Annotated in this window: 111 protein-coding genes, 1 tRNA gene and 1 riboswitch (1 of these 113 cut by a window edge); of the genes, 67 read left to right on the top strand and 45 right to left on the bottom strand. The window is 63.4% G+C overall.

Annotation, left to right across the window (positions count from 1 at the left end; translation table 11 throughout):
• The 6 genes from A6V37_RS04920 to A6V37_RS04895 form a co-directional block, all read left to right on the top strand.
• Positions 1 to 542 carry the 3' portion of a hypothetical protein gene (locus tag A6V37_RS04920; RefSeq protein WP_064267484.1) on the top strand. 178 nt of this gene lie to the left of the window's left edge, so the window shows 542 of its 720 coding nt (coding positions 179-720); the start codon falls outside the window, past its left edge; its stop codon occupies positions 540 to 542.
• Positions 539 to 1,468: a hypothetical protein gene (locus A6V37_RS04915; protein WP_064267485.1), complete on the top strand. Its 930-nt coding sequence runs from the start codon at positions 539 to 541 to the stop codon at positions 1,466 to 1,468. Before A6V37_RS04920 ends, A6V37_RS04915 begins: the two co-directional genes overlap by 4 nt.
• On the top strand, positions 1,468 to 3,156 hold the full coding sequence (locus tag A6V37_RS04910) for a type IV pilus secretin PilQ (protein ID WP_082902674.1): 1,689 nt from the start codon (positions 1,468 to 1,470) through the stop codon (positions 3,154 to 3,156). Before A6V37_RS04915 ends, A6V37_RS04910 begins: the two co-directional genes overlap by 1 nt.
• Positions 3,157 to 3,251: 95 nt before the next feature.
• Positions 3,252 to 3,803 carry a shikimate kinase gene (locus A6V37_RS04905; RefSeq protein WP_064267486.1) on the top strand — a complete coding sequence of 184 codons (552 nt, stop codon included), beginning with the start codon at positions 3,252 to 3,254 and terminating at the stop codon, positions 3,801 to 3,803.
• Positions 3,803 to 4,888: a 3-dehydroquinate synthase gene (gene aroB, locus A6V37_RS04900; protein ID WP_064285822.1), complete on the top strand. Its 1,086-nt coding sequence runs from the start codon at positions 3,803 to 3,805 to the stop codon at positions 4,886 to 4,888. Before A6V37_RS04905 ends, aroB begins: the two co-directional genes overlap by 1 nt.
• A gap of 72 nt (positions 4,889 to 4,960) precedes the next feature.
• Positions 4,961 to 6,163: a deoxyguanosinetriphosphate triphosphohydrolase gene (locus tag A6V37_RS04895; protein ID WP_064285821.1), complete on the top strand. Its 1,203-nt coding sequence runs from the start codon at positions 4,961 to 4,963 to the stop codon at positions 6,161 to 6,163.
• Positions 6,164 to 6,208: 45 nt separating this feature from the next.
• Here A6V37_RS04895 and A6V37_RS04890 read toward each other — a convergent pair whose 3' ends face one another.
• Complete coding sequence (locus A6V37_RS04890; protein WP_064267488.1) at positions 6,209 to 6,589, bottom strand: ElaB/YgaM/YqjD family protein; 381 nt, start codon at positions 6,587 to 6,589, stop codon at positions 6,209 to 6,211.
• Positions 6,590 to 6,946: 357 nt separating this feature from the next.
• The gene (locus A6V37_RS04885) at positions 6,947 to 7,672 is read right to left on the bottom strand and encodes an OmpW/AlkL family protein (protein ID WP_064267489.1); all 726 of its coding nucleotides are present in this window, start codon (positions 7,670 to 7,672) and stop codon (positions 6,947 to 6,949) included.
• Positions 7,673 to 7,859: 187 nt separating this feature from the next.
• Between A6V37_RS04885 and A6V37_RS04880 the strand changes: the two genes are divergently transcribed.
• The 3 genes from A6V37_RS04880 (at position 7,860) to A6V37_RS04870 (ending at position 15,170) form a co-directional block, all read left to right on the top strand.
• Positions 7,860 to 8,567 (top strand): transposase, encoded by a 708-nt coding sequence (locus tag A6V37_RS04880; protein WP_064267490.1) that lies wholly within the window; start codon positions 7,860 to 7,862, stop codon positions 8,565 to 8,567.
• 296 nt (positions 8,568 to 8,863) lie between these two features.
• The gene (locus A6V37_RS04875) at positions 8,864 to 13,567 is read left to right on the top strand and encodes a glutamate synthase-related protein (protein ID WP_064267491.1); all 4,704 of its coding nucleotides are present in this window, start codon (positions 8,864 to 8,866) and stop codon (positions 13,565 to 13,567) included.
• A 133-nt stretch (positions 13,568 to 13,700) separates the two neighbouring features.
• Complete coding sequence (locus tag A6V37_RS04870; protein ID WP_064267492.1) at positions 13,701 to 15,170, top strand: glutamate synthase subunit beta; 1,470 nt, start codon at positions 13,701 to 13,703, stop codon at positions 15,168 to 15,170.
• A gap of 183 nt (positions 15,171 to 15,353) precedes the next feature.
• On the opposite strand, the gene A6V37_RS04865 is transcribed toward A6V37_RS04870, so the two are convergent.
• Positions 15,354 to 16,619 carry a D-amino acid dehydrogenase gene (locus A6V37_RS04865; protein WP_064267493.1) on the bottom strand — a complete coding sequence of 422 codons (1,266 nt, stop codon included), beginning with the start codon at positions 16,617 to 16,619 and terminating at the stop codon, positions 15,354 to 15,356.
• 10 nt (positions 16,620 to 16,629) lie between these two features.
• Positions 16,630 to 17,889: an MFS transporter gene (locus A6V37_RS04860; RefSeq protein ID WP_064267494.1), complete on the bottom strand. Its 1,260-nt coding sequence runs from the start codon at positions 17,887 to 17,889 to the stop codon at positions 16,630 to 16,632.
• Between the two features lie 244 nt (positions 17,890 to 18,133).
• Here A6V37_RS04860 and A6V37_RS04855 point away from each other — a divergent pair, with 244 nt between their 5' ends.
• Positions 18,134 to 19,084, top strand: a complete 951-nt coding sequence (locus tag A6V37_RS04855) for a tyrosine-protein phosphatase (RefSeq protein WP_064267495.1) — start codon at positions 18,134 to 18,136, stop codon at positions 19,082 to 19,084.
• A 172-nt stretch (positions 19,085 to 19,256) separates the two neighbouring features.
• On the opposite strand, the gene A6V37_RS04850 is transcribed toward A6V37_RS04855, so the two are convergent.
• Entirely contained in the window at positions 19,257 to 20,528 is a 1,272-nt protein-coding gene (locus tag A6V37_RS04850; protein ID WP_064267496.1) for an ATP-binding protein, read from the bottom strand.
• Positions 20,525 to 21,265, bottom strand: coding sequence for a response regulator (locus A6V37_RS04845; protein WP_064267497.1), 741 nt, complete (start codon positions 21,263 to 21,265; stop codon positions 20,525 to 20,527). Before A6V37_RS04845 ends, A6V37_RS04850 begins: the two co-directional genes overlap by 4 nt.
• A 620-nt stretch (positions 21,266 to 21,885) precedes the next feature.
• Between A6V37_RS04845 and A6V37_RS04840 the strand changes: the two genes are divergently transcribed.
• The 3 genes from A6V37_RS04840 to A6V37_RS04830 all read left to right on the top strand — a co-directional run bounded on the left by A6V37_RS04840 (position 21,886) and on the right by A6V37_RS04830 (position 23,546).
• The gene (locus A6V37_RS04840) at positions 21,886 to 22,083 is read left to right on the top strand and encodes a DUF6726 family protein (protein WP_064267498.1); all 198 of its coding nucleotides are present in this window, start codon (positions 21,886 to 21,888) and stop codon (positions 22,081 to 22,083) included.
• Positions 22,084 to 22,086: 3 nt separating this feature from the next.
• On the top strand, positions 22,087 to 22,809 hold the full coding sequence (locus A6V37_RS04835; RefSeq protein ID WP_064267499.1) for a hypothetical protein: 723 nt from the start codon (positions 22,087 to 22,089) through the stop codon (positions 22,807 to 22,809).
• Positions 22,810 to 22,874: 65 nt separating this feature from the next.
• Positions 22,875 to 23,546, top strand: a complete 672-nt coding sequence (locus tag A6V37_RS04830; RefSeq protein WP_064267587.1) for a flagellar basal body L-ring protein FlgH — start codon at positions 22,875 to 22,877, stop codon at positions 23,544 to 23,546.
• A gap of 84 nt (positions 23,547 to 23,630) precedes the next feature.
• Here the strand turns inward: A6V37_RS04830 and A6V37_RS04825 are convergent, their stop codons facing one another.
• From A6V37_RS04825 to A6V37_RS04810, 4 genes are all read right to left on the bottom strand, one after another.
• Positions 23,631 to 24,386 (bottom strand): response regulator, encoded by a 756-nt coding sequence (locus A6V37_RS04825; RefSeq protein WP_064267500.1) that lies wholly within the window; start codon positions 24,384 to 24,386, stop codon positions 23,631 to 23,633.
• A 99-nt stretch (positions 24,387 to 24,485) separates the two neighbouring features.
• A complete protein-coding gene (locus tag A6V37_RS04820; RefSeq protein ID WP_064267501.1) occupies positions 24,486 to 25,064 on the bottom strand; it encodes a hypothetical protein in 579 nt (192 codons plus the stop codon).
• A gap of 382 nt (positions 25,065 to 25,446) precedes the next feature.
• Entirely contained in the window at positions 25,447 to 26,256 is an 810-nt protein-coding gene (locus A6V37_RS04815) for an SDR family NAD(P)-dependent oxidoreductase (RefSeq protein WP_064267502.1), read from the bottom strand.
• Positions 26,253 to 28,004: an ABC transporter ATP-binding protein/permease gene (locus tag A6V37_RS04810; RefSeq protein ID WP_064267503.1), complete on the bottom strand. Its 1,752-nt coding sequence runs from the start codon at positions 28,002 to 28,004 to the stop codon at positions 26,253 to 26,255. The genes A6V37_RS04815 and A6V37_RS04810 overlap by 4 nt, the downstream gene beginning before the upstream one ends.
• A 321-nt stretch (positions 28,005 to 28,325) precedes the next feature.
• Positions 28,326 to 28,447, top strand: a riboswitch (TPP riboswitch).
• Between the two features lie 220 nt (positions 28,448 to 28,667).
• Between A6V37_RS04810 and A6V37_RS04805 the strand changes: the two genes are divergently transcribed.
• The 29 genes from A6V37_RS04805 (at position 28,668) to tatC (ending at position 50,775) form a co-directional block, all read left to right on the top strand.
• The gene (locus A6V37_RS04805) at positions 28,668 to 29,798 is read left to right on the top strand and encodes an FAD-dependent oxidoreductase (protein ID WP_064285820.1); all 1,131 of its coding nucleotides are present in this window, start codon (positions 28,668 to 28,670) and stop codon (positions 29,796 to 29,798) included.
• 66 nt (positions 29,799 to 29,864) lie between these two features.
• On the top strand, positions 29,865 to 30,062 hold the full coding sequence (thiS, locus tag A6V37_RS04800) for a sulfur carrier protein ThiS (protein ID WP_064285819.1): 198 nt from the start codon (positions 29,865 to 29,867) through the stop codon (positions 30,060 to 30,062).
• A 69-nt stretch (positions 30,063 to 30,131) separates the two neighbouring features.
• Positions 30,132 to 30,947: a thiazole synthase gene (locus A6V37_RS04795; RefSeq protein WP_157447850.1), complete on the top strand. Its 816-nt coding sequence runs from the start codon at positions 30,132 to 30,134 to the stop codon at positions 30,945 to 30,947.
• Entirely contained in the window at positions 30,944 to 32,047 is a 1,104-nt protein-coding gene (thiE, locus tag A6V37_RS38760; protein ID WP_075643414.1) for a thiamine phosphate synthase, read from the top strand. The genes A6V37_RS04795 and thiE overlap by 4 nt, the downstream gene beginning before the upstream one ends.
• A 94-nt stretch (positions 32,048 to 32,141) precedes the next feature.
• Positions 32,142 to 32,963, top strand: a complete 822-nt coding sequence (locus A6V37_RS04785) for an ABC transporter ATP-binding protein (protein ID WP_064267507.1) — start codon at positions 32,142 to 32,144, stop codon at positions 32,961 to 32,963.
• A complete protein-coding gene (gene mlaE / locus A6V37_RS04780; RefSeq protein ID WP_064267508.1) occupies positions 32,960 to 33,727 on the top strand; it encodes a lipid asymmetry maintenance ABC transporter permease subunit MlaE in 768 nt (255 codons plus the stop codon). Before A6V37_RS04785 ends, mlaE begins: the two co-directional genes overlap by 4 nt.
• Positions 33,728 to 33,816: 89 nt before the next feature.
• Positions 33,817 to 34,359 carry an outer membrane lipid asymmetry maintenance protein MlaD gene (mlaD, locus tag A6V37_RS04775; RefSeq protein WP_064267509.1) on the top strand — a complete coding sequence of 181 codons (543 nt, stop codon included), beginning with the start codon at positions 33,817 to 33,819 and terminating at the stop codon, positions 34,357 to 34,359.
• An 11-nt stretch (positions 34,360 to 34,370) separates the two neighbouring features.
• The gene (locus tag A6V37_RS04770) at positions 34,371 to 35,333 is read left to right on the top strand and encodes an MlaA family lipoprotein (protein ID WP_064267510.1); all 963 of its coding nucleotides are present in this window, start codon (positions 34,371 to 34,373) and stop codon (positions 35,331 to 35,333) included.
• 114 nt (positions 35,334 to 35,447) lie between these two features.
• Positions 35,448 to 36,080 (top strand): MlaC/ttg2D family ABC transporter substrate-binding protein, encoded by a 633-nt coding sequence (locus A6V37_RS04765; RefSeq protein ID WP_064267511.1) that lies wholly within the window; start codon positions 35,448 to 35,450, stop codon positions 36,078 to 36,080.
• Positions 36,077 to 36,370, top strand: coding sequence for an STAS domain-containing protein (locus A6V37_RS04760; protein ID WP_064267512.1), 294 nt, complete (start codon positions 36,077 to 36,079; stop codon positions 36,368 to 36,370). Before A6V37_RS04765 ends, A6V37_RS04760 begins: the two co-directional genes overlap by 4 nt.
• Before the next feature lie 244 nt (positions 36,371 to 36,614).
• The gene (locus A6V37_RS04755) at positions 36,615 to 37,547 is read left to right on the top strand and encodes an ABC transporter ATP-binding protein (protein ID WP_064267513.1); all 933 of its coding nucleotides are present in this window, start codon (positions 36,615 to 36,617) and stop codon (positions 37,545 to 37,547) included.
• Complete coding sequence (locus tag A6V37_RS04750) at positions 37,544 to 38,308, top strand: ABC transporter permease (protein ID WP_064267514.1); 765 nt, start codon at positions 37,544 to 37,546, stop codon at positions 38,306 to 38,308. The genes A6V37_RS04755 and A6V37_RS04750 overlap by 4 nt, the downstream gene beginning before the upstream one ends.
• A 15-nt stretch (positions 38,309 to 38,323) precedes the next feature.
• Positions 38,324 to 38,563 (top strand): BolA family protein, encoded by a 240-nt coding sequence (locus tag A6V37_RS04745; protein ID WP_006052280.1) that lies wholly within the window; start codon positions 38,324 to 38,326, stop codon positions 38,561 to 38,563.
• Between the two features lie 12 nt (positions 38,564 to 38,575).
• Positions 38,576 to 39,937, top strand: a complete 1,362-nt coding sequence (gene murA, locus A6V37_RS04740) for a UDP-N-acetylglucosamine 1-carboxyvinyltransferase (protein WP_242665787.1) — start codon at positions 38,576 to 38,578, stop codon at positions 39,935 to 39,937.
• A complete protein-coding gene (hisG, locus tag A6V37_RS04735; RefSeq protein WP_064285817.1) occupies positions 39,934 to 40,632 on the top strand; it encodes an ATP phosphoribosyltransferase in 699 nt (232 codons plus the stop codon). Before murA ends, hisG begins: the two co-directional genes overlap by 4 nt.
• A 56-nt stretch (positions 40,633 to 40,688) precedes the next feature.
• Positions 40,689 to 42,011: a histidinol dehydrogenase gene (gene hisD, locus A6V37_RS04730; protein WP_064267517.1), complete on the top strand. Its 1,323-nt coding sequence runs from the start codon at positions 40,689 to 40,691 to the stop codon at positions 42,009 to 42,011.
• Positions 42,012 to 42,220: 209 nt separating this feature from the next.
• A complete protein-coding gene (gene hisC / locus A6V37_RS04725) occupies positions 42,221 to 43,291 on the top strand; it encodes a histidinol-phosphate transaminase (protein WP_064267518.1) in 1,071 nt (356 codons plus the stop codon).
• 111 nt (positions 43,292 to 43,402) lie between these two features.
• Positions 43,403 to 43,990, top strand: coding sequence for an imidazoleglycerol-phosphate dehydratase HisB (hisB, locus tag A6V37_RS04720; protein WP_064267519.1), 588 nt, complete (start codon positions 43,403 to 43,405; stop codon positions 43,988 to 43,990).
• Between the two features lie 93 nt (positions 43,991 to 44,083).
• The gene (locus A6V37_RS04715; RefSeq protein WP_064267520.1) at positions 44,084 to 44,704 is read left to right on the top strand and encodes a MarC family protein; all 621 of its coding nucleotides are present in this window, start codon (positions 44,084 to 44,086) and stop codon (positions 44,702 to 44,704) included.
• On the top strand, positions 44,701 to 45,342 hold the full coding sequence (gene hisH, locus A6V37_RS04710; protein WP_064267521.1) for an imidazole glycerol phosphate synthase subunit HisH: 642 nt from the start codon (positions 44,701 to 44,703) through the stop codon (positions 45,340 to 45,342). Before A6V37_RS04715 ends, hisH begins: the two co-directional genes overlap by 4 nt.
• 214 nt (positions 45,343 to 45,556) lie before the next feature.
• Positions 45,557 to 46,309: a 1-(5-phosphoribosyl)-5-[(5-phosphoribosylamino)methylideneamino]imidazole-4-carboxamide isomerase gene (hisA, locus tag A6V37_RS04705; RefSeq protein ID WP_064267522.1), complete on the top strand. Its 753-nt coding sequence runs from the start codon at positions 45,557 to 45,559 to the stop codon at positions 46,307 to 46,309.
• A 112-nt stretch (positions 46,310 to 46,421) separates the two neighbouring features.
• Positions 46,422 to 47,195, top strand: coding sequence for an imidazole glycerol phosphate synthase subunit HisF (gene hisF, locus A6V37_RS04700; protein WP_064285816.1), 774 nt, complete (start codon positions 46,422 to 46,424; stop codon positions 47,193 to 47,195).
• 1 nt (position 47,196) lies between these two features.
• Entirely contained in the window at positions 47,197 to 47,607 is a 411-nt protein-coding gene (hisI, locus tag A6V37_RS04695; protein ID WP_207547615.1) for a phosphoribosyl-AMP cyclohydrolase, read from the top strand.
• Positions 47,604 to 47,999 (top strand): phosphoribosyl-ATP diphosphatase, encoded by a 396-nt coding sequence (locus A6V37_RS04690; protein WP_064267524.1) that lies wholly within the window; start codon positions 47,604 to 47,606, stop codon positions 47,997 to 47,999. Before hisI ends, A6V37_RS04690 begins: the two co-directional genes overlap by 4 nt.
• A gap of 86 nt (positions 48,000 to 48,085) precedes the next feature.
• A complete protein-coding gene (locus A6V37_RS04685) occupies positions 48,086 to 48,481 on the top strand; it encodes a DUF4870 family protein (RefSeq protein WP_064267525.1) in 396 nt (131 codons plus the stop codon).
• 77 nt (positions 48,482 to 48,558) lie between these two features.
• A complete protein-coding gene (locus A6V37_RS04680; RefSeq protein ID WP_064285815.1) occupies positions 48,559 to 48,924 on the top strand; it encodes a histidine triad nucleotide-binding protein in 366 nt (121 codons plus the stop codon).
• Positions 48,925 to 49,163: 239 nt separating this feature from the next.
• Entirely contained in the window at positions 49,164 to 49,403 is a 240-nt protein-coding gene (gene tatA / locus A6V37_RS04675; protein WP_064267527.1) for a Sec-independent protein translocase subunit TatA, read from the top strand.
• 39 nt (positions 49,404 to 49,442) lie between these two features.
• Positions 49,443 to 49,961 (top strand): Sec-independent protein translocase protein TatB, encoded by a 519-nt coding sequence (gene tatB, locus A6V37_RS04670; RefSeq protein ID WP_064267528.1) that lies wholly within the window; start codon positions 49,443 to 49,445, stop codon positions 49,959 to 49,961.
• Between the two features lie 34 nt (positions 49,962 to 49,995).
• A complete protein-coding gene (gene tatC / locus A6V37_RS04665) occupies positions 49,996 to 50,775 on the top strand; it encodes a twin-arginine translocase subunit TatC (RefSeq protein ID WP_064267529.1) in 780 nt (259 codons plus the stop codon).
• Between the two features lie 94 nt (positions 50,776 to 50,869).
• Here the strand turns inward: tatC and A6V37_RS04660 are convergent, their stop codons facing one another.
• Complete coding sequence (locus A6V37_RS04660) at positions 50,870 to 52,087, bottom strand: Do family serine endopeptidase (protein WP_064267530.1); 1,218 nt, start codon at positions 52,085 to 52,087, stop codon at positions 50,870 to 50,872.
• Positions 52,088 to 52,106: 19 nt separating this feature from the next.
• Between A6V37_RS04660 and A6V37_RS04655 the strand changes: the two genes are divergently transcribed.
• From A6V37_RS04655 to A6V37_RS04620, 8 genes are all read left to right on the top strand, one after another.
• Positions 52,107 to 52,853 carry a Nif3-like dinuclear metal center hexameric protein gene (locus tag A6V37_RS04655; RefSeq protein WP_064285814.1) on the top strand — a complete coding sequence of 249 codons (747 nt, stop codon included), beginning with the start codon at positions 52,107 to 52,109 and terminating at the stop codon, positions 52,851 to 52,853.
• A 231-nt stretch (positions 52,854 to 53,084) separates the two neighbouring features.
• Positions 53,085 to 53,705 (top strand): ubiquinol-cytochrome c reductase iron-sulfur subunit, encoded by a 621-nt coding sequence (gene petA / locus A6V37_RS04650; protein WP_064267532.1) that lies wholly within the window; start codon positions 53,085 to 53,087, stop codon positions 53,703 to 53,705.
• Positions 53,705 to 55,084: a cytochrome b gene (locus A6V37_RS04645; RefSeq protein ID WP_064267533.1), complete on the top strand. Its 1,380-nt coding sequence runs from the start codon at positions 53,705 to 53,707 to the stop codon at positions 55,082 to 55,084. Before petA ends, A6V37_RS04645 begins: the two co-directional genes overlap by 1 nt.
• Before the next feature lie 22 nt (positions 55,085 to 55,106).
• Positions 55,107 to 55,862 carry a cytochrome c1 gene (locus tag A6V37_RS04640; RefSeq protein WP_064267534.1) on the top strand — a complete coding sequence of 252 codons (756 nt, stop codon included), beginning with the start codon at positions 55,107 to 55,109 and terminating at the stop codon, positions 55,860 to 55,862.
• Between the two features lie 95 nt (positions 55,863 to 55,957).
• Positions 55,958 to 56,569 carry a glutathione S-transferase N-terminal domain-containing protein gene (locus tag A6V37_RS04635; RefSeq protein WP_006052302.1) on the top strand — a complete coding sequence of 204 codons (612 nt, stop codon included), beginning with the start codon at positions 55,958 to 55,960 and terminating at the stop codon, positions 56,567 to 56,569.
• Between the two features lie 69 nt (positions 56,570 to 56,638).
• Positions 56,639 to 57,139, top strand: coding sequence for a ClpXP protease specificity-enhancing factor (locus tag A6V37_RS04630; RefSeq protein ID WP_064267535.1), 501 nt, complete (start codon positions 56,639 to 56,641; stop codon positions 57,137 to 57,139).
• A 20-nt stretch (positions 57,140 to 57,159) separates the two neighbouring features.
• Positions 57,160 to 57,235 (top strand) — tRNA-Thr (locus A6V37_RS04625).
• A gap of 393 nt (positions 57,236 to 57,628) precedes the next feature.
• Complete coding sequence (locus A6V37_RS04620) at positions 57,629 to 58,753, top strand: 50S ribosomal protein L11 methyltransferase (RefSeq protein ID WP_064267536.1); 1,125 nt, start codon at positions 57,629 to 57,631, stop codon at positions 58,751 to 58,753.
• Between the two features lie 23 nt (positions 58,754 to 58,776).
• Here the strand turns inward: A6V37_RS04620 and A6V37_RS04615 are convergent, their stop codons facing one another.
• Positions 58,777 to 60,057: a TIGR03862 family flavoprotein gene (locus A6V37_RS04615; protein WP_064267537.1), complete on the bottom strand. Its 1,281-nt coding sequence runs from the start codon at positions 60,055 to 60,057 to the stop codon at positions 58,777 to 58,779.
• Positions 60,058 to 60,437: 380 nt separating this feature from the next.
• On the opposite strand from A6V37_RS04615, the gene A6V37_RS04610 reads away from it, so the two are divergent.
• On the top strand, positions 60,438 to 60,647 hold the full coding sequence (locus A6V37_RS04610; protein ID WP_064267538.1) for a DUF1059 domain-containing protein: 210 nt from the start codon (positions 60,438 to 60,440) through the stop codon (positions 60,645 to 60,647).
• Positions 60,648 to 60,739: 92 nt separating this feature from the next.
• Here the strand turns inward: A6V37_RS04610 and A6V37_RS04605 are convergent, their stop codons facing one another.
• Positions 60,740 to 61,060: a type II toxin-antitoxin system HicA family toxin gene (locus A6V37_RS04605; protein WP_064267539.1), complete on the bottom strand. Its 321-nt coding sequence runs from the start codon at positions 61,058 to 61,060 to the stop codon at positions 60,740 to 60,742.
• Between the two features lie 386 nt (positions 61,061 to 61,446).
• On the opposite strand from A6V37_RS04605, the gene A6V37_RS04600 reads away from it, so the two are divergent.
• Positions 61,447 to 62,289, top strand: coding sequence for a class I SAM-dependent methyltransferase (locus A6V37_RS04600; protein WP_064267540.1), 843 nt, complete (start codon positions 61,447 to 61,449; stop codon positions 62,287 to 62,289).
• A gap of 80 nt (positions 62,290 to 62,369) precedes the next feature.
• On the opposite strand, the gene A6V37_RS04595 is transcribed toward A6V37_RS04600, so the two are convergent.
• Positions 62,370 to 62,924, bottom strand: coding sequence for a DUF1415 domain-containing protein (locus A6V37_RS04595; RefSeq protein ID WP_064267541.1), 555 nt, complete (start codon positions 62,922 to 62,924; stop codon positions 62,370 to 62,372).
• Between the two features lie 93 nt (positions 62,925 to 63,017).
• On the bottom strand, positions 63,018 to 63,659 hold the full coding sequence (locus A6V37_RS04590) for a TetR/AcrR family transcriptional regulator (RefSeq protein WP_064267542.1): 642 nt from the start codon (positions 63,657 to 63,659) through the stop codon (positions 63,018 to 63,020).
• Between the two features lie 154 nt (positions 63,660 to 63,813).
• Here A6V37_RS04590 and A6V37_RS04585 point away from each other — a divergent pair, with 154 nt between their 5' ends.
• Together A6V37_RS04585 and A6V37_RS04580 are read left to right on the top strand one after the other, a co-directional pair.
• Positions 63,814 to 65,097 carry an MFS transporter gene (locus tag A6V37_RS04585; RefSeq protein WP_064267590.1) on the top strand — a complete coding sequence of 428 codons (1,284 nt, stop codon included), beginning with the start codon at positions 63,814 to 63,816 and terminating at the stop codon, positions 65,095 to 65,097.
• Between the two features lie 190 nt (positions 65,098 to 65,287).
• Positions 65,288 to 65,881, top strand: a complete 594-nt coding sequence (locus tag A6V37_RS04580) for a nitroreductase family protein (RefSeq protein ID WP_207547616.1) — start codon at positions 65,288 to 65,290, stop codon at positions 65,879 to 65,881.
• A gap of 55 nt (positions 65,882 to 65,936) precedes the next feature.
• Here the strand turns inward: A6V37_RS04580 and A6V37_RS04575 are convergent, their stop codons facing one another.
• On the bottom strand, positions 65,937 to 67,412 hold the full coding sequence (locus tag A6V37_RS04575; RefSeq protein ID WP_064285813.1) for an MFS transporter: 1,476 nt from the start codon (positions 67,410 to 67,412) through the stop codon (positions 65,937 to 65,939).
• Between the two features lie 189 nt (positions 67,413 to 67,601).
• Between A6V37_RS04575 and A6V37_RS04570 the strand changes: the two genes are divergently transcribed.
• The gene (locus A6V37_RS04570; protein ID WP_064267544.1) at positions 67,602 to 68,852 is read left to right on the top strand and encodes an Hsp70 family protein; all 1,251 of its coding nucleotides are present in this window, start codon (positions 67,602 to 67,604) and stop codon (positions 68,850 to 68,852) included.
• A gap of 112 nt (positions 68,853 to 68,964) precedes the next feature.
• On the opposite strand, the gene A6V37_RS04565 is transcribed toward A6V37_RS04570, so the two are convergent.
• Positions 68,965 to 69,168, bottom strand: a complete 204-nt coding sequence (locus tag A6V37_RS04565; RefSeq protein WP_007180251.1) for a cold-shock protein — start codon at positions 69,166 to 69,168, stop codon at positions 68,965 to 68,967.
• Between the two features lie 629 nt (positions 69,169 to 69,797).
• Between A6V37_RS04565 and A6V37_RS04560 the strand changes: the two genes are divergently transcribed.
• Positions 69,798 to 71,393 carry an APC family permease gene (locus A6V37_RS04560; RefSeq protein ID WP_064267545.1) on the top strand — a complete coding sequence of 532 codons (1,596 nt, stop codon included), beginning with the start codon at positions 69,798 to 69,800 and terminating at the stop codon, positions 71,391 to 71,393.
• A gap of 128 nt (positions 71,394 to 71,521) precedes the next feature.
• Here the strand turns inward: A6V37_RS04560 and A6V37_RS04555 are convergent, their stop codons facing one another.
• The 7 genes from A6V37_RS04555 to A6V37_RS04525 form a co-directional block, all read right to left on the bottom strand.
• Positions 71,522 to 72,307: a DODA-type extradiol aromatic ring-opening family dioxygenase gene (locus A6V37_RS04555; protein WP_064285812.1), complete on the bottom strand. Its 786-nt coding sequence runs from the start codon at positions 72,305 to 72,307 to the stop codon at positions 71,522 to 71,524.
• Between the two features lie 155 nt (positions 72,308 to 72,462).
• Positions 72,463 to 73,062, bottom strand: coding sequence for a UbiX family flavin prenyltransferase (locus tag A6V37_RS04550; protein WP_064267547.1), 600 nt, complete (start codon positions 73,060 to 73,062; stop codon positions 72,463 to 72,465).
• Between the two features lie 67 nt (positions 73,063 to 73,129).
• The gene (grxD, locus tag A6V37_RS04545; protein ID WP_064267548.1) at positions 73,130 to 73,441 is read right to left on the bottom strand and encodes a Grx4 family monothiol glutaredoxin; all 312 of its coding nucleotides are present in this window, start codon (positions 73,439 to 73,441) and stop codon (positions 73,130 to 73,132) included.
• A 119-nt stretch (positions 73,442 to 73,560) separates the two neighbouring features.
• Positions 73,561 to 74,439, bottom strand: coding sequence for a peptide chain release factor N(5)-glutamine methyltransferase (prmC, locus tag A6V37_RS04540; protein WP_064267549.1), 879 nt, complete (start codon positions 74,437 to 74,439; stop codon positions 73,561 to 73,563).
• Positions 74,440 to 74,447: 8 nt separating this feature from the next.
• The gene (gene prfA, locus A6V37_RS04535; RefSeq protein WP_064267550.1) at positions 74,448 to 75,530 is read right to left on the bottom strand and encodes a peptide chain release factor 1; all 1,083 of its coding nucleotides are present in this window, start codon (positions 75,528 to 75,530) and stop codon (positions 74,448 to 74,450) included.
• A 121-nt stretch (positions 75,531 to 75,651) separates the two neighbouring features.
• On the bottom strand, positions 75,652 to 76,938 hold the full coding sequence (gene hemA / locus A6V37_RS04530; RefSeq protein ID WP_064267551.1) for a glutamyl-tRNA reductase: 1,287 nt from the start codon (positions 76,936 to 76,938) through the stop codon (positions 75,652 to 75,654).
• Positions 76,939 to 77,001: 63 nt separating this feature from the next.
• Positions 77,002 to 77,712, bottom strand: a complete 711-nt coding sequence (locus A6V37_RS04525; RefSeq protein ID WP_064267552.1) for a response regulator transcription factor — start codon at positions 77,710 to 77,712, stop codon at positions 77,002 to 77,004.
• Between the two features lie 201 nt (positions 77,713 to 77,913).
• Here A6V37_RS04525 and A6V37_RS04515 point away from each other — a divergent pair, with 201 nt between their 5' ends.
• The 3 genes from A6V37_RS04515 to A6V37_RS04505 are packed head-to-tail and all read left to right on the top strand — an operon-like array spanning position 77,914 to position 80,656.
• Positions 77,914 to 78,168, top strand: coding sequence for a hypothetical protein (locus A6V37_RS04515; RefSeq protein ID WP_064267554.1), 255 nt, complete (start codon positions 77,914 to 77,916; stop codon positions 78,166 to 78,168).
• Positions 78,169 to 78,187: 19 nt separating this feature from the next.
• A complete protein-coding gene (locus A6V37_RS04510) occupies positions 78,188 to 80,002 on the top strand; it encodes an aminopeptidase P family protein (RefSeq protein ID WP_064267555.1) in 1,815 nt (604 codons plus the stop codon).
• Positions 80,003 to 80,032: 30 nt separating this feature from the next.
• Positions 80,033 to 80,656, top strand: coding sequence for an HAD family hydrolase (locus A6V37_RS04505; protein ID WP_064267556.1), 624 nt, complete (start codon positions 80,033 to 80,035; stop codon positions 80,654 to 80,656).
• Positions 80,657 to 80,738: 82 nt separating this feature from the next.
• On the opposite strand, the gene A6V37_RS04500 is transcribed toward A6V37_RS04505, so the two are convergent.
• The 7 genes from A6V37_RS04500 to ychF form a co-directional block, all read right to left on the bottom strand.
• Entirely contained in the window at positions 80,739 to 81,860 is a 1,122-nt protein-coding gene (locus tag A6V37_RS04500; RefSeq protein WP_064267557.1) for a DUF748 domain-containing protein, read from the bottom strand.
• A 152-nt stretch (positions 81,861 to 82,012) separates the two neighbouring features.
• Entirely contained in the window at positions 82,013 to 83,680 is a 1,668-nt protein-coding gene (gene ettA, locus A6V37_RS04495) for an energy-dependent translational throttle protein EttA (RefSeq protein ID WP_064267558.1), read from the bottom strand.
• Between the two features lie 253 nt (positions 83,681 to 83,933).
• Complete coding sequence (locus A6V37_RS04490; RefSeq protein ID WP_064267559.1) at positions 83,934 to 85,034, bottom strand: sn-glycerol-3-phosphate import ATP-binding protein UgpC; 1,101 nt, start codon at positions 85,032 to 85,034, stop codon at positions 83,934 to 83,936.
• A 77-nt stretch (positions 85,035 to 85,111) separates the two neighbouring features.
• Positions 85,112 to 85,957: a sn-glycerol-3-phosphate ABC transporter permease UgpE gene (gene ugpE / locus A6V37_RS04485; protein ID WP_064267560.1), complete on the bottom strand. Its 846-nt coding sequence runs from the start codon at positions 85,955 to 85,957 to the stop codon at positions 85,112 to 85,114.
• Positions 85,954 to 86,838: a sn-glycerol-3-phosphate ABC transporter permease UgpA gene (gene ugpA, locus A6V37_RS04480; protein WP_064267561.1), complete on the bottom strand. Its 885-nt coding sequence runs from the start codon at positions 86,836 to 86,838 to the stop codon at positions 85,954 to 85,956. The genes ugpE and ugpA overlap by 4 nt, the downstream gene beginning before the upstream one ends.
• Before the next feature lie 71 nt (positions 86,839 to 86,909).
• Positions 86,910 to 88,235 (bottom strand): sn-glycerol-3-phosphate ABC transporter substrate-binding protein UgpB, encoded by a 1,326-nt coding sequence (ugpB, locus tag A6V37_RS04475; RefSeq protein ID WP_064267562.1) that lies wholly within the window; start codon positions 88,233 to 88,235, stop codon positions 86,910 to 86,912.
• 280 nt (positions 88,236 to 88,515) lie between these two features.
• Positions 88,516 to 89,610, bottom strand: a complete 1,095-nt coding sequence (gene ychF / locus A6V37_RS04470) for a redox-regulated ATPase YchF (RefSeq protein WP_064267563.1) — start codon at positions 89,608 to 89,610, stop codon at positions 88,516 to 88,518.
• A 319-nt stretch (positions 89,611 to 89,929) separates the two neighbouring features.
• Here ychF and A6V37_RS04465 point away from each other — a divergent pair, with 319 nt between their 5' ends.
• From A6V37_RS04465 to A6V37_RS04445, 5 genes are all read left to right on the top strand, one after another.
• Entirely contained in the window at positions 89,930 to 90,292 is a 363-nt protein-coding gene (locus A6V37_RS04465; protein WP_064267564.1) for a hypothetical protein, read from the top strand.
• 80 nt (positions 90,293 to 90,372) lie between these two features.
• Entirely contained in the window at positions 90,373 to 91,545 is a 1,173-nt protein-coding gene (locus tag A6V37_RS04460; RefSeq protein ID WP_064267565.1) for a UbiH/UbiF family hydroxylase, read from the top strand.
• Between the two features lie 122 nt (positions 91,546 to 91,667).
• The gene (locus A6V37_RS04455) at positions 91,668 to 92,393 is read left to right on the top strand and encodes a DsbC family protein (RefSeq protein WP_064267566.1); all 726 of its coding nucleotides are present in this window, start codon (positions 91,668 to 91,670) and stop codon (positions 92,391 to 92,393) included.
• Positions 92,394 to 92,502: 109 nt separating this feature from the next.
• Complete coding sequence (locus A6V37_RS04450; RefSeq protein WP_064285811.1) at positions 92,503 to 94,293, top strand: M61 family metallopeptidase; 1,791 nt, start codon at positions 92,503 to 92,505, stop codon at positions 94,291 to 94,293.
• Positions 94,294 to 94,448: 155 nt separating this feature from the next.
• Complete coding sequence (locus tag A6V37_RS04445) at positions 94,449 to 95,045, top strand: FMN-dependent NADH-azoreductase (RefSeq protein WP_064267568.1); 597 nt, start codon at positions 94,449 to 94,451, stop codon at positions 95,043 to 95,045.
• A gap of 123 nt (positions 95,046 to 95,168) precedes the next feature.
• On the opposite strand, the gene A6V37_RS04440 is transcribed toward A6V37_RS04445, so the two are convergent.
• The 8 genes from A6V37_RS04440 to rpe form a co-directional block, all read right to left on the bottom strand.
• Positions 95,169 to 96,008, bottom strand: a complete 840-nt coding sequence (locus A6V37_RS04440; RefSeq protein WP_064267569.1) for a uracil-DNA glycosylase — start codon at positions 96,006 to 96,008, stop codon at positions 95,169 to 95,171.
• 33 nt (positions 96,009 to 96,041) lie between these two features.
• Positions 96,042 to 96,668 (bottom strand): CYTH domain-containing protein, encoded by a 627-nt coding sequence (locus tag A6V37_RS04435; protein ID WP_064285810.1) that lies wholly within the window; start codon positions 96,666 to 96,668, stop codon positions 96,042 to 96,044.
• A 58-nt stretch (positions 96,669 to 96,726) separates the two neighbouring features.
• A complete protein-coding gene (gene trpC, locus A6V37_RS04430) occupies positions 96,727 to 97,512 on the bottom strand; it encodes an indole-3-glycerol phosphate synthase TrpC (RefSeq protein WP_064267571.1) in 786 nt (261 codons plus the stop codon).
• Positions 97,513 to 97,530: 18 nt separating this feature from the next.
• On the bottom strand, positions 97,531 to 98,562 hold the full coding sequence (trpD, locus tag A6V37_RS04425) for an anthranilate phosphoribosyltransferase (protein ID WP_064267572.1): 1,032 nt from the start codon (positions 98,560 to 98,562) through the stop codon (positions 97,531 to 97,533).
• Positions 98,563 to 98,579: 17 nt separating this feature from the next.
• Positions 98,580 to 99,182 carry an aminodeoxychorismate/anthranilate synthase component II gene (locus A6V37_RS04420; RefSeq protein WP_064267573.1) on the bottom strand — a complete coding sequence of 201 codons (603 nt, stop codon included), beginning with the start codon at positions 99,180 to 99,182 and terminating at the stop codon, positions 98,580 to 98,582.
• Positions 99,183 to 99,195: 13 nt separating this feature from the next.
• Positions 99,196 to 100,689 carry an anthranilate synthase component I gene (gene trpE, locus A6V37_RS04415; RefSeq protein ID WP_064267574.1) on the bottom strand — a complete coding sequence of 498 codons (1,494 nt, stop codon included), beginning with the start codon at positions 100,687 to 100,689 and terminating at the stop codon, positions 99,196 to 99,198.
• A 370-nt stretch (positions 100,690 to 101,059) separates the two neighbouring features.
• The gene (locus tag A6V37_RS04410) at positions 101,060 to 101,776 is read right to left on the bottom strand and encodes a phosphoglycolate phosphatase (protein WP_064267575.1); all 717 of its coding nucleotides are present in this window, start codon (positions 101,774 to 101,776) and stop codon (positions 101,060 to 101,062) included.
• 27 nt (positions 101,777 to 101,803) lie between these two features.
• Positions 101,804 to 102,487, bottom strand: coding sequence for a ribulose-phosphate 3-epimerase (rpe, locus tag A6V37_RS04405; protein ID WP_064267576.1), 684 nt, complete (start codon positions 102,485 to 102,487; stop codon positions 101,804 to 101,806).
• 274 nt (positions 102,488 to 102,761) lie between these two features.
• On the opposite strand from rpe, the gene apaG reads away from it, so the two are divergent.
• Positions 102,762 to 103,136 (top strand): Co2+/Mg2+ efflux protein ApaG, encoded by a 375-nt coding sequence (gene apaG / locus A6V37_RS04400; protein ID WP_064267592.1) that lies wholly within the window; start codon positions 102,762 to 102,764, stop codon positions 103,134 to 103,136.
• 45 nt (positions 103,137 to 103,181) lie between these two features.
• Here apaG and A6V37_RS42035 read toward each other — a convergent pair whose 3' ends face one another.
• Positions 103,182 to 103,334: a hypothetical protein gene (locus tag A6V37_RS42035; RefSeq protein WP_167361428.1), complete on the bottom strand. Its 153-nt coding sequence runs from the start codon at positions 103,332 to 103,334 to the stop codon at positions 103,182 to 103,184.
• Between the two features lie 28 nt (positions 103,335 to 103,362).
• Between A6V37_RS42035 and mltA the strand changes: the two genes are divergently transcribed.
• Positions 103,363 to 104,490, top strand: coding sequence for a murein transglycosylase A (gene mltA / locus A6V37_RS04395; protein ID WP_064285809.1), 1,128 nt, complete (start codon positions 103,363 to 103,365; stop codon positions 104,488 to 104,490).
• 216 nt (positions 104,491 to 104,706) lie between these two features.
• Here mltA and paaK read toward each other — a convergent pair whose 3' ends face one another.
• The 5 genes from paaK to paaN form a co-directional block, all read right to left on the bottom strand.
• Positions 104,707 to 106,011, bottom strand: a complete 1,305-nt coding sequence (paaK, locus tag A6V37_RS04390; protein ID WP_064267577.1) for a phenylacetate--CoA ligase PaaK — start codon at positions 106,009 to 106,011, stop codon at positions 104,707 to 104,709.
• Between the two features lie 160 nt (positions 106,012 to 106,171).
• On the bottom strand, positions 106,172 to 106,633 hold the full coding sequence (gene paaI, locus A6V37_RS04385) for a hydroxyphenylacetyl-CoA thioesterase PaaI (protein ID WP_064267578.1): 462 nt from the start codon (positions 106,631 to 106,633) through the stop codon (positions 106,172 to 106,174).
• A 1-nt stretch (position 106,634) separates the two neighbouring features.
• Complete coding sequence (gene paaG / locus A6V37_RS04380) at positions 106,635 to 107,426, bottom strand: 2-(1,2-epoxy-1,2-dihydrophenyl)acetyl-CoA isomerase PaaG (RefSeq protein ID WP_064267579.1); 792 nt, start codon at positions 107,424 to 107,426, stop codon at positions 106,635 to 106,637.
• Positions 107,427 to 107,476: 50 nt separating this feature from the next.
• Positions 107,477 to 108,679: a 3-oxoadipyl-CoA thiolase gene (gene pcaF / locus A6V37_RS04375; protein WP_064267580.1), complete on the bottom strand. Its 1,203-nt coding sequence runs from the start codon at positions 108,677 to 108,679 to the stop codon at positions 107,477 to 107,479.
• Between the two features lie 126 nt (positions 108,680 to 108,805).
• On the bottom strand, positions 108,806 to 110,506 hold the full coding sequence (gene paaN / locus A6V37_RS04370) for a phenylacetic acid degradation protein PaaN (RefSeq protein WP_064267581.1): 1,701 nt from the start codon (positions 110,504 to 110,506) through the stop codon (positions 108,806 to 108,808).
• 135 nt (positions 110,507 to 110,641) lie between these two features.
• Here paaN and A6V37_RS04365 point away from each other — a divergent pair, with 135 nt between their 5' ends.
• On the top strand, positions 110,642 to 111,418 hold the full coding sequence (locus tag A6V37_RS04365) for an enoyl-CoA hydratase (RefSeq protein WP_064267582.1): 777 nt from the start codon (positions 110,642 to 110,644) through the stop codon (positions 111,416 to 111,418).
• Positions 111,419 to 111,886: the final 468 nt, after the last annotated feature.

The raw sequence follows: 111,886 nt of genomic DNA, 5'->3' as shown, positions 1-111,886 counted from the left end.
TTGCCGTTCTCGCATTGGCCGGCTGGCAGCTAGTCGAGAGGGCACGGCTCGATGCGCAGCGTGTGTCGATTGAACAATCGCTCGCTAACCTGTCGGCGCCGCTCGCCGAGCACGCGACGCTGCTGCGGGCGCGCGACCAGCAACGCGAAGATGCTGCGAGGGCACGGAGCTTGTCCGACCCGCTCACGCATTTGCGCGATCTCCTCGATGCACTGAGTTTCGAGCCAGGCGACGGCGTGGTGTTGCAGCAACTGCGCCATCGCGAGGAAGCGACGGAGCTGCAGGCGACTTCGCAAGGGCATATCGCATCGGCCGAATGGCTCAAACGCCTGAGCGCCGTTCCTGGTGTTAAGGGGGCCGAGGTGGGCGACCTGCATCGCTCGGCTGTACGTGGCGGCGCGGCTGCGCAGTCAGGCGTGACGGGTCCAGTCGAATTCGGCGCGCATCTGCGGTGGAGCGAGCCGGCGCAGAAAACGGCTCGCGCGGCAGGGTCCACGGGGGAGCGCCCCTTCAAGTCTGAACTATCAAGAGGTACGAAATGAATACGACCTTTTTCGAGTTTGACGAATCGGCAAGCGCACCGGCAGGCGCACGGCCCTTCGCTTCTGATTGGATGAAGCGTGCGCGCCTGCCGCTTGAAGCATGGAGCCGGCGCCGCCGCTGGGTGGCCGCGAGCCTGATTGCCGCATGCGTGTTCATGCTTGGCGCTCACGGCTGGAACGTGGCTGATCTCAGCGGTGTCGAGGCGAGCAGCGCGGCGCTGGAGGCCGGCAGCCAGCGTCTTGCCAATGCGAGACGGGCGCTGACGCAATTGCCGGCACTACGCCGCGAGGCGGCCACTGCGCCGCCCGCTCGTCCCGAATCTTGGAGTTCCGCGGACGATGTGCGCATCGTCTCCGAACTGGCCGCGCAAAATAGTGTCGCGTTGCAGGCGCTGGAACCAGGTGCTGCCAGCGGCGTAGGCGCTGAAAGCGTGCGCCCGCTGCAACTTACCGCGCACACCGATTTCGCGCACCTGATGGCGTTTCTGCGCGGACTCCAGGACCAGCCCGTGCTGATCGTGCCCGTGGATGTGACAGTTAAGCGGGACGCGGCTTCACTTCTGGTGCACGCGAGGCTCGACGTGTTCAGCACGCTGCGGCCGGCATCCACAACGGCCTCCGCAGACACATTCGCCGATGACAGCCTCGATTCGGACGACGAAGAAGAGATGGTTTTCTTCGATCCATTCTCGCTGCCTCAAATGCAGGCGACCGGTGAGCTGCCTGAAGTTTCGCAACTGCGCCTCGTCGGACTGCTGCACGATCGCACGCGTGGGTTGGCTCTGCTCGATACAGCGGACGGCACGACGGCCGTGGAGTCAGGGCAGCAGATTGGCGCTGAGCGCGTCGCGAGGCTCGACGCATCTGGCATTACGCTCGCGAATGGCAACGTAACGCGCGTTCTGGCGTTGACGGAGGCGTCCTGATGCGCTTGGCGAAACCATTTCCCATCGCGTCATGGCGTGTCGGCACGCGTGCATGTCCGAGCCTGAAGGTGGGGCTCGGTCTATATGTCACCGCTGTTTTTGGCCTCGGCATTGCGCAGGCCTCAACCCCACCATTGCCGCCGTTGCCCGCCTACATGCCGCTCGACGACGCGGTGGCCGCACCGGATGCCCCGTACGGCGCACCGCCACTACCGCGCGCGGTTTCCCTCGAGGTGCCCAATCCCTTTCGCCAGGATTCGGCGGACGATGTGGACACGTCGCGGGTGAGTGAGAAGGCGGCCAATACCCGCACGGACGAGCCAGTCGCGGCAGACGACGACGGTTCCACACCGCTTCGCAAGCAACCCGCCCGGCCAACGCGCGACGATGCCGCCGGCACTACCGCGCTGGAAGGCCCGCCGGTCCCGCTGCCTCCGCTCGCGCGCCTTGGCAGTGCTACGCGCAGCGCCACCGACGCGAACCTCGCCGCCGACGACAAACCAATCTCGCTGAATTTCCAGCGAGCCGAACTCGGCGCCGTGCTCAACGCATTTGCCAGGTTCACCGGACTGAACATCGTCGCGAGCGAGAGAGTGCGTGGCACCGTCTCGCTTCGGCTCGACAAGGTGCCGTGGCGTACCGCGTTCGACACTTTGCTCGACGTCAATGGATTGGCGATGGAGCGTCACGGCAACGTGATCTGGGTCGCGCCGATCGCGGATCTGGCGGCGCGCGAGCGGCAGCGCTTCGAAGCGCACGCCCGGGCCGCCGATCTTGAGCCGCTCGCCAGCCGGACTTTCGAGCTGCACTACGCGCGCGCGGAGGACGTGCGGCGCTTGCTGACCGGTTCGGGAGCCCAGCGCGTGCTGTCCAAACGCGGTGCCGCGACGGCCGATCCGCGCACCAATCTGCTGTTCGTGACCGATCTCGAAGGGCGCCTTGCACAGATCGTGGCGCTGCTCGCGTCGGTCGACCGGCCGACCCGTCAGGTGCTGATCGAGGCGCGTATCGTCGAGGGTGAGCATGGTTTTTCGCGCAATCTCGGCGTGAAGCTTTCCATGGCGGGCACGGACGCCGACGGTGCGACGCGGGGCTGGACTGGCGCCGGATACGATTTGTCGGCGCGGCCCATCGCCGGCTTCGACGCCGCGACCGCCGGCCTGACACTCTTCGCCGCGAGCGCGACACGGCTCCTGAATATCGAGCTGAGCGCGCTGGAGGCGGATGGGCTTGGGGAAATCGTCTCGAGCCCGCGCGTCGTGACGGCGGACCGGATGAAAGCCGTGGTCGAGCAGGGCACCGAGCTGCCTTATCAGGCAAAAGTCGGCCAGGGCGTGTCCGGCGTGCAGTTTCGCCGCGCCACGCTCAAACTGGAGGTAGAGCCGCAAATCATGCCGGACGGCCGCGTGGTGCTGGACCTCGACGTCGCCAAGGACAGCGTCGGCGAACAGACCGACGCCGGGCCTGCGATCAACACCAAACACGTGCAGACCCGCGTCGAAGTCGAGGATGGTGGTACGGTGTCGATCGGCGGGATTTATACGACCGACGACCGGGACGATGTGACGCAGGTCCCGGTCCTTGGCAAAATACCAATTTTGGGTGGGCTTTTCCGCCATCGCGCTCATCGCGACCGGCGCAGCGAACTGGCTGTTTTCATCACGCCGCGCGTCGTTCAGACAAATTAGGGGCAAGTGCGCGCCGCGGCGCGCAGGCTCGACAAGGCAGCCGCTTTGCCAGTAAGCTGCGGCACGAACCATACCGGATTAGCCAGAGGACACCGTTGCAAGCGCGGGACGCACACGCCAATGTATTTTTTGTAGGGCTCATGGGGGCAGGGAAAACCACCGTGGGCCGGGCCATTGCGCGCCGTCTCGATCGTCCGTTCTTCGATTCGGATCATGAAATCGAGGCGCGCACGGGCGCACGCATCCCCGTGATCTTCGAGCTGGAGGGCGAGGCGGGCTTCCGCGAGCGCGAGGCGTCTGTGATTTCCGAGCTCACCGGGCGCGAGAATATTGTGCTCGCCACTGGCGGTGGCGCGGTGCTGCGGCCGGAAAACCGCGAAGCGCTGCAAAGCCGCGGGCTCGTGATCTATCTGCGCGCCAATCCGCATGACCTGTGGCTGCGCACCCGGCGCGACAAAAACCGCCCGCTTTTGCAGACTGAAGACCCCAAAGCGCGCCTCGAAGCGCTCTATGAGGTGCGCGATCCGTTATACCGGGAATGCGCGCACTTCGTGATCGAAACCGGCCGGCCGTCGGTCAACGGACTCGTCAACATGGTCCTGATGCAGCTCGAGATGGCCGGCGTCGCCAAACCTCCTGCGTCATAATGGACCGTATGATTACCGTCAACGTCGAATTGGGCGAGCGCGCCTACCCCATCCATATCGGTGCCGAACTGATCGGCCAGACCGCGCTGTTCGCGCCGCATATCGCCGGCAACTCGGTCACCATCGTCACCAATACCACCGTCGACCCGCTCTACGGCGACAAGCTGCGCGCCGCGCTGGCGCCGCTTGGCAAGCAGGTGTCCACAGTGGTTCTGCCGGACGGCGAGGCCTACAAGAACCTCGAAACGCTGAACCTGATTTTCGACGCGCTGCTCGGCGCACGCGCCGATCGCAAGACCACGCTGATCGCTTTGGGCGGCGGCGTGATCGGCGACATGACCGGTTTTGCCGCCGCTTGCTACATGCGCGGCGTGCCGTTCATTCAGGTGCCGACCACGTTGCTGTCACAGGTGGACTCGTCGGTGGGCGGCAAGACGGGTATCAATCACCCGCTCGGCAAGAACATGATCGGCGCGTTTTACCAGCCGCAGGCCGTGATCGCCGACATCGGCGCGCTAGGCACGCTGCCCGCGCGTGAACTGGCGGCGGGCGTCGCCGAAGTCATCAAAACCGGCGCAATCGCCGACGCGGGCTTCTTTGGCTGGATCGAAGCCAATGTCGAGGCGCTCAATCGCTGCGAGCCCGAAGCGCTGGCGGAAGCGGTCAAGCGGTCGTGCGAAATCAAGGCTTCGGTGGTCGCGCAGGACGAGCGGGAAGGCGGGCTGCGCGCCATTCTCAATTTTGGGCATACCTTCGGCCATGCGATCGAAGCCGGGTTAGGCTACGGCGAGTGGCTGCACGGCGAAGCGGTCGGTTGCGGGATGGTGATGGCGGCGGACCTGTCCGTGCGCATGGGCTATCTCGACGAGGCGGCGCGCAAGCGTCTGGTCGACGTGATTGTCGCAGCGCATTTGCCGATTCGGGCCCCCGCGCTGGGCGAGGCGCGCTATGTCGAACTGATGCGGGTCGACAAGAAGGCGGAAGCCGGCGCGATCAAATTCATTCTGCTGAAGCGTTTCGGTGAGACGCTGATCACCCAGGCGCCCGACGCAGAGGTGCACGCCACGCTGGCCGCCGCTGTCTAGACACCGCGAGGCACGTCAGCAACGCATTGCGCACCAGCGTCACGAGGCGCCGCCCATGTTTCGGAGAACCCGGTGACTGACAGGCGCGGCGACGATGTAAAGCATGAACCAGCAGGCACGGCGGAAATCGCCGTGCCGACGCAAGAGGCGCTCGAAGCGCATCTCGCGCCGTATGCGGCCCGTTCCGCGCAGTCGCGCGGCCGCCGCTATCCGGAAGCCGCGCCCAGCGCGCGCACCGAATTCCAGCGTGACCGCGACCGCATCGTCCGCTCGACGGCGTTCCGCCGGCTCGAATACAAGACGCAGGTGTTCGTGAATCACGAGGGCGACCTGTTTCGCACGCGTCTGACCCACAGCCTGGAAGTCGCGCAGATCGCGCGGTCGGTGGCGCGCAATCTGCGCGTCAACGAAGACCTCGTCGAAGCCATTTCACTCGCCCACGATCTCGGGCATACGCCGTTTGGCCACGCCGGCCAGGATGCGCTCAACGAATGCATGCGCGAGCACGGCGGCTTCGAGCACAACCTGCAAAGCCTCGCCGTGGTGGACGATCTGGAGGAGCACTATGGCGCGTTCAACGGCCTGAACCTCTGCTTCGAAACGCGCGAGGGCATTCTCAAGCATTGCTCGCGTGAGAATGCGCGGCGGCTCGGCGCACTGGGCGAGCGCTTTCTCCAAGGACGGCAGCCGTCCATCGAGGCACAGATCGCGAACGTGGCCGACGAGATCGCGTACAACAACCACGACGTCGACGACGGTTTGCGTTCAGGCTTGCTTACCGTCGAGCAGCTCGCGGAGGTGGAGCTATGGCAGACGCACTATGAAACGGCGCGGCGCGATTATCCGCAGATCGAAGGGCGCAGGCTGATTCACGAGACGGTGCGGCGCATCATCAATACGCTGATTGTCGATCTGATCGATGCCACCAGGCTGAATCTGATCCGGCACGCGCCGGCGTCGCTGGACGACGTGCGTTCAGCGCCGGCGCTCGTCGCCCACAGCGAAACGGTGGCCGCGCAGGCCGCGGCTCTCAAGCGCTTCCTGTTCAAGAATCTGTATCGCCATTACCGCGTGATGCGCATGGCCAACAAGGCCCGCCGTGTCGTCGTCGGTCTGTTCGACGCCTTCACGGACGATCCGCGGCTGTTGCCGCCGAGCTATCAGTCCACCGACGCGGCGCAGCAGCCGCGCCTGATCGCCCATTACATTGCCGGTATGACGGATCGTTACGCGGTCAAGGAGTACCAGCGCCTCTTCGTGATCGAAGACAACTGACTCGAAAGCCGGCGGGCGCCGGCGTCCGATCAGGAAAGTGCTCGCCTAGCGCAGGCGCGAAGCGATCAGGACGCCTGCAACCAACGCCACGCCGCCGGCGATCGCAATGGCCTGCCAAGGGTTTTCATGCACGTAGTCGTCGGCATCGGCCGCCGTCACTTCGGCGCGTTCACGCACGGCCTCGCGCGTCTCGTTCAGCCGGGTGCGGGCCACCTCGAGTTGCTGGCGAAGTTTGCTGCGCAACGCCACGGCGTCGGCATGGGTGCCGTCCGCCAGCGTGGATTCAAGTTCTGACATGAGCGTGCGCAGTTCGCCGGCGATATCTTCGGCCGCGTGGCGGCCGTGGCGGGCAATCCGCCGCGCGCGGCGGCTAGTGCTGGTCCAGGATTCGCCAAGGGCGTCTCGCGTGTTTGGAAGGGCAGTCATAGTCGCTCCGTAGATGAGAGGAAGGGTCCCGCGCGTTGTCACGAAGACACAAATTCACCTCGCGACGCGGGAAATACCTTGTAGCCGCAACTTCGGTGCCAAACCTCGCAGCCCTTTCAAGCCGTGCCGACCATGACCAATCTTCAGCAGATATTGCATGCACCGGCCCAATTTCGCGCCAAATTTACAAATACCCATCCGTTGCGCATTCGTTGGCCGCGCGATGCCGCCACGCGTCGATCCGGCTCATTGGATACACGCGCAAAACGGCAACGCCGTCATGGGATGCATGACGGCGTTGTCCAAGCCACGAAAATTCGACTAACCTAGGTCTACGGCCCCAAATTTCCTGAAGCGTTAGAAACGGTAACCGATGTTGACGTAGGTGACGATCGGGTTCAGCTTGATCTTGGTTTGCGATTGCACGTTCAGCGTGCCGACCGGCGTCGCGGCGGCGGTGTTCAGCTTGGCGGTCGTGCTGAGCGGCAGGTACGAAACCGAGGCGCCGGCAAACCAGTGCTGGTTGAACGAGTAGGTAAAGCCGAGATTAAACACCGGCTCCCACGAACTATCCGTAGTGACGGCGGTCGGACCATGCAGCACGTTTGCCTGGAATACGCCGTTGGTGATCTTTTCGTCGGTGAACCAGATACGGCTCACACCAACGCCGAGATACGGGCGGAAGGTGGCGGTCGGAGCATTGAAGTAGTACTTGAGCAGCAGAGTCGGGCTCCACTGTTTCGCCTGGCCCAGCTTGCCGAATTGTTCGAGGCTGCCCGAGCCCTGCAGGTCGAAGGAAGGCGGGATGCCGAACACGAATTCGGTTGCGATGTGATCGGTGATGAAGTAGCCGGCGGTGAGGCCAAGCGTGTCGCCTGAACTAAGTGTTGCGCCGGTGTTGGCTTCGGTAATGTTGGTCGGGCTGCCGCCAATGCTTGTCACTGTCAACGGCTGGCTGCTCGATTGGGGTGCAAAATGGAACCAGCCCGATGTGACGAAAAAGCTGCCGGCCGATTGCGCGTGCGCCGCCGTTGTCATGCAGGCGAGTGCCGCGATCCCCGTTACGGCCTGTTTTAATTTCATATGTGCTCCTCCAAAAAAGGCTCGCTCATTATGACGACAACGTTTGAAACAAACCATACGCGGCGGTTAGAGCTTTCTCCCTAAGCCCCGCGCGGTTTCTGGCTTAGCCGCGCTGCGCCGAACCTCGGGCGCAGGCGGCTCTTCGGACCTTCGGGTATGTACCAACGCGACTATCGGATACTCCAGCATGGCACGGCTTGCACGTCTCTATGTCCCTGACCAGCCGCAGCACGTCATCCTTCGCGGACTCGATCAGCAGCCCGCATTTGTGGATGACCAGGACTACGAGCTTTTCATCGATTGTCTTAAAGCGGCTTCACGCGACCATCACTTATCCATTCACGCTTATGCGTTGATGCCCGGCGCGGTGCAACTGCTCGTCACACCCACCGAGGAGTCGAGCCTGCCGAAGGCGATGCAGGCGGTGGGGCGCCGCTACGTGGCGCACTTCAACCGGCGGTACGCGCGCCGCGGCACCTTGTGGGAGGGCCGCTACCGCGCCACGGTGATCGAAGGCGAGCGCTACTTCCTGCTGGCGAGCCGCGTGGTCGAGATGTGTCCGGTGCGCGCGCAGCTGGTGAGCGCGCCGGAAGACTACCGCTGGTCGAGCTACCGCCATCACATCGGCCTCACGCTCGACAGCCTGATCACCGACCACCCCTTGTACTGGTCGCTCGGCAACACGCCGTTCGAGCGGCAGCGTGCGTACCGCGAATTGTGCGAGCAGCCGCTCGACGAACGCGAGACCAGTCAGCTTCAGCAGGCCACGCTGAAGGGCTGGGTTCTGGGCAGCGATACGTATCGGGAATGGGCGGCGCGGGCCGCCAACCGGCGCGTGTCGCCGCTGCCGCGCGGGCGGCCGCGCAAGGTCCGCGAGACGCCCCAGCAGCAATAAAGCGTTTCGCATCAACGGTCTGCATCGAAACGGCATCTTCGCATGCCGTTTTCTTTTGCACTGTTTTGATGTGGCACCAATAAAATATAGCCGCAATGCACCAACTTGATAATTGGGTCCCGATCATCACGTTTTATTTGCTATTCCATTGATTCGTCGCGTATATTCCGAATTCCGGCGTTTTTGATACGCGTTGCATCCAGCGTTGAAGGGCGCCGTCGCGGTTGCGCTGCAAAACTGCGGCAATAGAAAAAACGGTTTAACGGCCTGTCCGGCCCCTCACAGACGGTGTCCCCATGAACGACCACCAGCAACCGACTCATCCGGTTCCCGCCGCGCAAGGTCTGTACGACCCGCAAAACGAACACGACGCCTGCGGCGTCGGCTTTGTCGCTCACATCAAGGGCAAGAAAAGCCACGAGATCATCGAGCAGGGCTTGAAGATTCTAGAGAACCTCGACCACCGGGGCGCCGTCGGCGCCGATCCGCTGATGGGCGACGGCGCGGGCATCCTGATCCAGATTCCGGACGGTTTTTATCGTGAGGAAATGGCCCGGCAGGGTGTGACGCTGCCGCCGCACGGCGAATATGGCGTCGGCATGGTGTTCCTGCCGAAGGAACATGCGTCGCGTCTGGCTTGCGAACAGGAACTGGAGCGCACGGTGAAGGCCGAAGGCCAGGTGGTGCTGGGCTGGCGCGACGTGCCGGTCGACCACACCATGCCGATTTCGCCCACGGTGAAGGCGAGCGAGCCGCTGATCCGCCAGATCTTCATTGGCCGCGGCAAGGACATCATGGTGACCGACGCGCTCGAGCGGAAGCTGTATGTGATCCGCAAGACCGCGAGCCACCGCATCCAGGCGCTCAAGCTCAAGCACGGCAAGGAATACTTCGTGCCGTCGTGCTCGGCGCGCACGGTGGTCTACAAGGGCCTGCTGCTGGCCGGCCAGGTCGGCGTGTATTACCGCGACCTGCAGGACGAGCGCACCGTCTCGGCGCTCGCGCTCGTGCACCAGCGCTTCTCGACCAACACGTTCCCGGCGTGGGAACTGGCTCACCCGTACCGCATGATCGCCCACAACGGCGAAATCAACACGGTGAAGGGCAACGTCAACTGGCTGAACGCCCGTACCGGCGCAATCGCCTCGCACGTGCTCGGCGACGACCTGCCGAAGCTGTGGCCGCTGATCTACCCGGGCCAATCGGACACCGCCTCGTTCGACAACTGTCTCGAACTGCTGGTGATGGCCGGCTATCCGCTCGTCCACGCGGTGATGATGATGATCCCGGAAGCGTGGGAACAGCACACGCTGATGGATGAGAACCGCAAGGCGTTCTACGAATACCACGCCGCGATGATGGAGCCGTGGGACGGCCCCGCTGCCATCGCCTTCACCGACGGCCGCCAGATCGGCGCGACGCTCGACCGCAACGGTCTGCGTCCGGCGCGCTACATCATCACCGACGATGATCTCGTGATCATGGCGTCGGAAGCCGGCACGCTGCCTATTCCCGAGTCGAAGATCGTCAAGAAGTGGCGTCTGCAGCCGGGCAAGATGTTCCTGATCGATATGGAACACGGCCGCATCATCGACGACAAGGAACTGAAGGACAACCTCGCCAACGCCAAGCCGTACAAGAGCTGGATCGACGCGGTGCGCATCAAGCTCGACGAAATCGAGCCGAAAGCCGAAGACGTCGCCACGGAACGCCGCGAAGCCGCTGCCTTGCTGGATCGCCAGCAGGCCTTCGGCTACACGCAGGAAGACCTCAAGTTCCTGATGGCGCCGATGGCGCAAGCAGGCGAAGAAGCCGTCGGTTCGATGGGCAACGACTCGCCGCTGGCGGTCATGTCCAACAAGAACAAGACGCTCTATCACTACTTCAAGCAGCTGTTCGCGCAAGTGACGAACCCGCCGATCGACCCGATCCGCGAAAACATGGTGATGTCGCTGGTGTCGTTCGTCGGTCCGAAGCCGAACCTGCTGGACACGAACAACATCAACCCGCCGATGCGTCTCGAAGTGTCGCAGCCGGTGCTCGACTTCAAGGACATCGCGAAGATCCGCGCGATCGATCAGTACACGGGCGGCAAGTTCAGCTCCTATGAACTGAACATCTGCTACCCGGTCGCCTGGGGCAAGGAAGGCATTGAAGCGCGTCTCGCGTCGCTGTGCGCGGAAGCGGTCGATGCGGTCAAGTCCGGCTACAACATGCTGATCGTGTCGGACCGCCGGACCGACCGCGACAACGTCGCGATTCCGGCGCTGCTGGCCACCGCCGCGATCCATACGCACCTCGTGCAGCACGGTCTGCGCACGAGCGCGGGCCTGGTCGTCGAAACCGGCTCGGCACGTGAAACGCACCACTTCGCGCTGCTGGCGGGCTACGGCGCGGAAGCCGTGCACCCGTACCTCGCGATGGAAACGCTCGGCCAGCTCGCCGCCGGCCTGAAGGGCGACCTGTCGGCGGAGAAGGCGGTCTACAACTTCACCAAGGCAGTCGGCAAGGGCCTGCAGAAGGTCATGTCCAAGATGGGCATTTCGACCTATATGTCGTACACCGGCGCGCAGATTTTCGAAGCCGTCGGCCTCGCTGAAGACCTCGTGTCGAAGTACTTCAAGGGCACGTCGTCGAAGGTTGGCGGCATTGGCTTGTTCGACGTGGCGGAAGAAGCGATCCGTCTGCATCGCGAAGCGTTCGGCGACAACCCGATCCTCGCGAACATGCTCGACGCGGGCGGCGAGTACGCCTACCGCGTGCGCGGCGAAGAACACATGTGGACGCCGGATGCGATCGCCAAGCTGCAACACTCGGCACGCAGCAACTCGTATCAGACGTACAAGGAATACGCGCATCTGATCAACGATCAGACGAAGCGCCACATGACGTTCCGCGGCCTGTTCGAATTCAAGATCGATCCGGCCAAGGCCATTCCGCTCGACGAAGTCGAATCGGCGAAGGAAATCGTCAAGCGTTTCGCGACCGGCGCAATGTCGCTGGGCTCGATCTCGACCGAAGCCCACGCCACGCTGGCTATCGCGATGAACCGCATTGGCGGCAAGTCGAACACCGGCGAAGGGGGCGAGGACGAGAACCGTTATCGCAACGAACTGCGCGGCATTCCGATCAAGAACGGCGACACGATGAAGTCCGTGATCGGCGACGAAGTGATCGTCGACATTCCGTTGAAGGACGGCGATTCGCTGCGCTCAAAGATCAAGCAGGTGGCATCGGGCCGTTTCGGCGTGACGGCGGAATACCTCGCCTCGGCCGATCAGATCCAGATCAAGATGGCGCAGGGCGCGAAGCCGGGCGAAGGCGGTCAGTTGCCGGGCCACAAGGTGTCGGAGTACATCGGCAAGCTGCGTTACTCGGTGCCGGGCGTCGGCCTGATTTCGCCGCCGCCGCACCACGACATCTACTCGATCGAAGATCTGGCGCAGCTGATTCACGACCTGAAGAACGCCAACTCGGCGGCGAGCATCTCGGTGAAGCTGGTGTCGGAATCGGGCGTCGGTACGGTCGCCGCGGGCGTTGCCAAGGCGAAGGCCGATCACGTCGTGATCGCCGGCCATGACGGCGGCACGGGCGCATCGCCGCTGTCGTCGGTGAAGCATGCCGGTACGCCGTGGGAGCTGGGTCTGGCCGAAACGCAGCAAACCCTGGTGCTGAACCAGTTGCGCGGCCGTATCCGCGTGCAGGCCGACGGTCAGATGAAGACCGGCCGCGACGTCGTGATCGGCGCGCTGCTCGGCGCGGACGAGTTCGGTTTCGCGACGGCGCCGCTCGTCGTCGAAGGCTGCATCATGATGCGCAAGTGCCATCTGAACACCTGCCCGGTCGGCGTCGCGACGCAAGATCCGGTGCTGCGCGCGAAGTTCCAGGGCCAGCCGGAACACGTCGTGAACTTCTTCTTCTTCGTTGCGGAAGAAGCGCGCGAACTCATGGCGCAACTGGGCATTCGCAAGTTCGACGACCTGGTCGGCCACGCCGAACTGCTCGACATGAAGAAGGGCATCGAGCACTGGAAGGCGAAGGGTCTCGACTTCTCGCGCGTGTTCCATCAGCCGCAGGTGCCGGCTGAAGTGGCGCGCAAGCACGTCGACGTGCAGGACCACGGTCTCGACAAGGCGCTCGACCACACGCTGATCGAGAAGGCGAAAGCGGCGATCGAGAAGGGCGAGCACGTCTCGTTCATCCAGCCGGTGCGCAACGTGAACCGTACGGTCGGCGCGATGCTGTCCGGCACGATCGCGAAGAAGTACGGCCACGACGGTCTGCCCGACGACTCGATCCACATCCAGTTGAAGGGCACGGCGGGTCAGAGCTTCGGCGCGTTCCTGGCGAAGGGCGTCACGCTGGATCTGGTCGGCGACGGCAACGACTACGTCGGCAAGGGCTTGTCGGGCGGCCGCATCATCATCCGTCCGACCAACGATTTCCGCGGCAAGTCGGAAGAAAACATCATCTGCGGCAACACGGTGATGTACGGCGCGATTGAAGGCGAATCGTTCTTCCGCGGCGTGGCCGGCGAGCGCTTCTGCGTGCGTAACTCGGGCGCGACGGCGGTTGTCGAAGGCACGGGCGACCACGGTTGCGAATACATGACCGGCGGCACGGTGGTGGTGCTCGGCGAAACGGGCCGTAACTTCGCGGCCGGCATGTCGGGCGGCGTCGCTTACGTGTTCGATCCGGACAGCACGTTCGCCAGCAAGTGCAACAAGTCGATGGTCGCGCTCGAACCGGTCCTGCAACAGGCCGAACAGGAGCGCACGGTCGACAAGGGCCTATGGCACACCGGCACGACCGACGAAGCGCTGCTCAAGGGACTCATCGAGCGTCACTTCCAGTTCACGGGTTCGCCGCGAGCCAAGGCGCTGCTCGAAAACTGGGATGCGTCGCGCCGTCAATTCGTGAAGGTATTCCCGACCGAATACAAGCGCGCGCTGGGCGAGATGGCCGCGAAGAAGGCGAACAAGGAAGTGCTCGCCGCCTGATTCATCGACTAGCCGCCTCGCTGGTTACCAGCAGGACGTCACCTTTAGCCGTACCCGCCGCGTGCGACCGTTCAACGGTGCGATGCGGCGGGTGTAGATCACCCCACCTGATACAGATAGAGAAGAGAACCACATGGGCAAGGCAACCGGTTTTCTCGAGTTCGAACGCCGCCACGAGGCGTACGAAGCTCCGCTCACGCGTGTGAAGCACTACAAGGAATTCGTCGCCGCACTGACCGACGACGAAGCGAAGATTCAAGGCGCGCGTTGCATGGACTGCGGCATTCCGTTCTGCAACAACGGCTGCCCGGTGAACAACATCATCCCGGACTTCAACGACCTGGTGTTCCATCAGGACTGGAAGAACGCGATTGAAGTGCTGCACTCCACCAACAACTTCCCCGAGTTCACGGGCCGCATCTGCCCGGCACCGTGCGAAGCGGCGTGCACGCTCGGCATCAACGACGACCCGGTCGGCATCAAGTCGATCGAGCACGCGATCATCGACAAGGCCTGGACCGAAGGCTGGGTCGCACCGCAGCCGCCGAAGCACAAGACCGGCAAGAAGGTCGCCGTGGTCGGTTCCGGCCCCGCGGGTCTCGCCGTCGCGCAGCAACTCGCGCGCGCGGGGCACGATGTCACCGTGTTCGAAAAGAACGACCGCATTGGTGGCCTGCTGCGCTACGGCATTCCAGACTTCAAGCTGGAGAAGTGGCTGATCGATCGCCGCATGCGCCAGATGGAAGCCGAAGGCGTGACGTTCCGCGCCAACGTGTTCATCGGCAAGGCGGATTCGCTGCCGGCGCATATCGGCAACACGGCCAAGGAAACCATCACGCCGGCGGAACTGAAGGAACAGTTCGATGCGGTCGTGATCGCCGGCGGTTCGGAAACGCCGCGCGATCTGCCGGTGCCGGGCCGCGAGCTGGAAGGCATCCATTACGCAATGGACTTCCTGCCGCAGCAGAACAAGGTCAACGCCGGCGACAAGGTCGCGAACCAGCTGCTCGCAAAGGGCAAGCATGTGGTCGTGATCGGCGGCGGCGATACGGGTTCGGACTGCGTGGGCACGTCGAACCGTCATGGCGCGAAGAGCATCACGCAATTCGAACTGCTGCCGCAACCGCCGGAAGAAGAGAACAAGCCGCTCGTGTGGCCGTACTGGCCGATCAAGCTGCGCACGTCGTCGTCGCATGACGAAGGCTGCTCGCGCGACTGGGCGGTGGCGACCAAGCGCCTCGAAGGCAAGAACGGCAAGGTCGAGAAGCTGATCGCGGCACGCGTAGAATGGAAGGACGGCAAGATGCAGGAAGTGCCGGGTTCCGAGTTCGAAATGAAGGCCGATCTGGTCCTGCTCGCCATGGGCTTCACGCAGCCGGTTTCGCCGGTGCTCGAAGCATTCGGCGTCGACAAGGATGCGCGCGGCAATGTGCGCGCGTCGACCGAAGGCGACAAGGCGTACTACACGTCGGTGGACAAGGTGTTCACCGCGGGCGACATGCGTCGCGGCCAGTCGCTGGTGGTGTGGGCGATTCGCGAAGGCCGCCAGTGCGCGCGTTCCGTCGATGCGTACCTGATGGGCCATTCGGAACTGCCGCGCTAAAGTCGGCCACTGTTTGCAGGAAGAGGTGGAGACGACAATGTGCCGCGTGAGCGGCACATCTAGCGGTATGTCAAAGTGGTGAAGAACAAGGCCGGGCACCTGAGAGGGTGACCCGGCTTTTTAATGCCGGCTTTATCGTTGGCTCCGCGCTCGCGCAGCGTCACGCGCGTGAGGCCAGTGCGCTCACTTCCGGTAGCGCGTCAACGTCAATCCGTCGAGATCGATTTCCGGTCGGCGTTGCGTGATCAGATCCGCCACCACACGCCCCGAGCCCATCGACATTGCCCAACCCGTCGAGCCGTGCCCGACGTTCAGCCACAAGTTGCCCACTCCGGACGGACCGAGCAGCGGTGCGCCGTCGGGGGTCATCGGGCGGCGGCCCACCCAGAAATGCGCGGACGTGGGATTGGCCGCATGCGGAAACCAGTCGCCGAGCACTTTCAACAGCGTCTGCAACGCTTGCTCGCGCAGCGTGCTCTGACGGTTGCCGAGCTCTGCCGTGCCGGCGACGCGCAGGTTGTTGCCGAAGCGCGTGATCGCCGTTTTCAGTGACTCGTCCATGAGCGCCGCGTGCGGGGATTTTTCTTCGTCGATAACGGGCAGCGTTGCCGAATAGCCTTTCACGGGGTAAAGCGGCACTTTCACGCCGAGCGGTGCGAGTAGCGCTGCGCTGTCGACGCCCAGTGCCACCACGACGGCATCGGCCGGTAACGATTCGGCGCCGCGTTCGCTCTCGACACGCACGGCTCGGGCGGTGCCGCCCTGCACGTCGAGCGACGTGACGCGCGTATCGAAACGAAAGCGCACGCCGCTGCGTTCGCAGATCGCGCGCAGTTCGCGGGTGAAACGGGCACAGTCGCCGGCTTCGTCGTCGGGCAGATAGAGGCCCGCGAGCGGCGCCTGACGCGCCCAGCGCAAACCCGGTTCGATCTCGACGCACTGCTCCGCGCTGACTTCCCGATGCGTGATACCGGCGTCGCGCAGCACGGCCAGCGCCGGCTGCGCGAGTTCGACGTCATACTCGCTGCGAAACAGTTGCAGATAGCCCTGGCTGCGGCCGTAGTCGAACGGATGACACTCGCGGAATGCGCGCAGACACTCGCGGCTGTAGTAAGCGATGCGCTGCATGCGCTGCTTGTTGACGCGAAAGCGTTCGAGGTCGCATTCCCGCAGCCAGCGGGCAATCCAGCGCCATTGAGCCGGATCGACGGTGGGCCGGAAAATCAGCGGCGAAGCGGGTTTGAACAGGTATTTGAGTATCTTTGCCGGCATGCCGGGCGCCGCCCACGGCGTCACGTAGCCCGGCGCGATCACGCCGGCGTTGCCGAAACTGGTGGAGAGCGCGACGTCCGGTTCGCGCTCGATCACACAGACCTCGCAGCCTTGCTGGCGCAGGTAAAAAGCGGTGGCGACGCCAATCACGCCGCCGCCGAGAACGATCGTTTTCATGTGTGCGATCTCAGGCGGTGGGACTGACTGCGCCGAGTACCTTGCCCTTGGTTTCCGGCAGACACAACGCGGCGACGATCACGAGCAGATAGCCCGAGCCCGCCACGACGCCCATCGCCTTGACCAGCGTCATGGTTTGCGACAGGGTGCCGACCAGAATCGGAAAGAACGAGCCGAGCCCGCGCCCCAGGTTGTAGCAGAAACCTTGTCCGGAGCCGCGTATCGCGTTTGGATAAAGCTCCGACAGGTACGCGCCCACGCCCGCAAAAATCCCTTGCACGACGATGCCGAGCGGGAAGCCGAGCGCGAGCATCATGCCGTCCGTGATCGGCAGCATGGTGTAGACCATGCCAAGCACGAACGAGCCAATCGCGAACAGCACGAACGACGCGCGCCGGCCGATCCGGTCGCACAGAATCGCGCCGACGATGTACCCCGTGAACGACCCGACGATCAGCACGATCAGATAGCCACTGGTATTGAACACCGACAGGTGGCGCACAGTCTTGAGATAGGTCGGCAGCCAGGTGGTGATCGCGTAGTAGCCGCCGAGCATGCCGGTGCACAAGACGCTGCCGAGCAGCGTGGTCCTGATGTGAGCGAGCGAGAAAATCTGCAGGAAGTGGGCGGTATCGAGGCCGTTGTCGCGGGCGCGGCGTGTTTCGACGAAGATGTCCGGATCGCTCACGTTGCGGCGGATATAGATGATCCACGCCGCGGGCAACAGGCCGATCCAGAAGCAGGCACGCCACGCGACCTGTTCCGGTAGCAGCGCGAAGAATGCCCAGTAGATGATGGCCGCGGCCGCCCAGCCGAACGACCAGCTGCTTTGCACGGTGCCCACGGCTTTCGCGCGATGCTGCGGTGAGCGAATCGTTTCGGCCATCATGATCGTCACGACCGACCATTCACCGCCGAAGCCAATACCCTGCAGCGTGCGTGTGGTGAGCAGCTGCCAGAACGAATGGGTGAAGCCGGACAGGAACGTGAAGAGCGCAAAGGTGGCGATCGTCCACTGGAGCACACGGATGCGGCCATAGCGGTCGGCCAGAATGCCCGCGAGCCAGCCGCCGACCGCCGACGAGATCAGCGAACTGGTGGCGATCATCCCGGCTTCGCTTTTGGTCATGCCCCATGTCGCGATCAGCGTCGGAATGAGGAAGGAGTAGATCATGAAGTCGAAGGCGTCGACCGCGTAACCGCCGAAGCCGGCATAGAGCGTGCGGCGTTCGCGCTGGGTCAGTTCGGTGAACCATTGGAGAGATGCCATGTTTTGTTGTGATCTCCAGGGCGGTTTAGCCTGCCGTCGCCCGAATGTGGGGTGTTTGTATTCTACGGAAATGGGGCTTCCTGCGGCCAGTTGTGGTTAAAAATGGCGGGCAACGGTAAGAAACGGAAGCGACTTTCCTTACCAACTCCTACCGTGTAACTCAAAGAACATTCTGCAACGTTAAACTGCGCTCGCAGCGCCGGTGCTGCGAACCATCTGCTCACGTCCGCGCCAGCCACGCCTCATGCCTGTCACCGCAAATAACTGCTCGCCTGTCCGCTGCTCCGCGAGCACAACCCTGCGGGCAGACCGGATCCCGGAACCGGAGGCGCCGCTGTCGCGCCGTATTTTTCTGAAGCGCTCGGCCAGCGTCCTGCTGATCTCCGGCATGGGCAGTTCGATGCTGGCCGCGTGCGGCGGCGGCAACCTCAACGCGGATCAGCCGGCAACGCCGCGTCTCGCGTCGGTGGACAACTTCCGCGATCTGGCGGGCGCGGCGGCGGGCTATCCGACCGTCGACGGCAAACAGATGCGTCGCGGCGTGTTCTATCGCTCGAACGCGCTGACCCTCGACGCCGCCGACCAAACCACGATCGACCGGCTCGGTATCGCCTCGGTCTACGATCTGCGCACGCCCGGAGAAATTGAACGGACCGCGGACATCTTGCCGCGCGGCGCCGTCTCGCAGACGCTCAACGTGCTCGGCGTGCGGGACTTTGTGGCCCCGGCCCTCGACACGCCCGGCGCCGCCGCCGCGTTCATGGAAGCGCAGGCACGCGCCTACGTGAGCGGCGGCGCCCAGCGCGCCGGTTACGGGGCGCTCCTGACGCGTCTGGCCGGCGGACCCGATGCGCAGCTGTTTCACTCCGGCGCGGGCAAGGACCGTACCGGCTGGGTCGCGGCGCTCCTGCTCAGCATTGCCAATGTTCCGCTAGACGTCATCATGCAGGATTACCTGCTGAGCAATGTCTACCGGGCGCTGTCCATTCAGTCACAAACCGCCACGCTGCGCGCGCAGGACGGCGACGCCGTCGCCACGGTCACGGCGCCGCTCCTGAGCGTTCAGGAAGATTATCTGCAAGCCGGCTTCGATCAGGTCCAGGCGAGTTACGGCACGATGGCGAGCTACCTGACGCAGGGCCTCGGCGTGTCGCAATCGACGATCGACACCTTGCACAGCCGCCTCGTGAGGTGAGGCTCGCAGGCGGCGCGTTCGCCGCAGGCAAAAAAAAATCCGCCCCAAATAGTTGGGCGGACAGAGAAGGGCGGCATCGAGGTTGCCGAGGGTGACTATAAGGCCGCCGCACTGGCCATTGGTCGTCCGGTAAGGTGGCGTAAGCGCGTGTTCTGTTTCCGGCCAGGCTGGCTCACGCGGGCGCCGCCGCCACCGGCAATTCGATCCGGACCTCCAGACCGCCTTGTGCGTGATTGCGCACCTGACAACGTCCGCCGCGGTCATGCGCGAGCCGCGCCACGATGGCGAGGCCGAGGCCGCAATGGCCTTCGCCACCGCGTGCGGCGTCGAGCCGTACGAACGGTTTCATGGCGGCGGCGATGCGGTCGTCGGGAATGCCGGGGCCGTGGTCGCGCACGCTGATCACCCAATGCCTGTCGTCGCGTGCGGTGGCGATATCCACCGGCGGCGTGCCGTGCTCGAGCGCGTTGTCGACGAGGTTCGTGACCAGCCGGTCGAGCAGCGTGCGCGGCAGTTTGAACGAGGCGCCCGCGCGCAGATCGAGCGCGAACAACGGGGCTTCTGCACTGTCTCCGGTGGAAAACTGTTCCTGCAGGAAGTCGTCCACTTCGACCGGGGGCCCGGCGTCGGCGGACTGGCCGGCGAACTCGAGAAACTGCTGGACGATGTTGGTCAGCGAGTCGACGTCGCGGATCAGGCCGGCGCGTTCCTCTTCCGCCACCAGCACGCTCGCGCGCAACTTGAGCCGCGTGAGCGGCGCCTTCAGATCGTGCGCGACGCCGGCCAGCATGACGGCCTGATCGTCGCCGGCTTCGTTCAGACGCCGCATCATGTCGTTGAACGAGCCGATCAGATCGCGCAGTTCGCGCGGGCCTTGCACCGTGACGGGCTCCGGCCGGCCACCCGAGCCGAATGCGCGGGCCGCGTCGGCGACCCGCGACAGGGGCCGCTGCATCTGCCAGACCGCGAACAGCGAGAGGATCAGCGCCGCGGCCAGCATCGAGATCGATTCGATCAGGAAGCGCGGCCGCGGCGGCACGTCGACCGGCACGACCACCCAGTTCGATTTGCCGGGAAACAGTACCCACAACTGCGGCGGGCGCAGATCGTCGACGGCGATCTGCGTGCCGGGCGGCAGGTTCTCGTGCAGCTGCCGGCTCAGTTCAAGCAGGGGGCGTTTCGTCGGCTCGTGCAGATGCACGCTCGCCGGCATGTTCCAGGTGGGCACGAGATGCACGCGCATGGCAGGCGCGAGCGCGGCGCCTTTCATCGGCTCGCCGTTGATGGCCTGCAGCACCAGCAGGATGCCGCGCGCAAAGCCGTCGATTTCATGGCGTGGCGGCTGCATGACCACCAGCACGAACCAGCCCGCCTGAATCGCGAACAACACCGCCGCCGAGAGTAACGCCATTCTGCCGAACAGCGTGTTCAGCGGATTTCTCATGCGCTTGAGGCAGCCTCTTCGGCGAAGGGCGTGCCGTCGGCGTCGGGCACGAATACGTAGCCTTTGCCGCGCACCGTCTGCACGTAGCAGGGATTGGACGGATCCTCTTCGATCACGCGGCGCAGGCGCCAGATCGGCACGTCGAGGCTGCGGTCGCGGAAGGCGAGATTGTCGCGATGCACGAGATCGTGAATCAGCACGCGCGACAACACCTTGTACGGATTGTTGACGAAAATCTTCAGGAGCGCGAACTCACTGTCGCGCAGCGGCAGCTTCGCGTTGTCGCGGCACAGCGAACGCGTGGCGAAATCGAGTTCGAACGGGCCGAACCGGTAAGGTTTGCGTGCTTCGGGCGCGCTCGTGGTGGACGGTCCGCGGCGGCGCAGGACCGTATGGATGCGTGCGAGCAATTCACGCGGATCGAACGGCTTGGTCAGATAGTCGTCCGCGCCGAGCGAAAGCCCGACGATGCGGTCGGCCACCGTGCCGCGCGCGGTCACGAAGATCACGGGAATGTCGTCGCCGGCGGCGCGCAGCGCGGTGAGCGCGCGCAGGCCGTCGGTGTTCGGCATCATGATGTCGAGCACGACGACGGACGGCCGTTCACGTTCGAGCCGGCGCTGCAGATGCGTGCCGTCGTGGAGCACGGACGCGTCGAAGCCGTTCGATTGCAAGAACTTGCATAGCAGATCGCGTACGACCGGATCGTCGTCGACGATAAGGACCTGTGGATTCATGACGAAATTCTAGACTGGCCCGCGCGGCGCGCGGCCGACTGTTTTCTTACCAATGCTTACGTAGCGCCGCGCCATTGCATCTGGTTCGCGTGTGAGGCCCGCCATACAAGGCTCACCGCATATTTCCACGGTGCCGGACTGGAGCGCTTGCGCGGCCGCGCCGGACTTGTTTCGCATCGCCAAAATTCCTCCGAAGAAAGAATTCACGTGCAATTGGAATCGCTTGCAAGAGGGCGGAACGGGTCGTAAGAACCGCCGGAAAGCGCGTTTTCCTTCGTGCATCGCCGCCGCGTGCGCGGCGCGATGATTCGTCGTGCAGTACGTTGCGCCGCACGCTGAAAACAGCCTGACGCCTTGGGCCCACGGCAGGCGGCGTGCAATTGAAACCCAGCGAAACCCGGCACCACGCGAGGCCCATCATGACCATTCCCAGCCATCTCACATCAACCCGCTTGTCTTCCCTCGCGCCCGCGTCTGCGCCGACGGCGAAGCCAGCCACTTCGACCAGTTCAGGCGTCGCTGCGCCGGCCAGCGAGTCCGTCACCAAAGCGCAGCCATCGCTGCCCGCCGGGCTCGTGGGCCACCACGTCAATACGACGGCCTGACGGTCCGGGGCCTCAGTGTCGACCTCGAAAAATTTTGACCAGTGCTTACGTGTCGCTGCGTGGTTGACGCTCGGCGCGGCGCTGCTGCCGCTCGGCGGTTGCGCCGTCGCCGCACTGCCGTGCCGGCTGACGTCGGCCACCCTGAAAATCATCCCGGTCGTCGGTCATGCCGCGGCCGCACCGTTCGACATGTGTTCATCCGCGATCGACTGAATCATGACACTCAAACGGATTGTCTGCGCGTTGGCGCTGCTGGGCGCGGTGTGTTCGGCGAGCGTCGACGCCCAACCGCCCGCGCATGAAACCAATGCGGCCGGCGCGGTCGGCGGGGCCGCGAAAGCGTCCGTCGCCGATGTGCGGCGGCGTCCGCAAGACGCACCGTTTGCGTTCCGTGGGGTGACGCTTGGCATCACGCTCGACGAATTTCGCGCCGGCTCGACCGTGCGGGCTACGCCGCCTGGCAGCGTGCCGGTCTGCGAGACGGACGTGCTGGCTGGCGCGCTCGGCATGAGTCTGAAATCGCATGAGAGTCTGACGGTGGCCTGCCGCTGGGCGCATCGCGCGGACGACGGCTGGGCGGTGTCGCAGGCGGTGGTCGACGGTGCGCCGGCGCTGGAGCATGTGCTGCGCTTCGCGCGTATCGGCGGGCAAGGCGCGCTGCGTCTGTACGAGATTTCCTTTGTAATCGACGAACTTACCGCCGACGACCTGCGCGATGCTCTCGCGGACCGTTACGGCCCGCCGCGCCTCGCGACACAGAACGTCGTGGCGCCGGGCGCGCTGCCCATGTATGTCTGGGAAAACACGCTGAGTTCGATCACGTTGTGCTTTCTGCCGGGCACGCGCAACGGCACGCTCACCTATCTGCTGAAGGGCTCGGATGCCTGGGTGAAGTCGGTGGTGCGGCAATGGCAGGCGAGTGACGCGGAGGCGGGTTGATGAGCGGCATGAAGTATGGCCGCGAGGCCCATTTCGAACGCGGCCGCTTAGGCTCGGGAGCATCTATGACTGCGCTACGTTTTACCGCCGCGCTCGGCGTGGTGGCCTGTCTTGCGGCGTGCTCGAGCCCGCAGCAGAATTCGATCGTCGAGACGCCGATGGCGCCGCCGCTCGCATCGGCGCCACTGAACGTCAACACGCAAGGCGCGATCTACCAGGCCGGCACACCGCTGCTGCTTTACGAAACGCCGCGTGCCCAGCACATCGGCGATGTGCTGACCATCCGCCTTGCGGAGTCGTACAGCGGCAGCAATAGCTCGAGCGCGGCGGCAAGCCGTTCGAGCAGCATCACGGCCGACGCCGCCGACCACTCGACGAACGCCGCCGCACGGCTCGCGCGTCTGTTCAATATCGGCTCGGCGAGCACCGACTTCAAGGGGCAGGGCAGTCTCACCGACGTCAGCGGCATGAGCGGCACGCTCGCTGTGACTGTGATCGGCACGATGTCGACCGGCAATCTGGTCGTGTCGGGCGAGAAGGTGATTGCGATGAGCGGCAACCGCGACCGCCTGCGGCTGTCCGGTATCGTGAATCCTAAGGATATCGAAGCAGGCAACTACGTGGCGTCGAGCAAGGTTGCCAACGCGCGCATCGAGCAGGCCGGCGTGGGGATGGTGTCCGACGCCACCACCATGGGCTGGCTGCAGAGAATGTTCATGAGTGTGCTCACATTCTGAATGTCGCACGCCGGTGCTTTCGATACATGCGGTGCGCGATTCTCGCGCAACCTCGCGATACCCCGCATGACCTCGTGTTAGCAGTCAGGCCCGCGGCTGCGGGCCATGCGCTACCGAGCTGCGCTCGGCCGCGCCGATTTCACCGTCCGGCACGAACACGTAGCCGCGTCCCCACACGGTTTGCACATAGCGCGGCTCGGACGGGTCCACTTCAATCAGCCGTCGCAAGCGCCAGATCGACACGTCCAGGCTGCGATTGCGATGCGCCTCGCTATTGCCGTGCAATTTCTCCAGCAACTGTGCGCGCGTGAGCACGGTCATCGCGTGAGTGACGAATACCTTGAGCATGGCGAATTCGCTCGAACGCAAGCCGATGCGTTCGCCTTCGCGGCGTAATTCGCGAGCCGGGAAATTCACCTCGAAGCGGCCGAAGCGATACGGCGCGCGTTGTTCCGGTGCGCTCGGCGCAATCGCGCCGCGACGGCGCAGCACGGTGCGTATTCGTGCGACCAGTTCGCTCGGCTCGAACGGTTTGCCGAGATAGTCGTCGGCGCCGAGTTCGAGACCGATCACGCGGTCGATCGGATCGGCGCGCGCGGTCAGCAGAATCACCGGAATGTCGTCGCCGGCGACGCGCAAGGCGCGCAGCGCGCTGATGCCGTCGAGCTCCGGCATCATGATGTCGAGCACGATCAGTGCGGGACGCTCGTCCTGCAAGGCGCGCTGCAGCGCCATGCCGTGTTCGAGCGTGGCAACCTTGAAGCCGCGCCCGTGCAGATATTCGCTGACGAGCTCACGTACGACGGGGTCGTCGTCGACGATCAGAATGGATTGGTTCATTCAGGTCATCTTAGAGAACCGTGCTGGCCGAGCAAAGCACGCGACGCTTTCGAATCCTTTCCCGTGTAAGAGGACGCAAGGGGCACGCGCCTAATTCACCTAATTCACCTGAGACGCTTGAATGGTTCGCAGCGGCTGCCGCGCGAAGTCGGTTTGATCGACCACCATACGCTCGATCAGGCCGTTGAGTTTGGTCGACGCCGACGAGAAGCGGTCCGTGTTCAGGCCGCCCGTCTGATAGCGCGCCGTGACGAGAATGCGGCCGTTCTGGATCAGCGTCAGATCGATGATCGAGAGGTACTGGATCGTTTCGTCGCTGAACGAACGGCGGCCATAGTCGATTGCGGCGTTGTAGACGAGGCGCGCTTCGCATGCCGCGGGCGAGGTGCCCGGATTGTAGACATCCGAACGAATGCCGCGCCGGTCAAGCGCGAGTTGCAGCGCCGGCACGAAGTCGCCGACCGACACGTTCTGGTTCACTTCGATACACACCTGGCGCACGTCGGCCGGCTTGCCGTTGACGAAGGTCGGCGACGAATAGTTGGCCGCGATCGCGTAGCCTGCCTGAATGACCGAGCCGGTGGCGTCAGCCGCCTGAATCAGTGTCCATGCGCAGCCGTTCAAACCGAGCGCGAGCGTGGCGGAGGCGGCGAGCCACGCGCAGGGCCACCGCCACATGAGGCACACAGCCTGTGGGGCGCGCGCGACAGCGTCAGCGCGCATGCCGCCGATGATGGTCGCGAGGCGGTGTCTGGCAGCGCTCAGGGCGTGTGACGATTGATGACGAATCACGACGGTTGGCGGCGATCAGCACCACGCCCGGCGCACAGTGCCGAAGAACGTGAGCGGCGAGCGAATGACATGGGCTGCGAGTCCGGTAGCGATGAATGATGGGGAGCGGGGCGTGGTACGGCCCGCATAGCTATCGTCGCTGGCGAGGGGCTTTTTCAAAGCGCGGAACAGATTGCCCGCTTCGCAAATGCTTGCGAACTCTTCTCGGGTGTTTCCGGATGTTGCGCGGGCTCGCGGCGGCGCGCGGCTCGCACCGCTCGCGGCAAGCTCAGCCGAGCGTGAGACCGCCGTCGATGTGGATCACCTGGCCCGTGATGTGGCGCGCTTCGTCGGAGAGCAGGAAGGCGATCAACGCGGCGATATCCGCGGGTTCGGCGACATGGCCGAGTGGCGTTGCTTCGGCGGCGCGGGTCCACGCCGCTGCATTATCGGCACTCGGGCCGCGATCTTTGCGGGTATAGCCAGGCGCCACACAATTTACGGTCACGCCATGCGGCGCGAGTTCGGCTGCTGCCGTTTTCGCCAGCGATTCGAGCGCCGCTTTCGCCGCCGCCGTGGCGGCAAACGGTGCGTCTGCACGATAGCGGTGTGCAACGAACGAACTGAGGGCGACGACGCGTCCGCGCTTCGACGTTTCCAGCGCGGGCGTCGCGCGTTTGACGAGCGCCGCGAACGCCGCCGGCATCGCGGCGAAGGCTGTGCTTAAGGCGTCGGCGTCGAGCGCGTTCAGCGTTTGGCGCTGTGCGTGCCCCGCATTGGCGACCAGTTGATCGAGTGCGCCGAACGTTGCCAGCGTCTGGTGGACGACATGTTCCGCGGCGCCACGCTCGGCGAGATCGCCGAACACGGTTGCGCAGCGTGCGCCGCTCGCACCGCAATCGGCGGCGACTTGTGCCAGGCGTTGACGGGCTTCCTGATCGGCGCCGCGTGCGTGCAGCATCAGCGCCGAGTGCGGTGCGGCGAGCCGCCGGGCCAACGCGGCGCCGATGCCGGAGCCCGCGCCCGTGATCAGGACGACGCGCCCGAATCCGGCGCTGGCCGCGTCGTTCGGAGTGCTCACGTCGCCCATGTCGCTCATGCCGCGACTGCTTCGCCCGAACGTTCGACGTCGAGCGTCTCGTCATGGAACGCAGCAAGCGACTCGCGATGCGCGACGCTGACAATGGCCGCCTTCGGCAGCCGCTCCGTGAACAGGCGGTACAGGCGCGCTTCGTTTTCCGCGTCGAGCGCGCTGGTCGCTTCGTCGAGGAACAGATAGTCCGGCTTGTGCAGCAGCACGCGCGCGGCGGCAAGGCGTTGCTGCTCGCCCGGCGAGAGGATGCGCGTCCAGTGTCCCGACTCCTGCAGACGGTCGGCGTACTCCGACAGATGGCAGGTGACGAGCGCTTCGCGGTATTCGTCGTCGGTGTAGGTGTCGGGCGCGGACGGATAGGCGAGCGCCGCCTTGAGCGTGCCGATCGGCATGTAGCTGACCTGCGGAATGAACATCATGCGGGCGTTGACCGGCGCGTCGATCGAACCGTCGCCGAATGGCCACAAGCCGGCGAGGGCGCGCATCAGCGTGCTCTTGCCCGACCCGGACGGCCCGCGCACCAGCCAGCGCGAGCCCGGTTGAATCGCGATATCGCGAATGCGCGACAGCGGATTGCCGTTCGGCAATGCGAGCCTCAGGCCGTCGGTAGTGAGCTTGTCTTCGTCGACCATGTGCAGATTGATGCCGCCATGGGCGGTGGCCGGCGAGACCGACTCTTTCAGATGCGGCGAGTGCACGACGCGCTTGAATTCACGCAACCGGTTCACGGTAGCGCGCCATTCGACGAGGGAGCCGTAACTATTGATGAACCACGAAAACGAGTCGCTGACCGTGCCGAACGCGCTCGAAATCTGCATCAGCACACCGAACGTAAATGCTCCCGCGAAGTAGCGGGGCGCGGCGACCACCAGCGGAAAGATGATGGCAATCTGGCTGTAGAAGGCCGTGACAAAGGTGAGGCGCTTGGTGTACTTCATCACCTGCCACCAGTTGTCACGAATGCGGCCAAACAGTGAGTGCGCGTTCTTCTTCTCGGTATCCATGCCGTTGTAGAACGCGATCTGCTCGGCGTTCTCGCGCAGGCGGATCAGGCCAAAGCGGAAATCCGCCTCGACTTTCTGTGCCTGGTAGTTGATCGGCACGAGCGGATGGCCAACCTTCTGGATGATCACCGATCCGACTACCGCGTACAGAGCCGCGGCCCACACCATATAACCCGGAATCTGCACCGGCATGCCGCCGAGCGAAACGGTCAGCGCACCGGCGAGCGACCACAGGATCGTCATGAACGAGACCAGCGTGACGATCGTGGACAGCAGGTCGAGCGTTAGCGAGAGCGTGCTGGTGGCGAGCGATTGCAGGTCGTCGCTGATCCGCTGGTCGGGGTTGTCGGCCAGCCGGTCGCGTTCGATCCGGTAGAAGGCGCTGTCGCGCAGCCATTCGTTGAGATAACGCGTGGTCAGCCACTGGCGCCAGCGGAAGCCGAGCATCTGGCGCAGATAGCGGCCGTACACTGCAAGGATGATGAAGCCGAACGCGAGCCCCGAGAACACCATGAGCAGGTGCGGGAAATCGTGCACGTTCTTGGTTTGCAGCGCGTTGTAGAAGTCGGCGCTCCAGCGGTTCAGGCGCACGTTGATCCACACGATGAGCAGGTTCATCACGATGATCGCGATGAGCAGACCCCACGCCGTATTCCGTTCTTCGGAGACCCAGTAGGGTTTGATCAGGCTCCAGGCGGAGACTTTATCGTCAGGCGGCAGCGCGGGGCTGGCGGAGGTATTCGATGTCATGAGCATCCTGAAGAGAAGTGCTGGCCCACGTGGGCTGGCCCGTCCGGGTGAGGGCCCGATTCTGCAGCGAAGCCCTTAAACGAGAATTAATTTCCCGCTTAAGGGCGCCGCCCCGGTGCTGCCTCGACGTCGCCGCGATCAGGGCGAGGCCGGCTGTGCGCATCACCCGCGCCGCGTTCACGCGGCATCCGATCCGGGCATTGTGCCAGAGCGCCGCCCTCAAACGTATTCATAACGAGATAGATGGTGCCGGATCAAACCGGGCGCAGGGTCGGCAGGCGCTGGTTTGCGGGCGCCGCGTCTTTTATGGTCTAATGACCTTCGACGAAACAGGGGTGCTTTGCGCCGGCGGCATGATTCTCATGCTGCGGTAGCGAGGCTGAGAGAGACCCTTTGCACCCGATCCGGGTAATACCGGCGCGGGAAGTTTCCGGAAGCAACCAGTCTTCCTTACCCCGCCGGGCGGCGTCCGTCATTGGATCGCGCATTGCCCGGCCGGTCTCACCCGCCGGTTTCGTCCTGGGTACGTGTGTGTTTTTGACCGTACGGAAAGGACTCGATGACCGCCTATTCTTCAGACATGTGTTTTGCTCTTCGTCACGCCGCCTTCTGTGCGCCGTGCCGCGTTCGCGTTGCTTGCCGTTGCGAAATGGAGCGTGTGCGATGAGCCGTCCTGCACAACCCGATTTCGCCGTGCTCGGCGGCGGCCGCTGCGGGCGGCTGGTCGCGTGGCGTCTCGCGGGACAAGGGCATCGCGTGGCGCTCTATGAGCGGGGCGACGCCAAAGGTTCGCAGGCCGCGGCGTGGGTCGCCGCCGCCATGCTCGCGCCGCTCGCGGAGGCCGCGAGTGCCGAACTGCTGATCACGCGGCTCGGTGCGAGCTCGCTCGAAACCTGGCCGCAAATACTGGCCGACTTGCCCGAACCGGTGTTCTTCCAGCGCAATGGCACGCTGGTCGTCTGGCATCACGCCGATCGCACCGAAGCACCACTATTCGAACGCCGGGTGCGCTCGAACGCCCCGGCTGAACTGCTGGACGGCGGCTTCGTGACGCTGGCGGGCGCGCAGCTCGGCGCCGCCGAGCCCGCGTTGGCGGGGCGCTTCAACCAGGGCTGGCTGCTGCCGCACGAAGGACAACTGGATAATCGCCAGGTACTGACCGCGTTGGCCGCGGGCCTCGCCGAGCGCGGTGTCGATACGCACTGGAATACGCCGGTCGACGAGCATGCGCTGCCGCCCGCCCGCGTCACGATCGACTGCCGGGGCCTCGGCGCGAAGCCCGTGCTGCCCACGCTGCGCGGCATTCGCGGCGAAGTCGCGCGGGTGCACGCGCCCGGCATCAACCTGACCCGCCCGGTGCGGCTGCTGCATCCGCGCTATCCGCTCTATATCGCGCCCAAGCAGGACGACCTCTATGTGATCGGCGCGACCGAAGTGGAAGGCGAGGACATGTCGCCGGTCAGCGTGCGCTCAGCGCTCGAATTGCTGAGCGCGGCGTTTTCCGTGCATCCCGGCTTCGGCGAGGCACGCATTCTCGAACTGAATTCGCAGTGCCGCCCAACTTTGCCGGACCACCGTCCGGCCTTGCTGTGGGATGGCGCGCAGACACTGCGCGTGAACGGCCTGTACCGGCACGGCTACATGATTGTGCCCGAAGTCGCCGACGAAGCCGCGCGCTTCGCCGCGGCGCTGCTCGACGGACGCATCGGTGACGCCGATGCCTTCGCCGGCTGGCAGCGCGACGCGCGCTGGAGCGAGCTGTTCCACCTGGACTCCGCGCGGGAGCCGGCATGAGCGTCGTGCGTTCTGTCGCCGCGCACCGCGCCGCTTTCGCCATCGATTGAACCGTATTCGAACACCATGGACATTCATATCAATCAGAAGCCGTTGTCGTTGCCCGCCGGCGCGACTGTTGCCGATGCGCTCGCCGCCTACGGCGCGCGTCCGCCGTTCGCGGTCGCGCTGAACGGCGATTTCGTGGCGCGCACCCAGCATGCGGCGCGCGCGCTGCAGCCGGGCGACAAGCACGATGTCGTGCAACCCGTGGCGGGCGGCTAATTGCCGTTAAGTGCCACCCAGGCGCCCCGTCACGCATGGCCGGATTGCCGGAGACAAAAGATTATGCAAATGACTTCCCCCCAGACCGCCGACGCGCTCACGCTGTACGGCCAGACTTTCGCGAGCCGCGTGCTGCTCGGCACGTCGCGCTATCCGTCGCTGCAATCGCTGTCCGATTCGATCGCGGCGGCGCGGCCCGGCATGGTGACCGTCGCGTTGCGCCGGCAGATGAACGAAGGCACCGCGGAAGCCGGTTTCTTCGACCTGCTCAAGCGCCACGGCGTGCCCCTCCTGCCGAACACGGCCGGTTGCCTGACCGTCGGCGAGGCCGTGACGACCGCGCAGATGGCGCGCGAAATCTTCGAAACCGACTGGATCAAGCTCGAACTGATCGGCGACGACTACACGCTGCAACCCGACCCGGTCGGCCTGATCGAAGCGGCCGCGCAACTGATCAAGGACGGCTTCAAGGTGCTGCCGTATTGCACCGAGGATCTGGTGATCGGCCGTCGTCTGCTCGATGCCGGCTGTGAGGCGCTGATGCCGTGGGGCGCGCCGATCGGCACGGGCAAGGGCGTGATTAATCCGTACGGTCTGCGTGTGTTGCGCGAGCGTTTGCCGGACGTGCCGCTGATCGTCGACGCGGGGCTCGGCGTGCCGTCGCACGCGGCGCAGGTCATGGAGTGGGGCTTCGACGGCGTGCTGTTGAACACGGCCGTGTCTCAGGCCACGCACCCCGACGCGATGGCGCGGGCCTTCGCGCTGGGCGTCGAGGCCGGCCGCGAGGCATTTCTGGCCGGGCCGATGGCCGAGCGCGAAAGCGCGCACGCGAGCACGCCGGTGGTCGGCATGCCGTTCTGGCATCAAGATGGGAGCGCCGCATGACGCAGACTTTGGCATTGAAAGACCGCGACCTCTTCTGGCCGCCCGCCGACGAACTCACGGAAGCCGCGGAGCGCATTCGCGCCCGGCTCGGCGACTGGCCGCCGACCCACGCGCCGTGGCGCATTTGCCTGACCGCGCCGGACGAGCCGAACGGCGGCGACCTGATCGTCATCGCCGATGCGCAGGAGCATGGCGAGCAGGTGGCGCGCTGGCTGGTGCAGGGCACCGGCGTGGTGGAAGCCGCGCAGGACAAGGCGACGCTGCATCTGGGCGGTGAAAAATACCGCCTCGAAGGTCATCTCGCGGAAGACTGGATCGCCGCGCTGGCCGCGTTCCTCGACTGCGGTTTCGATCCGCACGACGCGCTGGTGCTGGCGCTCGCCTGGCGCGACGGCGACGAAACCCGCGCCGACGATGCCTTCCCCGCCGATCTCAGCCGCTTCCCGCGTCTGACCGGCTTGCCTGAGGCGCCGGCGCAAGCGTTCGCGCGCTGTCCGGACCGGCTCGGCCTCTACCCGGTGCTGCCGACCGCGGAATGGGTCGAGCGGGTGGTGGGTTTCGGCGTGAAGACGGTCCAGTTGCGCCGCAAATCGGCGGAACCCGCCGACGAGCTGAAGAGTGAAATCGCTCGCTGCGTGGCCGCCGGCCGCCAGCTCGACGCCCAGGTGTTCATCAACGACCACTGGCGGGCGGCGCTCGACGCGGGTGCCTACGGCGTCCACCTCGGCCAGGAGGACGTGCACACGGCGGACCTGTCCGCGCTGGCCGCGGCCGGCATCCGGCTCGGCCTGTCGACGCACGGTTTCTACGAGATTCTGAAGGCGCTGCATTTCCGGCCCAGCTACATCGCCTTGGGCGCGGTGTTTCCGACCACCACCAAGGTCATGCCGACCGCGCCGCAGGGTCTCAAGCGCCTTGCCCGTTATGTGCGGCTGCTCGACGGCGTCGTGCCGCTGGTGGCGATCGGCGGCATCGACCTGCAAGTGCTGCCGGACGTACTGGCGACGGGAGTCGGGTGCGCGGCCGTGGTGCGAGCGGTTACGGAGGCGGCGGATCCCGCTGCCGCCGTTTCTGCATTGCAGCAAGGGTTTACGCGATAATGGTCACGTTTCGTTAAGGGACAGGGCACCTCACGGCAGCTTTTCGATGATGGCCCTATAATTCGGCCTTCCGTGTAAAAGGACTGTCAGTTACGTGTCTTCTTCCCCCGAGACCCTACTCGAGCTGCGCGACGTCGACTTCGGTTATGGCGACCGGCTCGTCCTGTCGAACCTGAATCTGCGCTTCAAGCGCGGCCAGGTCGTCGCGGTCATGGGCGGCTCGGGTTGCGGCAAAACCACGGTGCTCCGTCTGATCGGCGGTCTGGTGCGCGCGCAGCGCGGCCAGATCCTGTTCCACGGCCAGGATGTCGGCCAGCAAACGCGCGACGGCCTGTATGCGCTGCGCCGCAAGATGGGCTTGCTGTTCCAGTTCGGCGCGCTGTTCACCGACATGTCGGTATTCGAGAACGTCGCCTTCGCGCTGCGTGAGCACACCGACCTCCCAGAAGAACTGATTCGCGACCTCGTGTTGATGAAGCTCAACGCGGTCGGGTTGCGCGGCGCGCGCGATCTGGCGCCGTCGGAGATTTCGGGCGGTATGGCGCGGCGCGTGGCGCTTGCACGCGCCATCGCGCTCGACCCGGAACTGATGATGTACGACGAGCCGTTCGCCGGCCTCGATCCGATTTCGCTCGGCATCACCGCGAATCTGATTCGCGCGCTGAATCAGGCGCTGGGCGCCACCTCGATCCTCGTCACGCACGACGTGCCGGAATCGTTCGCGATTGCCGATTACGTGTATTTCCTCGCCAACGGCGGAGTTCATGCCGAAGGCACGCCCGCTGAACTGCGGGCGTCGACCGATCCCACGGTGCGCCAGTTCATCGACGGCGCGCCGGACGGCCCGTTCAAATTCCACTATCCCAGCCAGACGCCGCTTGCGGCGGACTTCGGCATTGGCGGAGGTCAGTCATGATCAGTTCGATCGGCCGCTCGGTGCTCGACGGGCTGGGCACGGCCGGCTACGCCACGCGCTTTTTCTTCCGGCTCGTGTTCGAGTTCTTCCCATTGTTGCGCCGGCCACGTCTTGTCACGAAGCAGATCCACTTCGTAGGTAATTATTCGCTGGTGATCATTGCCGTGTCGGGGCTGTTCGTCGGCTTCGTGCTCGGCCTGCAGGGCTATTACACGCTGAACCGTTACGGCTCGGAGCAGGCGCTCGGACTGCTGGTCGCGTTGTCGCTCGTGCGTGAGCTCGGGCCGGTGGTCACGGCGCTGCTGTTCGCAGGACGCGCCGGCACGTCGCTCACCGCCGAGATCGGCCTGATGAAAGCGGGCGAGCAACTCACGGCCATGGAAATGATGGCGGTCGACCCGGTCAAGGTCGTGGTCGCACCGCGCCTGTGGGCGGGCATCATCTCGATGCCGGTGCTGGCCGCAATTTTCAGCGCGGTCGGCGTGCTCGGCGGTTATGTGGTGGGGGTGCTGCTGATCGGTGTCGACGCCGGCGCGTTCTGGTCGCAAATGCAGGGCGGCGTCGATGTCTGGCGCGATGTGGGCGCGGGGGTCGTCAAGAGCGTGGTGTTCGGCCTTGCCGTGACGTTCGTGGCGCTGTTTCAAGGCTATGAAGCCAAGCCGACGCCGGAAGGCGTGTCGCGGGCTACGACCAAAACGGTCGTGTATGCGTCGCTTGCGGTGCTTGGTCTCGACTTTCTGCTGACCGCACTGATGTTCAGCTAAGACTGCGCCGCGCGTTGTCCGCCGCAGGCGCTTGATTGAGCGCGCGGCGGGGAGTGCCGGCGGCGTGGTGGATTCACTTTGGGATAACGATGAAAAAGACTGCTCTCGACTTCTGGGTCGGCCTGTTCGTGGTGCTGGGTTTCGTGGCGCTGCTGTTTCTCGCGCTGAAGGCCGGCAACATGAGCTCGTTGTCGTTCCAGGCAACGTATCCGGTCAAGCTCAAGTTCGACAATATCGGCGGACTGAAGGCGCGCGCACCCGTGAAGAGCGCGGGCGTGACGGTCGGCCGGGTCGCCTCGATCGGCTTCGACAGCAATGCCTACCAGGCTGTCGTCACAATCGACATCGACAAGCAATACCAGTTTCCGAAAGACACGTCGGCGAAGATCCTGACCTCGGGGCTGCTCGGCGAGCAATACATCGGGCTCGAACCCGGCGGCGACAGCGAGATGCTCAAGGCGGGGGACACCATCGCCATGACGCAGTCGGCGATCGTGCTGGAAAACCTCATTGGGCAGTTCCTGTATAGCAAGGCCGCCGATTCGGGCGCGTCCAAGCCGGCCGCCTCCGCGGCCGCACCCGCGGCAGCGCCCGCGCCTGGCTTGCCGGCCTCCGGCGCGGCCGGTCAATAAGGAGAACAAGAATGCAGACCCCCCGCAAAAGCGGCGTGCGCGCCTTTCAGGCCGGCAAGCTGGCAGTAGCCGCCGCGCTGCTCGCCGGCTGCACGACCGTACAGACGCCGACCAAGGGCGATCCGTTCGAAGGTTTGAACCGTACGATGTTCACCGTCAACGACAAGCTCGACCAGTACGCGTTGAAGCCGGTCGCCAAGGGCTACGTGTTTATCACGCCGCAGCCGGTACGCGACAGCGTGACGAACTTCTTCTCGAACATCGGCGACGTCTACATTGCGGCGAACAACCTGCTGCAGCTGAAGATCACCGACGGTGTCGAAGACATCATGCGGATCGTGATCAACACGGTGTTCGGCGTCGGTGGCCTGTTCGATGTGGCGACGCTTGCCAAGCTGCCCAAGCACGAAAACGACCTTGGTCTGACACTCGGCCATTATGGCGTGCCGGCGGGTCCGTACCTGGTGCTGCCGTTGTTTGGGCCGAGCACCGTGCGCGACGCGGTCGGCTCGATCGGCAACTACTACGTGAACCCGCTCAGCTATATCGATCCTCCGGGCCTGAGCTGGGCGCTGTACAGCCTGAACGTGATCAACACGCGCGCGAACCTGCTGAGCGCGAGCGATGTGCTGGAAGGTGCCGCGCTCGACAAGTATTCGTTTGTCCGCAATGCGTATCTGCAACGCCGCCAGTATCTGCTGTCGGACGGCAAGCAGTCGCAGGCGCTGCCGAACTACGGGGACGAAGCGCCGTTGCCGAAGTATGAAGACGTCGAGGGCAGCGCGCCTGCTTCGGGCACGGCCGCGGCAACGCCGCCGCAGGCCGCTTCGGCCGCCGCCGCACCCGCAGCCGCGTCCGGCAGCTCCGAAACGCCGCCGCTGGACCTGAACGGCGGTCCTGAAACCACGCAGATTCCGGCTGGCCAACTGGTTCCGCCGTCGCGTTTTAATTTTCCGTCATTCAAATTGCACTGATCGTGCTGCCGTAACAAGTCGATACGACTCTCGCAGTTTGCGCATGGATTGCTGCTGAACTCGCGTGCTAATGTCGTCTCAAACGGTTGCACTCTTTTTAAGGCAGGGCTCGATATGAAAAAATTCTTCCTGATTCCGCTGTTCGCTGCGTTGTTCTCGTTCGTCAGTGCGGGTGCATCGGCACAAACCGTCGACAGCAGCTCGCCGGACGGCCTGATCAAGACCGTCACCCAGCAGGTGATCGATGAGATCCGCAGCGACAAGTCGATCCAGCAAGGCGACATTACGCACATCACCAAGCTGGTCAACGAGAAGATCCTGCCTTACACGGACTTCCGCCGCACCACGCAACTGGCGATGGGCCGCAACTGGCGCACCGCCACGCCCGACCAGCAAAACGCCGTGGTCGAGCAGTTCAAGATGCTGTTGATCCGCACGTACTCGGGCGCGCTGGCTCAGGTGCGCGACCAGCAGATCCAGTACAAGCCTTTCCGCATGAACCCGGACGACACCGACACGGTGGTGCGCTCGGTCGTGATGAACAACGGCTCGCCGATCGAACTCGACTACCGTCTGTACAAGACGCCGCAAGGCTGGCGCGTGTATGACATCAACGTGCTGGGCGCATGGCTGATCCAGGCGTACCAGCAGCAGTTCAACGAGCAGATCCAGCAGAAGGGCGTGGACGGACTGATCCAGTTCCTCACGCAGCGCAACCAGCAGCTCGCCGCAGGCAAGCAGTCGTGAGCGAAGTGCTGAGCCCCGTCGCAAACTGCTTCGCGAGCGGCGCGACGCTGACCCACGCGAGCGCGAACGCCGCGCTCGCAGCGGGTTTGCAACGTATCGCGGCGGGCGCGAACGGCGTGGACTGCGCGGCGCTTGCGCAGTTCGACTCGTCCGCGCTGGCCGTCCTCCTCGCGTGGCAGCGTGCCGCTCAGGCACGTGGCGCCACGTTCGAGATTGTCAATCTGCCGGCTGGTCTCGCCAGCCTCGCACAAGCCTACGGCGTCGATACCCTTCTCCCAGAGCGACATTGACGCTCTCATCGCGTCACTTGCCCGGCTCTGCGCCTGATCGCCCCTGAACGTGACGCTTCGCGCAGGGTAAAACCTCAGGCGGCCTGGGGTCTTCTTAAGAGATAGGGCCGCAGATTTTTGCCCTATAATCAAACGTTTTTTGGGGCTCATAACCGGCCCCAATTCCGTTTTTTCCTGTACTTGTGCGCCCTCTCAGGGCACCTCAGGGTTCCTTTAGGCGCCGCGGCACACGCGGCCCACAGTCATGTCAGCCATAGAAATTCGTAACGTCAAGAAGCGCTACAAGGACTTGCAAGCGCTCAAGGGCGTCAGCCTCACGGTGGAAGAAGGCGAGTTCTTCGGACTGCTCGGTCCGAACGGCGCGGGCAAGACGACGCTTATCAGCATCCTGGCCGGTCTCGCGCGTGCCGATGAGGGCAGTATCGCGGTGCGCGGCCACGACGTGGTCAGCGATTTCCGCGACGCGCGCCGCGCGCTCGGCGTGGTGCCGCAGGAACTCGTGTTCGATCCCTTCTTCACGGTTCGCGAAACCTTGCGCATCCAGTCCGGCTACTATGGGCTGCGCAACAACGACGCGTGGATCGACGAGATCATGGCCAATCTCGACCTCACCGAAAAAGCGGACGCCAACATGCGCGCGCTGTCGGGCGGCATGAAGCGCCGTGTGCTGGTCGCGCAGGCGCTGGTGCACCGGCCGCCGGTGATCGTGCTCGACGAGCCGACCGCGGGTGTCGACGTCGAATTGCGCCAAACGCTGTGGAAATTCATTTCCCGCCTGAATCGCGAAGGCCACACCATCGTGCTGACCACGCACTACCTGGAAGAAGCCGAAGCGCTGTGCGACCGCATCGCAATGCTGCGGCGCGGCGAGGTGGTGGCGCTGGATCGCACTAGCACGCTGTTGCAGCGTTTTGCCGGCACGCAGTTGTTCCTGCGCTTCGCGCAAGGCGTGCTGCCGACCGATCTGCGCGCGCTCGAGGTGGAAGGCGGCGCGGGCAACGGCAATGGCCGCCAGCATCTGCTGCGCCTCGCGAGCTACGACGACGTCGAAAAGATTCTCGCGCAGTGCCGCGCGGCGGGCTGCACGTTCGAAGAAATCGAAGTCCGTAAAGCGGATCTCGAAGATGTGTTCGTTCAGATCATGAACGGTCCGGAAGTGATCGAGGGGCTTGCATGAGCGGCTATAGCGGGTTCAATACGCTGTTTTACAAGGAGCTCCTGCGCTTCTGGAAGGTGTCGTTCCAGACCGTGCTGGCGCCCGTCATCACCGCGCTCCTGTATCTGACGATTTTCGGCCACGCGTTGCGCGGTCACGTGCAGGTCTATCCCGGTGTCGAATACACGAGTTTTCTGATTCCGGGCCTCGTGATGATGAGCGTGTTGCAAAATGCCTTCGCAAACAGTTCGTCTTCACTGATCCAGTCCAAGATCACCGGCAACCTGGTGTTCGTGCTGTTGCCGCCGCTGTCGCACTACGAGATGTTCGGTGCGTATGTGCTCGCCGCCGTCGTGCGCGGGCTGGCGGTCGGCTTCGGCGTGTTCATCGTGACGATCTGGTTCGTGCCGATCAGCTTCAACGCGCCGCTGCTCATCATTCTGTTTGCGATTTTCGGCGCGGCGATTCTCGGCACGCTCGGGTTGATCGCCGGCATCTGGGCGGAAAAATTCGATCAACTGGCTGCGTTCCAAAACTTTCTGATCATGCCGCTCACGTTCCTGTCGGGCGTGTTCTACTCGACCCACACGCTGCCGCCGGTGTGGCGCGAAGTGTCGCGGCTCAATCCCTTTTTCTACATGATCGACGGCTTTCGCTACGGTTTCTTCGGGATGTCGGATATCGATCCGCTCGTAAGCCTCGCGATCGTTGCCGGTTTCTTTGTGGTGCTGGCCGTCATCGCGATGCGCATGCTCGCGTCCGGCTACAAACTGCGCCACTGATCAGGAGCTTCTCTCATGTTGCCGACTCCCGAACAGGTCAAGCAATACATCGCGGCTGGGCTTGCCTGCCAGCATCTCGAAGTCGAAGGCGACGGCCAGCATTTCTTTGCGACCATCGTTTCGCCGAGCTTCGAAGGCAAGCGTCTGATCCAGCGACATCAACTCGTGTACGCGGCGCTCGGCGACCGCATGCGCGAAGAAATCCACGCGCTCAGCATGAAAACGCTGACGCCCGCCGAATGGCAGAACGCGTAATCTGGAAATTTAGTGCGAATTACTCAAGAAGGGCGCGACGCCGGTAGCGGCGCGCCGAACACAGTCAAAGCAGGCCCGGCACCGGTCCGGGCAGATCAGGAACTGACAGGCATGGATAAACTCGTCATTGAAGGTGGCTCCCCGCTGTCGGGTGAAGTCGTCGTTTCAGGTGCGAAGAATGCGGCGTTGCCGATCCTGTGCGCGAGTCTGCTCAGCGCGGAACCCGTGCACCTGGAGAACGTGCCCGACCTGCAGGACGTGCGCACCATGCTCAAGCTGCTCGGCCAGATGGGCGTGCAGATCGAAGGCGGCGCCGGGCGTGTGTCGCTGAACGCGTCGCAGGTCGATAACGTCGTCGCGCCGTACGAACTGGTCAAGACCATGCGTGCGTCGATTCTCGTGCTCGGGCCGCTGGTCGCACGCTTCGGTCACGCGCGCGTCTCGCTGCCGGGTGGCTGCGCGATCGGTGCGCGTCCGGTAGATCAGCACATCAAGGGCCTGCAGGCCATGGGTGCCGAGATCACGATCGAGCACGGCTTCATCGAAGCACGGGCCAAGCGTCTGAAGGGCGCGCGCATCGTCACCGACATGATCACGGTGACCGGCACGGAGAACCTGCTGATGGCAGCGGTGCTGGCCGAAGGCGAAACGGTGATCGAGAATGCCGCGCGCGAGCCGGAAGTCGGCGATCTGGCGCATCTGCTGGTCGAAATGGGCGCGAAGATCGAGGGTATCGGTACGGACCGCCTCGTGATCCAGGGCGTCGACAAGCTGCACGGCGCGAAGCACACAGTGATTCCAGACCGCATCGAAGCCGGCACGTTCCTGTGCGCGGTGGCGGCGGCCGGCGGCGACGTCACGTTGCGTAAGGTGCGCCCGCTGATTCTCGAAGCGGTGACGGAAAAACTGCGCGAAGCCGGCGTCACGATCGAAGAGGGCGACGACTGGATGCGTGTGCGTATGGACAAGCGTCCGAGCGCCGTCTCGGTCCGCACGTCCGAATACCCGGCGTTCCCGACCGACATGCAGGCGCAGTTCATGGCGCTGAACGCAATCGCTGATGGCACCTCGCAAGTCGTCGAAACGATTTTCGAGAACCGCTTCATGCACGTGCAGGAACTGAACCGTCTGGGCGCCAACATCACGATCGACGGCAATACGGCGCTCGTGACCGGCGTCGGCCAGCTTTCCGGCGCGATGGTGATGGCGACCGACCTGCGGGCGTCCGCGAGTCTCGTGATCGCCGCGTTGCGCGCCGACGGCGAAACGCTGATCGACCGGATCTATCACCTGGATCGCGGCTACGACCGGATGGAAGCGAAGCTCACCGCGATCGGCGCGAAGGTCCGCCGGGTGTCCGGGAGCCAGGCATGAGCGCGATGCCGCAAACGTCGTCGTCGCCGGCCGTGAGCGCGCCGCTCACGCTGGCGTTGTCGAAAGGGCGTATCTTCGAGGAGACGCTGCGGCTGCTCGCCGCCGCCGGCATTGAAGTGGCCGAAGACCCGGAAACCTCGCGCAAGCTGATCCTGCCGACCACCGACGCGAACCTGCGCGTGATCATCGTGCGCGCCACCGACGTGCCGACCTATGTCGAATACGGCGCGGCCGACTTCGGCGTGGCGGGCAAAGACGTGCTGCTCGAGCACGGCGGCAGCGGGCTGTATCAGCCGGTCGATCTGGATATTGCGCGGTGCCGCATGTCGGTCGCGGTCGCCGCTGGTTTCGATTACGCGAACGCGGTGCGCCAAGGCGCCCGCCTGCGCGTGGCGACCAAGTACGTCGAGACCGCCCGTGAGCATTTCGCCGCCAAGGGCGTGCACGTCGATCTGATCAAGCTGTACGGCTCGATGGAGCTCGCACCGCTGGTTGGTCTGGCCGATGCGATCGTCGACCTGGTGAGTTCGGGCAATACCTTGCGCGCCAACAATCTGGTCGAGGTGGAGGAGATCATGCAGATCTCGTCGCGCCTCGTGGTGAACCAGGCTGCGCTCAAGCTCAAGCGCGCCGCGTTGCGGCCGATCCTCGACGCGTTCGAACGCGCGTCGAAAACCGGCGCTACGACCGCCTGATCGGCCTGATCGTGTCAGTGTGACCCCGCTGTAGCCTTTCCCGAACGGATACCCGTATGTCTATCAAGATTCGCAAACTCGATTCCACCGCTCCTGGCTTCCAGAAGTCGCTGCACGCGGTGCTCGCGTTCGAGGCGAGCGAAGACGAAGCAATCGAGCGCTCGGTCGCGCAGATTCTGAACGACGTGAAAGCGCGCGGCGACGCCGCGGTGCTCGAATACACGAACCGCTTCGACCGTGTCGAGGCGAAGAGTGTCGGGGCGCTCGAACTGCCGATGTCGGAGCTGGAGGCGGCCCTCGAAGGCCTCGAGCCGAAGCGCCGCGCGTCGCTCGAAGCGGCGGCGGCGCGCGTGCGCGGTTATCACGAGAAGCAGAAGATCGAGTGCGGCAGCCATAGCTGGCAGTACACGGAAGCCGACGGCACCGTGCTCGGCCAGAAGGTCACGCCGCTGGATCGCGCGGGTATTTACGTGCCGGGCGGGAAGGCGGCGTATCCGTCGTCGGTGCTGATGAACGCGATTCCGGCGCGGGTGGCCGGCGTGCGCGAAATCGTCATGGTCGTGCCGACGCCGGACGGCGTGAAGAATTCGCTGGTGCTCGCGGCGGCGCTGCTGGGCGGTGTGGATCGTGTGTTCACGATCGGCGGCGCGCAGGCGGTGGGCGCACTGGCTTACGGCACGGAAACGGTGCCGGCTGTCGACAAGATCTGCGGCCCGGGCAACGCGTATGTTGCGTCGGCCAAGCGCCGCGTGTTCGGCACGGTCGGGATCGACATGATCGCCGGGCCGTCGGAAATTCTGGTGCTGTGCGACGGCACCACCGACCCGCGCTGGGTCGCGATGGACCTGTTCTCGCAAGCCGAGCACGACGAGCTCGCGCAATCCATTCTGCTGTGCCCGGACGAGGCGTTCATTGCCCGCGTGCACGACGCGATCGACGAGCTGCTGCCCACCATGCCGCGCCGGGATGTGATCCGCACGTCGCTGGAAAACCGTGGCGCGCTGATCAAGGTGCGCGACATGGCGGAAGCTTGCGCGATCGCCAACGACATCGCGCCGGAACACCTGGAAATCTCGGCGCTGGAGCCGCATCAGTGGGGGCAGTTGATCCGCCATGCCGGCGCGATCTTCCTCGGCCGCTACACCAGCGAAAGCCTCGGCGACTACTGTGCTGGGCCGAATCACGTCCTGCCTACGTCTCGTACCGCACGGTTCTCGTCACCCTTGGGCGTCTATGATTTCTTCAAGCGTTCGAGCGTGATCGAGGTCAGCGCGGAGGGCGCGCAGACGCTTGGCGAGATCGCCGCCGAGCTGGCCTATGGCGAAGGGCTGCAGGCGCACGCACGCAGCGCAGAATATCGGATGCGGCAAAACGGCTGAGCGCGGCGAACTGGAGCGCCGGCCGGGCGGCGGATGACCGAAGGGCTTCGGGCCGCGTCCGGCGGGTAGTCGACGGGTAACCGACGCATAACCGACGGGTTTCGAGCCGCGCTCCGTTTAAATAACGACAACAGAGAGACCAACCTGAGGCGGCCCGCATGCCGCCGACACCGGGCTGCCGCTCCCCACGCGGCCCGGTCCACTGACCTATGACGACACCTCAAGACATCATCCGCCGCGACGTGCTCGCGATGACGAGCTATCCGGTTCCGGACGCTACGGGCTACATCAAGCTCGACGCGATGGAAAATCCGTTTGCGCTTCCGCCGGTGCTGGCCGCGCATCTGGGCGAGCATCTCGCGGGGGTGGCGCTCAACCGCTATCCGGCGCCGCGCCCGGACGCCCTGATCGAGAAGATCAAGCGTGTGATGGGCGTGCCGGCCGGCTGTGACGTGCTGCTCGGCAACGGCTCGGATGAAATCATCAGCATGCTGTCGGTCGCGTGTGCCCAGCCGGGCGCCAAGGTGCTCGCGCCGGTGCCGGGTTTCGTCATGTATCAGATGTCGGCAAAGCTGGCGAACCTCGAGTTCGTCGGCGTGCCGCTGAAGGCGGATTTCACGCTGGACACCGAAGCGATGCTGGCTGCCATCGCCGAGCACCAGCCGGCGATCATCTATCTTGCGTATCCGAACAACCCGACCGGCACGCTGTTCGACGACGCCGACATGGAGCGCATCATCGCCGCGGCGAACCGCAGCCTCGTGGTGATCGACGAGGCCTACCAGCCGTTTGCGCAGAAAAGCTGGCTGCCGCGTGCCGACGCCTTCGACAACGTCGTCGTCATGCGCACGGTGTCCAAGCTCGGCCTCGCCGGGATCCGGCTCGGCTATCTGGTCGGCAAGCCTGCCTGGCTGACCGAATTCGACAAAGTGCGGCCGCCTTACAACACCAACGTGCTCACGCAAGCCGCTGCCGATTTCCTGCTCGATCACGTCGACGTGCTCGATACGCAAGCCGCGCAATTGCGCGAGGAGCGCACGAAACTCGCCCACGCGGTGGCCCAATTGCCGGGCGCCGAAGTGTTCCCGAGCGCCGGCAACTTCCTGCTGGTGCGGGTGCCCGATGCCCCGGTTCTTTTCGAAACGCTACTCACGGCGCGGGTTCTGATCAAAAACGTGAGTAAAATGCATCCATTGCTGGCCAATTGCGTGCGGCTGACCGTTGGTTCGCCTGAAGAAAACGCGCAATTGCTCGCCGGCCTGAAACTCGTGCTGCGCTGAACGGCACGCCGAATGGCCGCGTGAGCGCCGCGCAGTTGTGCGGCGGCGCGCGGCCGGCCGATTTCCCATCCCACACTACCATTGCTTTCTAGCTAGATTCGAGGAATTACCATGCGCCTTGCGGAAGTCGTTCGCAACACCAGCGAAACGCAGATCCGTGTGAAGATCAATCTGGACGGCACCGGACAGCAAAAGCTGGCCACCGGCGTGCCGTTTCTGGACCACATGCTCGACCAGATCGCGCGGCATGGATTGTTCGACCTCGAGATCGAAGCGCATGGTGACCTGCATATCGACGACCACCACACGGTCGAAGACACCGGCATCACGCTCGGCCAGGCGGTGGCGAAAGCCATCGGTGACCGCAAGGGCATCCGCCGCTACGGTCATTCTTACGTGCCGCTCGACGAGGCGCTGTCGCGCGTCGTGATCGATTTTTCCGGCCGTCCAGGCCTCGAATTCCATGTGCCGTTCACGCGTGCGCGTATCGGCACGTTCGACGTCGATCTGTCCATCGAGTTTTTCCGCGGGTTCGTGAACCACGCGGGCGTTACGCTGCATATCGACAATCTGCGCGGCCTGAACGCCCATCATCAGATGGAAACGGTGTTCAAGGCCTTCGGGCGGGCGTTGCGCATGGCCACCGAACTGGACGAACGCGCGGCGGGGCAGATTCCGTCGACCAAGGGCAGCCTTTAAGCGCTCATTGGCCAGCTTAGTTAACCAGCTTAGTTAGCCGGCTTATTTACCAGGACCGGGACTGGCGCCGATCGCGCTTGCGCCCGGTGAGCAATGGACATTCTCAAGTCGTTTATTTCGCTGCTGGCGTTGATCAACCCGATCGGCGCGATCCCGTTCTTCATGAGCCTGACGGCGGATCAGGGCGACGCCGAGCGGCGCAGGACCATCCGGATCGCGGCTATTTCGGTGTTCTGCGTGATTGCCGTGACGACGCTGCTCGGACAGCAGATCATCAGCTTCTTCGGCATTTCGGTCGGCTCGCTCGAAGTGGGCGGCGGGATCATCATGCTGCTGATGGCGATCAACATGCTGAACGCGCAGATCGGCAATAGCCGGTCGACGCCGGAAGAGCGCCATGAAGCCGAGCAGAAGGACAACATCGCGGTCGTGCCGCTGGCGATTCCGCTGCTGACCGGTCCGGGTGCGATCAGCACCACGATCATCTATGCGGCCGGCTCGGCGCACTGGTATGACCGGATCAGCCTCATTGCGATCGGCGCGGTGCTGGCGGCGCTGTGTTTTTTTTCGCTGCGCCTCGCCGAACCGATTGCCCGCTGGGTGGGACAAACCGGCATCAACATTGGTACGCGGCTGATGGGTTTGATGTTATCGGCGCTGGCGGTGGAATTCATCGTCGATGGATTGAAGGCATTGCTGCCTAACTTGAAATGAAAACTTCGATAGCGATTGTGGATTACGGAATGGGCAACCTGCGTTCGGTTGCTCAGGCACTGCGCAAAGCCGCGCCGGAAGCGGATGTGGCGATCGTCGACCGGCCGGAAGCGATCCGCGCGGCCGACCGTGTCGTGCTGCCCGGCCAGGGCGCGATGCCCGACTGCATGCGCAGTCTCGGCGCATCCGGCTTGCAGGAGGCGGTGCTCGAAGCGTCGCGCAGCAAGCCGCTGATGGGGGTGTGCGTAGGCGAGCAGATGCTGTTCGACTGGAGCGCGGAGGGCGATACGCCCGGTCTCGGCCTGTTGCCCGGCAAGGTGCTGCGCTTCGAACTGGAAGGCCAGGTGCAGGACGACGGCTCGCGCTTCAAGGTTCCGCAAATGGGCTGGAACCGCGTGCGCCAGGCGCAGCCGCACCCGCTCTGGGACGGCGTCGCCGACCAGGCGTTCTTCTATTTCGTGCATAGCTACTATGTGGTGCCGGACAACGCCGCCCATACGTCGGGCGAAACCGTGTACGGCGTGCCCTTTACCTCGGCGGTGGCGCGAGATAACATCTTCGCAACCCAATTCCACCCGGAAAAGAGCGCCGAAGCGGGGTTGCGCGTGTATCGCAACTTCGTGCACTGGAACCCGTGAGCGCCTTTCTTCATCCCGTTGCCGTGCGTCGTTCCGCCATAAGCGGAACGTGTGCCGCGCGCCACGACCACAATGCCGCAATGTCGCCCCGCCAGGGCGCACGGCAAGGGCGTCGAAAGAGTTGTACTAAACTAGCGAGACGGCGTTGCGGCCGGCTGACCGATCAGCCGCTGCCGCCGACCTTCAACCCATTCCCAGATAACACCCGATTGCTATGCTGCTGATTCCCGCCATCGACCTGAAAGACGGTCAGTGTGTACGCCTCAAACAGGGCGATATGGACCAGGCGACGATTTTTTCCGAGGAACCGGCGGCCATGGCCCGACATTGGGTCGACCGCGGCGCCCGGCGCCTGCACCTCGTCGACCTGAATGGCGCGTTCGCCGGCAAGCCGAGGAACGAAGACGCGATTCGCGCGATCATCGAGGAAGTCGGCGGTGAGATTCCCGTGCAGCTCGGCGGGGGCATCCGCGATCTGAACACCATCGAGCGTTATCTCGACGACGGCCTCGAGTACGTGATCATCGGCACGGCGGCGGTGAAGAACCCGGGCTTCCTGCAGGACGCCTGCACGGCGTTCGGCGGCCACATTATCGTCGGGCTGGATGCGAAAGACGGCAAAGTCGCCACCGACGGCTGGAGCAAGCTGACCGGCCACGAAGTGGCCGACCTCGCTCGCAAGTTCGAGGACTACGGCTGCGAATCGATCATCTACACCGACATCGGGCGTGACGGCATGCTGCAAGGCATCAACATCGAAGCGACGGTGCGCCTTGCGCGCGCGGTGAAGATTCCGGTGATCGCAAGCGGTGGCCTGTCGAACCTCACGGACATCGAATCGCTGTGCGAAGTCGAGGGCGAAGGCATCGAAGGCGTGATCTGCGGCCGGGCCATCTACTCGGGCGATCTCGACTTTGCGGCGGCGCAAACCCTTGCGGACCGGCTGCGCGAAGCGGACGACGCTTAAGGATCGTTCCGGCAGGCGGCGAACCGGGCTCATCACGGCCCATCGCACCGGCACTGTGCCGCTCGCTCAAGGCGGGCGGCCTCATCAGCGGTATTGGCAGAATTGCAAGATCATGGCTCTAGCTAAACGCATCATCCCCTGTCTCGACGTCACGGCTGGCCGCGTGGTCAAGGGCGTCAATTTCGTCGAACTGCGCGATGCCGGCGACCCGGTCGAGATCGCGCGCCGCTACGACGATCAGGGCGCCGACGAACTCACCTTCCTCGACATCACCGCCACGTCGGATCAACGCGACCTGATCCTGCCGATCATCGAGGCGGTTGCCTCCCAGGTGTTCATTCCGCTGACGGTCGGCGGCGGCGTGCGCGCCGTTGAAGACGTGCGGCGCCTGCTGAATGCGGGTGCGGACAAGATCAGCATGAACTCGTCGGCGGTGGCGAATCCGCAGCTCGTGAAAGACGCGACGGACAAATACGGCTCGCAATGCATCGTCGTCGCGATCGACGCGAAACGCGTCTCGGCTGACGGCGAGCCGCCGCGCTGGGAAGTCTTCACGCACGGCGGACGCAAGGCCACCGGCCTCGAAGCGGTCGAATGGGCGCGCAAGATGGCCGAACTCGGCGCCGGCGAAATCCTGCTGACCAGCATGGACCGCGACGGGACCAAGAGCGGCTTCGACCTCGCGCTTACGCGCGCGGTATCCGACGCGGTGTCGATTCCGGTGATCGCCTCGGGCGGCGTGGGCAATCTGCAGCATCTGGCCGACGGCATCAAGAGCGGCCACGCGGACGCCGTGCTGGCCGCCAGCATCTTCCACTACGGCGAACACACCGTGGGCGAGGCCAAGCGCTTCATGGCCGATCAGGGCATTTCGGTGAGGCTGTGACGTGGTGAATCCTTCGGCAATCGATTGGCTCGACAAGGTCAAGTGGGACGCGAACGGCCTCGTGCCGGTGATCGCGCAGGAAGCGTCGACGAACGACGTGCTGATGTTCGCGTGGATGAACCGCGAAGCCCTGACCAAGACCGTGGAAACCGGCCGCGCGGTGTATTTCTCGCGCTCGCGCCAGCGCCTTTGGTTCAAAGGCGAAGAGTCCGGCCACGTGCAGCACGTGCATGAAGTGCGGCTCGATTGCGACGAAGACGTCGTGCTGCTGAAAGTGGAGCAGGTGTCGGGCATCGCCTGTCATACCGGCCGCCACTCGTGCTTTTTCCAGAAATTCGAAGGCTCGGCGGAAGATGGCGACTGGGTTGCCGTGGATCCCGTGCTGAAAGACCCCGAACATATTTACAAATGACGCAATCCACGCAAACTTCGTCGTCCAACCCCGCTTCCACGACCGACACGCTGATGCGCCTCGCGGCGATCATCGACAGCCGCAAGGGCGGTGATCCGGACATCTCGTACGTGTCGCGCCTGTTTCACAAGGGCGACGACGCGGTGCTGAAGAAGATCGGCGAAGAAGCCACCGAAGTCGTGCTGGCCGCGAAGGACGCGCGTCACGGCGGCGCGCCGAAGGCGCTGGTCGGCGAGGTCGCGGACCTGTGGTTTCACTGCCTCGTGATGCTGTCGCACTTCGACCTGAGCCCGGCGGACGTGCTCGCCGAGCTCGAGCGCCGCGAAGGGATGTCGGGCATCGAGGAAAAGGCGCTGCGCAAGAGCCGCGACCGCGAGCAGAACGGCGACTGAGTTCACGCGTGCCGTCTTGAAGTGGCGGGCACCGGCGCCCACATTGCACTGAACGTATCTGACCGCATCCCTGGGAGGACGCACATATGGAACAGTCGCACGAAAGCTATCCGACGCCTGCCTATCGCCACGCTGTCGAGCCTGAGCGCGAGCGCAGCCTGCGCACGCTGACGCATGTGCTGTACGCGTTGTATGCGGTCCATTGGCTGACGGGCGGCCTGACGATCCTGATCGCGATCATCATCAATTACGTGAAGCGCGGCGATGCGGTGGGCACGCCTTATGAAGCCCATTTCGAATGGCAGATCCGCTCGTTCTGGATGGCCTTGCTGGGCTATGTGATTGGTGGCGTGCTGCTGTTTGTGGTGATCGGCATTCCGGTACTCTGGGCCGTCAGCATCTGGATGTTGTACCGTATTATCAAGGGCTGGCTGTATCTGTACGATAACAAGCCGCTCGCGGATCCGCGTGCGTGGTTCTGACGGTTGTCCGGGCGTTGCCGGACCTGACCTGAATCGCGCCGCGCTTTGCGCTTAAGCCCAATTGCGTCAGGAATACGATGAGTCACGACCCGAACTGCCTTTTCTGCAAGATCGCCGCCGGCAAGATCCCGTCGACCAAAGTCCACGAAGACGAAGAGTTTGTCGCTTTCCGCGACATCCGTCCGGCCGCTGAAACGCATGTGCTGGTGATTCCGCGCAAGCACATCGCCACACTGTCGAATTGCGAAGAAAGCGACGCACCGCTGCTTGGTAGAATGCTTGTCTTGACGGCGCGTCTCGCCGATCAGCTGGGTGTCGCGTACACCGGTGGCCAAACGGGTTTTCGCACGGTCATCAATACGGGTCCGGGCGGCGGGCAAGAGGTGTATCACCTGCATGCCCACATTCTCGCCGGGCCGCGCCCCTGGCAGCGCATGGGTTGACCGGGCACGGTGACTGCAACGCAAGCTCGGTTCATGGACAATGAATGGCGTGGCCGTTGTTTTTGCCGCATTGTAACGACGCCGACGCGGTCGTCTGGTCACAATGACATGCTGTATCGCAGGTTGCATGGGAGCGGCCCGCGGTAACGAATAGATGAAGCGTACGCTTCGATTTGCGCCGCAAGGCTTATGAGTTTGTACCGCATCACGGTGCGGGGTCGGGGTTAAGGAGAGTAGTCATGGGTTCGTTGAGCATTTGGCATTGGCTGATCGTGTTGTTGATCGTGGCGCTCGTGTTTGGCACGAAGAAGCTGCGCAATATCGGCACCGATCTGGGTGGCGCGGTGAAGGGTTTCAAGGAAGGCATGAAGGAAGCCGAAACACCGGCAGGCGATACGCAGCAGCGCGAACTGCCGCGTAACGGCGCGGTGGATGTGGAAGCGAAGGAAAAGGCGCCGCGTTCCGGCGATTACCGCTAAGCCGCGGCTTAGCCGCGTTACTGACGGACACTTCACTTCATGCTGGACCTCGGTCTAACCAAGATGGCGCTGATCGGCGTCGTCGCGCTGGTCGTACTCGGGCCTGAGCGCCTGCCACGCGTCGCCCGTACGGCCGGCGCGTTGTTCGGGCGCGCGCAGCGGTATATCAACGACGTGAAGGCCGAAGTCACGCGCGAAATCGAGCTCGACGAACTGCGCCGCATGAAAAGCGAGTTCGAAGCGGCGGCGTCTAACGTCGAGACCACCGTTCAGGACAATCTGCGCAAGCATGAGAGCGAACTGAACGACGCGTGGAATAGCGGCACGTCGGTGTCGCCGAGCATTGCCGGCGGCGCGCTCGAAGACGTCGGCACGTCGTCGTGGTCCGGCAACACGCCGGCCGCAGGCGCGAAACGCAAGAACTGGCGCATCAAGCAGACGGCCACGCCCACCTGGTACAAGCGCGCGACCACGCGGCGCACGCGGGTGCAGTCGGGTGCGGCGCGCGTGGCGCGGCATACGCCGGCCACTCTGCGTCGTCCGACGCGGTTCTTCTGATGATCAGAACGACAATCTCCAACCGAGGGCCGGTGTGAGCGACCCCCAGCAAACCCAGGACGAAGGCACTGAAGAGACCTTCATTTCGCACCTCGTTGAATTGCGCGACCGCATCATCCGCGCGGGCCTTGCGGTCATCGTGGTGTTCATCGGACTTGTCTATTGGGCGCCGGATATCTTCCGCTTGCTGGCCCGGCCGCTGATGCAGAATCTGCCGAAGGACGGCAAGATGATCGTCACCGATGTCACCGGCTCGTTCTTCGTGCCCATGAAGGTGACCATGCTGGTCGCTTTCGTGATCGCGCTGCCCGTCGTGCTGTATCAGATCTGGGCATTCGTCGCGCCGGGGCTCTACCAGCATGAGAAGAAGCTGGTCGGGCCGCTGGTGGGCAGCAGCTACACGCTGTTCCTGTGCGGCATGGCATTCGCGTACTTCGTCGTATTCCCGACCATTTTCCGCGTGATGGCGCACTACAACGCGCCGCTCGGCGCGGAGATGACCACCGATATCGACAATTACCTGAGCTTCGTGCTCACCATGTTCATCGCGTTCGGCGTGACGTTCGAAGTGCCGATTGTGGTGGTTCTGCTGGTGCGCATGAATGTCCTGACCATCAAGAAGCTCAAGGAGATTCGTCCGTATGTGATTGTCGGCGCGTTCGTGATTTCGGCCGTGGTAACACCGCCGGACGTGTTCTCGCAGCTGATTCTGGCGATTCCGCTGATCGTGCTGTACGAGGCGGGCATTATTGCGGCGCGCTTGATCGTCGGCAAACAGCCGGCCGTGGTCGAAGACGCGAGTGCGGCGGATTGATCGCGTAGCGCGTTGGGTATTGCCGAACAACATCGGTAAAAGCAAAAGGGCAGTCCGTTGCGGACTGCCCTTTTTGTTTGCCGCTCGCGATACGTCAGCCGTCGTCGTCCTGCTGATCGCCGCCGTTATCCTCGGCCGGTTGTTTGGGCGGCGGCGGGCGCTTGCCGATAGTCACATCCAGGTCCATCTCATGCGCCTTGCGCACCAGATGCACTTTCGCGGCCGAGCCCGGCTTGATTTGCGCGATCACGTTCAGCAGGCGCGTGGTGTCCGTGATTTCCTGGCCATTCACGCTGACGAGAATGTCGCCCGGCTTGATGCCCGCGCGGTCGGCGGGACCGTTCTTCAGCACGCCCGCAACGATGGCGCCCGACTTCTGCTCCAGACCGAACGACTCGGCAATCTCGGGTGTCACGTCCTGCGGTTCGACGCCGATCCAGCCGCGCGTGACCGAACCGGTGGTGATGATGCTCTCCAGCACGCTGCGCGCCGTGGAGACGGGAATCGCAAAGCCGATGCCGAGCGATCCGCCGGAGCGTGAATAAATGGCCGTGTTGATGCCGAGCAGGTTGCCGTGCACGTCGACCAGCGCGCCACCCGAGTTGCCTGGGTTGATGGCCGCGTCGGTTTGAATGAAGTTTTCGAACGTGTTGATGCCGAGGTGATTGCGCCCGAGCGCGCTGACGATGCCCATGGTCACCGTCTGCCCGACGCCGAACGGATTGCCGATCGCCAGCACCACGTCGCCCACGCGCGTCTGGTCCATGCGGCCGAGCGTGATAGTGGGTAGATTGGTCATGTTGACCTTGAGCACGGCCAGATCCGTTTCCGGATCCACGCCGATTACCTTCGCGTTCGTGGTTCGGCCGTCCGCCAGCGCGATTTCGATCTGGTCGGCACCGTCCACGACGTGCTGGTTCGTTAGAATGTAACCTTCCGAACTCACTATCACGCCTGAGCCCAGATTGGATGCGGGCTGCTCCTGCTGCTTGCCTTTGTTCTTGTCGCCAAAGAAGTAGCGGAACAGCGGATCTTTCGCGCGCGGATCGGGCGGCAGTGAGCCATCCTTGCTGGAGAACACATTGACGACGGCGGGCATGGCCTTTTGTGCCGCGTCCGCATACGACGCCTGAGCCGGGCCGCTGCCGATGCCTGGCGCCACTTCCCGTAAGGCGACGATCGGTTCGGCGAGTTGCTTGCCGAATTGCCCTTGACGCTGGAGCCACTGCGGTTTGAGGGTCGCAATGATGAACATCAACGCCAACAGCACGGTCACCGCTTGGGCAAAGAACAGCCAAAAGCGTCTAAGCATCTGAAGACTAGAGGTTTATATGGATCGGATCGAACTTGAATTGTACTTGAACAATCTCCTTGAAACCGCGCGCTTCAAGGACTATTGCCCCAATGGATTGCAGGTCGAGGGGCGCCGCAGGATCAATAAGCTCGCGACCGGCGTGACGGCCTCCGTGGCCTTTCTGGAGGCGGCTCTCGACTGGGGCGCGGACGCCGTGCTGGTCCACCACGGCTACTTCTGGCGCAACGAGGCGCCACAGATCGTCGGCCGCAAATACGGGCGCCTGAAACTGTTGCTCGGCAACGATCTGAACCTGTTCGCCTATCACCTGCCGCTCGACGACCATCCCGAGTTCGGCAACAACGCGCAGATCGGCGAAAAAATGGGCTGGATCAGCGACGCGCGCTTCGGCGAGAACGACCTTGGCTGGCTCGCCACCTTTCCAATGCCGATCACGCTCGCGCACTTCACCGCGCAAGTCGAGCACACCCTCGGCCGCACGCCGCTCGGCTTCGGCGACGCGGACCGCGAGTTGCGCCGTGTGGGCTGGTGCACGGGCGCCGCGCAGGGCATGTTCGACGCGGCCATTGACGCGGGCGCCGACGTCTATCTGACCGGCGAGGTGTCGGAGTCGGTCATGCACACCTCGGCGGAAAGCGGCGTTGCGTATCTCGCGGCCGGCCACCACGCCACGGAGCGCTTCGGCGTGCAGGCGGTGGGCAAGCATCTGTCCGAGTCGTTCGATATTGAACACCTGTTTATCGATATCCCGAATCCCGTTTGAATCACGGGATTGGAGCCAAGCGCATTACCGAAGAAAAAGGTGTGAATAACGGAAAGGTTGCTTAAAAGGAGGTGCAAAAAAGTTTGCGATCCGTACGGAGATACCCTGATTTATCAAGGGCTTCGCACGGTTTTTGGTGCTCGGCCCTTGTAAATGGCGACTCCATTCGCGCAAACTAGCGGCGGTAGAAGCGACGTGAAGGAAAAATCCAACTCAGAAGTGGGGCGTGTAATGCGAGACAAGGAAGATGAACGCGTCGACGGCAGCCGCCGTACCTGGCTGATAGCGACGACCGTAGCAGGTGGCATAGGAGGCGTTGCCACTGTCGTACCCTTTGTTAGTTCGTTTGCACCATCTGAAAAGGCCAAGGCAGCAGGTGCCCCGGTCGAAGTCGATATCAGTGATCTCAAGCCCGGCGACATGAAGACCGTTGCCTGGCGCGGTAAACCGGTGTGGATCATCAACCGCACCGACAAAATGCTCGCCGACGTCCAGAAAGCCGATAACGAAGTCGCGGACCCCCACAGCACGAATCCTTTTTCGATGCCGTTGCCCGAGTACTGCAACAACGAATTCCGTTCACGTACCGACCACAAGAATCTTTTCGTCGCCGTCGCCGTGTGCACCCATTTGGGCTGCACGCCGACGCCGCGCTTCCAGGAGGGCGCGCAGCCCAATCTTCCGGACGACTGGCCAGGCGGCTTCCTGTGCCCGTGCCACGGTTCGACCTATGACATGGCCGGCCGCGTCTTCAAGAACAAACCTGCGCCGCAGAACCTCGACATCCCGCCCTACATGTTCACGTCGGCCACCGGCCTCGTGATCGGCAAGGACGAGAAAGGAGAAGCGTAATGGCGATCGAACACGAAGTTGAGACGACGGGGCTGACCGGCTGGATCGACCGGCGCTTCCCCATGACGTCCACGTGGAAGAAGCACGTTTCCGAGTACTACGCGCCGAAGAACTTCAACTTCTGGTACTTCTTCGGTTCGCTCGCGCTGCTGGTGCTGGTCAACCAGATCGTCACCGGCATTTTCCTCACCATGAACTACAAGCCCGACGCGACGCTCGCGTTCTCGTCGGTCGAGTACATCATGCGCGAAGTGCCTTGGGGCTGGCTGATCCGCTATATGCACTCCACGGGCGCGTCGATGTTTTTCGTGGTCGTGTATCTGCATATGTTCCGCGGGCTGATGTACGGCTCGTACCGCAAGCCGCGCGAGCTGGTGTGGATCTTCGGCTGCGCGATTTTCCTGTGCCTGATGGCCGAGGCGTTCTTCGGTTATCTGCTGCCGTGGGGCCAGATGTCGTTCTGGGGCGCGCAGGTGATCGTGAATCTGTTCTCGGCGATTCCGTTCATCGGGCCGGATCTGTCGCTGTGGATTCGCGGCGACTACGTGGTCTCGGACGTCACGCTCAACCGCTTCTTCGCGTTTCACGTGATCGCGATTCCGCTGGTGCTGCTCGCCCTGGTGGTGGCCCACCTGGTGGCGCTGCACGAAGTGGGCTCGAACAACCCGGACGGCATCGAGATCAAGGCGAAAAAGGATCCGGATGGCATTCCGCTCGACGGCATTCCGTTCCATCCGTACTACTCCGTGCACGACTTCATGGGCGTGTCGGTGTTCATGCTGATTTTCGCCGCGATTATCTTTTTCGCGCCGGAAATGGGCGGGTACTTCCTTGAAGCGAACAACTTCATCCCCGCCAATCCGCTGCAAACCCCGCCCGAAATCGCGCCGGTCTGGTACTTCACGGCCTTTTACGCGATGCTGCGCGCCACGACCGATCCGTTCAAGATTGTCCTGATGATCGTGATCGCGCTGCTCGGCCTGCTCGCCCTGGTGCGCGCGCGCGGCAAGTGGAAGCTCGGCCTGCCAGTGCTCGCGGTGCTGGTGATTCTGGCGATGGCGCTCACCGAATCGAAGTTCTGGGGCGTGGTGGTGATGGGCGGCGCGGTGATTTCGCTGTTCTTCCTGCCGTGGCTCGATCGTTCGCCGGTCAAGTCGATCCGCTACCGGCCGTTCTTTCACAAGGTGTTCTACGGGATCTTCGTGCTGGCGTTCCTGACACTGGGCTTTCTCGGCACCAAGCCGCCGTCGCCGGCGGCCACGCTGATCGCCCAGATCTGCGCGCTGATTTACTTCGCGTTTTTCCTCGGCATGCCGTTCTGGACGCGGCTTGGCAAGTTCAAGCAGCCGCCCGAGCGGGTGCGGTTCAAGCCTCATTAATCGCGAGCCAGGAGAACACGAAATGAAAAAACTGCTGACGAAGTGCGCGTTGATCGGCGCGGCACTGCTCGCCATGCTGGCAACCCCGGCTTACGCGGACGAGAATTTCCCGCTCGACCGCGCGCCGGATAATGCGGAGAATTTCGCGTCTTTGCAGCACGGCGCGCAATTGTTTGTAAACTACTGCCTGAATTGCCACAGCGCGAGCCTGATGCGCTACAACCGGCTGACCGATCTCGGCATCAAACCGGCTGAAATTCAGGCGAACCTGCTGTTCACGACCGACAAGATCGGCAACACCATGACGGTCGCGATGCGCCCGGACGACGCGAAAGCGTGGTTCGGCGCGAGTCCGCCGGATTTGTCGGTGGAAGCGCGGGCTCGCGGCAAGGACTGGCTGTACACGTATCTGCGCAGCTTTTATCGCGACAATACGCGGCCGACCGGCTGGAACAATCTGGTATACGAAAACGTGAGCATGCCTCACGTGCTGTGGCAGCTTCAAGGGGAACGTACGGCGAAGTTCGGTGACGAAACCGACGAAAAAACAGGTGAGACGGTACACAAATTTGTCGGCTACCAGCAGGTCACTCCGGGAACGATGTCGCCGGTAGATTATGATTCTGCTGTGGCCGACCTCGTGTCGTACCTGTCATGGATGTCCGAACCGACTCAGAAAACCCGCAAACAGCTTGGTGTGTGGGTGCTGATGTTCCTCGGCATTCTGAGCTTTTTCGCCTGGCGACTGAACGCCGCGTACTGGAAACATATCAAATAATCACGCCGTCACCCGGCGTGGGGCCGGCGCCAGGAAAAACCTGCTGAACGGTTTTTCCGCGCGCTGGCCCTTCAGCTTTTTGAGGAAACGTAAACATGATGGTTCTGTATTCCGGCACAACTTGCCCGTTCTCCCAGCGATGCCGGCTGGTGTTGTTCGAAAAGGGCATGGACTTCGAAATCCGCGACGTCGACCTGTTTAACAAGCCGGAAGACATCGCCGTGATGAATCCGTATGGTCAAGTGCCGATTCTCGTCGAACGGGACCTGATTCTGTACGAATCGAACATCATCAACGAGTACATCGACGAGCGCTTCCCGCACCCGCAACTGATGCCGGCCGATCCGGTCCAGCGTGCGCGCGCCCGCCTGTTCCTGCTGAACTTCGAAAAGGAACTGTTCGTTCACGTCGGCACGCTCGAAAACGAAAAGGGCAAGGCCGCCGAGAAGAATCACGAGAAAGCGCGTCTCGCGATCCGCGATCGTCTGACGCAGCTCGCGCCGATCTTCCTGAAGAACAAGTACATGCTGGGCGAAGAGTTTTCGATGCTCGACGTGGCGATCGCGCCGCTGCTGTGGCGTCTGGATCACTACGGCATCGAACTGTCGAAGAACGCCGCGCCGCTGATGAAGTACGCCGAGCGAATTTTCAGCCGCCCGGCGTATATCGAAGCGCTGACGCCTTCGGAAAAGGTCATGCGCCGTTAAGTTTGGCTTGGGGTGAGGGCGCCGCGCGGCTGGCTGGGCGCGGGCCCGCGCCCGGTAAGAGGACTGTTGATGCAAGAGATTTCCACCAAGCCGTATCTGCTGCGCGCGTTGTACGAGTGGTGCACGGATAACGGCTATACGCCGCATATCGCGGTGCGGGTCGACAATCAGACGCGCGTTCCGCGCCAGTTCGTGCGCGATAACGAGATTGTGTTGAACATCAGCTTCGAGGCGACCAGCCAGCTGCAGATGGGCAATGAGTGGATCGAGTTCAGCGCGCGTTTCTCCGGCAAGTCGCACAAGATCGAAGTGCCGATCGCCAACGTTCTTGCGATCTACGCGCGAGAAAACGGCCAGGGGATGGCATTTCCCGTCGAGTCGGCGGGCGGCGAAGCGCAGGATTCGGGCGCCGATGCGGAACCGGCGGACGAGCCCAGTCCGGCAGCGCCGCGTGCGGTCGAAACGTCGCCGGCAGCCGCTGCCGAGGCGGAGAGCGCGACGGACGGCCCGCAACCTGACGACGACGGATCGAAAGGTGGCGGAAGGGCTCGCCTCAAGATCGTAAAATGAAGTAGAATCACGGCCTCAATGCCGGCTTAGCTCATCAGGTAGAGCGCTTGACTTGTAATCATGAGGTGGCGGGTTCGAGTCCTGCAGCCGGCACCAGTTGTACGAAACGGGGTTTCTGTTCATTCAGGAACCCCGTTTTTTATTGCGCGCGATTCACCGCGAAGTCGCGCTGGCGGGCCGCAGGACGGGCCGCTTGGGTGCCGTATCGGTGAGGCGCGGAACGGTCCAAAATCACCATATCTCTTTCACCTTGTCGATTTTGGACAATTAAGTCTACGGTGCGGCCTCCGGGAACGGTGAAAGCCCCGCCGCTTGGCGGTTTCACCGGCGTTAGCCAATGGTTCACCAACGAATAGCGCCCCGCGAACCCTGACGACAGAGGTAACATTCGGGCGTCAGTCGGCAACGCTATCCAGTACTCCGGCGGGCAACGCCCCCGACACCGCAGCCTTTCAGCGCGTCATTTCCGCCAACTCGACCCACCTCATCATGACCAGCCCTGCAACCATCACCTGGCCCGAAGCCGACGGTCCCCGCACCGCGCGTTGGCGCTCCGAAGCGGCCGTGCCGCCCCCCAAGCGCGTCGTCGTCGCGGATGACCGCACTACTGCCGACTCGGCCTACCGCCTTGCTTGCGAAGGGACGGCGCTACTGTGGAACGGCGACTTCCAGAACGCTCGCCAACTGTTGCAGGCGGTGACGCGACGGCTGGAGCGCAAGCCGCGCAAACAGGGCGAAACACCGCTGGACGCGTTCAACCTGCACCGGCAGGCGCAGTCGCAGCGCGCCCGCACGCTCGGCATGATCCTGATCCCTCTCGACGCCGAGTACGGTGTGCCGCTGCGCCGCGGGCCCGAGGTGCGCGAGGCTTGCATCGAAACCTATGGACCGGCGACCGGTGAGGCCTCGGTCGTGTCACTGCGCGAACTGCTCGGCCTGATCGGCGCGCACGAGTGGCGCAAGAAGGGCGTTGAGATTCCCGTGCTGGGCGAGCGTATCCATCCGCACTACGGCGTGTTTTCACCCGTGCGCGGCGAATATGTGGACCTCGTCGCGAATATGCCGTTGCCCTCGCTGAACAAGGCGTTCGATATCGGCACCGGCACGGGTGTCTTGTCCGTGCTGCTCGCGAGACGCGGCGTGAAGAAAATCGTCGCAACCGACCAGGACCCGCGTGCGCTTGCCTGTGCACAAGAGAACATCACTCGGCTGGGTTGCAACCAGCAGGTCGAGATCATGCAAGCGAATCTGTTTCCGGAGGGTCGTGCGCCGCTCGTCGTTTGCAATCCGCCGTGGGTGCCGGCCAGGCCCGCTTCGCCGATCGAATACGCGGTCTACGATCCGGACAGCCGCATGCTGCTCGGGTTCCTGAACGGCCTGGCGGAGCATCTGTCGCCGGGTGGCGAGGGCTGGCTGATCATGTCCGACTTCGCTGAGCACCTCGGCTTGCGCACGCGGGAATGGCTGCTCGACGCGATTGAGAAGGCTGGGCTGAGCGTGGTGGGCCGCGAGGACATTCGTCCGCGGCACCCCAAGTCAAGCGACGAAACCGATGCGCTGCACACGGCGCGCATGGCCGAAGTGACGTCGCTGTGGCGTCTCAAGGCGCGCTAATTCGAGCGAAGTGTTGTGCCGCGTCAGGTCGAGGCGCCGCGCGCCTTGACCTTGTCGAGATAGTCCGCTGCGCCGCGGCCCGCCACGAGGCCGCTGGCGAAACACGCCGTGAGCAGGTAGCCGCCCGTCGGCGCTTCCCAGTCGAGCATCTCTCCCGCGCAGAAGACGCCGGGCACATGCTCGATCATCAAATGCTCGTCGAGCGCTTCGAAGGGGATCCCGCCGGCGGTGCTGATCGCTTCCGCAATCGGACGGGCGCGCTTGAGCCGGATCGGCAGTGCCTTGATGGCGTGCGCGAGTCCTCGCGCGTCGGCGAAGGCTTCCTTCGACAGAATCTCGTGCAACAAAGCGAGTTTGACGCCGCCAATGCCGATTCTGCCGTGCAGATGACTCGACATCGAACGCGAGCCGCGCGGTCGTGTGACCTCATCGACGACCCGTTCGAGAGGCAAGCCTGGCGCGAGATCCAGCGAGATCGTGCAGTCACCGCCGGCCGCAATCTGCTCACGGATGACGGCCGACATCGCGTATATCAGACTCCCTTCCAGGCCGGTTTCGGTCAGAAGTATTTCACCTTGTCGATTGTGGACTTTTTTGTCTACATCGGTGAGCGTAATGGCTACCGGCTTGACCGGCTGGCCCGCGAAGCGCTCACGCAGATAAGGGCTCCAGTCCGCGTCGAAGCCGCAGTTCGCGGGTTGCAGGGGCGTCACCGGCACCTCGCGCGACGCCATCAGCGGCACCCACGCGGCATCCGAGCCGAGGCGCGGCCAGCTGGCGCCGCCAAGGGCGAACACCACGGCGTCGCAGGTCACGGCAAGCTCGCCTTCGGGCGTGACGAACCGGAGTGCATGCGTGGCGGTGCGCTCTGCTTCGGTGTCCCAGCCGGTCCACTTGTGGCGCATGTGAAAACGCACCCCGGCTTCTCTCAGCCGATGCAGCCACGCACGCAGCATGGGCGCGGCTTTCATGTCGGTGGGAAACACCCGTCCCGAACTGCCGACAAAAGTATCCACCCCCAGTCCGTGGCACCACGCGCGCAGGTCGTCAGGACTGAACGCGTCCAGCAGAGGCGCGATCTGCGGGCGGCGCGCGCCATAGCGGCCGAGAAACGGCTCGAGCGGTTCCGAATGCGTGATGTTCATGCCGCCTTTGCCCGCCATCAGGAATTTGCGGCCAACCGACGGCATGGCGTCATAGACGTCGACCTGCACGCCCTGCTGGGCGAGGGCCTCCGCGGCCATCAGGCCGGCAGGACCGCCGCCGATCACGGCGACGCAGGCGGAATCGAATGAGGATGACATGCGGACCTGCGGATGAGCGGAAGCGGCGGCACGCCAGGCTGACCGTGCAATCAGGCGGCGCGAAGGGCGCTATTTTCACACTGCGAGGAGCGCAGGGCAAACGCGCGGGCGGGCCGGCGGGCGGAAAAAAACAGAACTCGGGCGGTTCCGCATTGGCCGCGCATGCGTTGGCCTCGTCGCTCTTGACCCGTGCGAACTATACTTTTCGAACAGCTTCCATCGGACGCAGTTCGCGTCTTTCCCGCGTCGAACCACCACACTACCTATGTGCCCCGTGACGCTGCCGGAGTGTATTTCCGCCGCCGCGTCACGGCCGTCGACGTGGTTCAGGCGCCTGCTGTCTGCGTGGATGTCTGAACGTCTGGATCAAGGAGGCAGCCATGACCCGCAAATACATCGATTGTCGTGAGTTCCCAAGCGAAATGAACTGCACCGTGGCGCTATCCGCCGACACCGAGAGCGAATTGCTCGACGCAGCCGTGCAACACGCGGTTTCCGTGCATAAACATACCGATTCACCGGAACTGCGCTCGCAACTCAAGGCCCTGTTTCATGACGGTACGCCGCCGGCCGAAGCGCCGCGCGCATGAGAAGTCGTCTTCCGGGGATTGAGACGGTTCGCGCCGGCCTGTGCGAGCGGCACCTGGCCGCCCGCACAGGGCGTTACGTTTTTCGGGGTGTGCTAGCCGGGGTAAGCCTCGTCCACCTTGAGTCCGGCTAGTTTGAAGATGACTCGCAGCGTTTGTGGTTTGATGTCGCGCCGCGATGCGAGCGTGGTCATGACAAAGTCGAGCACTTTGGCGTACTTGAGCATGGTGAGACAGGTTTCCATGTCGACACTGCCATCGCGCATGACTTCGGCCAGACGGAGCATTTCGGTGGAAATATCGCGGGCCATTTCCAGTTCGAGTTGCTGCTTCTCGGACCAGGCTGGGGTGGCCAGCAACTTCGCCATCATTTCCTGAAATTTCTGTTCGACGTTTCCGTTGGGTACGGTATCCATTGCTGCCTCTTCTATTTTCCAGGCGCGCGTCCGGTTGATGTCTCGGCGCGCTGCTGGTTACGTAACGTTCGGCCCGTGTTCCGGGACCGTCCTCCCCACATGCACTCGGTTCGCGTGATCGAAGCCACAGTCGCCAGCGTCTTGTTTTAGGTGGCACGGCTTATGCCACTGGGGCCGAGCCGCCACTCAAGCTGTCTTTGCGCCACTCTGGATAAATCCCGCGTGGTGCATGTCTTGCAGGAAGTGTTCCAGGTTTATGTCATTTCTTGCATGGTTTGCACGGTCCCTCGGTAAGTCGGCCGCACTTTGGGTAAACTGGCAGCAACTTTTCCCTTTTTCCGTCACCTGTCGCACGTTCGCGTTGCAAAAGGTGGCGGCCTTCCCCGATGTCCAGCAAAACCCACGAAATCCGTCCTAACCAATCCGTCGAGCTGTTGAAGGAGCTTCACATCCTCACCCGCGACGGCAAGATGAACCAGGACAGCCGGCGCAAGCTGAAGCAGGTCTACCACCTGTTCCAGTTCATCGAGCCGCTGCTCAAGGATCTCCAGGACAAGCAGGGCGCCGTCACGCTCGTCGACCATGGGGCGGGCAAGTCATATCTAGGTTTTATCCTGTATGACCTTTTCTTCAAGGAAGTTCAGGCCGCAGCGGGTGGTGCTTCGCACATTTACGGCATCGAAACGCGCGAGGAGCTCGTCGCGAAGTCCGAGGAACTGGCTGCCCGGCTGGGTTTTAAGGGCATGTCGTTCCTGAACCTGTCAGTGGCGGAGTCCATTACGTCGGAGCGCTTGCCTGAGCGGATCGACATCGTGACGGCGCTGCATGCCTGCAATACGGCAACCGACGACGCGCTGCGCTTCGCTCTGGAAAAGAAGGCGAAGTACATCGTCGTCGTGCCGTGCTGTCAGGCCGAGGTGGCCGGGGTGTTGAAGCAGAACAAGGGCAAGTCGCTGGGGAATGCATTGACGGAGATCTGGCGGCATCCGTTGCATACGCGGGAATTCGGCAGCCAGATCACGAACGTGCTGCGGTGTTTGCAGCTCGAAGCGCACGGCTATCAGGTCAGCGTGACTGAGCTGGTGGGGTGGGAGCATTCCATGAAGAATGAACTCATCATTGCCCAGTACAAGGATCTGCCGAGGCGCCGTCCGGCCGAGCGCCTGAACGAGGTGATGGAAACGCTCGGGATCGAAGAGCTGAAAGAACGGTTCTTTGTGCCGGCCTGATCGGCTTGCCGGATTGGCTAGTCTTATCTGTCTCCCGCAGTGGCTAGTGACGAGCCACTGCGGACGAGCCACCGCTCGAATTATCTTTCCATCAACGCTTTCCAGCCGGCAAGGCCAATTCGGCGAAGCGTTTCCTGATTCCGCTCGTAAATATCTTCCGCCTCGGGGAACGCCTGGACGGCCCGTTCGATACTGTCCTCGCGCAGCAGATGCAGGATCGGATAAGGCGCGCGGTTCGTGTAATTTTCGATATCGTCAGGCTCGCTGTCTTCAAACTGATAAAGAGGATGAAAGCTGGCGATCTGAATCACGCCCTCGAGCCGGAGCTGCTTGAGCATGCGATCGGCGAAAAACAGGCAGTCGTTGTAGTCGAGAAAATCGCCGAGTGCTCGCGGCAGGATCAGCAGCGTCGTATCCACGGCTTGAGGATCGGCGGCGACCAGCGTCTGAAGCTCGGTTTCGAGGTCGCTAAGCACACCTTCCATGTCCTCGGCGTCGCTGACGGCGTAGCGGATCTGCCCCTTGACGTGCACGGCCTTGGCGAACGGACACAAGTTGAGTCCGATCACGGCCTCGGTCAGCCAGTGACGCGTAACGTCGACAACGGCATCGTGGGATTCGGCAGGCAGCGGCATGGCAGATAGCGCGGGGAATAAAGTCCTATTCTAACGGCGCGGAACTGCACCCCATCGCGACCTGCGCGAACCCGAAGCCGCCAGACAGAAAACTCACGGCGCCGGAGTCGTGCCGCAGGCGGCCGCAATCAACTGCGAGGCGACTTTCGGCGCGGCGAGAATCGGCCCGCACCCCGGACCGTAAGTCTGGCTGGCGGCGTACACGCCCTCGATGATCAAACCAAGCGCATTGGCCAGCGCTTCTGGATCGTCAGCGCCCGCCGCCGTGGTCAACTCGGTGAGCCGTGCCATCAAGCGTGTCTTGTTGCCAAACACGAACTGCCTCGCGGGATGCGCCGTGTCCGGAAACTCTACCGACACGTTCACAAAAGGACAGCCGCGATAGTCGTCAACCGACGCGCGCACCGCGAGGTCGTCGATATATTGCTGGAGTTGCCGAGCCGGCTCGCCGGGATGTTTGGCGAAGCTCTTTTCGACGTAATGGAAAAACTGCTCGTCCTTGCTATCCAGATAAGCCATGACCAGCTCGTCTTTCGACGAAAACTGGCGGTACAAACTCATCTTGTTCACGCCGGCGCGCTCGACCACCGCATCGACGCCCACGGCCCGTACGCCCTCGCGATAGAACAGTTCGTCCGCGGCGCGCAGCAAATGCTCCTGCGCTTGCGGTCCGGCCGTCTGTGCACCGCGCGTGCGCCGCGCGCCAGACGATTTAGGAGCTTCACTGTTGGACATGGATAGGCACCCGGACAGATTAATACCTTGACATGTTACCGAGCGGTAACTAATATCGCAACACCTATTGTGACAGATCAGTCACAAGTCCTTTACCGAAACTGTAAAAATGCGAGCGGCGCTACCGATGTGGATGGCGTCGATTGGAGAACCGATGAACTGGGCAGCGAAACTGATTGGCGGACGCTTCCACTACGGCTGGTTGACCGTCGCGGTGGTATTTCTGGTACTGCTGGCGGCGGCCGGCACACGCGCCACGCCTAGCGTGATGATGGTGCCGCTGGAACATCAATTCGGCTGGAGCCGCGCGACGATCTCGCTCGCGATCTCCGTGAACATCGCCCTCTACGGACTGATGGGGCCGTTTGCGGCGGCGGCCATGCAACGCTTTGGCGTACGCCCGACGCTGCTCGCCGCTCTCGGCACGATGGCTGCGGGCGTGGCGCTGTCTTCGCTGATGACCCACCCGTGGCAAATGGTGCTGATCTGGGGTGTGATGGTCGGGGGCTCGACAGGTGTCGCGGCGCTGTCGCTGTCGGCGACGGTGGTGACGCGCTGGTTCACCACGCACCGCGGGCTGGTCATGGGCATTCTCACGGCCAGTTCGGCCACCGGCCAGCTGGTATTCCTGCCGATGCTCGCGGCGATCGCCGAGCACTTCGGTTGGCGACAGGTCGTTTGGGTCGTGGCGATCGCCGCCGCGGTCGTGCTTCCGCTGGTGGCGTTCCTGCTGCCGGAGCGTCCGGCCGACATGAATCTGCGCCCGTACGGCGAACCGCACGACACGCCGCTCAACACGACCGTCACCAAACAGAATCCGCTGGCCATTGCTTTCGGCACGCTCGCCATGGCAAGCAAATCCCGCGACTTCTGGCTGCTGTTCTTCAGCTTCTTTATCTGTGGCGCGAGCACCAATGGCTATGTCGGCACCCATCTGATCGCGATGTGCGGCGACTATGGGATGACGGAAGTGCAGGGCGCGTCGCTCCTCGCCGCTATGGGTATCTTCGATCTGTTCGGCACGACGCTCTCGGGCTGGCTGTCGGATCGCTTCAATAGCCGGGTCTTGCTGTTCTGGTACTACGGCCTGCGCGGTTTGTCGCTGATGTATCTGCCGCACGCGTTCGGCATCGACTTCTTTGGCCTGCCGCTGTTCGCCGTGTTCTACGGCCTCGACTGGATCGCCACGGTGCCGCCTACCGTGCGTCTGGCGACGGACGCCTTCGGCAAAGAGTCGGCGCCGGTGGTGTTCGGCTGGGTGGTGGCCGGCCACCAGCTTGGCGCGGCGTTCGCCGCGCTGGGCGCGGGCATGCTGCGGGCGAGCCTCGGCACCTATACGGTCGCTTCGATGATTTCCGGCGGCCTGTGCCTCGTGGCCGCGGTGATCGTGCTGCGGATCAACCGGCCCGCCAAGGTGCCGGAACCGCAAGCCGTATAAAACGCGATAAAGGACGCGCGCCGGTTCAGGGCGCGCCAGAAATACGGCTCCGTAGGGGGCCGTTTTGCCATGGCGGCCGGCGATGAAACAATCTGCCAGCGTGTTGGCGCACGCGCTCTTCGAAGGCCGGTTATTCTATGTGGCCCCGGGCAGTTGCCCGTCGATCATGAATTTCGACCGAGAGAAGCGCATGACCAACAAACCCGCCCCTACCGCAGTTGCCATTCACGACCTGATTGCAGGCCGCTGGAGCCCGCGCGCGTATTCGAGCAAGCCGGTGAGCCGCGAGCATCTCCAGTCGGTGCTCGAAGCGGCACGCTGGGCGCCGTCGTCGTATAACGCGCAGCCGTGGCGGTTCCTCGTATTCGACCGCAGCGTCGACGAAGTGTCGTTCAAGCAGGCATTTGCCACGCTGGTGCCGTTCAACCAGGGGTGGAATGCACCGGCGCCGGTGCTGATCGCGGTGACCACGCATACGCTCACCAACAAGGGCGACGTGAATCGTTGCGCAGCGTACGACGCGGGCGCCGCGGCCATGTCGCTCGTTCTGCAGGCTCACGCGCTCGGCCTCGCCGCGCACCAGATGAGCGGGTTCGATCCGAATGCGTTCCGCACCGCGTTCAAGCTGCCGAGCGACGTCGAAGTGATCGCGATTATTTCGCTTGGCCACTACGGCGACGTCGAGAAGCTGGATCCGGTGTTGCGCGAACGCGAGAAGTCGGTGCGTCAGCGTTTGCCGCTGGCAGACATTGCCTACGGCGGCGGTTGGAAGGCGGCGTTCTAAGCAATTCGCCGTCCTTGCGGTGAACAAAAACGCGCAGCAATGACTGCGCGTTTTTTTATTCCGCGCTGTCCGCGACGCTCGACAGCGGCGCGGCGACGCTCTCCAGCGGCTTGCGTTCCGCGTCCACGCCCCAGATCGCCGCGATCACCGCGGCCGCAAGCATCAGCCCCGAACCGACCAGGTAGCCCGAGAACACCGCGCTGCGCTGCTGCGTATCGATCAGCCTGCCGAAGAACGCCGGGCCGGCGATGCCGCCGAGCGCCGTGCCAAACGCGTAGAAAATAGCAATCGCCAGCGCACGGATCTCCAACGGAAACGATTCGCTGACCGTCAGGTAGGCCGAGCTGGCTGCCGCCGACGCAAAGAAGAAAATCACCATCCACGCAATGGTCTGCGTCACCACGTCGAGCATCTGCTGCTCGAACAGGTAGCCACTCAGCGTCAGCAGGATCCCGGAGAGCGCGTACGTTGTTGCGATCATCTTGCGCCGCCCGATCACGTCGAAGAGCCGGCCGAGCAGCAGCGGTCCGAGGAAGTTGCCGAGTGCGAAGGGCAGCAGATACCAGCCTATGTGGTCGCCCGGCACCTGATAGAAATCGGTGAGCACCAGCGCATAGGTGAAAAAGATCGCGTTGTAGAAGAACGCCTGCGCGGTCATTAGCGACAGGCCGACCAGCGCGCGCTGCCGGTGCACATTGAACAGTGTGTGGAAGACCTCGCGCAGCGGCGTATGTCCGCGGGCGCGCAGACGCAGCAGGTGGAGGTCGCGGTCGGAAAGTGCGTGGCCTGCGCCGCGAAAGCGGGTTTCGATGCCTTCGACGATCTGGCGCGCGTCGCGCTCGTTGCCGTGCGTGAGCAGCCAGCGCGGGCTTTCGGGCACCCAGATGCGCATCGGCAGGATGCCCAGCGCGAGCACCGCGCCCACGAAGAAGCAGGCGCGCCAGCCCCAGTCCGCCGGCAGCAGATGCGGTTCGAGCAGCACCAGCGAGCCGGCGGCGCCAATCGCCGCGCCAACCCAGAACGTGCCGTTAATGCCCAGGTCGGTCCAGCCGCGCACGCGTGCTGGCGTGAACTCCTGGATCGTGGAATTGATCGCCGTGTATTCGCCGCCTATGCCCGCGCCGGTCAGGAAGCGAAACAGCAGAAAGCTGGCCAGATTCCACGAAAAGGCCGTTGCCGCGGTGGCCGCCAGATAGACGGCAAGCGTGATGAAGAACAGCTTGCGGCGGCCGAGCCGGTCGGTCATCCAGCCGAACACCAATGCACCCAGAACCGCGCCCGCGATGTAAGCGCTGCCGGCGAGACCCACATCGGCGTTACTGAAACGCAGCGCCGGACTCGATTTCAACGCACTTGCCACCGCGCCGGCCAGCGTGACCTCCAGGCCGTCGAGCAGCCACGTGACGCCCAGCGCCACCACGAGCAGCGAGTGAAACCGGCCCCAGGGCAATCGGTCGAGCCGCGCGGGCAGATCCGTTTCGAGTACAGTGGCTGTTCTTTCGTGGGCAGCAGCGGTGGGCGGCGCGCTCATTGCGTGAAGTCTCCTCGATCCCGAAAATTGGCGGCGTATCCTGTCGAAATGAGCAATTTTCATTCCGCCGAAGTGCGCTTTGGCGCGATTGCGGGCGTCTCGAAAGCGTTAGTTGATGCTGATCGGGCTTTCGTGATACAAAGCCGCTCCCCTTTCTGTCCGCGCCAGCCGTGAGCGGCGATTCCTGCCATGAACTATTGCGCGATTGACTTCGGTACTTCCAACTCGGCCGTGGCCGTTCCTGATGGCGCTCAGCTCAGGCTCGCGCCGGTCGAAGGCAACTACACGACGCTGCCCACTTCCGTCTTTTTCAATACCGACGAAAACACCCGCGAATTCGGGCGAGCCGCGCTGGAAGCGTACATCGACGGTTTCGACGGCCGCCTGATGCGCTCCATGAAGAGCATTCTCGGCTCGCCGCTCGCGGAAAACTCGACCGATCTGGGCGACGGCTCCGCAATCAAATACACGGACGTGATCGCGATTTTTGTCGATCACCTCAAACGCTCGGCCGAAAAAAGCGCCGGCGGTCCGATCAATCGCGCCGTGCTGGGCCGCCCGGTGTTTTTTGTCGACGACGACCCGCGTGCCGATCAGATGGCGCAGCAGCAGCTCGAGGCTGCCGCGCGTTCGGTCGGTCTGCAGGAGATTCACTTCCAGTATGAGCCGATCGCGGCCGCGTTCGACTACGAGTCGCATCTGACGGAAGAGGGGCTCGTGCTGGTGGCCGACATCGGCGGTGGTACTTCGGACTTTTCGCTGGTGCGGGTCGGCCCGCAGCGCATGAAGCGCGTGGAGCGCAAGGACGACGTGCTGGCCCACCACGGCGTGCACGTCGCGGGCACGGACTTCGACCGCCGCGTCGAGCTGGCGACGATTCTGCGCGAACTCGGCTACCAGGCGCTGGATCCCGAGGGCCGGGAGATTCCGAACCGGATCTATTTCGATCTGGCGACGTGGCACCTGATCAACACCGTCTATTCGCCCAAGCGTGTCAGCGAACTCGCGCTGATGCGGCACCTGTTCACCGAGCTCAAGCATCACGATCGCCTGATGCGCGTCGTGGAGCGGCGCCTGGGCCATGCGCTGGCAGCGCACGCGGAAGAGGCCAAGATCGGCGTGGCGGCGGGCGGCGAGACCATCATCGATCTCGACGCAGTGGAAGACGATCTGCGGCTCGCGTTCGACGAAGTGCAGCTCATCAAGGCCGGGCAGGACGAAACGCTGCGCATCGTGCAGGCGGCGCGCGATACGGTGCAAGCCGCCGGTGTGGCGCCGCGCGACGTCAACGCGATTTATTTCACCGGCGGCTCGACCGGTCTGGCGTTTCTGTCAGGGGCACTGGCGGCGGCATTTCCCGACGCCAAAGCGGTATTTGGCGACCGTCTCGCGAGTGTTGCAACAGGACTCGGTATTCACGCGCGACGGGTGTTTGGATAACCCATACTCGGCTCATCGCATGCCGCGAAGATAATCGCCATGTTCAGTCGCAATAGATATAAAAAAACCCCGCCGAGGCGGGGTTTTTTGCGTCCAGAAGGAAGCGTGTTGCTTACACCGGCTTGATGTTAGCAGCTTGCTTGCCCTTCGGGCCCGTCTTCACTTCAAACGTAACCTTTTGGTTTTCTTGCAGCGTCTTGAAGCCTTCCGTGCGGATTTCCGAGAAATGCGCGAACAGATCTTCGCCGCCGCCGTCCGGCGTGATGAAGCCAAAGCCCTTTGCGTCATTGAACCACTTGACGGTACCGGTTTCCATATTACTTGTTCCTAAAGATGGTAAATAAGGCCGAAGCCCAGAGGGTGCATGAAAATCAAGGAAGGGGGTAATGGGACCAACCGGAGTACCGTTGATGGGCGAACTACGAAAGACCAATTCACTCGCCGCTTGAAATCCTGCCCGAACGTTATACGGCGATTTTGAGAGAAGGTCAACACTCAACCCCCAACTTTACGAATTTTCAGCCGCTGGGCGCAAAAGTTGCTTACAAACCTTGCTGTTCATCTGAATTTTTTGCTAGGGAGAACCCTTAGTTTCGCTGCAGCGAACGGGTGCAACCGTTAAACTACGCGCCGCGCGTCGGTTGCACCTGATTGGTACGACCCGTCGCGCATAGATGCGCGTCACCCGTCTCCAACGCCACAAGCGTGTCACGTGGTGCCGACATGGTATTGCTACAAACTTGCATGGGGCTGGAGACGGTGTTAAAGCACTAACTCCGGCCGACACACGGTGTAAGGGGCTAGAGGGTGTTACAGCGCTAACTCTGGCCGACACACGATGTATGGGGTCGGAGTAAGCGTTAAAGCGCTAACTCCGACCGACATACTATGTATGGGGCCAGAGTAAGCGCTAAAGCGCCAACTCTGGCCGACACAGGAGAAGACGTGAAAAGTTCTATACAACGGAACATCGGGCCGTTCGCGCTGATGTTGACCGGTCTGGGTTCGATCATCGGATCGGGCTGGCTGTTCGGCGCGTGGAAGGCTGCAAAAATTGCGGGTCCGGCCGCCATTTGCGCTTGGATTATCGGCGCGGTGGTGATTCTCGCGATCGCATTGACCTACGCGGAACTCGGCGCGATGTTCCCGGAGTCCGGCGGCATGGTGCGCTACGCGCGCTATTCGCACGGCGCGCTGGTCGGCTTTATCAGCGCCTGGGCCAACTGGATCGCCATTGTCTCGGTGATTCCCATCGAGGCGGAAGCCTCCATTCAGTACATGAGCACGTGGCCCTATCCTTGGGCGCATGCGCTGTTCGTGGATGGCTCGCTAACCACTAACGGGTTATTGCTGTCCGCGGCGCTCGTGATCATTTACTTCATGCTCAACTATTGGGGTGTGAAGCTGTTCGCGCGGGCCAACTCGGCGATCACGATCTTCAAGTTCCTGATTCCGGGCGCGACGATCCTTGGTTTGATGCTGACGGGCTTCCACAAGGAAAACTTCGGCCAAGTCAGCAATTTCGCGCCGTACGGCTGGTCGGCGGTGCTGACCGCGGTGTCGACGAGCGGCATTGTGTTCGCCTTCAACGGTTTCCAGAGCCCGATCAACCTTGCCGGTGAAGCGCGCAACCCGGCCAAGAGCGTGCCGTTCGCGGTGATCGGCTCGATCCTGCTGGCGCTGGTGATCTACGTGCTGCTGCAGGTCGCCTATATTGGCGCGGTGAATCCGAGCGACGTGATGAAGGGCTGGAGCCACTTCAACTTCGCTTCGCCGTTCGCGGAACTCGCGATCGCGCTGAACCTGAACTGGCTGGCGATCCTGCTGTACATCGACGCCTTCGTGAGCCCGAGCGGCACCGGCACGACCTACATGGCGACCACCAGCCGCATGATCTACGCAATGGAGCGCAACAACACGATGCCGAAGATGTTCGGCAACGTGCACCCGTTCTACGGCGTGCCGCGTCAGGCGATGTGGTTCAACCTGCTGGTGTCGTTCATCTTCCTGTTCTTTTTCCGCGGCTGGAGCTCGCTGGCAGCGGTGATCTCGGTGGCGACCGTGATCTCGTACCTGACCGGCCCGATCAGCCTGATGGCTCTGCGCCGCGCGGCGACGGATCTCGAGCGTCCGCTGCATATTCCGGGCATGAAGATCATTGCGCCGTTCGCGTTCGTCTGCGCGTCGCTGATCCTGTACTGGGCAAAGTGGCCGCTGACCGGCGAAATCATTCTGCTGATGGTCGTGGCGCTGCCGGTGTACTTCTACTTCCAGGCGAAGTCGGGTTTTGCCGGCTGGGGGCGCGATCTGAAGGCCGCATGGTGGCTGGTGGCCTATCTGCCGATCATGGCAATTCTGTCGCTGATCGGCAGCAAGCAATTCGGCGGTCATAACCTCATTCCCTACGGCTGGGACATGCTGGTGGTCATCGCGTTTTCGCTGGTGTTCTACTACTGGGGTGTGAATAGCGGCTACCGCTCCGAATACCTGGACGAGCGTGGCGAACATGACGAAGTGCTCGAAGGCATAGGCGCACACTAAGTCGCAGCATTGAATCCGCCGGCGGATCGCAGTTGAGCCCCGGCGCAAAAAAAGCCCGCCTGAGCGCTAGCTCACAGGCGGGCTTTTTCTTTACCGGCAGCTTCGACGCCGTCGGTTCGCGGTGCCGGTCAGGCCGTGCCGAACACGTAATTCGTCATGGCGAGCGAGCGCTGATAAGTCCCAAGTGACTGGATGGCGAGCGAATAATCGTCGTCCGCCGCACCCAGGGCGGCGAACACCGGCAGCAGATGCTCGTCGGTCGGATGCATCAGCACCGCATGCGGCGCCTGGCGACGATAGTCGAGCAGCGCGTCGATGTCGTGCGCGGCAAGCTTTTCCTCGAACCAGTTTGTGAATTCGACGACACGCGGATCGGCATCTTCCGGGCGCGCCGAGAAGTCGGCGGCGCGCAGGTTATGCGTGATCTGGCCGGAGCCGATCACCATCACGCCGTCGTCTTGCAGCGAGCGCAGCGCCCGGCCGACGCGGAAGTGATGCGCCGCGTCCATGTGCGGCTGGATCGACAACTGGGCGACGGGCACGTCGGCTTGCGGGAACATGAGCAGCATGGGCACCCACGCGCCGTGATCGAGACCATGCGGCTCGACATCCGTGAGGACGCCGTGCTCGCCGAGCAGCACGGCGGCGCGGCGCGCCACCTCGGGCGCGCCCGGCGCCGGGTACTGAATCTCGTACAGCTGACGCGGAAAGCCGTAGAAATCGTGGATGGTTTCCGGCGCCGTGGCAATGCTCGCCACGGGTTGCGCCGTGCCCCAGTGGGCCGACAGCATCAGGATCGATTCCGGGCGGGGCAGTTGGGCGCTCAGCACGCCGAATTCCGCCGACGGCAGCGACGGGTCGATCGGCAACGTAGGCGCGCCGTGGGACAGGAAAAGCGAAGGTAAGCGGGTCATGGCGGCAGCACTGCCGCGATGGCGCGGCGTAGAGATTGGATAACTACCAATATAGATCCGCACCCATGTTTGATAAACGGGTGAAGGCGGAATTGATTGTGTCGCTGTTGTTGTTAATCCGTTCGTGCCGGACAATGCGACGGCGCCAGTAAAAGCTAGTCCTGCGTGCCGCGCAGCCCGGTCCAGGCCGGCGAAAGAGCCGGCCCCAGCGCGAACAGATCCAGTACCCGCGCCACGGTGTGATCGACCATTTCGTCGATCGAGCTGGGTTGGTTGTAGAAGGCGGGCACGGGCGGAAAGATCACGCCGCCCATTTCGGTGACGGCCGTCATATTGCGCAGATGCGCCAGATTGAACGGCGTTTCGCGCACGAGCAGCACGAGCCGGCGGCGCTCCTTGAGCGTGACGTCGGCGGCGCGGGTGATCAGGTTGTCGGAGAGGCCGTGCGCCACGCTCGCGAGTGTTCTCATCGAGCACGGCGCGACGATCATGCCCTCGGTGGCGAACGAGCCCGACGCAATGCTCGCGCCGACATCGCGCACCGAATGGACGACATCCGCGAGGGGATGCACGTCTTCCTTGCTCAACTGGAGTTCGTGCTGGATATTGAGCCAGCCTGCGCTCGAAATCAGCAGATGGCTCTCGACGCCGCCCAGCCTGCGCAGCGTTTCGAGAATCCGGACGCCGTAGATGGCGCCGGTCGCGCCAGTGATGGCGACGATCAGCCGACGTGGCGCCGCAGCGCGTGTTTCCATGGCTCGCGGCGCCTTATGCGAAGAAATGCGGGAAGAAACCCGGGGGCAAACGGTCAGTGGTGACCGTTCAGGCCGCGGCGAACAGTTGTTGCAGTTCGCCCGATTCGTACATTTCCATCATGATGTCCGAGCCGCCGATGAATTCACCCTTCACGTACAGCTGCGGAATGGTCGGCCAGTTCGAAAATTGCTTGATGCCCTGGCGGACTTCGTCGTCTTCGAGGACGTTGACGGTTTTGAATTCGCCGACGCCGCACGCCTTCAGGATCTGGATGGCGCGGCCCGAAAAGCCGCACATCGGGAACTGGGCGCTGCCCTTCATGAAGAGCACGACATTGTTGTCGTCGACGATTTGCTTGATGCGTTGTTGCGTATCCATGACTGACCTTGCGGTTCCGTGATGTGTAAAGAATAGGCTGAAATGATAGCGGATTTCAGTAACAACGGCCGACGGCCGCATTGTCCGTTCGTCGCTTGTGGGTATTCAGGTCATGCAGATTAGCCGGCCACCTCAGCCGCGCCGGCGTACAGCCCGCCACTGATCCGCTCGATGCCGGCGAGATCCCGCTCCGAGCGGACTTGCGCGAAACCTTGCGCGGCGAGCATCGCGCGCACTGTTTCAGCCTGATCGTAGCCATGTTCGATCCACAATGCGCCATTGGCGGCGAGCCGCGCAGGCGCGCCCGCAATGATCACGCGGATCGCGCTGAGGCCGTCTGCTTCGTCAGTGAGCGCACCGCGCGGCTCGAAGCGCAGATCGCCCTCCGACAAATGCGGGTCGCCGCTCGCGATATACGGCGGATTGCTCACGATCACGTCAAACCGGCGCGTGGCGTCGAGCGAGCCGTACCAGTCGCCTTGGGTCAGCTCCACGGCGCCGCCGGGGCGCTTTACGTCGAGTAGCCGGGCGGCATTGCGCGTGGCGACTGCCAGCGCCTCGGCCGAACGATCGACAGCGCAGACTTGCGCATCGGGCCGCATCGACGCGATGGCCACCGCTATCGCGCCGGTGCCCGTGCCGAGATCGAGCACACGAGGCCGCGAGATGTGCTCCATTGCCGTCAGCGCGGTTTCGACCAGCAATTCGGTTTCGGGCCGCGGAATCAGCACGTGCGGCGTGACTTCGAAATCCAGCCCGTAGAACTCCCGCGCGCCGACGAGCTGCGCCACCGGTTCGCCGGCGAGGCGCCTTGCCTCCAGCGCCCGGTAACGCTCGACGCCCGCACTGTCGAGCGGTTCGTCACTGCGCGTAATGAGCTGCGTGGGACGCCAGCCGAGCACATGCGTGAGCAGAATGCGCGCTTCGAGCGGTGGCAGCGGCGAGGCGCGCAATAGCGCGGCGGGTGTGTCCGGCGTGGCGGATGTGGCCGATGTCATGGGCGCGCTTAATCCGCGTCGCCCAGAGAGGCCAGCAACTCCGCCTGGTGCTCGCTGACGAGCGCTGCGATCAACTCGTCGAGCTCGCCGTCCATGATCCCGTCGAGACGGTACAGCGTCAGGTTGATGCGGTGATCCGTGAGACGCCCTTGCGGGAAGTTGTAGGTGCGAATCCGCTCCGAGCGGTCGCCCGAGCCGATCAGGCTCTTGCGGGTGGCGGCTTCCTTCGCCTGCTGCTCGTGCGACTGCTTGTCCTTGATGCGCGCGGCCAGCACTTTCAGCGCGCGGTCCTTGTTCTTGTGCTGCGAACGGTCGTCCTGACATTCGACGACGATACCGGTCGGCAAGTGCGTGACGCGCACCGCGGAATCGGTCTTATTGATGTGCTGGCCGCCCGCGCCGGACGCGCGGAACGTGTCGATGCGCAGATCGGCCGGATTGATCTCGACTTCGCCGATTTCGTCCGCTTCGGGCATGACCGCCACCGTGCAGGCGGAGGTGTGGATGCGCCCCTGCGTTTCGGTGGCCGGCACGCGCTGTACGCGATGGCCTCCCGACTCGAACTTGAGTTTCGAATAGGCGGCTTCGCCGGCGATCCGCACGATCACTTCCTTGTAGCCGCCGAGGTCCGACTCGCTCGCCGACATCATCTCGACCTGCCAGCGGTTGCGCTCGGCAAAGCGCAGGTACATGCGCAGCAGGTCGCCCGCGAACAGCGCGGATTCGTCGCCGCCGGTACCGGCGCGGATTTCGACGAAGATGTTGCGGTCGTCGTTCGGGTCCTTCGGCAGCAGCATTTTTTGCAACTCGGCGCCGAGTTTGTCCATGCGCTCGCGCGCCGCGCGAATTTCTTCTTCGGCGAAGTCGCGCATCGAGGCGTCGGTCAGCAACTCCTGCGCGGTGGCCGCGTCGGTCATGGCCTGGCGCCACAGCGCGTAGTGCTCGACCACGGGCCCGAGTTCGGCGTGTTCCCGCGTGAGCTTGCGGTATTGGTCGAGATTCGAGGTGATGTCCTCGCGGCTCAACAGATCGTTCAGTTCGGCCAGCCGGGTAGTGAGCTGGTCGAGCTTGCGTTGCATGCTCGTTTTCATCGGACGGGTATCGGAGCGGGCTCCGGGAAGGACTGCAACTAGGGGAGTGGGCAGATGCTTTGGTCAGAAGCACGTCGCGGGCCACTTGTGGGTGGTCCGGACAGCGGCGGTGGCTGCGCCGCTAACGCTCCGTGGAGCCGGAGTGTTTGTAGAAACCGCCCATCAATTCGATGAGCGTGTCACGGTTCTCGCTGCTCGCGCGATTGAGCGCGTGCGTGGGACCGTGGATCAGCTTGTTGGTCAGAGCTTGCGACAGCGCTTCGAGCACCGCGGCTGGATCGTCGCCGCGCGCGAGCATCTTCTGTGCGCGTTCGACTTCGGCGCGGCGCAGCACGTCGGCCTGGGTGTGCATGTGGCGGATCACCGGCACGATGCTGCGGGCGTCGAGCCACTGCATGAAATTCTGCACGCGCGTTTCGATGATCGCTTCGGCCTGCGCGACGGCAGCTTGCCTCGACGCGTTGCCTTCACGCACGATCGCGCCGAGGTCGTCGACGGTGTACAGGAACACGTCTTCGAGCTGGCCGACTTCGGGTTCGATGTCGCGCGGAACGGCCAGATCGACCATGAAAATCGGCCGGTGACGGCGCGCTTTCACGGCCCGCTCTACCGCGCCCAGACCGATGATCGGCAAGGTGGAAGCGGTGCACGAAACGATGATGTCGAACTCGTGCATGCGCGACGGCAGTTCCGACAGCGGAATGGCCCGGCCGTTGAAGCGCTCGGCGAGGCGCGCGCCTCGCTCGGCCGTACGGTTGGCGACCACGAGTTCGCGCGGTTGCTGCGCCGCGAAGTGCGTGGCGCAAAGCTCGATCATTTCGCCCGCCCCGATGAACAGCACGCGCTGCTTCGAGATCTTGTCGAAAATCCGCTGGGCGAGGCGCACGGCAGCGGCGGCCATCGAAACCGATTGCGCGCCGATTTCCGTCGTGCTGCGCACTTCCTTCGCCACGGCGAAGGTGCGCTGAAACAATTGGTTCAGATACGTGCCGAGCGCGCCGGCTTCGGACGCGGTACGCACCGCATCCTTCATTTGTCCGACAATTTGCGTCTCGCCGAGCACCATCGAATCGAGCCCCGACGCGACGCGAAACGCGTGGCGCACGGCTTCCGACTGCGGCAACGCGTAGACGTGCGGCGCCAGTTCCTCGATGGGCAGATTGTGATACTTCGAGAGCCACTGGATCGCGGCTTCACGCGCGGCCTGGTCGTCGGTCGCGCAGTAGAGTTCGGTGCGGTTGCAGGTGGACAGAATTGCCGCTTCCGGCGCGGTACTGGCGCTAGGGCCAAGCCAGATGCTCTTGAAGGTGTCCAGTGCCGGCTTGATCTGTTCGAGCGGAAACGCCACGCGTTCGCGCAAGGCGACAGGCGCAGTGTGGTGATTGATTCCGATCGTTAGAAGCTGCATTTGTGGGAGCTATGGTTTAGCCCAATATTATAGCGTTTCCACAATTCGTACATTGTGCGCGCGTTATACGGCCTCCACAACGGCTTCGCTCGGGATCGCGTCGAGTTGGTAGCCGTAGCCGTAAAGTGGCGTCAGACAGTAGCCGTGCTCGGGGTGAAGCTGCAATTTGCTCCGCACCCGCGAAGCATGGGTATCAACAGTACGCGACGTTACGCCACGGCGGCGCGTCCAGATGTTATCCAGAATATGCGCGCGCGACACGGGCCGCGACAGATTGCTGAACAGCAGCAGCGCCAGGCGGAACTCCTTCGGCGTGAGCGAGACCGTGCGATCGCGGAACGTGACGGCGAACTGCGCCGAGTCGAACCTGTAGCCGCTGATCAAATCGTGCCGCCGGTTGGGTGGCCGGCGCAAGCCCGCGCGGCGTAGAAGCGCTTCCATCCGGGCCAGCATCTCGGGACCGCGCACCGGTTTGGCCAGGCAGTCGTCGGCGCCGGCATGCAGCGCCGCGACGATCTGGCTTTCGCGCGGCGCCGACATCAGCACGATCACCGGCAAGCTCGGCAGGATCGCGCGGGCGCGTGGGATGACGTCTTCGGCACTATGGTCGCCAGCCCAGCTCTCGGTGATGAGAAGATCGAAGAATTCGTCGGTGGCGTGATTCAGGAACGTGGCGCTCGCCGTGAAGTGCTGGCACAGATGGCCGGCGGCGAAGATCAACCGGCAGACCAGCTTGGCGTGCCGCACGTCCGGCTCGATAAGGGCGATTCGCATGATGCGCTTTCAGCCTGGCAATGACCGGGAATCGTTTATCCGTAAGGCTTACAACTTGCCTAACATCACCCCGACCCCTAAACTCAACCGCTGTGCGGAAAGCGCCATGCTGACTTTAATAGTTAATGAGACAAAAATGCTAGCTGTCCAGGTCCCTTGCGCCCATGAGACGAATCTGAAACTGCGCGGGGCTGGCCGGTAATGGGGTGGGCCGGCATCGTCGTGCTGGGAGCGGTGATCGGCCTCGCGGGGTGGTGGCTGCATCCGCTGCGGCGTTCGAGCCGCGCCCGCTGGTGGATGGCGATGCTGGCGGGCGTGCTGGGCGCGGCTTTCGCGCTGATGGCCGGCAACGTCGTCGGCCTCTTTCACGATGGTGATACGCTTGAGTGGCCGGCGTGCACCGCTGTCGCGTTGATCTCCGTTGCCGTGACGGTCGGCTTGCTTTCCCGTCGATGAATATTTGCAGGTGACTCTGATGAATGCCCGACTTCCCGAAACTTCCTCCATCCCCGAACGGCTCGCCACGTTGCGCAACGCAATGGCGCGAGAAGGGGTCGCCGCCTATCTGGTGCCGTCCTCGGACCCGCATCTGTCCGAATATCTGCCGGGACGCTGGCAAGGCCGGCAGTGGCTGTCGGGTTTCACCGGTTCGGCCGGCACGCTGGTCGTCACGGCTGACTTCGCCGGCGTCTGGACCGACAGCCGATATTGGGAGCAGGCCAACGCCCAACTGGCCGGCACCGGCGTTCAGCTCATGAAGATGACCGGTGGCCAACAGACCGCGCCGCATTTTGAATGGCTCGCGCAAAACGTGGCCGCGGGCGGCACGGTCGGCGTGGATGGTGCCGTGCTCGGCGTAGCGGCGGCGCGGGCATTGAGCCAGGCGCTCAGCGCGCGTGGCGTCAAGCTGCGCACGGACGTCGACCTGTTCGACGCAATCTGGCCTCAGCGTCCGGTGCTGCCGGCCGCCGCCGTGTTCGAGCATGCCGCGCCGCATGCGAGCGTCGCGCGTTCGGACAAGCTCGCGCAGATTCGCCGCGCAATGGCGGACAAGGGCGCGCAGTGGCACTTCATTTCCACGCTCGACGATCTCGCGTGGCTGCTGAATCTGCGTGGCGCCGACGTCAGCTATAACCCGGTGTTCGTGGCGCACGCGCTGATCGGTGTCGACCACGCAGCTTTGTTCGTCGCCGACGGCAAGGTGCCGCAAGCGTTGGCCGATGCGCTGGCGCGCGACAACATCAGCGTCGAGCCGTATGCCAAGGCTGCCGACGCGCTTGCCGCGCTGCCCGCCGGCAGCACGCTGCTGATCGACCCGCGCCGCATCACGATTGGCTCGCTGCAGTCCGTGCCGCCGGCGGTCACGGTGGTCGAGGCGATCAATCCGTCCACCTTCTTCAAGTCGCGCAAGACCGCGGCCGAAGCCGAGCATGTGCGCGAGACGATGGAACAGGACGGCGCCGCGCTGGCGGAGTTCTTCGCCTGGTTCGAAGGCGCGTTGGGCCGCGAGACGATCACCGAACTCACCATCGACGAACGCCTGACGGCCGCCCGCGCGCGTCGTCCGGGCTTCGTGTCGCTGAGTTTCGCGACGATCGCGGGCTTCAATGCCAACGGCGCGATGCCGCACTACCGCGCGACTGCCGAATCGCATTCGGTGATCGAGGGCAACGGTTTGCTGCTGATCGACTCCGGCGCGCAGTATCTGAGCGGCACGACCGACATCACGCGTGTCGTGCCGATCGGCACCATCAGCGAAGCGCAGCGGCGCGATTTCACAATTGTCCTCAAAGGCACGATGGCGTTGTCGCGCGCGCAATTCCCGCGCGGCATCCGCTCGCCGATGCTCGACGCGATCGCCCGTGCGCCGATCTGGGAAGCCGGCGCCGACTACGGCCACGGCACGGGTCACGGCGTGGGCTACTTCCTGAACGTGCACGAAGGCCCGCAGGTGATCTCGCACTACGCGCCGGCCGAACCGTGGACCGCGATGGAAGAAGGCATGATCACCTCGGTCGAACCGGGCATTTACCGTCCAGGCAAGTGGGGCGTGCGGATCGAAAACCTCGTGCTGAACGTGCCCGCCGGGCAAACCGAATTTGGCGACTTCCTCAAGTTCGAAACGCTGACGCTGTGCCCGATCGACACGCGCTGCCTCGATCTGTCGCTGCTGCGCGAGGACGAACGCGCGTGGCTCAACGCGTATCACGAGACGGTGCGCACGCGCCTGTCGCCGCATGTTTCGGGCGAAGCGAAGGCGTGGCTGGAGTTGCGTACGCAACCCATCTGAAACGCCTGAGACCTGGCTTACGGAGCGTGCATGGCTATCAAGGCAGTGGTGTTCGATTTCGGCGGCGTGCTGATCGACTGGAATCCGGAGTATCTGTATCGCCGCCTGATTCCCGACGACACCGAGCGCCGCTGGTTTCTGACCCACGTCTGTTCGATGGACTGGGTGGTGCGTCAGGACGGCGGCCAGCCGATTGCTGAGGGAACCGAGGAACTCGTCGCGAAGTTTCCCGATCACGAAGCGCTGATCCGCGCGTTTTACGAGCGCTGGCACGAAATGGTGGCCGGCGTGCTGGAAGAGGGCGTGGCGATCATGGAAAAGCTCGAAGCGGCCAAGGTGCCGCTCTTCGGGCTGACCAACTGGTCGGCGGAGACTTTTCCGTACGCGTGGGAGCATTACCCGGTGCTCAGGCGGTTTCGCGACATCGTCGTGTCGGGGCGGGTGAAGCTGGTCAAGCCCGATCCGGCGATCTTCGCCGCCATGCGTGAGCGGATCGAGGCGCAATTGCCGGGTATCGAGCCCGGCGAGCTGGTGTTCATCGACGACAACCAGAAAAACGCCGAGGCCGCGACGGCGCTCGGGTGGCAGGGAGTGCATCACACCGGCGCGGCACGCACCGAAGCGAAACTGCGCGAACTGGGACTGCCGGTTTGATTTTCACGCGTTTCCAGCAGCAAGGCGGCGTGTCTGCGTTCCAGCGGCGCCGCTTCGCTTCTGCTCAGGCGCCAGCGCGCGCCTACTGACCCAGCAGATTTTTCAACGCGTTACCCAAGCCTTTCACGGTTTCTCCCGCGCCTTTCGCCACGTCTTCGACGCTCACGCCGAGCGCCTTGGCGAATCCGGCGCCGATGCGCTTCATCAGCCCTTCCTGCACCGAGAATTTCGGGTCGCGCAAATCCCCGTCCAACACGAAATGCAGTGTGATGTCACCGTTGTGCGACTTGAGCGCGGCGACGGCCGCCTTGGTCGGAATCGACATGAACGTGTCGAGCGGATTGCCGCTGTCGGCAAGCTGCAGATTGTGGACCGTCAGCGTGCCGGGGGCGTGCAACTGATAGTTGCGCACCGTCGATTCGATCGTCAGATCGACCGTGCCACCCGTCACTTGCGCTTTGGCGCCGGCTTTTTTCACCAGATACGGATCGAGCATCGCGATGTCGACGCCGCGCAGTTGACTCGTGGTCTGCGAATCCTTGCTGGCGATCTTGATCCAGCCGCTGAACGACACCGTGCCGGTATGCGCCGGGCCTTTGATCGAGCCGGTGACGTCGACGCTGGTCGGCTCAGTGAGCGCGGGTAGGCGCAGATTGTCGACGCTCGCGTGGGCGTTGCTGACCGTCACCTTGAATGCCGGCGGTCCGACGCTCGCGTCGTAGAAGTGGAAGTTGCCCTGCTCGAAGCGGATGTGATCGACCCATTTTTCGCGTGAGGTGGGCGCCGTCACGCCGCTGGCCGGTTCGTCGGACTTCTCCACCGATTCGCGCAGTTTGGGCAGCAAGCGGATCTCGCCGTCTTTCGTGCGCAGCGCGGCCAGGTCGAAGCCGCGCACCACCACGCTGCGTATGTGCATGCGCCGCGCGAGCAGATCACGAATGTCGGGCGTCAGCGTGATCTCGTCCGCTCTGAGCGGATCGCCGGCCGGCCAGCCAGGCGGCGCTTTAATGATGACGTGGGTGAGATGGAGCGAGGTGAGGCCAACGTCGATGCGTTCGACGCTGCCCAATGGGCCGAGTGCCGCGATCACGCGCGCCCTGACTTCGCGCTGCGCGAATTGCAGGGCGCCGACCGCGACGACGAGAAGCACGAGCAGCACGCCGACGACAGCCACAATCCAGCGCTGGCCCTTCGACATCGCCATGCTTGCCTCCTCGCCCACAGGTTCGGCGTGCGCTATCCGTGCTCGTTCGGGAGGAACAGGTGCGTCCCGCCGCGACGACAGGTTTCACGCCGACGCACGCAATGCGTGTGCCTTGGCGCCCGTCGGGCGACGGGCGGCCACCAAGTCTGGCTTTATCGCGTGATCGGCTTGTAACGCAGACGCTTCGGACGTGCCGCTTCTTCACCCAGGCGTGCGCGCTTGTCCGCTTCGTATTCCTGGTAGTTGCCGTCGAAGAAGGTAATTTGCGAGTCGCCTTCGAACGCGAGGATGTGCGTGGCGATACGGTCGAGGAACCAGCGATCGTGCGAAATCACCATCACCGAGCCCGCGAATTCGAGCAACGCGTCTTCGAGCGCGCGCAGCGTTTCGACGTCGAGGTCGTTCGACGGTTCGTCCAGCAGCAGCACGTTGCCGCCCGCGATCAGCGTCTTGGCCAGATGCAAGCGGCCGCGCTCGCCGCCCGACAGATTGCCGACGGTCTTCTGCTGGTCGCCGCCCTTGAAGTTGAAGCGGCCGATGTACGCACGCGACGGCGTCTCGTACTTGCCGACCGTCAGCACGTCAGCCCCGCCGGAGATTTCCTCGAACACGGTCTTCGAGCCGTCCAGCGCGTCGCGGCTCTGGTCCACGTAGGCGAGCTTGACGGTCGGGCCTTGCACGATTTCACCCGAATCCGGCTGTTCGCGGCCGGTCAGCATGCGGAACAGCGTCGACTTGCCGGCGCCGTTCGGACCGATGATGCCGACGATCGCGCCCGCCGGAACCTTGAAGCTGACGTTGTCGAGCAGCAGCCGGTCGCCGTACGACTTGCTGACGTTCTTGAATTCGATCACTTCGTTACCGAGGCGGTCGCCGACCGGGATGAAGATTTCCGAGGTCTCGTTGCGCTTCTGGTAGTCCTGGCTGTTCAGTTCCTCGAAGCGGGCAATACGCGCCTTCGACTTCGCCTGACGGCCCTTCGGGTTCTGGCGCACCCACTCCAGTTCCTTCTTGATCGCCTTCTGACGCGCCGATTCCGACGACTCTTCCTGCTTCAGGCGCTCTTCCTTCTGGTCGAGCCAGCTGCTGTAGTTGCCCTTCCACGGAATGCCGTGGCCGCGGTCGAGTTCCAGAATCCATTCGGCGGCGTTATCGAGGAAGTAGCGGTCGTGGGTCACGGCGACCACGGTGCCCGGGAAGCGCGTCAAGAATTGCTCGAGCCAGTCGACCGATTCGGCGTCCAGGTGGTTGGTCGGCTCGTCGAGCAGCAGCATGTCCGGCTTTTCGAGCAGCAGCTTGCACAGTGCGACGCGGCGCTTTTCGCCGCCCGACAGATGTTCGATCTTCGCGTCCCAGGCCGGCAGGCGCAGCGCGTCGGCTGCGATTTCGATCTGCTGCTCGGCGCTGCCGCCGTCGGTGGTGGCGAGGATCGCTTCGTATTTGGCTTGTTCGGCGGCGAGCGCGTCGAAGTCGGCGTCCGGCTCGGCGTAGGCCGCGTAGATTTCGTCGAGTTTCTTCTGCGCGTTGAACACGTCGCCGAGACCTTCCTCGACCGCTTCACGCACCGTCTTGGTCGGGTCGAGCTTCGGCTCCTGCGGCAGGTAGCCGATGTTCAGGTTCGGCATCGGCGTGGCTTCGCCTTCGATGTCCTTGTCCACGCCGGCCATGATGCGGATCAGCGTCGACTTGCCCGAGCCGTTCAGGCCGAGCAGGCCAATCTTCGCACCGGGGAAAAACGACAGCGAGATGTCTTTCAGGATTTGACGCTTGGGCGGCACGATTTTGCCGACCCGGTTCATGGTGAAGACGTATTGGGCCATTTGCTTGCAATAGACGTTGACGACGCCAGCCGCATGGGGGCGAGCGGTCGTGGGTGGAAGGGTAACCGGTGTCATGGCCGGGCGGAGCGCCCGGCGCCGGCCGGCGCGGCGTCGGGCGCGGTGTTTAACCTCGCGACGCTCCGCGCACGGGCGGTTTGTTCAGGTGGCATTGTACTTCGGGGCGGGGGGGAGACGGCAAAGGGTGTTGGCCGTCATGTCCGCGGTGATGTCCGGGGTGACGTCCGGGGTGACGTCAGTTCGCGCGCCGTCCGCTCGCCGGATCGAAGAAGTGCAGATGCTGCGCGGGCAGTGCCACCTGCAGCGCTTCGCCCGCCGCGGGCCGATGCGCGTGCGGCAGGCGCACCGTCACGTCATGCTTGCCCCAGCGGCCATGCGCGAGATTGTCCGCGCCTAGCAGTTCGCAGGAATCGACGGTGAGGGTTGCATGCGGTGCGTCCGCCCGACCCGCGTTTGTATCCCCGTTCATATGTTCCGGGCGAATGCCGAGCACCCATTCGCGTCCCTTGGCGACTTCGCGGCCGATCGGCGGCACGCCTGTGAGCGGCAGCTTCGGGCCGTTGCCGGCCACGTCGAATGTCGCGCCGTCGTCGGACACGCGGCCTTCCAGCAGATTCATCCCCGGCGAGCCGATGAAGCTCGCCACGAACACCGTGGCCGGCCGTTCGTAGACCTCGGTCGGCGCGCCGATCTGTTCCGCGTGGCCCTTGTTCATCACGATCACGCGTTGCGCCAGCGTCATCGCTTCGATCTGATCGTGCGTGACGTACAGACTCGTAGTGGCAAGCCGGGAATGCAGACGCTGGATTTCAAGACGCATCTGCACGCGCAGGCGCGCGTCGAGGTTCGACAGGGGTTCGTCGAACAGAAACACGGCCGGCTCGCGCACAATCGCGCGGCCCATCGCGACGCGTTGCCGCTGGCCGCCTGACAACTCGCGCGGCTTGCGTTGCAACAGTGCTTCGAGTTCAAGAATCTGCGCGGCAGACTGCACGCGCCTGTGAATCTGGCCGCGCTCGACGCCCGCGATCTTCAGTGCGTAGCCCATGTTTTCGGCCACGCTCATGTGCGGATACAGCGCGTAGTTCTGGAACACCATCGCGATGTTGCGATCCTTCGGCTCCAGTTCGTTGACCACCTTGCCGGCGATCGAAATGCTGCCCTCGGAGATGCGCTCGAGTCCCGCCACCATCCGCAACAAGGTCGATTTGCCACAACCGGACGGGCCGACCATCACGATGAATTCACCGTCGGAGACGTTCACGTCGATGCCGTGCAGCACGAACTGTTTGCCGTCGTAGGTTTTTTTAACGCCTTGCAGAGTCAGTGCAGCCATGCCGTTCTAGCCTTTTCGTTGCGTGCCGCGTAGCGCGGTGTTCCTGATTTGAATGCCGGAGTTCGCCATGAAACGGCTTATTTCTCCGAGTCCACCAACCCGCGCACGAACCAGCGCTGCATGGTCAGTACGACCGCAAGCGGCGGCAGCATGGCGAGCAACGTCGCGGTCATGACGAGATGCCATTCGGTCGCGGTGTCGCCCGAGGCGATCATGCTCTTGATGCCGACCACGGCCGTGGTCAGCGATTGCTGGCTCGTGATCAGGATCGGCCACAGGTACTGATTCCAGCCGTAGATGAACGTGATCACGAAGAGCGCCGCCATATTCGTCTTCGACAGCGGCAGAACGACGTCCCAGAAAAATCGCATGGCGCCCGCGCCGTCGATGCGTGCCGCTTCCATCAATTCGTCCGGCAGCGTCATGAAGAACTGGCGGAACAGGAACGTCGCGGTGGCCGACGCGATCAGCGGCAACGTCAAGCCGCTATAGGTGTTGCTCAGATGCACCGACGACACGACCTGCACGGTCGGAAAGATCCGCACTTCGACCGGCAGCATCAGCGTGATGAAGATCAGCCAGAACGACAGATTGCGAAACGGAAAGCGGAAAAACACGATCGCGTACGCCGAGATCATCGAGATGGCAATCTTGCCGATCGAAATCACCAGCGCCATCACGAGGCTGTTGAACAGCATGCGGCCGAACGGCGCCGCCGCGTTGCCGCTGCCTTGCGACCAGACCGTCGCGATGTTCTCGAACAGATGCGTGCTCGGCACTAGCGAGAGCGGCACGCTGAACACCTCGTGCTCGCTCATGGTCGCCGCGCAGAACGCGACGTACACCGGAAACACCACCAGCACGACGCCGAGAATCAGCACCGCGTGGCAGAACAGGTCGAAACCGCGGCGGTTCTCGATCATGAGTATTGAACCCTGCGTTCGATGAAGCGGAATTGCACGACGGTCAACGCCACGACGATCACCATCAGGACCACCGACTGCGCGCCCGAACTGCCGATGTCGAGCCCCTGGAAACCTTCGGCGAAGATCTTGTAGATCAGCGTGCGGGTCGATTGCGCGGGGCCGCCGCCGGTGGCGGCGTCGATCACCGGGAACGTGTCGAAGAAGGCATAGGTGATGTTGATCACCAGCAGGAAGAAACTGGTCGGCGACAGCAGCGGCAGCGCAATGCCGAAAAAGCGCCGCACCGGTCCCGCGCCGTCGATTGCGGCCGCTTCGATGAGCGAGCGTGGAATCGCCTGCAAGCCCGCATAGAAAAACAGGAAGTTATAGCTGACCTGTTTCCAGACGGACGCGAGCACCACCAGAAACATCGCCTGACCCGCGTTCAATGCGTGATTCCACACGATGCCTTGCTTCGCGAGCGCGTACGTCACGAGGCCGATGCTCGGGTTGAACAGGAACGACCACAGCACCGCGGCAATGGCGGGCGCCACCGCATACGGCCAGATCAGGAGCGTCTGATAAACCTTTGCACCGCGCGTCACGCGATCGGCGCACATGGCCAGCAGCAACGAAATCACGAGTCCCGAGACGGTGACGAGCGCGCAGAAAATCAGCGTCGTATTGAACGACGACAGATAAAGCGGATCGGCGAACAACTGCTTGAAGTTGGCGAGTCCGACGAACTCGCTCGATGTGCCGAACGCGTCCTGGCTCTGTGTGGATTGCCAGAGCGCCTCGCCGGCCGGCCACAGGAAGAACAGCACCGTGATCGCGAGCTGCGGCGCGACGAGCAGATAGGGCAGCAGGCTGGTGCCGAAGCTGGAGCGCTTTTCCATCGATAATTCCCGGGGTTCCGCCGCCACTACGGGTTTCGGCGCGAGGGCGCCGAAACCCCGGCGGCGCTGGCTTAGCTGCCGGCTTTCTCGAAGCGGCGCAGCAGTTCATCGCCACGCGACACGGACGAGTCGAGCGCCTGTTGCGGTGTCTTCTTCTGCGCCCAGACCTGTTCGAGCTCTTCGTCGATGATGGTGCGGATCTGCGGCATGTTGCCCAGACGCAGGCCCTTCGTGTACGGCAGAGGCGGCTTGTTGAGCATCTGCTTGATGGCGGTGTCGCTGCCTGGGTTCTTCTCGTAGAAGCCTTGCTGCTGCGTCAATTGATACGCGGCGGTCGTGACCGGCAGATAGCCGGTGTCCTGGTGCCACTTCGCCGCAACCGGCGCCGACGACAGATACGCGAGGAATTTCGCTACGCCCTTGTACACGGCCGGATCCTTGCCCGACAACACCCACAGGCTGGCCCCGCCGATAATCGCGTTCTGCGGCGCGCCCTTCACGCTGGCGTCGTACGGCATCATGCCGGTGCCGAAATTGAACTTGGCGTATTTCTTGATCGTGGCGAGCGATCCCGACGAGTTCGTGATGATGCCGCAGTCGCCGCTATAGAACTTCGACACCGGTTCGTCCTTGCGGCCGACATAGGTGAACGTGCCGTCCTTTTCCATGTTCTGCAGGAACTGGATATGCGCGACCTGCAACTGCTTGTTGAACTCCAGCTCGGCGTCCGGGCCGCCGAAGCCGTTGTCCTTCGACGCGAACGGCACGCCGTTCCAGGCGCTGAAGTTTTCGAGTTGAATCCAGCTTTGCCAGCCGGACGAATAGCCGCACGTCATGCCGGAGGCTTTCAGCTTCTGCGCGTCGACCTGCAATTCAGCCCATGTTTTCGGCGGCTGGTTCGGGTCGAGGCCGGCTTTCTTGAAGGCGTCCTTGTTGTAGTACAGCACCGGCGTCGAGCTATTGAACGGCATGGAGATCAGCTCGCCGGTTTTGGCGTCGCTGTAATAGCTCGCGATGGTCGGCACGAAGGCTTTTTCGTCGAGCGGCACGCCCGCCTGCTTGAACACATCCGAGACCGGAATCACGGCCTTTTTCGCCTGCATCATCGTGGCGGTGCCGACTTCATAGACCTGCAGAATCGCCGGCGCGTTGCCGCTGCGATAAGCCGCAATGCCGGCGGCGAGCGTCTGGTCGTAGGCGCCTTTGAACACTGGCACGATCTTGTAGTCGCTTTGCGACGCGTTAAACGCGTTGGCGATGTCGTTCAGACGCTCGCCCAGCGCGGCTTCCATGGCGTGCCAGAACTGGATTTCGGTTGCGGCCTGGGCCGCCTGACTGACGCCGATGCTCAACACGGCTGCCACGGAAAGCGAACGGACTAACGTCTTCAAACTCATCGATTGGTCTCCCGGATGCGAATCGCGCGATTCTATTGGTGTTCGATGACAATCCGGAGTCGATAGCCGGGCGGCGCGGGCCGCTTTTGACGAATACCGGATGCCGCAATCTAACATCGGTGTCACAAAACGGAAACAGTCGGCGCCAGAAAACGCAAGTGGCGGCCAACAAAACAAAGAGCCCGCGTGGCGCGGGCTCTTCTCGTGAGTTCCAAGGCTGCGGGCGGCGGCGCTGAGGCTTTCACCCGTGGCCGCCCGGCGTCAAAGCCGGAACGCGGACTTAGACGTTGAACAGGAAGTTCATCACGTCACCGTCGTGCACGACGTATTCCTTGCCTTCCGCGCGCATCTTGCCGGCTTCTTTCGCGCCTTGTTCACCCTTGTACGTGATGTAGTCGTTGAACGCGATCGTCTGCGCACGAATGAAGCCGCGCTCGAAGTCGGTGTGAATCGCGCCGGCCGCTTGCGGCGCGGTGTCGCCGATATGGATCGTCCACGCGCGCACTTCCTTCACGCCCGCCGTGAAGTACGTTTGCAGGCCGAGCAGCTTGAAGCCCGCGCGAATCACGCGGTTCAGGCCGGGCTCGTGCATGCCCATGTCGGCGAGGAACACTTCCATGTCGGCTTCGTCGAGGTCGGCGATTTCCGCTTCGATCGCGGCGCACACGGCCACCACCGGCGCGTTTTCCGCCGCGGCGAATTTCGTGACCGCGTCGAGATGCGGATTGTTCTCGAAGCCGTCCTCCTTCACGTTGGCGACGTACATGGTCGGCTTGGCAGTGATCAGACAGAACGGCTTGAGCGTGGCCTTTTCTTCGTCGGTCAGGTCGAGCGCACGGACCGGCTTGGCCTGGTCGAGCTGGGCGCGCACCTTTTCCAGCACGGCGGCGTTCTTGACCGCTTCCTTGTCGTTGCCCGACTTGGCCGCCTTCGAATAGCGCGCCAGCGCCTTTTCGACCGTTGCGAGGTCGGCCAGCGCCAGTTCGGTGTTGATCACTTCGATATCCGACAGCGGGTCGATCTTGTTCGCGACGTGAATCACGTTCTCGTCTTCAAAACAGCGCACCACGTGCGTGATCGCATCGGTTTCGCGGATGTTGGCGAGGAACTGGTTGCCGAGGCCTTCGCCCTTGCTCGCACCGGCCACGAGACCGGCGATATCGACGAACTCCACCACCGCCGGCAGGATGCGCTCCGGCTTGACGATTTCGGCAAGCGCCTTCAGACGGGCGTCCGGCACCTCGACAATGCCGACGTTCGGCTCGATCGTGCAGAACGGATAGTTTTCGGCGGCGATACCCGCCTTGGTCAGCGCATTGAACAGGGTGGACTTGCCGACGTTAGGCAGGCCGACGATGCCGCATTGGAGGCTCATGAAAATTCCTTCAGTGAATCAGTAAGTTGCGTGATGCGCTCGACGCTGTGTGCAGGACTTGGGAAGTCTGCGCGGTTGGCGTGTCAGAGACACGCAGCGGAGCGGGGCAAGACACCGGATCGGGGCGTGAGCTCAACGACGGGGTGCGAGTTTTCACGAAAGGCGTAATTGTAACCCGTTCGGATCGGCTCACCGGAGCGTGAACGGGAAAGCAGTGCCTCGGGTTGGGGGCAAAATCTTACTATTTGGTAACAATTGCTCGGGAGCGCTGTAGAATCGCCGGATCAGGGCCGCTAGAGCCCACATTCCGGGGATAAAAATGCGAACAATTGGTTGGTTGGGGACGGGCTTGGCCGTGGCATTGGTAGGCGTGGTCGTCGTGAATTGGGTGTCGCGCAATTTCGACGACGCTCAGGCGAACACGGATCGGCAGACGGTCGAATGCCTGACGAGCCGTTTGACGCTGAACGATAAACAGCGCATCGCGAAGTTCGCCGATACCAACGACCTCGACTCCCTGTGGCGTGAATACGACCGCCATTTCCCCGACTGTGCCGTGCGCAGCGACCAGCGTGACCGCAAAAGCGAACTTGAGGCGAGCGCGTGGCGGCTTCTGTCGTACGACCGCGAATTCATGCGGCTGCGCGAAGCGAACGCGGCACACGCCGCGGTGGGACATTAGGGCGCATCGGAGTGTTGCCCGGGCTCAAATGCCGCCCGCGCCGATCCGTCCCCCGCAACCCCCGCAGCTATAATGCGCGGATGAACGCACACCACCAGACCTTTGATGCCGCAGTGATCGGCGGCGGCCTCGTCGGCAAGACCGCGGCGCTGGCGCTGACCCAAGGCGGATTGCGCGTGGCGCTGCTCGCGCAGCCCTGCGCGGCGCTGCCCGCCGGCGCCAACTTCGACTCGCGGGTCTACGCGCTGTCGTCGAGTTCGCAAGCGCTGCTGGAGCGTTTGCGGGTCTGGCAGGCGCTCGATCTGGCGCGCCTTGGGCCGGTCTACGACATGCGGGTTTATGGCGACGCCCACGCCGAACTGCATTTTTCAGCGTTCCAGGCTTCAGTGCCGCAATTGGCGTGGATCGTCGAGTCGTCGGTGATCGAGCGCGCGCTGGATGCGGCACTGCGCTTTCAGCCGAATCTCACCTGGATCGACACGCGCGCTCAGGCGATCGATATGAGCGCCGACAGTGCCAGCGTCGGTCTCGCCAACGGTAACGTGCTCGAAGCCGATCTGGTGGTCGGCGCGGACGGCGCGCATTCCTGGGTGCGGGCGCAGATCGGCTCGAAGATGGACAGGCGTGACTACAAACAAACCGGCGTGGTCGCGAACTTCAAGGCCGGGAAACCGCACGGCGAAACCGCCTACCAATGGTTCAAGGACGGCGAGATCATCGCGCTCCTGCCCATGCCGGACGGCCACGTTTCGCTGGTCTGGTCGGCGCGCAGCGAGCACGCCGAGCAGTTGACCGCGCTCGATCCGGCACAGCTTGCCGCCGAGGTGGAGCGTGTGACAGGCGGCCAGTTCGGCGCGCTCGACTGCGTGACGCCCGCCCAAGGCTTCCCGCTCGCGCTGCAAACGGTCGACCGGCTGGTGGCGCCGCGCGTCGCGCTGGTCGGCGACGCCGCGCATCTGATTCATCCGTTGGCCGGGCAGGGCATGAATCTCGGCCTGCGCGATGTCGCCGCGCTAGCCGATACCGTCGCCGGCAAGGAGTCGTTTCGCGATCTCGGCGACATGGTGCTGCTGCGCCGCTACGAACGCGCGCGCCGCGAAGACATCCGCGCGCTGATGATCGCCACCGACGGCCTGCAGAAACTCTTCTCCGTCCCCGGTCCGTTCGCCAAGGCGCTGCGTAATACCGGCATGGCTTTTGTCGGCGCGCAGCCGTTCATCAAGCGCTGGCTGGTGTCGGCCGCGCTGGGTTAAAGCGCGCTGGCCAACATGGTGCGGCTCCCGACACAGGTATCATGAACGGATGGACGCTTTGCCAGTCAGACCGGACATGTCGTAAAACGCGCCGCGGGCGCGATTGAACCCAGGAATTCAGCATGAAAAAGACCTTCCGCATGGCGGCCGCCGCGCTCGCGATCGCCGCCGTCACCATTGGCTGCTCGGCGCAGGCCGATCAGACCACCGACAAGCTCAAAGCCACGCTGCAAACGCGTCTCGCCGACGTGACGATCAAGAGCGTGTCGAAGTCGCCAATCGCCGGCCTTTACGAAGTGAACCTCGGCACGCAGATCGTCTATAGCGACGCGAACGGTGACTACCTGCTGCTCGGCGACATGGTCGACGCGAAAACGCGCAAGAATCTGACGGAGGCGCGTCTGTCGGAAACCAACCGCATCGACTTTGCGAGCCTGCCGTTCGCGAACGCGGTGAAGGTCGTGAAAGGCAACGGCGCACGCAAGATCGCGGTGTTTTCCGATCCGAACTGCCCGTACTGCAAGCAGCTCGAAACAACGCTCAAGTCGATCGACAACGTAACGGTCTACACCTTCCTGTACCCGGTTCTGTCGCCGGATTCGACCGCCAAGTCGAAGTCGATCTGGTGTTCGGCAGATCGCGCGAAGGCCTGGGAATCGTGGATGCAGGACCATCAGGCGCCCACCGCCGCCGGCACCTGCGACACCGCCGCGATCGACAAGAACCTGGCGCTCGGCCACGCCATGAACGTCGACGGCACGCCCACGGTGTTCCTTGCCGACGGCCGCCGTTTGCCCGGCGCCGTGCCGGCTGACCGTCTGGACAAGGAAATGTCCGCGGTGCACTGAGCACGCAACCGACACTGAATCAAGGAGGCGCGACGTGCGCCTCCTTTCGCATCGAGCCTCGACGTATCAAATCCCGAATTCCTCGCCTCACCTCTTCTAAGCGCCGCCGATGAAGCCGATCCGCTACACCATCGTTCCCAAGCAACCCGCCGCCCACCTGTTCGAAGTTACCGTCACCGTCGCCGACCCTGACCCGGCCGGCCAGCGTTTCATGCTGCCGGTGTGGATTCCGGGCAGCTACATGGTGCGTGAATTCGCGCGCAACATCGTCACGCTGCGCGCCGTCAACGAAGCGGGTCGCAAGGTGCGGGTCGAAAAGACCGACAAGCATTCGTGGCAGGCCGCGCCGGTCAAAGGCGCGCTGACGCTGCGCTACGAGGTCTATGCATGGGATCTGTCGGTGCGTGCGGCGCATCTCGACGATACGACCGGCTTTTTCAACGGCACGAGCGTGTTCCTCTCGCCGCTCGGCCATGAGGACGCGCAATGCGTGGTCGGTATCCAGAAGCCGGAAGGCGCCGCGTATCGCAACTGGCGCGTCGCCACCGCGCTGCCCGAGGCGCGCGGCACGAAGCGTTACGGCTTCGGCGAGTATCGCGCGCAAAACTACGACGAGCTGATCGATCATCCTGTCACGCTAGGTGAATTCGCGCTGGCGACGTTCAAGGCGCATGGCGTGCCGCACGACATCGTGATCGCGGGACGGGTAATCGGGCTGGACATGGCCCGTTTGTCCGCCGACCTGAAGCGTATCTGCGAAGCGCAGATCGCGTTGTTCGAGCCGAAGTCGAAAAAAGCGCCGATGGATCGCTACGTCTTCATGACGCAGGCGGTGGCCGATGGTTATGGCGGCCTCGAGCATCGAGCGTCCACCGCGCTGATCTGCAGCCGCGGCGATCTGCCGGTGGAGGGCCGCGAGGCGCTCGCCGAAGGCTATCGGACCTACCTCGGCCTGTGCAGCCACGAATACTTCCACACCTGGAACGTGAAGCGCATTAAACCGGCCGTGTTCGCGCCGTACGACCTTAACGTGGAGAACTACACGTCTCTGCTGTGGCTGTTCGAGGGCTTCACCTCGTACTACGACGACCTGATCCTCGTGCGCAGCGGCCTGATTTCTCCCGACGACTACCTCGGGATGCTCGGCAAGGTGATCGGCGGCGTGCTGCGCGGCAGCGGCCGCCTGAAGCAGAGCGTGGCCGAGAGTTCGTTCGACGCGTGGGTCAAATACTACCGGCAGGACGAGAACGCGCCGAACGCGATCGTCAGCTATTACACCAAGGGGTCGCTCGTCGCACTCGCATTTGATCTGACGATTCGCGCGCAGACCAGCAACCGCAAATCGCTCGATGACGTGATGCGGCTGCTGTGGCAGCGCTTCGGCCGTGACTTCTACCGCGGCAAGCCGGCCGGCGTCGAAGAAGGCGAGATCGAGGCGATTTTTGCGGAAGCGACCGGTGTGCAGTTGGCCGAGTTGTTCGCCGAAGCCGTCTACGGCACGCGCGATCTGCCGCTCGACACGCTGCTCGCGCCGTTCGGCATCGATCTCAAACCCGAGCTCGAGAAAAACGGCAAGCCGTCGCTCGGCGCGCGCGCGCGCGGCGGCGCGGATTGCACCCTGACGGCGGTGCACGACGGCAGCGCCGCGCAAAAAGCCGGGCTTTCTGCCGGCGACGTGCTGATCGCGCTCGATGGCCTGCGCGTAACCGGCTCGAATCTTGATACGCTGCTCGCCCGCTATCTGCCGGGCGCGACGGTCGAAGTCCATGCGTTCCGCCGCGACGAGCTGCGCACTGCGCAAGTCAAGCTGGACGGGCCTGAGGCGGCGCGCTACAAGCTTGCCGTGAGCGACAAGCGGCCCGCCGCGCGCAAGGCGCGGGAACGCTGGCTCGCAAGCTGATCGTAATACCGGTTGTCGTTAATAGGCGTGTGAGGGGGCGGATTGTTCTACCAGTGCAACAATCCGTCGCCGCCGGATGGCTTTTTCCCGCGGCGGTAAATAAACACAATGGCTTCACTCGCGCAACGCTGCGCGCCCCCTACTGGAGTAACACGATGACCACGATCCTGCAAATCAACTCGGCAGCACGCTCGCAAGGCGCGAACTCGACGCTGCTCGTCAACGAGCTGACCGCAAAGCTGCAACAATCGAATCCGGGCGCGCAAGTCGTCGTCCGCAATCTTCAAGCTGAACCGCTGCCGCACCTGGACGACGCCGTCCTCGGCGCGTTCTTCACGCCGGCTGAACAACGCACCGCCGAGCAAGCCGCGATCGCCGCGCGCAGCGAAGCGTTGATCGCCGAACTGCAAGCCGCCGACGTCATCGTGATCGGCGCCCCGATGTACAACTTCGGCATCTCGTCGCAACTGAAGACGTACTTCGACTTCATCGCACGTGCCGGCATCACGTTCCAGTACACCGCGAACGGTCCGGAAGGTCTCGTGAAGGGCAAGAAGGTCCACGTCGTTTCGGCACGCGGCGGCAAGTATGCTGGCACGCCGAACGACAGCCAGACGCCGTACCTGAAGAGCTTCCTGGGCTTCCTCGGCATGACCGACGTGAACTTCATCTACGCCGAAGGCCTGAACATGGGCCCGGACGCCGCCGGCGCCGCGCTGGCTTCGGCACGCGAAGCGATCGCCGCTGCGTAAGCCTGGCCGTTCTGCCTCAACCGCGCGGCAAGGCGGTTGATAGCGATGGAATGAACAACGCCACGGACCTCACGGTTCGTGGCGTTGTTTGCTTTCAGGCGCGGGCGTTGGATGCCAGCGGGTTCAGGCGAGCATTTGCGCTTCGTCGGGCAGGCGCCAGTCGATCGGCTCGCGGCCATGCTGCGCGAGGTATTCGTTGGCCTTTGCAAAGTGCCCGCAGCCGAGAAAGCCGCGATGCGCGGACAGCGGCGAAGGATGCGGCGCTTCCAGCACGTAATGCGACTTGCCGCCGAGCAGCGCACGCTTGGCTTGAGCATGCGCGCCCCACAGCATGAACACGAGGCCATCGTGGCGCATGGCCAGTTCATGAATCAGCGTATCCGTGCATTTCTCCCAGCCGCGTTTCGCGTGACTTGCCGCCGTGTCGCGCTCGACGGTCAGCACGGTGTTCAGCAGCAGTACGCCTTGCTTCGCCCAGGTGTCGAGGCAGCCGTGACCCGGCGTCTCGTGGCCGAGGCTCGCCGCGATTTCCTTGAAGATGTTACGCAGTGAAGGCGGCGTGCGCACATTCGGCGCGACGGAAAATGCCAGCCCATGAGCCTGCGGTATGCCGCGGTCGTCGCCGTGGTACGGGTCCTGGCCGAGAATCACCACTTTCACTTCATCCGGGCTGGTCAGGCGCAGCGCACGGAATACGTCGGCGGGATAGACGGTTTTGCCGGCCGCGCGTTCACCGTCGACGAAACGGCAGAGCGGCGCGTAGGCGTCGCTGTCGATAAAAGGCTTGAGGTGCGCGCGCCATGCTGCCGGCAGGGCGTCGAATTGGGCTTCGAGCGTTGGCGGCACGCTGGCGCTGGATTGTTGGGGCTGCGTGATCGTCATGGCGCCGGCCGGGGTGGATGGGGCGTCGCCGAACAGCGAAGCCTGCGACGGGTTGGGGCGGGAGCGGGATGCGGAGGTCATGGCGGGGAAGTGTCGCAGCAAATGCGGCGATGCTCAACCCGCCCGCAACTGATAACCGCGCTGCGCCTTGCTGATGTTGTCCGGCGCGAGGCCGGCGATCTGCTTGGCGAGTTCTGCCGCGAGCTCATGCAGCGCGGTCTCAGCGCCGGATTTCAGCTCGAGTTCGATTTCCGAAATCGGCGCGCGGCGCGTTTCGCCGTTGACCTCGGCGAGGACTTCGCCTTGATCGATGGCCGCCTCGACTTCCGAGCCGTCCACTTCAATGTGCCATAGCGTCCGGGTGAAATTCGTGTGGACCAGTTCGATTAACGCCGGCGCCGCCGCACGCAGTGCATCCGCGGCGGACGGCTCGTCGCACGCGCGCAGCAACGCGTCGATTTCCAGCTTTGCGCCCGCGACCGGCAGTTCCCATTCATGCCGGCTGTGCAAGCCATCTTTGGCTTTGCCGACCGTCTTGAAGGTTTGCAGCCAGCCGTCCGGCGTCTGGCGCAGACGCAAGGCGCTCTTCGACGTCGCCAACGTCAAGCCGGGCGTGTCGAAGTAGATATTCACCAGCTTGACCGGCCGGCCCGCCACGCCGGCACGCGCAACGAACCATTGCTCCGCCGCCTGCACCTGCGCAGACGGCAGCGCCAGTTTGATTTCGCGTTCCATGCCCATGACTGCTCCGCCGCGTATGCCCGTGTATGCCCGTGTGTGTCTTATGCCGACGCCGTATTTAGAAAAACATCCGCGCCAGTTCCACACCCGGCTCTTCCGCCCGCATGAACGCCTCGCCGACGAGGAACGTGTGCACGTCCATCGCGCGCAGCCGCTCCACATCGACGCGCGACAGAATGCCCGATTCCGTGACCACGATGCGATCGTCCGGAATTGCTTCGAGCATGCCGATCGTCGTTTCGATCGACGTTTCGAAGGTACGCAGATTGCGATTGTTGATGCCGATCAGCGGCGTTTTCAGCTTGAGCGATTCCATCAGTTCGTTGTGGTCGTGTACCTCGACCAGCACCGCGAGGCCCAGCGAATGCGCGAGCGCTTCGAGGTCCTGCATCTGCGATGTTTCGAGCGCGGCGGCGATCAGCAGGATCGCGTCGGCGCCCATCGCGCGAGCTTCGACGATCTGATACGGATCGACAATGAAGTCTTTGCGCAGCACCGGCAGATTGCAGGCCGCGCGCGCTTCCTGCAGATACGCGACGCTACCCTTGAAGAATTGGACGTCGGTGAGCACGGACAGGCAGGCTGCGCCGTGCTTTTCATACGATCGCGCGATCTCCGCCGGCACGAAGTTTTCGCGTAGTACGCCTTTCGATGGGCTCGCCTTCTTCACTTCGGCGATCACCGCAGCTTGGCCCGCCGCGTGTTTGGCGCGCAATGCGCCGACGAAATCGCGCAGGTCGCGCGAGGACGCTTCGAGGCGCAGCGCTTCGAGCGGCGCGCTCTGTTCGGCCGCGCGGACTTCTTCGCGTTTGACCGCGATGATGCGGTCGAGGATATCGCTCATGAGTGTCTCGCTACGTGATTACTGCTTGAATTGCTGGGTGAAGCGGATCAGTTCGTCGACCTTCGCGCGCGCCTTGCCGCTCGCGATCGCTTCGCGTGCCAGTTGAATGCCGTCCGCGATCGACGAAGCCACGTTCGCCGAATAGAGGGCGGTGCCCGCATTCAGCGTGACGATCTCGCGTGCGACGCCCGGCTTGTTGTCGAGCGCTTCCAGCAGCATGGCTTTGGATTCGGTGGCGTCGGCCACTTTCAGCGTGCGGTTCGACACCATCTGCATGCCGAAGTCTTCCGGATGGATCTCATACTCGTGGACCTCGCCGTCGCGCAATTCGCCGACTTGCGTGGCCGCGCCGAGCGAGACTTCATCCATGCCGTCCATGCCGTAGACCACCAGCACGTGCTTGGCGCCGAGGCGCTGCATCACGCGCACCTGAATCCCGACCAGGTCGGCGTGGAACACGCCCATAAGCTGGTTGGGCGCGCCTGCCGGATTGGTCAGCGGCCCGAGAATATTGAAGATGGTCCGTACGCCGAGTTCGCGGCGCACCGGCGCGATGTTCTTCATGGCCGGATGATGGTTCGGCGCGAACATGAAGCCCATGCCGGTCTCCGCAATCGATGCCGCCACCTGCTCGGGCTGGAGGTCGATATTCACGCCGAGGGCTTCGAGCACGTCAGCGCTGCCCGATTTGCTAGACACGCCGCGATTGCCGTGCTTCGCGACTTTCGCGCCCGCCGCCGCCGAGACGAACATGGTGGCGGTGGAAATATTGAAGGTGTGCGAACCGTCGCCGCCGGTGCCGACGATATCGACAAAGTTCGAGTTGTCCTGCACCTCGACATGCCGGGCAAATTCACGCATCACCGTGGCGGCCGCGGTGATTTCGCCGATGGTCTCTTTTTTGACGCGCAAGCCGGTGATGATCGCGGCCGCCATCACGGGCGAGAGTTCGCCGCGCATGATGAGCCGCATCAGATGCAGCATTTCGTCGTGGAAAATTTCGCGGTGCTCGATAGTCCGCTGCAGCGCTTCCTGGGGCGTAATCGTCATGATTTCGTCTCTCTTCTTCAAGCGTTGCGGTTGGACGAACGGGCGCTCGCGGCCTTCGACTGCTTCACGAAGTTTTCGAGCAGCGCGTGTCCGTGTTCGGACAGGATCGATTCAGGATGGAATTGCACGCCTTCCACCGCGAGTTCCTTGTGGCGCACGCCCATGATCTCGCCGTCTTCGGTCCATGCCGAGACTTCGAGGCAATCGGGCAGCGACTCGCGTTCGATGGCGAGCGAGTGGTAGCGGGTCACGACGAAATGCTTCGGCAGGTCGGCAAATACACCTTTGCAGTCGGTCTCGATCGTGCTCACCTTGCCGTGCATGATGGTTTGCGCGCGCACCACGCGGCCGCCGAACGCCTCGCCGATGGCCTGGTGGCCGAGGCAGACGCCGAGAATCGGCGTTTTGCCGGAGAACTCGCGCAGCACGTCGAGCGTGATGCCGGCGTGTTGCGGGTTGCTCGGACCGGGCGACAGGCAGATGCGCTCGGGGTTGAGTTTCGCGATCTCGTCCAGCGTGATTTCGTCGTTCCGGTAGGTGCGCACGTCTTCGCCGAGTTCGCCGAAGTACTGCACCAGGTTGTAGGTGAACGAGTCGTAGTTGTCGATCATAAGCAGCATGGTGTGTCTCCGGTCAGAAGTCGCTATCGAGGCCGTCTTGAACCTGCTCGGCGGCGCGCAATACCGCGCGCGCCTTGTTCTCGGTCTCTTGCCATTCGGATTCCGGCACCGAATCCGCGACTACACCCGCTGCCGCCTGCACATACAGATTGCCGTTCGCGATCACGCCCGTGCGGATCGTGATGGCCAGATCCATCTCTCCCGTGAACGACAGATAGCCGACCGCACCGCCATACAGACCGCGCTTCACGGGTTCGAGTTCGTCGATCAGTTCCATCGCCCGGACCTTGGGCGCGCCCGACAGCGTACCGGCCGGGAAGGTGGCGCGCAGCACGTCGAAATTGGTGGTGCCGGGCTTCAGCTTGCCTTCGACCGAACTCACGATGTGCTGCACGTGCGAGTACTTTTCGATCACCATTTTGTCGGTGACGACCACCGAGCCGATCTGCGCGATCCGGCCCACGTCGTTGCGTGCGAGGTCGATCAGCATGACGTGCTCGGCGATTTCCTTCGGGTCGTTCAGCAGTTCGGTCGCGAGTTCTGCATCGCGTTCCGGCGTGTTGCCGCGCGGACGCGTGCCGGCGAGCGGCCGGATCGTGACGATGCGATCCTCGCCGCGCTTTTCCTGGCGCACCAGAATTTCCGGCGATGCGCCGACCACATGGAAGTCGCCGAAGTTGTAGTAATACATATAGGGCGACGGATTCAGCGAGCGCAGCGCGCGGTACAGCGAGAGCGGATTGTCGCGGTACGGCTTGGTCAGGCGCTGGCCGACCTGCACCTGCATCAGTTCGCCGGCGGCGATGTATTCCTTCGCCTTGCGCACGGCGGCCAGATAGTCGTCTTTGGCGAATTCGCGGTAGGTCTCGGTGCGCACGCTGGCCGAGGTGACCGGCGGCTGCACGGTCGAGCGCAGCCGCTGACGCAGTTCGCGCAGTCGCTGTTTGGCTTTCGTGTACGCCTCCGGCTGCGTCGGATCGGAGTAGACCACCAGGTAGAGCTTGCCCGCCAGGTTGTCGATCACCGCGACTTCTTCGGTGAGCAGCAACTGGATGTCGGGCAGGTTCAGGTCGTCTTTCGGCGCGGTGTGCGCGAGTTTTTTCTCGATGTATCGCACGGCGTCGTAGCCGAAATAACCGGCCAGGCCGCCGGCGAAACGCGGCAAGCCGGGGCGCTGCGCCACTTTGAAGCGGCCCTGGAATTGCTGGATGAACTCGAGCGGATCGCCCTCGTGCGTTTCGACGACCTTGCCGTCACGCACCACTTCCGACACGCCATTGCGGGTGCGCAGCAGCGTGCGCGCCGGCAGGCCGATGAACGAATAGCGGCCGAACCGTTCGCCGCCCACCACCGATTCCAGCAGGAACGAATTGGCGCCGTTGCGCTCGCTCTGTGCGAGCTTCAGGTACAGCGACAGCGGCGTTTCGAGGTCGGCGAGCGCTTCGGCGATCAGCGGAATGCGGTTGAAACCCTCATTGGCGAGGGACTGGAATTCGAGTTCGGTCATGTTCCGATCCTGTACGGTGGTCCGGCGGCAGCGTGCGTCGGACAAAGCGGGGCGTTGCGCGGCCGGTCAGGCGTTCGTTCGATGTTTCGACACGATGATACCGATCGGCACGAGTTTCCCATCGACGCGTGCAAGGGGTTTCAGCGCACAACTGTACTTTGCGGGTACACGTTGGCCGAATCAACCCATGCAGCGAAACAAGATGATGGAAAAAACGCGTGAGCGCAGCGAAGTAAAAAACGGTTGCTGAAGACGAGCTTCAGCGTACCTCAGGCGAGGTTAGCGCGACCAGCGACGCCAGGGCCAGGCTCCCCGGTCGATGCTAATCAGACTCCGTTTTTTATTCAGAAACATGAGGATGAAGGACTTTTCAAGTCGTGGAATGGTGTGCTGCAATCGCCTTGGCGGCGTCGAGCAGCGAGGCAACTATACCATCGGATTTTATTGTTTGTATAGATTGGCCGTGGTTGTAGCCGTACGGCACCGTCAGCGTCGCCATGCCCGCCGCGCGGCCCGCCAGCGCGTCGTTTTCCGAATCGCCGATGGCGACCGTGGCTTGCGGCTCGACGCCGAGTTGCGCGGCGGCGGTCAGCATCGGCAGCGGATCAGGCTTCTTTTTCGCCAGGCTGTCGCCGCCGAGCACGACGCTGAAATACTGCGCAAGCCCGTATTGCTGCAGCAGCTCGAGCGCGAATCGGTGCGGCTTGTTGGTCACGCAGGCGAGCTTGAGGCCGGCGTCGCGCATGGCGATCAGGCCGGCTTCCACGTCGGGATAAAGACGTGTGTGCGTGCCGTTGATCTTCGCGTACTCTTCCTGATAGATCGCGAGCGCTTCGTCGAAACGGTCTTGCGCGTGCTCCGTTTCGAAGCGCGGCGCCAGCACGCTGCGGATCAGGTGCTCCGAACCCTTGCCGACATAGCCGACCACTTCTTCGCGCGAGGTTTCCGCCGCGTCGAGTTGCGCAAGCATGCCGTTCAGGCCGGCGGTGAAATCGTCAGCGGTATCGATCATCGTGCCGTCGAGGTCGATGATCGCCGCTTGCAGGCGCGGGCCGGTGAAGGTCGGGGCGGGGAACGGAGTGGTCATCGTGCGTGCCGGGTGTGAGGGCAGGACTCAGTGCTGAATGTTGGCGAGCGCCGCGCGCATCTTGTCGATCACGACTTTGTGGTCGGGCTGGCCGAAGATCGCCGAACCGGCCACGAAGGTGTCCGCGCCGGCGGCCGCGATTTCGGCAATGTTGTCCACTTTCACTCCGCCGTCCACTTCGAGATGAATCTCGCGGCCGGTGCGTGCCGTGTAGGCGTCGATGCGCTTGCGGGCTTCACGCAGCTTGTTGAGCGCCTCGGGAATGAACGACTGGCCGCCGAAGCCCGGATTGACCGACATGATCAGCACGAGATCGACCTTGTCCATCACGTGATCCAGATAATTCAGCGAGGTGGCCGGATTGAACACGAGGCCCGCCTTGCAGCCGTGGTCGCGGATCAGCGACAGCGTACGGTCGATATGGTCCGAGCCTTCCGGGTGAAAGCTGATCAGGTTCGCGCCGGCCTTGGCGAAGTCGGGCACGATGCGGTCGACCGGGCGCACCATCAGATGCACGTCGATCGGCACATCGACGTGCGGACGGATTGCCTCGCAGACGAGCGGGCCGATGGTCAGATTAGGCACGTAGTGGTTGTCCATTACGTCGAAGTGAATCCAGTCGGCGCCGGCGGCGACGACATTGCGGACCTCTTCGCCGAGGCGGGCGAAATCGGCGGACAGAATGCTTGGGGCGATGCGGAATTGCGTCATGACAATGGAGGATGCAAGCGGGAAAGCGCCATTTTACCGTTTTGTGCGCGCGTAATCCGGTTTGCCGGCGGTTTGGTCACGGTCCCGGGCCGAATTGGGAGCGGGACCGAACGCCTTGGCAGCACTTGGCCAAAGGGATTTGTCCGGTTGCGGGCGTGCCGCGCATGAAGCAGAATGCCAAACCATATGCGCCGCTTCGCCAGTGCGCCCGCAAACCATTGGCATTCGGGCATTCCCGCGTTTTTACAAGCCGTTTCAGCAGACCGGAATCAGGATGAGCCAGTACGAATTCAGCGTCTCGGCGCAGGTGCAATATCTGCCCGAAGAGTCGGACCCGGAGCGCCGCCAGTATGCGTTCGCCTACACGCTGACTATTCGTAATACCGGCCAGGTGCCCGCGCAGTTGATTGCGCGCCATTGGGTGATTACCGACAGCGACAAGCACGTGCAGGAAGTGAAGGGTTTGGGCGTGGTCGGCCATCAGCCCCTGCTTAAACCGGGCGAACACTTCGAGTACACGAGTTGGGCAGTGATTGCCACGCCCGTCGGCACAATGCGCGGAGAGTATTTCTGCGTGGCCGAGGACGGCGAGCGTTTCGATGCGCCGGTGCCCGAGTTCATTCTGCGCATGCCGCGCACGTTGCATTGAACCGGGAGCGCGGCCCGCGGTCTTTTAAAAGCTCAGCGCGCGGATTTACTGCTGCTTTTGCTGTTCAATCGCGTTGGCGCGCGCCGCTTTCTTCTTGCCGGACGACGTCCACACAACGATAAAGACGAGCAGGAAGAGCGCGAGGAGCGATTCCAGCGCGAAGATGAGCATCGGGTATTCGTCGAACAGATCAGACATGGCGGTTTCCATCAAGAACGAACATTGTATGCGTTTTGTCCGCACGGCCGGAGCATGGCTCGGTGCGCTTTCGGTTGCGGTAATGCTGGCGTCCTGCGGTGGCGGCAGCGCGGTCCGGCCCTCGGTTTCGCCACCCACGGGCACGGCGATCATCCCCGGGCAGATTGCCGCGGCGCGGCTGACCGCGGTTGCATGGCAGCAGGTGCCGGGCTGGCAGGACGATTCGCTGATCGGCGCGACAGCCGCATTGCGGCAGAACTGCGTGAGACTCGCGCGGCAGCCGAACTGGGCGCGGGCCTGCGCTGCCGCCGCGCAAATCGACGACCTCGATGTCGCCGGTGCGCGGGCGTTTTTTGAAGCCTATTTCACGCCGTTCCAGTTAGCGAATACCGACGGCACGCTAGACGGCCTTGTCACAGGCTACTACGAGCCCTTGCTGCGCGGTTCGCGCACGCGGCATGGCGTGTATCAGACGGCACTGTATCGCTGGCCGTCCGGCTATCGCGCGGGCGCGCCGCTGCCGGCGCGTGCGCAACTCGAGCGCGCGGGTGTGCTCAACGGCAATGAACTCGTTTGGGTCGACGATCCGATCGAAGCGTTTTTCCTGCAGGTGCAAGGATCCGGGCGCATCGTGATGGAAGACGGCGGTGTGATGCGCGTCGGTTTTGGCGGCACCAACAATCAGCCTTATAAGTCGATTGGACGCTGGCTGCTCGATCGTGGTGAACTCACGCCCGCGCAGGCGACCATGCAGGGCATCAAGGCTTGGGCGCGGGCGAACCCCTCCCGGGTCGATGCGCTGCTCGATACGAATCCGCGCTTTGTGTTCTTCCGCGAGATGCCGTCTTCTGGCGAAGGTTCGCCGAGCGGCGGTGCGGACGGGCCGATTGGTGCGCTGGGCGTGCCGTTGACACCCGAGCGGTCGATTGCGGTCGATCCGACGTCGATTCCGCTCGGTACGCCGGTGTTTTTGCAGACCACGCGTCCGTTGACGAATTCGCCGATGAATCGTCTCGTCTTTGCTCAGGACACGGGCACGGCGATCAAGGGTGGTGTGCGCGCCGACTATTTCTGGGGTCTTGGCGACGATGCCGGCGATCTGGCCGGCAAGATGAAGCAGGGCGGCCGGATGTGGCTGTTGTTGCCGAATTCGTGACTTCTCAGCAAGGGGCGCGATGGATTCCGGTTTTGCGAATCCTCGCGTGACCTGCCGCCGCCGCGATCCGGGCGATTTCTATGTTGGGGCTGCCGGCGGCGAGTTTCGTCGTGCCGCCGGCTATGGCGCCACTTCCGGATGCTGATCCGCAAGTGGCGCAGGATTGCCGCGCCTTATGCTTTGTGCCTTATCCCTCGCGCAGAGCACTGAACGTTATTAGAGCCCCGGCTTGCGTTTGTCCACCACGCGCCGCGCTTTGCCCACCGAACGCTCGATCCCATTCACAGCCAGCACGTTCACCACGGCCGTCACGCCGATCAGTGCCTTGATGTCATAACTCAACGCCTGCTTGGCCGTGTTGAGCGCCGCCGTATCTGGCGCCGTTTCCGGGCAAGGCTCCACGTTCAACGTGAACACATCGAGCGGGCCTTCCTTGGTCAGCACGATCTGATAGTGAGGCGCGAGCGCATGCTGCTTGAGCAGCAGTTCTTCGATCTGCGTCGGGAACACATTCACGCCGCGCACGATCATCATGTCGTCCGAGCGGCCGGTGATTTTTTCCATTCGGCGCATGGTGCGGGCGGTGCCCGGCAGAAGGCGCGTCAGGTCGCGCGTCCGGTAACGGATGATCGGCAGCGCCTCTTTGGTGAGCGACGTGAACACCAGTTCGCCGAGTTCGCCGTCCGGCAGTACTTCGCCAGTCTCAGGGTCGATGATCTCGGGATAGAAATGGTCTTCCCAGATGGTCGGACCGTCTTTTGTTTCCACGCACTCCGATGCCACCCCGGGGCCCATCACTTCCGACAGGCCATAGATATCGACAGCGTCGATGCCCATGCGCTTTTCGATCGCCTGACGCATGTCGTTGGTCCACGGTTCCGCGCCGAAGATGCCGATGCGCAGTGAACAATGAGCCGGGTCGATGCCTTGACGCTCGAGTTCGTCCGCAATCGACAGCATGTAGCTCGGCGTCACCATGATGATGTCCGGGCGGAAATCCTGAATCAGTTGCACCTGCTTTTCCGTCTGGCCACCACCGAACGGGATTACGGTGAGCCCAGCGCGTTCGGCGCCGTAGTGCGCGCCGAGGCCGCCTGTGAACAGGCCGTAGCCGTAACTCACGTGGACCTTGTCGCCGCGCTTCGCGCCGGCGGCTCGGATCGAGCGCGCGACGACATTCGCCCATGTGTCGATATCGCGTGCCGTATAGCCCACGACGGTCGGCTTGCCCGTCGTGCCGGACGACGCGTGAATCCGTGAAATCTGATCCTGCGGCACTGCGAACATGCCGAACGGATAGCTGTCGCGCAGATCCTTCTTGGTGGTGAAGGGGAAGCGTGCCAGGTCCGCGAGGGTTTTCAGGTCGCCGGGATGAACACCGGCTTCGTCGAACTTCTTTCGATAGACCGGCGAATTTTCATAGGCATGATTCAACGACCATTTGAGCCGTTCAAGTTGAAGCGCGGCGAGTTCGTCGCGGCTGGCGGTCTCGATCGGATCGAGCGGAAGGGCGGTGGTCATCGAATGTCTCCTTGCTGCCTCAATGCTTGGGTCTGATGTACGTGCGCTTGCGCGCAAAAAACTGGGGCGGGCTGCCGCCTTTGGGTGTGTCACCTATGAGCCGCTGCTGGGCGCCGGTTTTAACGCGGGTTTGCTGCGTAGGGCTGTCGGCTTGCCGATATCAATTGTCTGTGGGAATCAGATTGCCTTTGATTTGTGCCGACTTGCCGCGGAACATTGCGACGGTTTCCTCGGCGCGATTCGTCACGCGAATGTCGTAGATACCGGTGCGCCCACTCAATGTTTGCTCGACGGCTTCCGCTGTCAGCACGTCGCCGCCTTGCACGGGGCGCAAAAACTCGATCGAGCATCCTGCTGCGACCGTGTTGATGTTGTACGTGTTGCAGGCGAACGCGAACGTCGAATCAGCGAGCGTGAAAATCAGGCCGCCGTGGCAAATCTGATGGCCGTTCAAAAAGTCGTCGCGCACGGCCATGCGCAGGCGCGCGTAGCCGGGGCGCACTTCAACGATTTCGAGTCCGAGTGCCTTGCTGCACGCGTCGTTCTCGTACATCGCGGAAGCGGTCGCGCGGGCCAGTTGGTCCGGTGTCATCTGGTTGGGATGGTTGGCTTGTGTGGACATGTCAGCGGCCCTCGAAGCGCGGCGCGCGTTTTTCCACGAAGGCTTGCACGCCTTCGGCGTAGTCGTGGGAAGCTCCCAGTTGGCGTTGCAGATCGCGCTCGAGGTCGAGTTGCTGGTCGAGTGTTTGCGTTGCGCCCGCGCGCATGGCCTGTTTGATCGCGGCGATGGCGCGCGTGGGTTGCTGAGCGAGTTGCGCCGCGAGTTTGGCCGCGATGGCGGCGAGCTCCGCGTCCTCGACGGCTTGCCAGATCAGGCCCCAGCTTTCGGCTTTTTCCGCGCTGAGTTTGTCGCCGGTGATGGCGAGCCCCATGGCGCGCGCCATGCCGACACGCTGTGGCAGGAACCACGTCCCGCCTGAGTCCGGCACCAGGCCGATCTTCACGAACGCCTGAATGAAGCTGGCGGAGCGAGCGGCGAGCACAAGGTCGCAAGCGAGGGCGAGGTTGGCGCCGGCGCCGGCAGCCGTACCGTTTACCGCGGCGATGACGGGCAGCGGCAGCGTCTGCAGGCGGCGAATCAGCGGGTTGAAATGTTGTTCAATCAGTTCGCCCAGATCAGTCATGGCGCCTGGCGTGAAGTCGAGATCGGCGAGATCCTGGCCGGCGCAGAAGCCGCGGCCCGCGCCGGTGAGTACGAGCGCACGGGCATCGGACGTTTCGACCTCACTGAGCGCGGCGCTCAGTTCCTGATGCATCGCACGCGTAAAGCTGTTGAGCTTGTCTGGCCGGTTCAGCGTGATGGTTGCGACATGGCTCGATGCGTCTATGTCCAGGCGAATCGCTTCATATGGCATTGGTTGTCTCCTCAAAGTCTCTTTGACCGATGGGCGATGTGGCGTGGGTGTCAGATTCGCTCGATGACCAGTGCGATGCCTTGGCCTACGCCGATGCACATCGTGCAGAGCGCAAAGCGGCCGTTGATCCGTTCCAGTTGATATAGCGCGGTCGTGATCAGGCGCGCGCCCGATGCACCCAGCGGGTGGCCGAGCGCGATGGCTCCACCGTTCGGATTGACACGCGGGTCGTCGTCGCGCAAACCGAGCGTGCGCAGAACCGCGAGGCCTTGCGATGCGAAGGCTTCGTTCAACTCGATGACGTCGAGTTGTTCGAGTGTCATGCCGAGTTGCTTGAGCAGCTTTTGCGTAGCCGGTGCCGGACCGATACCCATGATGCGCGGTTCGACGCCTGCTGTTGCCATGCCCACCACGCGGGCCCGGCGACGCAAGCCATATTGATCGGCCGCCTGCTGGTCGGCGAGCAACAGCGCACACGCGCCGTCGTTCACGCCAGACGCATTGCCGGCCGTAACGCTGCCGTCCGGACGAACCACTCCCTTGAGCTTGCCTAGGCTTTCAAGCGAAGTTTCGCGAGGATGTTCGTCGAGCATCACACGTACTGGATCGCCTTTCTTCTGTGCGATCTCGACGCCGACGATTTCCTGGGCGAGCGTGCCGTCCTGCTGTGCGCGGGCTGCCTTTTGCTGGCTCGCCAGCGCAAACGCGTCCTGATCCGCACGACTTACGCCGAATTCGACAGCAACGTTTTCCGCGGTTTCAGGCATCGAGTCGACGCCGTACTGCCGCTTCATCAGCGGATTGATGAAACGCCAGCCAATGGTCGTGTCGTAAATGTCAGCCTGGCGTGAGAACGCGCTAGTCGCCTTGCCCGTGACGAACGGCGCACGCGTCATGCTTTCGACGCCGCCGGCGATCATCAGGCGCGCTTCGCCCGCCTTGATGGCGCGTGCAGCGGTGCCGACTGCGTCCATGCCCGAGCCGCACAGGCGGTTGATGGTCGCGCCGGGTGCTTCGGTGGGCAAGCCGGCTAGCAATGCCGACATGCGGGCGACATTTCGGTTGTCTTCGCCGGCCTGGTTGGCGCAGCCATAGATCACGTCGTCGAGAGTTCGCCAGTCGACGCCGGGATTGCGTTCGATCAGAGCCTTGATCGGTACTGCGCCGAGGTCGTCGGCGCGGACGTCTTTCAGGGCGCCGCCGTAGCGGCCGATAGGGGTGCGAATCGCATCGCAAATGAAGGCGTCGTTCATATGGATTCCCGCGGAAGCGGATCGGCGGGAGGTGCCGATCCGATGTCTCATGTTAGGTTGGGCGCACGGCCTGGTCCATTCGGCCAAACGGCATAGGACGAAAGCCGTGCTTTTGCCTTATGCCGTTCAGCCAGCTACCGCCGGCGCCGCTTTCGGTTCAACATGAACGCGGCTTTGAACCACGCGAAAGCGGTTTGCTACGAAGGCTGCGTCAGCCAGCGCGGCATTGGCTGCGGGGTTTGCGCCCGTGCCGTGGAAGTCGGAAAAGGCCGCCGACTGATTGACGAACACACCGCCGGTCAGATTGATCGACAAGGCAACGCCGCCACGAATCGATGCTTCGTGTGCTTCATCTAGCACCGCTTCGTCCGTGCTGTAGACCGACAACGTCAGCGCGCCGTGCTCAGCGGCGATCGCTCCAGCGAGGTCGAGCGACTGGGTGGTCGAGTCGGTTGCGATCACAAACGAAATCGGCCCGAACCATTCTTTGGTGAACTGCGCATGGTCGGTCGCGGCATCGAGTTGGAGCACGAGCGGCGTGCGCACGCGGGCGCCGGCAAAGGCCGGATGTTCGAGTGTCTGGCTCTCTACGAGAACGCGGCCGAGCTTGGCGGCTTCGCCGATTCGTTGGGTCACGCCTTCGTTCTGAATTGCGCCGAGTAGTTCGACAGCGCGGGCCGGGTCGGCGACAAGCTTTTGCACGGCGCTGGAAATGGCTTGAGCGACTTCATCAAAACTGAGCGTGCCTTCCGAGGTGCGGATGCCGTCGCGCGGCACGTAAATGTTTTGCGGCGCGGTGCACATCTGGCCCGAGTACAGGGCGAGCGAGAAGGCGATATTGCGGGCTGCGGCTTTGATGTCGTCGGCCGAGTCGATCACGATCTGGTTGACGCCAGCTTTCTCGGTATAGACCTGTGCCTGGTGCGCGTTGCGTTCCAGCCATGTGCCGTTTTGCGTGCTGCCTGTGAAGTCGATGAGCTTGATTTCGGGGCGCAGGGCCAATTCCTGGACGAGTGCGCCGTCGTTCGGTTCAGTGGCAAGCAGCGTGACGACGTTCGGATCGAAACCCGCTTCGCGCAACACGTCCCGCGCGATTCGTACGGTCAGCGCAAGCGGCAGAATCGCACCCGGATGGGGCTTGACGATGACCGTGTTGCCTGTGGCCAGGTCGGCGAACAGGCCCGGATAGCCGTTCCACGTCGGGAAGGTGCAGCAGCCGAGCACGAGGCCGGTGCCGCGAGGCACGACTGTGTAGCGCTTGTGCATTGCCAGCGGCGGGTTTTTGCCTTGCGGTTTTTCCCAGTGGGCTTCGCCGGGAATGCGGTGCAACTGGTCCCACGCGTACACAACAGCTTCGAGCGCGCGGTCTTGTGCGTGCGGGCCGCCGGCCTGGAAGGCCATCATGAATGCCTGGCCGGTCGTGTGCATCACGCTATAGCCAATTTCAAAGCTCGCGCGATTCACGCGCGCAAGAATTTCGAGACACACGCCGATCCATGCCTGCGGGCCTGCCGCGCGCCAGTCGCGCTGGGCAGCGGCGGCCGCTGCGATCAAGGCGTCAGGGTCGGCTTTGGGATATCGAACACCCAGCGGGAATCCGAACGGAGAGACTTCCGCGCCAACCGTTTCGCCCGTCGACGGCTGGTCCAGTTGGAACGTCGTGTTGAGATGCGCTTTGAATGCGGCTTCGCCGTCCGCGTTAGCTGTTTCCCCGTACACTTTCGGACTGGGCATTTCGACGAACGGGCTCCAGTAGCCGCGTGTTTGAACCGCGGTAAGTGCCTTTTGCAGCGTGTCTTCGTGCTTGGTGAATAGCGGATGTGTCATGGCAAGGGGCTTGGCTGTGCGTTGGAGAAAGCCTGTCGAATAATTGACCGACCGGTTGGTTGGTGAATGGTAGCATTATTAAGATGGCCGTGCGAAGTGTTTTCGCGCGCGATTTTTCTATCCCTAGGAGGCGGCATGGCTTACGAGAACATTCTGGTTGAGACGCGGGGGCGGGTCGGTTTGGTCACGCTGAATCGTCCGAAGGCGTTGAACGCATTGAACGACGCGTTGATGGACGAGTTGGGGGAGGCGCTGCGGGCGTTCGACGCCGACGACTCGATCGGCGCGATCGTGATTACGGGTAGCGAGAAGGCGTTCGCGGCCGGTGCCGACATCGGCATGATGTCCACGTATACGTATATGGATGTCTATAAGGGTGACTACATCACGCGCAACTGGGAGGCGGTTCGCTCCATCCGCAAGCCGATCATTGCGGCGGTAGCTGGCTTCGCGCTCGGCGGTGGGTGCGAATTGGCGATGATGTGCGACATCATTTTCGCCGCCGACACGGCCAAGTTCGGCCAGCCGGAAATCAAACTGGGCATCATGCCAGGCGCCGGCGGTACACAGCGGTTGCCGCGTGCCGTGTCAAAGGCGAAGGCGATGGACCTCTGTTTGACGGCGCGCTTCATGGATGCGGCGGAGGCCGAGCGCGCCGGACTGGTGTCGCGTGTTATTCCGGCGGCCACCTTGATCGACGAGGCGGTGGCTGCGGCAGCGACGATTGCTGAATTTCCTCTGCCGGCGGTGATGATGGTGAAGGAATCGGTCAATCGCGCTTATGAAACGACACTCGCGGAAGGGGTGCACTTCGAGCGCCGTTTGTTCCATTCCCTCTTTGCTACGGAAGATCAGAAGGAAGGTATGGCTGCGTTCGTGGAAAAGCGCAAACCGGTTTTCAAGCATCGTTAATGCGCTTGTCAAAATAACGCTTGCAAGGCGCTCGCGGGCTCGCTAGAATCTCGCTCTTTCGTGCTCCGGACAACGGGGCGCGGGAGGCGGGAGAGCCAGCAGTGGCAAGGCTTTCAGCGCGGTGGGCAGGTTTGAAAAGCTGGAAAAAACCTGTTGACGGCGTAGCGAAAGTTCTTCATAATCTCGTTTCTCTGCTGCTGATGCAGCGACGCAGAACGAAGCGGTGCCGGGTGGTTGAAGTGCGGTGCCGGTTCGGTGGTGAATGCGTAATCGATCTTTAAAAATTAACAGCCGATAAGTGTGGGCGCTTGATGCGCGACGCGCTGCCGGATCTTTCGGGGTCGGGCAGGAAGCGAAAGTATCAAGTCTCACACAGTAATGAAAGGAAGGTTTTTTTGTCTTCGGACAGATTAATCATTCGTCAGTACGTTGAGTGAGCGACCGGTTGGTAACACAACCGAAAACAGT

The organism is Paraburkholderia ginsengiterrae, from assembly GCF_001645125.1.
Lineage (GTDB): Bacteria > Pseudomonadota > Gammaproteobacteria > Burkholderiales > Burkholderiaceae > Paraburkholderia > Paraburkholderia ginsengiterrae.
This window is presented reverse-complemented; position numbering and strand designations above follow the sequence as displayed.

Coding starts and splice junctions, on each gene's coding strand:
- A6V37_RS04915 (WP_064267485.1), top strand. CDS start 539: ATGAATACGACCTTTTTCGAGTTTGACGAATCGGCAAGCGCACCGGCA.
- A6V37_RS04910 (WP_082902674.1), top strand. CDS start 1,468: ATGCGCTTGGCGAAACCATTTCCCATCGCGTCATGGCGTGTCGGCACG.
- aroB (WP_064285822.1), top strand. CDS start 3,803: ATGGACCGTATGATTACCGTCAACGTCGAATTGGGCGAGCGCGCCTAC.
- A6V37_RS04890 (WP_064267488.1), bottom strand. CDS start 6,589: ATGACTGCCCTTCCAAACACGCGAGACGCCCTTGGCGAATCCTGGACC.
- A6V37_RS04885 (WP_064267489.1), bottom strand. CDS start 7,672: ATGAAATTAAAACAGGCCGTAACGGGGATCGCGGCACTCGCCTGCATG.
- A6V37_RS04880 (WP_064267490.1), top strand. CDS start 7,860: ATGGCACGGCTTGCACGTCTCTATGTCCCTGACCAGCCGCAGCACGTC.
- A6V37_RS04875 (WP_064267491.1), top strand. CDS start 8,864: ATGAACGACCACCAGCAACCGACTCATCCGGTTCCCGCCGCGCAAGGT.
- A6V37_RS04870 (WP_064267492.1), top strand. CDS start 13,701: ATGGGCAAGGCAACCGGTTTTCTCGAGTTCGAACGCCGCCACGAGGCG.
- A6V37_RS04865 (WP_064267493.1), bottom strand. CDS start 16,619: ATGAAAACGATCGTTCTCGGCGGCGGCGTGATTGGCGTCGCCACCGCT.
- A6V37_RS04860 (WP_064267494.1), bottom strand. CDS start 17,889: ATGGCATCTCTCCAATGGTTCACCGAACTGACCCAGCGCGAACGCCGC.
- A6V37_RS04855 (WP_064267495.1), top strand. CDS start 18,134: ATGCCTGTCACCGCAAATAACTGCTCGCCTGTCCGCTGCTCCGCGAGC.
- A6V37_RS04850 (WP_064267496.1), bottom strand. CDS start 20,528: ATGAGAAATCCGCTGAACACGCTGTTCGGCAGAATGGCGTTACTCTCG.
- A6V37_RS04845 (WP_064267497.1), bottom strand. CDS start 21,265: ATGAATCCACAGGTCCTTATCGTCGACGACGATCCGGTCGTACGCGAT.
- A6V37_RS04835 (WP_064267499.1), top strand. CDS start 22,087: ATGACACTCAAACGGATTGTCTGCGCGTTGGCGCTGCTGGGCGCGGTG.
- A6V37_RS04830 (WP_064267587.1), top strand. CDS start 22,875: ATGACTGCGCTACGTTTTACCGCCGCGCTCGGCGTGGTGGCCTGTCTT.
- A6V37_RS04825 (WP_064267500.1), bottom strand. CDS start 24,386: ATGAACCAATCCATTCTGATCGTCGACGACGACCCCGTCGTACGTGAG.
- A6V37_RS04820 (WP_064267501.1), bottom strand. CDS start 25,064: ATGTGGCGGTGGCCCTGCGCGTGGCTCGCCGCCTCCGCCACGCTCGCG.
- A6V37_RS04815 (WP_064267502.1), bottom strand. CDS start 26,256: ATGAGCGACATGGGCGACGTGAGCACTCCGAACGACGCGGCCAGCGCC.
- A6V37_RS04810 (WP_064267503.1), bottom strand. CDS start 28,004: ATGACATCGAATACCTCCGCCAGCCCCGCGCTGCCGCCTGACGATAAA.
- A6V37_RS04805 (WP_064285820.1), top strand. CDS start 28,668: ATGAGCCGTCCTGCACAACCCGATTTCGCCGTGCTCGGCGGCGGCCGC.
- thiS (WP_064285819.1), top strand. CDS start 29,865: ATGGACATTCATATCAATCAGAAGCCGTTGTCGTTGCCCGCCGGCGCG.
- A6V37_RS04795 (WP_157447850.1), top strand. CDS start 30,132: ATGACTTCCCCCCAGACCGCCGACGCGCTCACGCTGTACGGCCAGACT.
- thiE (WP_075643414.1), top strand. CDS start 30,944: ATGACGCAGACTTTGGCATTGAAAGACCGCGACCTCTTCTGGCCGCCC.
- mlaE (WP_064267508.1), top strand. CDS start 32,960: ATGATCAGTTCGATCGGCCGCTCGGTGCTCGACGGGCTGGGCACGGCC.
- mlaD (WP_064267509.1), top strand. CDS start 33,817: ATGAAAAAGACTGCTCTCGACTTCTGGGTCGGCCTGTTCGTGGTGCTG.
- A6V37_RS04770 (WP_064267510.1), top strand. CDS start 34,371: ATGCAGACCCCCCGCAAAAGCGGCGTGCGCGCCTTTCAGGCCGGCAAG.
- A6V37_RS04765 (WP_064267511.1), top strand. CDS start 35,448: ATGAAAAAATTCTTCCTGATTCCGCTGTTCGCTGCGTTGTTCTCGTTC.
- A6V37_RS04755 (WP_064267513.1), top strand. CDS start 36,615: ATGTCAGCCATAGAAATTCGTAACGTCAAGAAGCGCTACAAGGACTTG.
- A6V37_RS04750 (WP_064267514.1), top strand. CDS start 37,544: ATGAGCGGCTATAGCGGGTTCAATACGCTGTTTTACAAGGAGCTCCTG.
- A6V37_RS04745 (WP_006052280.1), top strand. CDS start 38,324: ATGTTGCCGACTCCCGAACAGGTCAAGCAATACATCGCGGCTGGGCTT.
- hisG (WP_064285817.1), top strand. CDS start 39,934: ATGAGCGCGATGCCGCAAACGTCGTCGTCGCCGGCCGTGAGCGCGCCG.
- hisD (WP_064267517.1), top strand. CDS start 40,689: ATGTCTATCAAGATTCGCAAACTCGATTCCACCGCTCCTGGCTTCCAG.
- hisC (WP_064267518.1), top strand. CDS start 42,221: ATGACGACACCTCAAGACATCATCCGCCGCGACGTGCTCGCGATGACG.
- hisB (WP_064267519.1), top strand. CDS start 43,403: ATGCGCCTTGCGGAAGTCGTTCGCAACACCAGCGAAACGCAGATCCGT.
- A6V37_RS04715 (WP_064267520.1), top strand. CDS start 44,084: ATGGACATTCTCAAGTCGTTTATTTCGCTGCTGGCGTTGATCAACCCG.
- hisH (WP_064267521.1), top strand. CDS start 44,701: ATGAAAACTTCGATAGCGATTGTGGATTACGGAATGGGCAACCTGCGT.
- hisA (WP_064267522.1), top strand. CDS start 45,557: ATGCTGCTGATTCCCGCCATCGACCTGAAAGACGGTCAGTGTGTACGC.
- hisF (WP_064285816.1), top strand. CDS start 46,422: ATGGCTCTAGCTAAACGCATCATCCCCTGTCTCGACGTCACGGCTGGC.
- A6V37_RS04690 (WP_064267524.1), top strand. CDS start 47,604: ATGACGCAATCCACGCAAACTTCGTCGTCCAACCCCGCTTCCACGACC.
- A6V37_RS04685 (WP_064267525.1), top strand. CDS start 48,086: ATGGAACAGTCGCACGAAAGCTATCCGACGCCTGCCTATCGCCACGCT.
- A6V37_RS04680 (WP_064285815.1), top strand. CDS start 48,559: ATGAGTCACGACCCGAACTGCCTTTTCTGCAAGATCGCCGCCGGCAAG.
- tatA (WP_064267527.1), top strand. CDS start 49,164: ATGGGTTCGTTGAGCATTTGGCATTGGCTGATCGTGTTGTTGATCGTG.
- tatB (WP_064267528.1), top strand. CDS start 49,443: ATGCTGGACCTCGGTCTAACCAAGATGGCGCTGATCGGCGTCGTCGCG.
- A6V37_RS04660 (WP_064267530.1), bottom strand. CDS start 52,087: ATGCTTAGACGCTTTTGGCTGTTCTTTGCCCAAGCGGTGACCGTGCTG.
- A6V37_RS04655 (WP_064285814.1), top strand. CDS start 52,107: ATGGATCGGATCGAACTTGAATTGTACTTGAACAATCTCCTTGAAACC.
- petA (WP_064267532.1), top strand. CDS start 53,085: ATGCGAGACAAGGAAGATGAACGCGTCGACGGCAGCCGCCGTACCTGG.
- A6V37_RS04645 (WP_064267533.1), top strand. CDS start 53,705: ATGGCGATCGAACACGAAGTTGAGACGACGGGGCTGACCGGCTGGATC.
- A6V37_RS04640 (WP_064267534.1), top strand. CDS start 55,107: ATGAAAAAACTGCTGACGAAGTGCGCGTTGATCGGCGCGGCACTGCTC.
- A6V37_RS04635 (WP_006052302.1), top strand. CDS start 55,958: ATGATGGTTCTGTATTCCGGCACAACTTGCCCGTTCTCCCAGCGATGC.
- A6V37_RS04630 (WP_064267535.1), top strand. CDS start 56,639: ATGCAAGAGATTTCCACCAAGCCGTATCTGCTGCGCGCGTTGTACGAG.
- A6V37_RS04620 (WP_064267536.1), top strand. CDS start 57,629: ATGACCAGCCCTGCAACCATCACCTGGCCCGAAGCCGACGGTCCCCGC.
- A6V37_RS04615 (WP_064267537.1), bottom strand. CDS start 60,057: ATGTCATCCTCATTCGATTCCGCCTGCGTCGCCGTGATCGGCGGCGGT.
- A6V37_RS04610 (WP_064267538.1), top strand. CDS start 60,438: ATGACCCGCAAATACATCGATTGTCGTGAGTTCCCAAGCGAAATGAAC.
- A6V37_RS04605 (WP_064267539.1), bottom strand. CDS start 61,060: ATGGATACCGTACCCAACGGAAACGTCGAACAGAAATTTCAGGAAATG.
- A6V37_RS04600 (WP_064267540.1), top strand. CDS start 61,447: ATGTCCAGCAAAACCCACGAAATCCGTCCTAACCAATCCGTCGAGCTG.
- A6V37_RS04595 (WP_064267541.1), bottom strand. CDS start 62,924: ATGCCGCTGCCTGCCGAATCCCACGATGCCGTTGTCGACGTTACGCGT.
- A6V37_RS04590 (WP_064267542.1), bottom strand. CDS start 63,659: ATGTCCAACAGTGAAGCTCCTAAATCGTCTGGCGCGCGGCGCACGCGC.
- A6V37_RS04585 (WP_064267590.1), top strand. CDS start 63,814: ATGAACTGGGCAGCGAAACTGATTGGCGGACGCTTCCACTACGGCTGG.
- A6V37_RS04580 (WP_207547616.1), top strand. CDS start 65,288: ATGACCAACAAACCCGCCCCTACCGCAGTTGCCATTCACGACCTGATT.
- A6V37_RS04575 (WP_064285813.1), bottom strand. CDS start 67,412: ATGAGCGCGCCGCCCACCGCTGCTGCCCACGAAAGAACAGCCACTGTA.
- A6V37_RS04570 (WP_064267544.1), top strand. CDS start 67,602: ATGAACTATTGCGCGATTGACTTCGGTACTTCCAACTCGGCCGTGGCC.
- A6V37_RS04565 (WP_007180251.1), bottom strand. CDS start 69,168: ATGGAAACCGGTACCGTCAAGTGGTTCAATGACGCAAAGGGCTTTGGC.
- A6V37_RS04555 (WP_064285812.1), bottom strand. CDS start 72,307: ATGACCCGCTTACCTTCGCTTTTCCTGTCCCACGGCGCGCCTACGTTG.
- A6V37_RS04550 (WP_064267547.1), bottom strand. CDS start 73,062: ATGGAAACACGCGCTGCGGCGCCACGTCGGCTGATCGTCGCCATCACT.
- grxD (WP_064267548.1), bottom strand. CDS start 73,441: ATGGATACGCAACAACGCATCAAGCAAATCGTCGACGACAACAATGTC.
- prmC (WP_064267549.1), bottom strand. CDS start 74,439: ATGACATCGGCCACATCCGCCACGCCGGACACACCCGCCGCGCTATTG.
- prfA (WP_064267550.1), bottom strand. CDS start 75,530: ATGAAAACGAGCATGCAACGCAAGCTCGACCAGCTCACTACCCGGCTG.
- hemA (WP_064267551.1), bottom strand. CDS start 76,938: ATGCAGCTTCTAACGATCGGAATCAATCACCACACTGCGCCTGTCGCC.
- A6V37_RS04525 (WP_064267552.1), bottom strand. CDS start 77,712: ATGCGAATCGCCCTTATCGAGCCGGACGTGCGGCACGCCAAGCTGGTC.
- A6V37_RS04515 (WP_064267554.1), top strand. CDS start 77,914: ATGGGGTGGGCCGGCATCGTCGTGCTGGGAGCGGTGATCGGCCTCGCG.
- A6V37_RS04510 (WP_064267555.1), top strand. CDS start 78,188: ATGAATGCCCGACTTCCCGAAACTTCCTCCATCCCCGAACGGCTCGCC.
- A6V37_RS04505 (WP_064267556.1), top strand. CDS start 80,033: ATGGCTATCAAGGCAGTGGTGTTCGATTTCGGCGGCGTGCTGATCGAC.
- A6V37_RS04500 (WP_064267557.1), bottom strand. CDS start 81,860: ATGGCGATGTCGAAGGGCCAGCGCTGGATTGTGGCTGTCGTCGGCGTG.
- ettA (WP_064267558.1), bottom strand. CDS start 83,680: ATGGCCCAATACGTCTTCACCATGAACCGGGTCGGCAAAATCGTGCCG.
- A6V37_RS04490 (WP_064267559.1), bottom strand. CDS start 85,034: ATGGCTGCACTGACTCTGCAAGGCGTTAAAAAAACCTACGACGGCAAA.
- ugpE (WP_064267560.1), bottom strand. CDS start 85,957: ATGATCGAGAACCGCCGCGGTTTCGACCTGTTCTGCCACGCGGTGCTG.
- ugpA (WP_064267561.1), bottom strand. CDS start 86,838: ATGGAAAAGCGCTCCAGCTTCGGCACCAGCCTGCTGCCCTATCTGCTC.
- ugpB (WP_064267562.1), bottom strand. CDS start 88,235: ATGAGTTTGAAGACGTTAGTCCGTTCGCTTTCCGTGGCAGCCGTGTTG.
- ychF (WP_064267563.1), bottom strand. CDS start 89,610: ATGAGCCTCCAATGCGGCATCGTCGGCCTGCCTAACGTCGGCAAGTCC.
- A6V37_RS04465 (WP_064267564.1), top strand. CDS start 89,930: ATGCGAACAATTGGTTGGTTGGGGACGGGCTTGGCCGTGGCATTGGTA.
- A6V37_RS04460 (WP_064267565.1), top strand. CDS start 90,373: ATGAACGCACACCACCAGACCTTTGATGCCGCAGTGATCGGCGGCGGC.
- A6V37_RS04455 (WP_064267566.1), top strand. CDS start 91,668: ATGAAAAAGACCTTCCGCATGGCGGCCGCCGCGCTCGCGATCGCCGCC.
- A6V37_RS04450 (WP_064285811.1), top strand. CDS start 92,503: ATGAAGCCGATCCGCTACACCATCGTTCCCAAGCAACCCGCCGCCCAC.
- A6V37_RS04445 (WP_064267568.1), top strand. CDS start 94,449: ATGACCACGATCCTGCAAATCAACTCGGCAGCACGCTCGCAAGGCGCG.
- A6V37_RS04440 (WP_064267569.1), bottom strand. CDS start 96,008: ATGACCTCCGCATCCCGCTCCCGCCCCAACCCGTCGCAGGCTTCGCTG.
- A6V37_RS04435 (WP_064285810.1), bottom strand. CDS start 96,668: ATGGGCATGGAACGCGAAATCAAACTGGCGCTGCCGTCTGCGCAGGTG.
- trpC (WP_064267571.1), bottom strand. CDS start 97,512: ATGAGCGATATCCTCGACCGCATCATCGCGGTCAAACGCGAAGAAGTC.
- trpD (WP_064267572.1), bottom strand. CDS start 98,562: ATGACGATTACGCCCCAGGAAGCGCTGCAGCGGACTATCGAGCACCGC.
- A6V37_RS04420 (WP_064267573.1), bottom strand. CDS start 99,182: ATGCTGCTTATGATCGACAACTACGACTCGTTCACCTACAACCTGGTG.
- trpE (WP_064267574.1), bottom strand. CDS start 100,689: ATGACCGAACTCGAATTCCAGTCCCTCGCCAATGAGGGTTTCAACCGC.
- A6V37_RS04410 (WP_064267575.1), bottom strand. CDS start 101,776: ATGACCACTCCGTTCCCCGCCCCGACCTTCACCGGCCCGCGCCTGCAA.
- rpe (WP_064267576.1), bottom strand. CDS start 102,487: ATGACGCAATTCCGCATCGCCCCAAGCATTCTGTCCGCCGATTTCGCC.
- apaG (WP_064267592.1), top strand. CDS start 102,762: ATGAGCCAGTACGAATTCAGCGTCTCGGCGCAGGTGCAATATCTGCCC.
- A6V37_RS42035 (WP_167361428.1), bottom strand. CDS start 103,334: ATGTCTGATCTGTTCGACGAATACCCGATGCTCATCTTCGCGCTGGAA.
- mltA (WP_064285809.1), top strand. CDS start 103,363: ATGCGTTTTGTCCGCACGGCCGGAGCATGGCTCGGTGCGCTTTCGGTT.
- paaK (WP_064267577.1), bottom strand. CDS start 106,011: ATGACCACCGCCCTTCCGCTCGATCCGATCGAGACCGCCAGCCGCGAC.
- paaI (WP_064267578.1), bottom strand. CDS start 106,633: ATGTCCACACAAGCCAACCATCCCAACCAGATGACACCGGACCAACTG.
- paaG (WP_064267579.1), bottom strand. CDS start 107,426: ATGCCATATGAAGCGATTCGCCTGGACATAGACGCATCGAGCCATGTC.
- pcaF (WP_064267580.1), bottom strand. CDS start 108,679: ATGAACGACGCCTTCATTTGCGATGCGATTCGCACCCCTATCGGCCGC.
- paaN (WP_064267581.1), bottom strand. CDS start 110,506: ATGACACATCCGCTATTCACCAAGCACGAAGACACGCTGCAAAAGGCA.
- A6V37_RS04365 (WP_064267582.1), top strand. CDS start 110,642: ATGGCTTACGAGAACATTCTGGTTGAGACGCGGGGGCGGGTCGGTTTG.